This window comes from Paenibacillus sp. J22R67, assembly GCF_059692175.1.
The window spans coordinates 288,358-403,700 of the sequence record NZ_JCAUAX010000005.1 but is presented as its reverse complement, the minus strand read 5'-3'; the positions used below and the strand labels follow the sequence as shown (position 1 = coordinate 403,700).

Sequence of the window (115,343 nt, the reverse complement as noted above, 5' to 3'; positions counted from 1 at the left end):
GAAGCACCTGATCGTCCGTTTAATGCGGTCGTGGATGAAGACATGTGTGTAATCTCCCTTTCATCTTTGGAGTGTTTGTTCCAACACATCATAAGTCCTGAGAAAGAAGAAGTCAACACATTTTTGGAGTGAACATTCCAAATAAATGAAAGGAACTGAGAAGTACCCGTCTTTTCGTTGCTTTATACGTGATAAATCCATGAAATTACAGAATATGCATTCCGAATACTTGACGATCCCAGTTGTAAATACTAAAGTTGAGTTAACGAGGTGTGTATAATGAGTAAACGAGAAGATATATTGAATGCTACGTTGGATTTAATAGATGAAGAAGGACTACAGGCCGTTACTTTTGCAAAAATTATGAAAAGAGCGAATGTAGGCTCGGGTACCGTTTTTAATTATTTCAGCAATAAGGAAGAACTAATCAATGAGCTGTATCGAGAATGTCGAATCCTTCTAGGGGATCACCTGATGATGGGTTACGATTCTGAGTTAAGCTTATATGAGCGGTTTAAATGCCTTCATACGAATAGGATTCGTTTCGCGGTGGAATTTCCTAAGCATTTCCGATTCATCGATGTGTATTCCTATTCGCCTTGCATTAAACCTGAACTACGCAAGTTGGAAGATGACAGCGTTTCTCGTGAAGCGATACTGGCTCTGATTAAAGAAGGGCAGAGAAACGGCATCATTCGGGAGTTGGATGTGAATTTTTGCAATTCCATCACGTATGGGATTGTTTCGGCCATTGTCAAAGGCTACTATGTGAAGAAATTTGATTTAACAGATATCAAAATTCAACAGACGATAGAAGCTTCTTGGAAAGCCATTCTAGTTTGAATTTGGAGTATATAATCCAATTATGCAGGGAATAATCACTTTCCACATCCGCGCACTGCGCGGTTTTCTTTTTTAAAGATGAATTTGATAAAGAGGCGGTAGAGGCATTTGGGAGGTTCGAATCTTTGGGATGCAGAGTGGGAGCTTTCTAAGGAATTAGCTCGAAAATTAATCAAGACCCAGTTCCCACAGCTAGCGGATTTAACGATCCAACAACTAGGCTACGGCTGGGATAATACCGTTTATCTCGTTGGAGATGAGATCGTTTTCCGCTTTCCAAGAAGAAAGGTTGCTATTGACTTACTACAAATGGAGGGCAAGATATTACCGCTGCTTGAGGCGTATATGCCGCTTCCATATTCCAAACCGCTATATGTCGGTGAAGCAAGCATGGAATATCCAGCACCTTTTCTTGGCTATCCTTATTTAGCAGGTAAGTTTCCAATTGGATTGACGGATGAACAACGTACCTTATCTGCACCCATTCTTGCACAATTTTTAAAAAGGCTTCATGCGTTTCCTTTAGATCTTGCAAATGAGAACGGAGTCCAACATGACCACAGAAATCTAACAGACATAGCGACGCGAAAAGAAAAAATGCTAAGCTTTTTATCTGATCTCAGCACTCATATCAAGGAAGAAGATCACCTGGCAATTGCCAATTATTTGGATCAGCTTAACATTGAGCCCGTTAAACCAAGACATATCTTTCTTCATGGTGATCTGCATTTTAAAAATATGTTAGTTAACGAGCAGGGTATCGTCTCTGGCATTATTGACTGGGGAGATATGAATATCGGTCACCCCGCCTGCGATTTGAATGTTGTTTATAGCTTTCTGCCACCTGATGCCCGCGCGAGTTTTTATGCTGAGTATGGGGATGTAGATGAAGAGACGAAGAGATTAGCTCGACTAATTGCCGTGTACATTCCTATGCTGATCTGGATGCAGGCTATTGACAACGAAGATGCTGCAGTTGCCGAAGAGGCAAGGACAATCATCACACGTGCGCTCGCGGACAGGTAGAGCTTTATCAAAGGAGAATAAAGAACAATGAGCCTTCAACTTACAACAGATATTTGTCGCATCTTTACTATCAAATACCCCATATTTCTAGCAGGAATGGCTGGGGTTCCAGGTACTGTGAATCTGGCCGCTGCTGTTTCCAATGCGGGTGGTCTTGGCACCATAGGGGCCGCTTATATGCAACCAGATGCGATACGAACGGCTATTCAGGAATTAAGGCAGCTGACAGATGCGCCCTTTGGTGTGAACCTTTTTGCCCTTCGAGTACCTGACAACAACGCGAGATTGCAAGTTGTTCAAAGCGAGCTTAATAAGGTACGCGGCCAACTTGGGATCACTGCGGCAACAGGGGAGAGCGTCAGTACGCCCGATTATTTCGAGGAACAACTCGCTGTATTGCTGGAAGAAAAGGTTCCAGTCATTAGCACGGCGTTCGGTGTTCTATCCGAGTCCCATATGCAAAAGGCAAAATTAGCTGGCTTACGGGTCGTGACGATGGTCACAACCGTGAAAGAAGCTATCATGGCTGAACAGGCTGGGTGCGATGCGATTGTTGCCCAAGGCAGTGAAGCAGGGGGACATCGCGGTACTTTTGACATTTCCAGCCATCCGAATGGGGCTAATATTGGCACTATCGCATTAGTACCACAAATCGTAGATCAAGTACAGATTCCTGTTATTGCGGCTGGAGGCATTATGGACGGGAGGGGTCTTGTTGCTGCTCTGGCCCTTGGGGCCCAAGGCGTTCAGATGGGAACCCGGTTTCTGACTGCTTATGAATCAGGTGCGAATGTGGCGTATAAGGAAGCACTGTTGAAAAGCACGGAGGAAAGCACAGTCATCACGAAGGCATTCTCGGGTCGCCCCGCGAGAGGCATTGTGAACACGTTCATTCGACAGTGGGACGAGAGTGGTGTTGAGCCGCTTCCATTTCCTACACAAAATACGATAACAAGAGATATACGAAATGCTTCAGCAGATCAGCGCAATGCGGAATATATGTCCTTATGGGCCGGGCAAGGGACAAGAATGCTTACGGACGGGGAGAAAGCTGGGAATCTCATAGCGGAGATCATCCAGCAGGCGAGTTCAATTCTCAAGTAAGCAAAGAAAAGAAGCAATCGGAGCGTCTATCAGCTGCCGATTGCTTCTTTTTTTATAGGGATGAACTTCCGAGCCGGTATTGTCCTGGCGTGGTGTTTTCAAATTTTTTAAACACTTTGAAAAAATGCCGCGGATTTTCATAACCGACAAGCTCAGCAATGGTATGGATCGGCCAATCAGGGTGATCCTGCATGAATTGCTTGGCTTTGGTAAGCCGGAATGTATGTAAATAGTGAAGGAAGGTAAGGTCCATCTCTTTGCGAAACAGCATGCTGATGTAATTCGGATGCATCTGTACATGATCGGCAACAACATCGAGAGATAGATCCAGTTTATAATTTTGTTCCACAAAGGAAACAATTTTGTCGATGGACTGAGGGTGAGGTTGTTGGTGCTCTGGGCGCCGCTCAAAGGGAAGGAGCTGCCCTGTGATTTTCGAATCATGTGAAGCCTCCAGCGTTGTCTCAATACCAATTCTAAGGTAGTGATCGTTCACAAGATTGATAAACAGTTCGCGAAGTTTGATATGACAGTGATCGCTGCCAGAAAAGTGAAGGTGCAGGGACTGCATGTCCTTTTCAATTTGTTCTAGAGTCTGAGCAATCGCTCGCTCGCTCTCTTGGACAAGAGTCACTTCACCGTCAATTGTTTCCGACTCTTTCCGATATACAGTCATGCTGCTGCCTGCGAAGTGTCGGTTGTATAACATTGAAGCCACTGCTTCGATGTATAGCTCCCGCAAGCTATCTACATCGCTCATCCTGCCGCTGCCACCAATAGGTAATCCGCTGCTTTGCGTATTTTTTGTATAAAACAGATCGCCTAAGGCAAGCTGAAGTTCGGAATCTGTTGGCACATGCAAACCGTTAATGATAAGCACGGCTTGCCGTAAAAAACGAGATTGAAAAGAATAAGCTTTGAAATTCATTTCGGATAGCAAGGTACACAGATGTGTAAGGCGTTCGGCCGACAACAGCGGCGTGCTCTCATAGGCTTGAAATACTAGAATTGTTGTAAACGGATCAGGAAGAAGGGTATGCAGTTGCTCTGGCTTAAGCGGCATTTCCTCAAATGGCGTATCATAAAGGATATGTTCTTTCAGCATCAGCAGGTCATGTTCTCTCATTTGACGTTGTTCCGACCGAATGGTGTGTTCAACTTTCTCAAGCACGCCTAGCAGTTCAACCTTATTAATTGGTTTTAATAAGTAATCCACAACTTGGTAGCGCAGCGCCTGCCTGGCATACGCAAAATCGTCATAGCCGGTAATGATAACGAAGCGGTTACTAAGATTTTGAGCTTGTATTTCCTTAATAAGGGCGAGCCCGTCCATCTCAGGCATATGAATATCCGTCAGGATCAAATCGGGCTGAAAGGATGCCAGCTTATGCAGTGCATCAATGCCATCGCCAGCTCCGACGATTTCGGTAAAAGAAGTATTCGCTTTCTGAATCATACGGATGATGCCATTCAATATGATAGGTTCGTCATCGACAACCATGAGCTTCATTGCGCTGCCCCCTTACCTAATTTGAGCAAACAAGTCGTTCCCTCGTTCAGCTTACTCGTTATCTGGGTACCCGAACCTTCGCCAAAGAACATTTTAACACGTTCATTGACATTCACGATGCCGAGACCGCCGCCGCCGCCGTTTTGCAAATGAGAAGCATCGATTTTACCATTTAAAACCCCTTGAATCCGATCCAGCCGATCCTCCGCAATACCTGCACCCGTGTCACTAACTGCTATGAACATGAACCTGGCATCTTCCCAAATACGAATGGAGAGAGTCACTTGTTTTCTTACGGTAGCAATCCCATGGACGATACTATTTTCAATAATTGGCTGTAAAATATAATGGGGACAGATGAAGTTATCGATAATAGCGTCTATCATGAAAGTTACTTGCAGGCGGTCTCCGAGCCTGATTTGTTGAATTTTGATATAGTCTTTCACATTTTCAACCTCATCTTTCAAGGTCGTTTCACTCTTCGATCCCGATAAACTGTAGCGGAATAGCTTGCCTAGCGTATAGGACATTTCAGCAGCTTCCGGGTCATCGTTTGCTTCAGCGATCATGCGTATGGATTCAAGCGTATTGTAAAGGAAATGAGGTTTGATTTGGGCTTGCATCATTTGATAAGCGGACTCTTTTCTCAGCATTTCGGAACGGTGCACCGTATTAACCAGCTCGTCCATTCGCCGGATCATGGCATTATAAGAGGAGGTCAGATGCCCGACTTCGTCTTTATTAATTTCTCCAATATAGAGTGGAAAATGGTTTTCATCGACTCGCCGCATATGCTTGGACAGTTTCAAAATCCGCTTCGTAATTGAGCTTGCAATCAAATAATACATACCGGAGAGTGTCAATAGTAGGATCGTTACGATCATCACGAGCACATATTTGTTCTTCTTAATCCCGCTAAACACATCGTCAACTTGCTCCATCATGACAAAATGCAGCTTCAAACTGTCAGCAAAAAAGGATTCGATCAGCATTTTATCCCCATTGACAGTTTGATAGAAGTACTTCGTTTTTGCTTGGAAAGCATCATCCAAAATCGCTTTTTCTGCATCCTTATTTAATGAGATTTTTTCAATGCGCGAGATGACTTGGTGATCCTGATCAAGCACATACAAATTGCTTTTGCTATTCAAATTTAAAGATTCAAACAATGGTTTAATTAACTTGGAGGTAACTTTAATATCGAGTAGACCGATGTCCTGCTCAAAATTCCGGTTCCCTATTTTGTGTACATAATGGAGGTTGATATTTGGATCGGATACGTTGTTTGATGTTACCCATTTCCCTACACCAAGCGGAAGCTTTTTGATGTTTTCTTCGAGCTTGAACTCGTCCATTTTGGCCATTTCCGGTCGGAAAATCATCCCGTTTTGCTGTTCCATATAGATGGTCATACCATCAATCATGCGATTGGATGACAGGATATAGGAAAATAAGGGGCGGATATAGGTCAAAAAGTTGGAAACTTGATCAAAATCGGTCCGATAATTCCCGCTTAAATAGGAGATTGTATTTGAATTATTTTGAAATAGTTGATAGGCTGACTCGATCTGCACGGTACTAATACTGATATTATTCAACACTTGATTCACGATTTTTTGTCTGCCTTGCGCGTACTCCTCTAGGAAGCTGTTATAGTTCTGATTATAAAGGAACAGTCCGAACGAGATGATCGGAATGAAAATAATCACGATGTAACCTATCGCCATTTTTTTAACGATAGACAAGTTCTGATAGTTGAAAGCAAGCTTCTTTGGAATGAGGCACACCACCTTATGAATGGACAGTTCATCTTAAAAATGATCCCTATAAATTTGTTCGACAGTCTATTATGATAGTCCTTGTAAGCGCTTAAAAATAGGGATAATTTAAATGCACCTTGGAGGGAGAGTTACCATGAGTATAGCATTTAGAATGGTGAAGAAAAATTGGCAGCTCTATCTGATTATCCTGCCGTCACTTCTATATTTACTTATTTTTAAATATGTACCGATGGCTGGCGTGCAAATTGCTTTCAAAAATTATGTGGTTACGAAAGGGATTTGGGGAAGCGATTGGATTGGCTTTAAACACTTCATTGATTTTTTCCGGCTGCCGATTTTCTGGCGAATTATTAAAAACACGGCTCTATTAAGCCTATATTCACTTGTTGTAGGTTTCCCAGCGCCTATCATTCTTGCCTTAGCTTTAAACGAGTTGAAAAATGGTGTGTTTAAGCGAGCCGTACAGCTAGTCACATTCGCACCTTATTTCATTTCCACCGTTATCATGGTGTCGATCATCATGCTTTTCCTTTCTCCGCAGCTTGGGTTCGTCCATCTCTTGGCAGATAAGTTCGGATTTCCAGCAGAAAATATTATGTCAAAGCCGGAATATTTCAAGACCGTCTATGTCCTATCTGACGTCTGGCAGTTTACGGGATATGCCTCGGTCATCTATATTGCAGCTCTTGCGGGGGTAGATCCACATTTATATGAGGCGGCCAAAGTGGACGGCGCGTCGCGCTTCCAGCGCATGATACATATTGATTTGCCGAGTCTTATGCCGACGGCTGTGATCTTGCTTATTTTGAATGCAGGGCAAATCATGAACGTAGGCTTTGAGAAAGTGTATCTGATGCAGAATGCCATCAACGTTGGGGCTTCCGAAGTTATTTCCACTTATGTGTACAAAATGGGCTTAGTCGGAGCGAACTTTAGTTTCTCCGCAGCGGTCGGACTATTTAATGCCGTCGTCAACTTGCTGCTGCTGATCGTAGTCAATTATGTGGCAAGGAAAAATTCCGAGACGAGTTTGTGGTAGGAGGCAGAATATGATGAATTCCGAGCAAGCCTTATCATTAAAATCACCAAAGTCAACGACCCGCATCGTTGAAAGCAGTATAGATCGCGTGTATCTGTTCTTCGTCTATCTGTTTTTGATCATTTGCTTAATCGTCGTAGCGTATCCCTTGATTTATATCATAAGCTCATCATTTAGCTCATCATCCGCTGTTATTTCTGGTAAAGTGTGGCTTCTTCCTGTTGAACCAACGCTTCGAGGCTATCAAGCCGTGTTTCAGAACCCGCAAATTTTGAAAGGGTACGGCAACTCTTTGTTCTATCTGGTCGTAGGGACGTTGATTAGCGTATCGTTAACGATTACTGCTGCTTATCCGCTTTCTCGCAAAAACTTTTATGGACGCAATGTGATTACGGCTTTATTTGTTTTCACTATGCTATTCAGCGGGGGATTAATACCTTATTATTTGACGGTAAAGGGGCTGGGGATGCTCGACACGAGATGGGCGATGATTATTCCTGGCGCAATTTCGGTCTGGCAAGTCATTCTTGCGAGGACGTTTTTCCAAACATCGATTCCGTCGGAGTTAACGGAGGCCGCACATTTGGACGGATGCAGCGACTTCAAATTTTTAACACGAATCGTTATCCCGTTATCTAAACCGATCATTGCCGTTCTAGTGCTCATGTATGCAATTGGCTACTGGAATTCTTATTTTGAAGCCTTAATCTTCTTGAAAACCGCTAACTTATATCCGCTGCAGCTTATTTTACGCAACATTCTAATCCTGAACTCGATTGATCCTACGATGATTAAAGACGTCAGGGAGCTTGCGGAGAGACAGGGTTTGAAGGAGCTGCTTAAATATTCACTAATTGTTGTCGCAAGTGCGCCTGTCCTCATTCTTTATCCTTTTGTGCAAAAGCATTTCGTGAAGGGTCTATTGATTGGTTCTCTTAAAGGCTGATTCTGAATGAAGAATGAGAGGCGGGATGCGAGGCAGCGGATAGCTCGGGTTTGCCCCCACTTTGATGGATTGGCGAAGACAAACAAGGAGGGTTTGAGAATGGGGATGAAAAGAACCAGTAGAACATGGAAATCGGTGGCTCTAATCGTATTCATTACTACGTTTGTAGTCGGCTGCACATCAGGCAGCGACGAGCCTAACAGCGCTACTCCGAATGGAGGAGGAAGTGCAGACGGGGGAAGTAACGTGAATGTAACGGGCTTTCCGATCGCCAAAAACAAAATTACCATGAGTGCTTTCGCGCCGCAATCGGCAAACATTGCTGATTTGAATACGAACTGGTTTACCAAATATTTGGAAGAGAAGACGAATGTTCATTTGAATTGGCAGCTTGTACCAGGCGAAACAGCAGCTTTGAAGGAGAAAAAACAGCTCCTGCTCGCAAGCGGCGACTATCCTGATATTTTCATGCAAGGGGATTTAACGAAGGAAGAACAACTGCTTTACGGTCAACAAGGCGTTCTGCTACCGCTTAATAAGATGATCGATCAATATGCTCCTAATATTAAAAAGGCATTCAAAGATATTTCTTATCTTGAAAAAGCAATTACTGCGCCGGATGGCAACATCTATGCGATTCCTTCGGTGAATGAATGCTATCACTGCCAATTTTCCGCCAAAATGTGGGTAAACTCGAAATGGCTGCAGAAGCTTGGGCTGAGTGCGCCGAAGACGACGGATGATTTCTACAATATGTTGAAAGCCTTTAAGGAAAAAGATCCGAACGGCAACGGCAAAGCCGATGAAATTGCGTTCACGGGTTCACCAACGGGGTGGCACACGGACATTGAAACCTTCGTCATGAACTCGTTCGTTTATTTCAATGCTGATAATAACTATTTCGTGCTAAATGGCGGCAAGCTGGGAACGTCCGTAGACCAACCAGGCTTCAAAAAAGGGCTGCAATATTTGAATAAATTGTATGCGGAAGGCTTGATCGACAAGGAAGCATTTACGCAGAAATCCGATGCGCTTTCACAAAAAGGGAATAGCCCTGACATAGCCATTGCAGGCGCAATACCAGCAGGTTGGTTCGGTGAGTTCACGGATGCATCGCCGGCCGCTACTCGTCACAAAGACTATGATCCAATTGCTCCGCTAACGGGACCAGATGGGGCCTCGTTCACCGCGCATTACATCGGTATCGGGAATTCCGTCTTTGCCATTACGAACAAAAATAAAAATCCAGAAGCAGCCATTCGTTTGGCGGATTATCTCTATTCGGATGAAGGAACGACATTGTCCAACTTTGGAGAGGAAAATCGCAACTGGGTGAAAGCCGAAGCAAATGATAAAAACACTCGCGGAACGGCTGCTAAGTTCAAGGTGAAAGAAACTTCATACGGAGTCGGCCAGGTACAGAACGACCATTGGAACCAAATGGGACCGAACCTTCGTTCAGCCGAATATCGTGAAACCTCGTATGCAGCGAGCCAGGACATCTATACGATGGATGGATTGGAAACACGTTTGTACAAAGCCACGAAGGAATTGTACGAAGGGCATCAGCCGAAGGAAGAGTTCCCGACCGACATTTTCTTGACGAATGACCAAGCGAATCAGGTGAAGCAATTAAAACCGATCATTACAGATTATGTGAAGCAATCCATGCTGCAGTTCATTATGGGTGCCAAAAGCATTGACAAGGATTGGGACGCATACGTGAAAGGCCTGAAAGATTCCGGTATGGATCAATTCATCCAGATTTATCAGGACGCATACGACAAGGTGTATAAAAAATAGTACGGGTCCCCTGAAACATAAAGAAAAAGGAGTTAAGCAGCCTATGCTTAACTCCTTTTTCTAGTTAATCTGTACCCCTTGAAATAATTTATGGTTCAACAATCGGTTTACATCCGAAAGTAATAGGGATACATGCCAATCCAGTGGCCCTGAAAACGTTCTTAAATGGTGGCGTTTTAATTGAAGAGAAGGATTACAAGCGCTGCCCAAACTAACGATTGCGTCATAGGAACCTTTTATTTCATATAATCCCAATGCCATTCCCTCCCCTGAGGTGATCTTAATATACTAGATGATGTACGGTTCTAATTTGATTTGACAATTAGATAGACAGGGCGACATGGAGGCGCACAAATTGTAACGTTATTTATAAAAATATATATTTGTTTCCGAAGAAAATAATGGTTTACAAATAGCACGTTTAGGCATATATTTAACTCAAAGTGTTTCCTTGGGCAAACTTTTTGTCCCATTGGAAACAAAATTTTTACCCAAAAAGTTTCCTTGATGCAAAAAAATTGTAAACAAGCAATATAAATAGGGGAGGATACAACGATGTTGCGTAACTCGGGTGATAAGATGTCAAGACGTAAGCTTTTAAAGATGGGAGGTGCTGGGGCTTTTGCCGTCATTGGCGCTGCTTTATTAAATCCATCCACTTTATTCGGAAAGTCGACATTAGTGGCAGATAAACATGACATTCATAAGGCTATGAAAGGGCAGCTGCACGATGGAATGAAGCATGGTTATGTGCCTAGTAATGACGCTACCGAAGGTTTTAAAGCCGCACAGAAAGCTCTTACTGCATTTGATTATGGCAAGGTAAGTACACTTCCTGATGGAAGAACACTGCGTGAGTATGAAATTACGGCGTATGAGAATGAAGTTCAGATCGCCAAAGGAATTAAGTTCCCAGGATGGACATTCAACGGGACAATTCCTGGACCGACCATTCGTTGTACCGAAGGAGATGTCCTTCGTATTCATTTCGGCAATGCAACGAGCCATCCGCACTCCATCCACTTTCATGGGATGCACCCAACGAATATGGATGGGCTAGAAGCCGTTAATGCGGGAGATAAGTTTACCTATGAATTTGAAGCTAAACCAGCCGGAATGCATGTGTATCACTGCCATGTTGCTCCTTTAGCCAGACACATTCATAAAGGACTATATGGGAATTTCATCATTGATCCCAAGAAACCAAGAGCTGCGGCCAAAGAATTGAACATGGTCATGAATGGATTTGATTTGGATCTCGATGGTGAGAACGAAATTTACACCGTAAATGGGTATGCCTTTGCTTATCAGCAAGAGCCAATTAAAGTTAAGGTTGGAGAACTCGTCCGTATTTACCTAAGTAATCTGACGGAATTTGATCTTATTAATTCTTTTCACCTTCATGCGAACTTTTTCAACTATTATGCAACAGGAGCGGATCCTGAAGCTCGTCCTCAATTTACGGATACGATTATGCAGTGCCAAGGTGAACGAGGTATTCTCGAAATCGTGTTTCCATCCGCTGGGAAATATATGTTTCATGCCCATCAAAGTGAATTTGCTGAGCTAGGCTGGATGGGTTTCTTCATAGCAGAATAAGAAAGGAGGTAGTCGTTCAATGAGTTACGCAGATCAAAAGGGAACCAAGGTGTCATCCATTAATTTAAAGGCTATTTTATGGGGAATTCTCCCGCTTATTTTGTTAATTGCAATTATCACTACGATTGCCAAAGTAGGTACGGGTATTGAGAATGAGCCTGCTGCGCCAATTGAAGTTTTGAACGTAGAGAAGATCACGCTGAGTGATGACGGCATTCAAGTGAAGGTTCTGAACTCTGGCCCTGAAGAAATAACGATTGCTCAAGTCGTTGTTGACGGAGCTTTCTGGAACGCAGAATTTTCACCAAGCGATTCTTTGAAACGATTCGAAAGAGGAACGATTCATATTCCATATCCGTGGGTTCAAGGGGATCCGCATGAAGTCAAACTCATCACGTCCAATGGCTTGATTTTCACAGGTGAGGTTGCAGCAGCAGCTGCGACGCCAACTCCTACAGGAAAGCTTTTTGCTCAATATGCATTAATTGGGTTTTATGTTGGGGTCATTCCTGTGGGGTTGGGCCTGTTATGGTATCCCTTCTTGCGCCGGTTTTCGATGAAAGGCATGCATGTCATTCTTTCCTTGACGATAGGACTCTTATTTTTCCTTGTCATTGATACTTTCGAGGAAGGTTTTGAAATGGCTGCAGCAGCTCCTGGTGTGTTCCAGGGATCTGGCCTAGTATGGTTTGGCGCACTTCTCAGCTGCCTATTCTTGATCGCTGTTGACCAGTCGAATAATCGCAAATTAAGCAGCAGAACGCTTGAGGGAAGCAGAGTATCGCGGAAAATCGCTACAGGTATCGGTTTGCATAATTTTGGCGAAGGCCTTGCAATTGGATCAGCTTTTGCTGTCGGGGAGGCAGCGTTAGGCACTTTCTTGATCATTGGTTTTACCCTTCATAATATTACAGAAGGCGTCGGGATCGCTGCACCACTTCTGAAGGATCGTCCTAATTTGAGAACCTTCGTTACGTTAGCCTTAATAGCAGGTGGTCCAGCCATCATCGGAACTTGGGCCGGTGGATTCATATTCAATGACACTTTAGCCGCATTATTCTTCGGTATCGGCGCTGGTGCTATTCTTCAAGTCATTTATGTTATATCCAAAATGATCTTGAAAGAATCTGAGAAGCGGAACTTGTCACCCGTTTCTTGGCTCAATTTTGGAGGATTAACAGCTGGAATTCTTATTATGTACATCACAGCTCTTATGGTAAAATTCTAATATAAGAAAGATAGAAGGTAGGTGCTTATTATGCTTTCAGGCATTGGTGTTTCAGGTGTTATCATTATTGCCGTAGTTGCATTATTGTTGTTCGGTCCAACGAAGCTTCCTCAACTAGGTCGTGCATTCGGCACGACGATCAAGGAATTTAGACAAGGAACGAAGGGGTTATTAGAAGAAGAAACCACCACAGAGAAGCAAAAAGGTGAGTGAGCAGATGGCCAATCCTTTAACAATGGGATTGGTCTTTTTTTAATGAGAAAGGTAAAATGATAGAAATACTGTATTGATAGTAAAGGACCGATGATCAGGATGAAGATTGAGTTTGAAGATAAGACAATTGAATTTCATGTTGTCTATGGAGTTAGAAAAAAGATATCGATTCAAATCGAAACAACAGGATACATCACAGTTAAAGCTCCTAACGATACAAGTCAGGAGACCATTATGAGTGTCGTAAAACAGCATGGGAAGCAGATCGTAGAGAAATTACAGCTTATAGAAAAAGCGAAACAGCCCATTCGAACAAAAGAGTATCAAGAGGAAGGTAAATTCCTTCATCTTGGGAAATATCATTTTCTCCATGAGTTAATTGAGACTGCCGGGCTAAGTGAAGAAGAATTGAAAGTGAATCTTAAGAAGTTCTATTTCTCAAGCTGCAAGAAAATCATAGCCGATCGCATCAAGATCTATCAAACACAATTAAAGGTAAAACCGAAGGTGATTGAAATTGAGGAGTCCAAGACCAAATGGGGAAGCTGCAGCTCGGACAAAAAACTAACCTTTAATTATCGCTTAGCCATGGCACCGCTTGAGGTAATTGATTATGTCATCATCCACGAGCTATGTCATCTCACTCATATGAATCATGACCGCTCCTTCTGGAGACGTGTAGGCAGCATTATGCCAGATTACAAGGAAAAGGAAGAGTTCTTGGCTAGGTATGGTCAAGCCATGACGCTTTAGGAATATTGCAATAGAAACTGTCGTCCGGACGAAATCGGCGTCAGTTTTTTTTGTTTTTATAAAAAGGGAAGATATTTGTAAAAAAGCTCGGGATATTGCAAATCTATCTGTTTGAAAATATGTTAAGTTAAAAACACGCAGCAAGACAGGGGAAGGAGGTCACACGGTGTGCGCCATTAGGCAACGAGGCTGCTGGCTTTGTTTCTTGTAATCACTCGGAACGTTAGCAGAATATCCACGGAGTAGAAACGAATATGAGAATAGGAGATTACCGATGAAAAAAGTAATTGGGATACTTATGGCTTTTATCTTATTTGCATGCACGATTAATATGCCTATGAATGCTCGTGCTGCTGATCCAATTTTGGATGGACATGGATTAATGGGGGATTTCTTTAAATGTGTGCCTAATCCTGATAATCGAACAGATATCACTGTATTCAAATTCGATGATAAACGTGGATCACGAGCTATTGGCAATCTGAATGGCGATTCATTTGGCAGTATTTTTAATCAGTTTTCTGGAACGCCTGATTATAATACGGCACGGTTTACAGGTACTATTGTTCCGACATACACAGAAGACTATACCTTCCATATGGTTGGCGATGATGGCTTTAGGCTGTGGATTAATGGTCAGTTGATCATTGACTTCTGGCAGCAAACTTGGGAAAAACCACAAGTTAGTACACCTATCTCTTTGGAGGCAGGTAAACACTACGATATCAAAGTTGAGTATTTACAAGGTTGGGGCGGCACTTGGCTCAAGATGGAATGGGAAAGTGCAAGTCAGCAAAGACAGATCGTTCCAGAATCAGCGCTTTACTTGCCAGCAGATCGTACGTTGGTAACGAAAAAAAGTGATTTAAACGCAGAAATTCAAAAATTAGATTATTTAGCAGACAATTTTGCAGATAAAGTAACAGAAAGCGATCGCAACAAACTCCAAGCATCTAAACAAACAGCTGCAGAGCTGCTTAGCACGATTGATGACGCGGAAATGACGGATAGAGATAAGGTTGAAGCCTTAATAAACGGAATTGAAAACGTATCCATTTCCCGTTCCGAGTTTATGAAAGCGATGGGTGTTACAAGTTCTTCCGTACATAACAAATTTAACAATCCACTCTATCAAGGTCAGGACCCATTTGTAACTTACAAAGACGGTTTCTATTACTTCGTTTCTTCTAGTAACCTGGACTCTGAGAATAAGGTGTATGTATCCAAATCCCGTACCTTGACAGACCAAGGGGAAAAGAAATTGGTTTTTGATTCACAAGGCACACAAACACGTATTTTCGCTCCAGAAATCTTCTTCTTTGATGGCAAATGGTATATTTATTACTGTGCCGATTTGAAAGCATATGATTACAAGCATATGGCGACTGTTTTGGAATCCGTTACGGATGATCCTCAAGGGGCTTATGTAGACAAAGGTGCTTTGTATGCCGGAGAAAATGGTGTCTATAAGCAAGCAAACGATTTTACGGTTTTTGAAAATAAAGGGAAGCTCTACGCCGTTTGGGGCACTTTAGGCTCTGGAGAACCAATCGGTCCGGCTATTGCTCCGATGGATAATCCTTACACAATTAGCGTAGATCGCTCCTTCTTGCCGGGCGGAGGCGGGGAAGGTCCCCGTGTCTTGCAACGTGATGGCAAAGTGTTCATCACAATGTCAGAGGGTGACTATGCATCAGACGGTTACCGTTTATCCTATTTTATGAATACGGATGGGGACTTCTTAAACCCGAATTCTTGGACGCGCAAGAATGATGTTTTCGTCTCTACAAGTGATGTATCAGGTCCAGCCCGAGCAGGATTTGTTCAATCGGTAGATGGTACGGAAGATTGGATGATTTATCATTCACGGGTGTATCAAGATACAGGACGTAACTGGTGGCGTCAGGTAAATATCAAGAAATTCGGTTGGCATGCAGATGGAACGCCTAATTTTGGCACACCTGTTGCACCAAACGTGTGGCAGGAACTGCCTTCAGGTGATTTAGGACAAGGGGATATGTACCAAGCGGAGGATGCACTGCTGGTAGGTGATATTACAAAAGAAAGCACCCATTTGAACTTTCAAGGAACAGGGTATATCAATTTGCCCAAAAAACCAGGTGCTGAAGCGAATTTTGTTGTTAATTCAGCAGAAGCCGGGGATTATATTGTTGGTGTAAGATATGCTTATGGGGAACAAGTGAATGGGGAATCTACTACGAATCCTACGGTCCAATTGCCGGCAAGAGCGAAAATCAACGTCTATGTCAACGGGGAACATGCAAAAACAATTGCTCCGGACAAAACAGCGATTAGCTGGGATGAATGGTTTACAGCTTCTGAACGTTTGACCTTGCAAGCAGGCAAAAATGTAATCAGCTACCGAATTGATGAAAGCAGTATCGGTAATGTCAATTTAGATTATTTAACGATGTATAAGGCTGACGTTCCTAATGTGACTGAGCCAACTGAACCAACGGAGTTAACAGGAACTCTCACAGGAGCAACTCAGAGCGCAGTAGGAAATAACTTCGATGTGAACTATGGACTGGCGCATGTATCGACAAATCCGTCAGATGCCATCTACGCTCAGGATTTAACGTTCAACTTTGACCCGGATACTTTCCTTTTTGTTAAGGCAGAATCACAGAAGGTTGGTCTAGAAGTAGTCAGTGTAAATAAGGATGTGCCTGGCAAAGTTCGTATTCTGTTGGCAAGCCTAGGCGCTGATCATTCCGTCTCAACGGATGGTGCACTGCTTAAATTAACGTGGAAAGCACTTAAACAGACAACTAGCGCAAGTATTCAGCTCTCTTCCGTGCAACTTGCCAACTCTGTGGGTGTGGAGAGTTCCTTGAACTCTGTCACGCATAACGTACAGGTCACTGGTGCCAATGAACTAAACAAAGAAGCTTTGAATGCGCTTATTGCAGAGTCACAGGCAACCTTGCAAGCAGCTGTTGAAGGTCATGCACCAGGGCAATACCCAACAGGTTCCAAAGCTATCTTGCAAACAGCGATTAATGCAGCCATTGCAGCAGCCGCAAACGCGGTAACGCAGGCAGAAATCGATCAAGCAACAAGTACGTTGAATCAAGCTTTGCATGCATTTACGAATTCCGTAAATACTAGCCCTTCAGGAGATGTTAATGGGGATGGCAAAGTATCTGTAGGTGATATCGCGATTGCAGCTGCGAGCTATGGCAAAACGATATCAAGCCCAGATTGGAATTTGGTCAAAAAATATGATCTTATCCATGATGACGTCATTGATATTCTAGATCTTGCGGTGATCGCAAGAGCCATGTTCGAGTAAAGGATCAGTAAGACCGTCAGGGATTCTTCTGACGGTCTCTTTTTTAGGTTTGACGGATCGGTATTGTCTTTCATGTGACGGCCCTTGCGGGATTCCGGCACAGGCTTTACTCAGGGGAACTACAGTCCTCTATATGGAGAAAAAAAGCTTTTTACGCTCTTAGCGGAACTACAAGCTCTTATCTGGCGCCATGGCGCTATTATTTGTAAGAAATTGGCAAAATAGCGAACCGTAGATCCCCTTATACGTGAGGATCGCTCCTTTTCATGGATATAGCGAACCGTAGTTCCCCTCCCAAACTTATAAAATTGATGTATACAAATACATCCTGAATGAAAGTATCGATTCAAGAGTTGAACCTATGTTAAAATAAGGAAATACGTCATTCAGAAAGGAAGACATGATGAAACGAATAGCGGAAGGTAGAACAGCAGAGATCTTTCAGCATAGTCATGAAAGCGTGATCAAACTTTACCGCAGTGGATTCCCAAAAGAAGCAATCACTTACGAATATGAGATAACGAAACAAATTGCTACGCTTGGCATTCCTGTGCCGCAAGTCAATGGGCTAGTGGAGATTGAGGAAAGGGTTGGCATTATTTTTGAATATATCGATGGCAAGCCGCTCCTACAGAAAATGGTAGAGAATCCTCTAGCGTTAGATGATTTTGCTGAAATGTTAGCCGACATGCATGTTATGCTTCATCGTTTTGAGAATCCTGCAAACGAGGGCGGCAAGCATTTTCGTCAACAAAAAGAAGTGTTGGCTTCTAACATTCACCAAGCTGCTCAACTTTCACCAGATGAAAGGGATGCGATTCTTCAATGTCTTGAGGAGCTGCTGACCGGTAACTGCGTCTGTCATGGCGATTTTCATCCGGATAATGTCATGGTCGGGGAGAAGAGATGGATCATTGATTGGACAGATGGCATGATTGGCAATCCTGCAGGTGATGTTGCTCGTACGTTACTTCTGCTCCGCTATGGTACTCTTCCAGATGCTGCTCCGGATCATGTGAAAGAGCAGCTTCAAGGAGTGCGAGAACGGATGGTGGATGTGTACGTAAAGCATTATCTGACTCATTCTAATCTAAGATTTGAAGAGATCGATCAATGGTTGTTGCCCATTGCTGCAGCTAGACTGACAGATTGGATTCCTGAAGAGGAGAAAGAGCAGTTGATGTCAGTGATAAGAGAACGTTTAAATCGAAAATAATGAAAACGAGGTGCTGACTGTCATGTGGAGTCCTGATCAGTATTTAAAACAATTGTACGATCGTGTAACGCCATCCGAAAAATTTCAAGCTCGCTCACAAGAGGAATGTGTTAACTGGAATGAGCGATTACGTACGCGTTTCGTTGAGTTGCTTGGTGGTTATCCAGCGAAGATTCCTGATCTTGATCCCGTGCTTCTTGAATCTGTGGATTGCGGCACTTATACGCGAGAGAGAATACAAATTCAGACCTATCCCGACCTCTACATGCCCGTCTACCTACTTATTCCGAAGGAACGCGATGAGCGAGCAGGAGCTATTATTGCCTGTCATGGTCACGGATATGGAAGTAAGGATATTGTTGGTTTAACGATAGATGGTGAGGCAAAAACGGGTGACAAGGGCTACCAGAAAGATTTTGCTGTTGAGCTTGTGAATAGAGGTTATATCGTTGCTGCGCCAGAACTATTAGGATTTGGTGATCGTAAATTGAGCGAGGAAAATCAGGAGGCGAACTCTTGTCAACGTCTCTCTACGTTTCTATTGGCAATGGGTCAAACCATGGCTGGATATCGTGTATTCGAAACGCTGCGATGCGTAGATTATCTACTCACACGTGATGATATAGATGCCGCGAGAATCGGCTGTATGGGGATATCGGGCGGTGGACTCGTTTGCTCGTTCGCAGCAGCGATTGATAATCGTATATCGGCTGCTGTTGTTAGCGGTTATACCAATACTTTTCAAGCTAGTATTTTATCCATTCATCACTGTATAGACAATTATATACCAGGTCTGTCATTAGTAGCTGAGATGCCAGATCTGATTGGTTTGATCGCCCCTAGACCTCTTCTCATCGAAGCTGGCAAAAGCGATCCTATTTTTCCTGTACACGCAACACTAGAAGCATATGAGCAGATTCGGAGTATTTATCAAAACTTAGCATCAGAAGAAAAGTTGGAATTAGATCTTTTTGAAGGCACTCATGAGATATCAGGCAATGTGGCATACGATTGGTTCCGTCGGGTCTGGGCGTGAGTTTCACACAAATGGAATAGGCTAGAAACTTTTTTCACTTCAAAGCGTCTTAATTAGCATGTGTTTGTATGCGCTATCATCAGTTCTATTTAATAAAAATTGAACGCGAGAGGGATGGATGACGATGTATACCTTTGGTTGGTGCAGTGAGATTCAGCAGGCAGAGAGATTGAAGGGTTTGGGTTTTGACTACATAGAATGTGCGCTAGTTTCTTTGAATCTAGAAAATGAAGAGGAATATGCGGCAAGATTACCTTTATTTATGAATAGCCCGCTTCCTGCCAGTGCATTTAATATCTTTTTCCCTGGTGATTTAAAAGTTGTGGGACCAGAGGTTGATCTGGAGCGCCTTCAACGCTACATACACAAAGCTGCAAGTGCGTTAAATCAGATAGGGGCCAAAACCGTCGTCCTCGGGAGCGGGAGATCGCGAAATATTCCCGACGGCTGGGATCGAAGCCGCTCAGAGGAACAGTTTGTTCAACTGCTGTCCCATATTGGAGAAGAATTTGCCGGTACTGGCGTGACGTTGGTCATTGAACCGTTAAATAAAAAGGAGTCAAACTTAATTAATAGTGTCTCAGAAGCTGTTCATTTTGCGAAACAAGTGAATCACCCGTCTGTTCGTGTTTTAGCTGATTTCTATCATATGGATGAGGAGAAAGAACCGCTTCAAACGCTAATCGATAATAAAACTTGGCTGCATCACATACACTTAGCTGATACAGGGCGATTCTCGCCGGGGACAGGTCAATATCCCTATGATCAATTCGTTGCTGCTCTGAAAGCATCAGGTTATGAAGGGATGATATCCGCAGAATGCACAGTCAGAGATCCGGAGATAGAACAGCGTGAAAGCTTGGCTTTTATGAAGCGAGTATTTGCTTAGTTAGAAGCCGGAGTGGTTCATTGTTGTGGGAAACTAGGAGGAAATACGGTGGAGGATTTCAAGCAATCTGCAAATCGTTTTGTGAAAGCTCGATTCGGTGAGCGTGCTCAAAACCTTCAGCCGCTTGATGCAGGTGACTGGTCAAGGGCTTATTCACTCTTGCTCGACGGGAATGAAACGGTTATCCGCTTTGGGGATTATGTAGCTGATTTTGAAAAAGATCGAGTGATGAGTAATTATCATTCAGAGATTCTTCCGATTCCTACGGTAATCGAGGTTGGACAGACCGAAAATGGATTCTATGCCATATCTGAGCGTGTAACGGGAAAGCATCTCGATGAGCTTGATGGGAATGAGATTCAGTTCGTGCTGCCACAATTACTGGACGCACTTTATGAACTTCAGAAGCTTGATCATACGAGTACGCAAGGGATCGGGCTCTGGCGACCAGATGGGGTTGGTCCTTGTTGGGGGACTGAACTCCTCTCTGTGGCTGAGCCAAGAGATCGCCTTGCGGGCTGGCGCGAGCGGCTGGACGCCTCACCTGGGGAAGCACGAGTGTTCGATGCAGGTGTTGAGAAACTGCGTCAACTGGTACCCCAATTACCGGAGTGCCGTGGCATTGTGCACAACGATTTGCTGAACCGGAATGTGCTGGTGGACAGTGGAAGGCTTACGGGGGTAATCGACTGGGGAAATGCTTTCTATGGTGATCCTCTCTACGACCATGCTTGGTTCCTATACTGGTGGTCTTGGTATCCGCAGTGGCAGATGGTTGACCTGAGGCACATACTGGAGCGTCATTGGGACAAGAACGGAGGCCAACCCCTCCAATTGGAGCTGCGCCTTCTGTGTTGTCTCATACATATAGGCCTTGACCATATCGCTTATTGTGCTTTCAGACAGCGAACGGCGGATATGAAGCGCAACGCGGAGCAATTATTGACTTATATCTAGAAAACGATAGCGTTCACTTTATGTAGAGGTGGACGCTATTGCTTTATGTTGATTAGCGAGTATTCATCCATCTTTTTCCTATAAGCCATACCTTTACTCCAGTAGCCCACAGGATCAATGCGGAGCCAAAACCAACAACGAGCCACCACGCGATAACTGAATGCCCGCCAAGCGTTGCATTTTCAGGTACAAATAGAAGGGTAACAATTGCAAGCAAGGCAAGAAGCGTTCCGGTCACATAGTGAGTCTTGGTCCGAAAAAGCGGTGCCAACGGAATGAAATGAACACCAACGATGATAGCCATTATGGGAAAAAGTAGATTAAAATGGTTTGTAGCGGTACATATGGCGCTTGCGACTCCAATTGCAACACCTTCAATGGTGAAGATAATGCCGAACCAAATCCAAACGCGTTTCCAGCGGTGTGTATCGGACTTGGCAGCTTGAGATAAATGCTTGGAGGCGGCAAAAAGCGAAATGCCACCAGATAGCAACAGAATACCAATTAGAACAGCCGCGATGATCAGCCCAGTTGAACCCCAGCCTTGCAGTCCGCCAATTCCGATGCCAGCCCAGAGTGTACCGAATAAAGCCATGAAGATAACACCCAGCGATGTCCCCCGAACAGCAGCTCTCGGGATTGTTGAAGTCGTGTGTCTCATACGTGCAAACTTCCTTTCCGCATCATTTTTAGATGATTCAACTTAAGGAGGAGAGAGATATGAATTTATATTTTCGTGATAATTTTTTTAATGCAGGCTTTACGGAGATTTTGGATAGTCAGGAAAAGAACATAGGACATTTAGATTTGAAGAGTTCATTTGGTTCGGCCATTGATGTGTTTGGCGTAAATGACCAGTTGCTGTACAAAGGAGGTTTTCCGTTTTTTTCAGGCAAATGGGAGATTTCGAATCCAGACGGAAGTCTGGTTGGTGTGCTGCGAAGCAGATTTACGATGTTCTCCAAGAAATTCACCTATGAAACGGAAGGGAGAGGCAGCTATGACATCACCTCCCCGGCATTTTCAAAGGAATATGAGGTATCGGATTCATCAGGCTCGCTTGTCGCTAATTTCGAAAAAGTAAACGGATGGTTATCTTCAGGAGCTTTCACACTTAGTAACCAAAGTGCTGATTTGGATAGTTACGAACTTGTGGCTGTCATTATGGGCATGCACGCGATTCAAAAAAGGCAGGACGCCAGCCATGCGTCTCATTAAATGATAACCAAACAATGACCATGCTAGCAAGCATAAAAAGACTGTTATCACCTGTGTAAGCAGGAGTGATCGCAGTCTTTTGTCATTTTGCTTCGCTTATAAAGGCGCGGCCAATCTTTCTATTTTAATAAAATGTATCTGTAAGGAGCCGAAAAATACTCTTCCTTGATTGTATTGAAGTTCACAAATGTACCCATAAGTTCGTGAAATCGATTGTAGCTCTTTGAAACCTGGTAGCCTTTTAACTAAAGAAGTAATTTGTAGAATGACATGATTTGGCAGGTGTGTGAACATTCTTGTATGAATGCCGTCGACGACGGATATGAAGCTGGGAAATGCGGACTTGTTGAAGTGTGAGAGTTTAGCACGATCCTGAGCAATTTCTAAAATTTCTTTGTTCAAGCGATTTAGGTTAATTGTGATGTTCTTGTAAAAGTAAATGCCAAATCCGATTCTGTTCGTTATGGGGCTGATGCGTTTTTTCCATCTTAATAAGGTTGCCTCAAGATAAGTCTCCAGCTGATCAGCAAATGACCGCTTATGAAATAGGGATTTGAAAAATTTCTTCATGATTATTCTCCTTCGTATAGCAAGTTGCCTTGGATTTGACGTAAGCAGGGTGTGTATTGTTCATTTTACAATGTTCTCATATTTCTTCTTGTAGTTACTCAGCGTGATTAAGGGCCAAATATACCGGTAACTGTGATAATGAGAATAAAAGCTGCCGGGCAGCCCTGCTCCAGTCGGATACTGCGTCGTCCAGTCATCCTTGTGCATCAGCTGTATCAGTTGTCGCATGCCTTTGTTAATGGCAGGCAGAGGTTCTTCACATACCGCGATAAGTGCATCGAGCGCCCAGGCGGTTTGGGAAGGTGTGCTGGCGCCGAGTGGTACATAGTGTTTGACACTATCGCTGTAGCAGGATTCGCCCCAGCCGCCGTCCTCGTTTTGGATGCTTAGCAGCCAATCGACGGCTTTTGCAACAGCAGGGTGATCGGGTTTCGTTCGAACAGCCATTAGTCCCGTTAAAGCAGCCCATGTGCCATAAATGTAGCAAACTCCCCAACGGCCGTACCACGAGCCATCCGCTTCTTGATTCGTGAATAACCAATCTGCACCTCTGCGTACGATGGTTTGATGGACGTCTAGTCCTGCAGTTGCACCTAGGAATTCCAATGTCCTTCCGGTGAGATCCGCGGTGGACGGGTCAATGGCAGCTGCGGAGGCACCGTCAACAGGGACCAGTGTCAGCAGCTTGTTAGTAACCCCTCTCTCGAAAGCGGGCCAGCCGCCATCTTTATTCTGCATGGACAATACCCAGTTCAACCCGCGGTTCCATGTGTCTTGGTACTCAGCATTACGCTGAGTTGTTGCGTGTATGGCCCGCAAAGCTGCCGTGGTATCGTCCACGTCGGGGTTTATCGTATTAGATTCGGAGAAGCCCCAGCCACCGGGTACCGGACGCGCGACATGGACGCTCCAATCTCCTAATTTGGACTGCTGCATACCGCGCAAATAGTGGACTGCTTTTGCAATAGAAGGATGCTCAGGTGAAGTTCCAGCTTGCTGAAGAGCCGCGGCAAGCAGCGCGGTATCCCAAACAGTGGAAGGCGAGTTCTGGAGATGAATCTTTCCATTCATGTTCCACAGCATGGAGTAGAGACCGCTCAGAGCGGCATTAATTGTAGGGTGATTCTTGTCATAACCTAGTGCTAACAAGGACAAGATCATTAGTAGTGTACACGTCGAGTAGCTGTACAACGTTTCATCAGCTTCAATACGTTCAAGCATATAAGTTTCCGCATATCGTACAGCTCTCTTATGCAGCTGCTGGGGAAGACTTGTTAGCTGCTTAATACCGCTATGGACTTCATTCAACAGATCCTGAAAACCACGGGGGGATTCAGGATTCTTGCGAACGGGGAGAGTCAGCTCCGATAAGTCCGGTGTGGCCGTATTTGTCCTTACAAATTTGAGGTCAGCCATAATCAGAATTGGTGCAAAGTGGACACGGGCAAAGCCGGAAAAGTCAAAAAAGTTAATCGGTGAAGTCGTCGGTAACAAAAGAAATTCAAGTGGAATCATCATCGAGGATGGCCAAGGATATTGTCCTGCGGCTGCCAGAAATACCTTCGTAAGTAAGGTTTTTACTTGCTTGACTCCGCCTTTGGAAGAGATGAAGCCTGCAGCTTTCATCATCGATTCGTCCGTTTTTTTGCTGTATCCCGCATATAAAAGCGCAAAGTAGGCATTCACTGTAGCATCCAAATTGCCATCTTCTTCATCGTGATAGACTTTCCATGCGCCATTTGATTCCTGTTCAGCAGCAATGCGATCATGCAGTTGTTTGATTAGCGCCTCATGAGGGACTTCCAATGTTCGAAGGACGATAATCATGTAGGCGTCGGTTAATAAACTATTTTCAAAGCAAAATCGCCAAGAGCCGTCTTGTTGCTGCCATTGTTCGAGTCTAACGCGCATGCGGCGAATTTCCTCATTCACTTCGCTCCATACAGGCATATGCCGTCCTCCTGCCGCTTCAAATCTAGATTAGATGGATCTTTACATGATATGAACACTGCAACATTTTAAGATATGCTTAAACAGTTAAACAAGAAAAAAACGCCAGTTTTCACTGACGTTTTACTGTCTTGCACATTATTGGTGATATGGAGGTGTAAAATCGTAATGGCTTTGCGGCGCTTTAGGGACAAGCAGGCAACCGATCATATAGATCAGAACGACGGTTCCGAAGCTGCACAAAGCCGCGATGATGACCAACAAGCGAATCAGAGTTGCATTCAAACCGAGCCATTCTGCGAGTCCCCCGCAAAGTCCTGTTAACTTGCTGTCTGTTCTAGAACGGAATAATTTGTTCATAATGTGTATGGCTCCTCTCAAATTTGCAATATGTTAAATGTTATTGTTTCGTTTTCATGTCTTTATTGTAGCTCTTGCAAGGTTCTGCGAAAACGGACCTATGACGGTTTTTGGAACCGGACTTAAGGCGGGGGAGAAGCACTACAAAAGCCAAGAAACCCCGCAATTAAGTTCATAATTGCGGGGTTCTTTTTCATTTTTGGGATGAGCCGTGCCAGTTAGGATAGTAGATAGTTAAGCTGACGAAGATGGGGCCTTAGCTCAGGAATGACATCGAGATAGGAGATGAACACTTTGATGAGAGTTGGATTGGAGGCTTGGCGAGTGCAGGCTTCCTTTAACATTGCTGTGACTTTTTTAAGCTCCTCGCGCACTTCGTCAGGCTTTGACAGCTCGTCGATTTTGGCGGTCATTAGCGCCATCAATTGCTCAATCGTCGCTTGACGGGCAGGAGAATCGCTCGGATTCAAATAGTTGAAATGCGTATTGCTTTCAGCGATTACGGGTTTCGGTGCTGTCCGGATGAAATCATCGATTAAGGCATCCAAGCGGTCTACGATGAACGAAGCTAACTCGGACATGGGTAAGGCAATCACCTTCTGCTGGACATAAGTTAAGTATTCGACATGAATTCCCCGGAAAATGGCAACAATATCCCAAATGTAGGGCTCTATCTGCTTCCCATAGGTTTCGATTAGAAGTTCGCGGCGCCAAGTGTGCAGCGCGTTTTTCTTCCGTTTCCATGCAGCGATGAATTGTTCGTTAGTTGTAATTGGCAATTCTCTAAAGTCGATCATGAACAGATGATTCTCGACGGTATACTGCAACTGGAATTCGATCTTCCGCCGCAGCTTCTCTTTCGGAGTCAGGTTCAGCCTAGTTCCACCACGATCCAGCGCTGCTGCTTGATCTAACAATATCTGATGGCACGCGACGAAAGCGGCAGTAAATAATTCTTCTTTGGTCGCAAAAAATTTATAGATGCTGGCTTTGGCCATACCGCAAGCCTCAGCGATATCCTGCATGGATGCGGCGCTGTAGCCTTTGGATCGGAACAGCTCGATGGCTGTATTTAGGATTTTATCTTTTTTTGAGTCTACCATCGCGATCCCTCCCCCCCCTATCTTGACATGAGTCAAGGGGAACGTCAATGTTTCTCATTGACGCTAAAACTATCGAGTTCTATAATGAACTCATTGGTTTTTAATCTTGAACAAAAGGAGGTGGCCGAGACCTTGCCTTGTAGAATGATATAAGGTTTGGCATCGGCAATCACATGAGAATAGCTGAAGGCATTGACATGTTATCACTAAATTTGGGACCTATGACCATTCATCCGACTATCCTATTTGACAAGGAATCCTGGGTGTTAATCGACACAGGCATGCCGGGTTCCGCTCCGGCGATTCGGGAGTTAGCGAAACAAGCTGGGACCCTTAACGTGCCGCTGCGTGCCATTATTTTGACTCATCAGGATATCGATCATGTTGGTGGACTGCCTGAGTTTCTGGCAGCTGAAGACGAATCTCCAATCGTCTACGCCCATGAAGACGACAAAGACGTGATTAACGGAGCGAAGCCGATGATCAAGGTGAGCCCGGAAAGGTTGGCTTTACTCTTAGGGCAGCTCCCGGAAGTGACCCGTAACCAATTCGAGCAGACTTTTCTATATCCATCGCATCCCAACGTGGAGTCCACGATAGCAGACGGGGAGAAGCTGCCAATCGCAGGCGGATTAACCGTCATTCATACTCCGGGACATACGCCAGGGCATGTCTGTTTGTACCATCACGCGAGTAAAACGCTGATTGCCGGTGATGCCATGGTCGTCGAAGATGGCGAATTAAAGGGACCAAGGGCAGCCGTTACACCCGATATGGAGCAGGCACTGAGATCTCTGAAGAAGCTATTAGCTTTCGACATCGAGAGCGTTATCTGTTATCACGGTGGACACATTCAAGGAGATGTGAACAAACGAATTGCCGAATTGACTGAGCAGTCGTGATTCGTTTTATCATCACACTCGCATTGTCGCTTATTGGGGGGACGTTATTCACGTTCATTCATTCTCCCTTACCCTGGTTGTTAGGACCGATGATGTTTGCTTTCTTGGGAGCTCGGTTTTTGAAAAAGGTAAAGCCCCTTTGGCCTAGTTATTTACGTGATACAGCACTAATTATTATTGGTTATTCCATAGGTTTAACATTCACGATGACCACACTGCAAGAGATGGGGCAGCAATTACCTAGCATGATTCTTATGACCGTTCTGCTGTTGGTTTTCAGCGCACTGATCGCCTATTGCATTTCTAAGGTGTCTGGCTTGCCGCTGCCGACGGTGTTGATGGGGAGTATTCCTGGCGGATTATCGCAGATGATCATCCTCGCGGAGGATACGGAAGGCATCGATCTCACCGTGATGACGTTCCTCCAAGTATCACGGCTGATGATCATTATTTTCTGTGTTCCGCTGCTTATATTTAGTCCGTTGTTTGGCGGTGACCGATCGGCAATTGAGGATATAGTAGGTGTGAGTGCACATTGGAGTGATCTTTTCCCTAATATTTTCTTGTTCGCTATTGTCTGTGTGTTGTGCGCTGTGCTGGCTAAAAAGATCCGTTTTCCATCAGCCTTCTTGCTAGGGCCAATGATTGCCACAGCCGTTCTTCATCTTTCCGGGGTGTCAGGTCCAGCACTGCCATCTGGTCTTCTAGATGTTTCGCAACTATTAATTGGCACGTACGTTGGTTTACTTCTTCGTCCGGAGAGTCTAACACACAAAGTTCGCATCATTGGCCTTGCGATCATTAGCGGCTTCGTGCTAATCTTGGGCTCGCTTGGTTTAAGTTTGATGCTTTCTAACATGCATGGCGTTTCTGCGGCGACCGCCTTCTTAGCTATGGCGCCTGGAGGTATGGATCAGATGGGGATCATGGCCAAAGAGGTTCATGCGGACATTGCGATCGTCACCTGTTATCAAATATTTCGAACCTGGTTCATCTTTTTCGCGGTTCCGCCGCTTCTGAGGCTGGCTTTTAAATACTTGATTCCAAGTGGAAAAGTAGGGAATGAACCAGTCCCCAGAAGCTAAAAAGTAGAAAATACAGGTTTCATATAGGATTGAAGCCAACTTATTCTGTCAAGACTAGTTAGCATAACTTTTTTTGCAGATGAGTGGTGAACATGAAAGATATTACTTTCAGAGCTTTGGCCGTCACGAATGAAATTGATTTAAATAAAATCGCGATTCATTGTGACATTCCGAAGAAATACACGTGGGAACAACCGTTAATCCTGCGTGGCGATATTTTATCTTCGATCCTTCAAAAAGAAACGGATTCCTTACAACAAGTGCTGGTGTTTTCATTCGGCAGTGTTGTTTTTGTTAATCACAAAAACAAGGATGAGATCACTACCTTCTTGAAATTTATCCAAACCTTCGAGCCTCTTATGGATCTCCAGCATGTGGATAAATATATGGACGATTACAGTCTGCATATCGAGGAAATCGAGAGCATGGAGTTAACTGACAAGTATGTGATTGTAACCGAGTATGAATTCTTCTACCCTGAACTCATCTCCACAGTACTTGCCAAATCAGTAGCTCTAGAGAAGATTGAGGAACAACTTGGCGATATTCATGATGGCCTCGAAGGGATGATTGATCGCTTAGAGAAAGGGAAGCTTCGCGTGGGCAATAAAGAGTTGGCGAGAACCACAGCCAAAATCGTGCGCCACGAGTATAATACCCTTGCCTACATCATGATTTTGGATAAACCTGATTTAACCTGGACGAATAGCACGGCTAGTCAATTTTATGACGGCATGATGGATTTCTTTGAATTGAATGATCGGTATAAAATTTTGAAAAGTAAAACGGATATTTTGTATCACATCCTTGAAGGTTTTTCGAATATCAGTCATTCCATCCGGGGGTTGTTCGTTGAGTGGATTGTAGTGATTTTAATTGTCATTGAAGTGGTATTAACGGTATTACAAATTGTAGGCTGGATTCCTTCCCATTAGGTAGGGATGAGCGAGCCTGGAGAAATATAGATGCCTGAGGGAAATTTCCTTCAGGCTTTTTTAATTTTATATATAATGACATAAATCTAGCCGCAAAATGATAATATCAAGCATTATAGGGTTCTCGTTGGAGGTAGGATAATGAAGGCAATGGTCTACACGAAATACGGAAGCAAGGAAGTTCTTAACCTCGTCGAGGTAGCAAAACCTGCACCCAAAGATAAGGAAGTCTTGATTCGCATACATGCCGCATCCGTCAATTCATGGGACTGGGATCTCTTGCGAGGAGTGCCCTATATAGTCCGCCTTGGCGGGATTCTAAAACCAAAATATAGCATCCTCGGAGCTGACATTGCGGGAATCGTAGAAGCAGTGGGAAGTAAGGTCAATCATCTTCGTCCAGGCGATGAGGTGTTCGGGGACATATCTGGCTCTGGTTGGGGCGGGTTTGCGGAGTTTGTTGCTGTTCATGAAGACGCATTATCGCTCAAACCAGCACATATGACATTCGATGAAGCCGCTGCTCTGCCACAAGCGGGAGTCCTTGCTTTACAAGGCCTCCGCGATAAAGGAAAGATTCGGAAAGGTCAGAAAGTTCTTGTCAATGGAGCAGGTGGGGGAGTAGGTACGTTCGCCGTACAGTTTGCCAAAGCAATCGGAGCGGTAGTGGTTGCTGTTGATAGTTCGGTAAAATTGGATATGCTTACTTCGCTTGGTGCAGATGAGGTTATTGATTACACCCAAAATGATTTTACTCAAAACGGACAGCAATATGATTTGATTCTTGATGTAGTCGGGAATCGATCGATTTTCGATTACAAAAGATCCCTAAATCCATCAGGTACCTATGTCATGGTTGGAGGCCCTATGGCTCGAATTTTCCAAGTTATGTGCCTGGGACCATGGATTTCAATGACTGAGAATAAGAACATGGGCATCTTAATCCACAAGCCAAACCAACATGATCAGAAGGATTTGGAGAGACTTGTTGAGGTCGGTCAAATTACGCCAATTATTGATAAATGCTATCCGTTATCTGAGCTCGCTGATGCCCTTCAGTATTTAGGAGAAGGTCATGCTAAAGGAAAAGTGGTTATCCGTGTGGCGGACTAAATGACTCTTCGCTGCCTGAAAAAGTGCAGGATCAGATAGGCGGATTGGGGGAAATTCAAGCCAAGCTGCCATGCACCAATTCCAAGAAGCCGATAGTCGATAACAAGCTGACACTTCGCTGCCCGCGCCCGCGCATCCTCGAACCAGACGATATGTCTGCGTCCTTGCTCATCCCAATAACCAAAATACGGCTGCTCATGCTGCTCAGAATATTGAATATTTGCTTCATACCTAATTGCAGTATCTGTCGCTGACTTTACGGAGACTGCTTTGGCTGAAATGGGGACATTTCCCTCCATTGTCCAGTCGAAACCATACCGCGGGACACCAAGAATAATTTTATTACGAGGAATGTGTTGAATGGCATAATCAACTGTTTTTCTAATTTCATCGATCGGGCCAACAGGGCCTGGTCCTGAGTGTGCTTCATGAAAATCGTAGGCCATAATAAATACAAAGTTGACAGCGCTGCCAATACCCCCATAATCATAGCCGGGATGGTCACGTTCCGACCTTTTTACCGGTACCGCTACGGAAGTATAATAACCATCCGGTTTTAACTTCTCATTCAAAGCCCTTAAAAATCCGGAATACAAGTCGCGTTCATCTACTCTAACTCGCTCGAAGTCGACATTGACACCTGCGTAATTTTTCGTTTGAAGTAATGTATATATGTTGTTAATCAAACGGTTTCGCAGCTCTGGAGAGTGCAGCAATCGTTTCGTTATTTCGGAGCTGAACCCACCTGGCGTTAAATTGGTTATCGTAGCAAGAGGCGCTACAAGGTGATCACGGGAGACTTTAACTACGACATCATCATAAGCTAGCTCGCTCAGACTACCATCAGGAGTAATATGATATTCGAAAACACCAAAGTATGTATTCAGATTTGCGAAGTTTTGAACTGTTCTCTGAATCTGTTCTGGCGTACTTGGCAAAATATAGCTGAGACCTTCCTCCAAGTATTTGGGCCGAGACGGCAAGGTTAGTCGCATACCGACTGTCAGCGCATCACTTTGCAAACCATTAGCGGTTTTCAGCAGTTGCAGAGGAATATAGCTAATGCTGGCGATATAGGAAAGAGTGTCACCTGGTTGAACGATATAGGTTGTCGTCGACATGATAAGCGCTTGACCTGGCACCAGATCAGCTTCAATTAATCCGTTCACTGAGCGAATGGTATCAAGCGGCACTTGATATTTTCTGGAAATTGCATACAGTGAGTCCCCTGATTTGACCGTATAAATAAACAAAGGGATCAGCCCCCTGACCGAATATCGGCAATTTTGTTATAGTTATTCAGTTGCTAGCATGTTTAAGAACAATGTAGGAGCTTTGGATTGGTCATATCGTTATTTTGATGATCTTTTCAAAACTGGGAATGATACTAAGTAATATGGAATCCAGAGGTGTGTGAGTTGAATCAAATCCGATGTGATGAATCCCCAATGAAAGAGCAGCTCAAACTACATATACAAGAAATTTCTGATGCGCTTCACCATAGTTTGCAAGTTATAGATAATGAGAATCACTGTATGTTAAGTGATTTAGAGGCGATTCAAGAAAGGTTTAGGAGAGTTGAGTCGATCGCTGCTTCCTTTTATATGCAGTGTTATTTGTCAGCCTTCTCCATTCAATATTCGGACCTTACGATTGCCGTTGATCATTTGTCGAAACGCCGCCACGGTGCGTTGATTGTGATTCAGCGCAACGATTCTATCGTTGAACACCTCCATAATGGCATTCCCGTAGGGGCCAAAGTATCGTATTCCTTACTCGAATCCATCTTTTACCCAGGGAACCCCTTGCACGATGGTGCCGTATACATTAGTTATGATCAAATCATTTCTGCAGCGAATGTGCTGCCTTTGTCGGCAATGATTGTAGAAAATAAAAAGTTGGGTACGCGGCACCGGGCAGCCATTGGCATAACGGAACGAACAGATGCTTTGGCTTTGGTCGTATCCGAAGAGACCGGTCAAACTTCATTTGCCTATAAGGGGCAACTGCATCCGATCATCATGTCGGATATAATTGTATAGAATTACGCTATGTAATTGATGTACGAATAAAGGCTTTCCTTCATGGAGTACGAGACCATGGCGGATGGTCTTTTTTTTTGTAAATGTGCGAAATTCTGCCCATGATCTCGAATTAACCGCATTATGGAGATAAGTTTGTTCTGATATACTGACGGTGCATGTTAATGAAAGGGGTTTCAAAATAGCTGCAATCGAGTAATTTAACAAAGAAGGAGGCAATTTGCAAATGTCCAAGGGTAAAAAGTGGCTTCAAGCAGTTGTAGCGTTTTTCATGCTTACAGGGGTTTGTCTTTCAGGTCTTTCACCGAACTCATTCGTAAAAACTGCATCAGCAGAACCCGTTCAAGCTACGGCAGTTCCCGCATCGGTTTTTCCTTATCAACAGCCTACGAAGTATGCGGCTTCAGTTAACTATAAGCTCAAGGCGAATGGAGTCGAAGTCCCTGTTGTTAAAGCGTATAACGATTATGATTATGCGAATTTTTCAGTGTCGGAGGGACCGATTACGTATGAGCTTACGATCTTGAATACGGCCAAAGTAACGGAATATGCCATCAGTCCTAAGAAGCTAGGGATCAAGGCCGATAAGGTCGAAGGAACAACATTAACCTTTACGTCCCACAAAGATGAATACTTAATTGTCATGATGAATGGAAGGACTACAAAAGTTGTCATTGCCGCAGATCCGTTAGAAACAGATGTTCCAGCCGCTTCAGGCGAAGGGATTTTTAATGTGAGCAAGGCTCCTTACCAGCTATCACCTACAGGAGATAAAACGGGAGTAGCTGAGCGAACAGCAACCATTCAAAGAGCAATCAATGACGCAAGCAGTTATGGAACAGCTCATGGGAATGGTGTTCAAGGTATTGTTTACATACCCGCAGGTGAGTACTATATCGGAAATTTGGTGCTTAAAAGCAATTCAGCGCTCTATATGCAGCCGGGAGCAGCTTTTATTGGAACAGGCAAGACAGCTGACTATACAGAGCATTGGTTCAAAGACTCCATGGGAAGACCGGCGACCTGGTGGATCTCAACAGCATTTGATTCCGATAATATTAAAATTTATGGCCGTGGAACGCTAGACGGTAATGGGGCTGCTTTATCAGCTGATAAGAGTACGAATAATAAAGGTATGATAAACAATCTGGTAGTGCCAATTGCAACTACTAATTTCAAGATGGATGGCGTTCTCGTCCGTGAATCTGCTGCATGGGCTGTTATGCCTGTACGTTCTAATGATTTGGAATTTACCAATTTGAAATTGTTTAACAGCCTTGGCATGGGCGAAAATGATGGGATCGATATCGTAGAATCGCAAAACGCAGTCGTCAGGAACGCCATTGGTATTTCGCTTGATGATCCGTTCTCGACTAAAACTTGGAAGGAAGATACCGATATTGCGTCAGGTAAAGTACCTTGGCCAGGCAATCCAGAACCTGTGAGTCATGTTTTGTTCGAAGACGCCATTGCGTGGACAGCGTGTTATGGGTTTAAAATAGGGCAAGGCGTTATGCAGGATCAAGAAAACATCACTTTTAGAAATGGCGTTGTCTATAAGGCTGCAGTTGGGTTCGCCATTCACCACAAATATGGGACAGGTGCCGTAAGAAATGTCACTTTTGAAGATATGGATGTCGAGGATATTAGCGGTAAGAATGAGGATAACAGCGCTTGGATGACTTTATTTACTGTGAACAGTGGAGATATTGGTGTTGGGCCTGTTGCTGGGGTTACGGTGAAAAACATAACCGTTCGTGATGCAGGGGAAAGTTTCGCCAAAATCAAAGGACAAGAAGGAGCATTAATAACCGGGCTTACATTTGAGAATGTGTACATGCCTGGGAGTACAAGTCCAGCTAAAACGTTACACGAAATGAATTTCCTGGATAGAGAATATCAAAGTAGCGTTATCATTAAACCAGTGCAAGAAACCGAGCCTAGACCACGAACTAACTTGGCCCTAAATCAACCAGCTGTCGCATCATCTAATGATAGTTCGGTGGATACTGCACCTTGGGCTTTTGATGGGAATTTAACGACTCGTTTCGGCTCTAAGCGTGGAGTTGATCCTGGTTGGGTATATGCTGATTTAGGTGAAAGTAAACCGATTAATGAAGTCCAGCTCTATTGGGAGGCAGCCTACGGAATAAACTATCAGATTCAAGTATCTAATGATGCTCAACATTGGACAGATGTCTACAGCACAACAAGCGGCAAAGGGGCTTTAGAGAAAATAACCTTTAACGAAGCCACTGCTCGATATGTTCGCATGTATGGCACAAAAAGAGCGACACAATATGGATACTCTCTCTGGGAATTTCAGGTTTATGGTCCCGAGGTTCTAGTAGATAGCATTACGATTAATAAGACAGCGCTTCCAATGTTCGTAGGTGAGTCTGAGCAACTGACAACTACGATGCTTCCTGCAAATGCCACTAACCAAAAGGCTGTCTGGAGCACTAGCAATTCCAATGTTGCAACTGTGAATAGTGATGGACTTGTCACCGCTATGGGAGAGGGGACAGCTAAGATTTCAGCTGTAACATCGAATGGTGAGCTAAAGGCGATAACTACAGTTACAGTGAAAAAAATAGGTACTCCGCAATTGCAATCTGTCGTTGCTGGAGATGGACACGTCATTATGTCTTGGAACACGGTAGAAGGAGCGACGGGTTATAACATATATGCCAGTACCGCCACTGGATCCTATGGTTCGGCAATCGTTACTGTCAGCGGTGCTGTCTACAAATATAAGGTTGAAGAATTGACCAATGGAGTAACGTACTATTTTGTGGTCAAAGCCGTCTACCCTGCAGGAAATAGCGATGCTTCCAATGAAATTAGCGCAACTCCGCAAATTCCATTACCTGGAGTGCCGATGCTTACATCCATAGTTGCAGGTGACGGGCAAGCGCAGCTGAACTGGCTGCCTATTGATGGCTCATCAGGGTACGCCATTTTCAAAAGCACGGAATCCGGTACGTACGATACTAGGATAGCAACCGTTAGCAGCTCAGTCTATCAATACGATGCCATGGAGTTGTCGAATGGAACGACTTACTATTTTGTCGTCAAAGCCATCAACATAAGGGGTGAGAGTCCCGCCTCTAATGAAATCGCTGTCACGCCAGTCGCTCCGATGAAGGCTCCGAGTGCGCCGACATCCGTTAGAGCGGAGGCTCAGAATGGTCGAGCCATCATCACCTTTAATGCACCACTGGATAATGGAGGCAGTCCAATTACCCGGTATGAAGTCACATCCTTACCTGGAGGAATTACCGGAGTTGGAGAGGCGAGTCCTATTACCATAACTGGACTGACCAATGGTACATCCTATACGTTTACTGTAAAAGCTTATAATGGAGTGGGTACTAGCTCAGAAAGCCCTGCATCAAATGCCGTAATCCCTTTCTCTCAAGCTCAAGAGGATTATGAGGATAACTCGCCACCAGCTGCTCCCGTAATTCCATATAATCCAACATCTCAGAGAGATACGGATCTTGGAATAGAAACCGTATCCACCCGGAATGGTCAATCAGTTACCACTTTTGTCGTTGATTCTAAGCAGTTGGAAGAAAAACTAGCTTCTGCGGGTGAGCGGGCACTTATTACGATTCCAGTGAAAACGAAATCTGATGTGATTGTCGGCGAGTTGGATGGTCAAATGGTCAAAAACATGGAGAATAAGCAAGCGGTTATTGAACTCAAAACCGAAGCAGCCACCTATTCCTTACCTGCACTTCAGATTCATATCGATTCCTTATCGAAAGAGCTAGGTGAGAGCGTATCACTAAAAGATATCAACGTACAAATCCAAATTGCCAAAGCGACAGAGGACACTATGAATTTTGTGGAAGATATTGCTTCTAAAGTTAATTTTACCCTTGTAGCACCGCCTCTTCATTTTAGCGTGAATGGCGCTTATAAGGATAGAACAATAGATTTATCTACATTTAATCGTTATGTGGAAAGAATGATCGCAATCCCAGATGGCATAGATCCAGATCGTGTGATGACTGGAGTTGTTATTGATCTAGATGGGAGCGTTCGGCATGTGCCAACGAAAATTATTGTGTTGGATGGCAAATATTTTGCTAAAATTAGCAGCTTGACGAATAGTATCTATGCGATTATCTGGCGTCCTGTACATTTCACAGATATAGAAGGGCATTGGGCAAAGGATGCTATAAGCAATATGGGGTTGCGAATGATCGTGAACGGTTTCGAAAATGAACACTTTTATCCGGATCAAGTTATGACACGTGGCGAGTTTGCAGTCCTATTAGTTCGAGCTTTAGGCTTAAAATTGCAAAACTACACAGCATCGTTCTCAGATGTAGCGGCTTCAGACTGGTACAGCCGTTATGTTCAAGCGGCTTATGATTATGATCTTATCGAGGGTTATGAAGATCGTGCTTTCCATCCGATGGATAAAATCACCCGAGAGCAGGCGATGGTCATCCTTGCCAAAGCTTTGAAGATTACGGGGATCGCAGTAGCGTCGATGGAAGCTGATCAGGGTGCTGCTCGATTCAAACAATTTGAGGATGCAGATAAAGCTTCAGAGTGGGCAATAAACGGAATAATTGATTGTTTACACGGAGGTATTGTATCTGGTAGGAGTGCTAATTCACTAGATCCAAAGGCATATATATCAAGAGCAGAAGTAGCTGTTAGTACCCGGAAGCTCTTACAGAAGTCTGGATTGATAGAGTAGTAGGCATCGGAATATATACCTAATAGGCTGCCGAGAATTGAGTCCCGGTGGCCATTTTCGTTGCCTGAATAGGCAATAAATCAACGAAATTTGTGTTTATTTCATTTAGGTATAAAAAATTCGACGTATTCCGCCGAAATTAAACATAGGACAATTTATCCTGCAAAGAGGGAAAACATGACCCCTTACAACAAAAAGAGAAACTTCGGAGGCTGTCAGAATGAAACTCACGCTGTACAAGAAACTGCTTTGTAGCTTTGTCATCGTTTTAGTGCTTCTTACGACAATTAGTATTACGTCTCAAGTGCGAATGAAATCGATGGGTGATACCGCCAAACAAACGACGGATAAAGGACTTCCTTCCGTCATCTTATTGGGCAATTTGAACTATGATTTGAAAAGTCTCGACGATCAAATCCTACGTATTCAATTCAATATGGAGGATAAGACGAAGCAAAACTTAAGCGGAACCGGCATGTTAGAGGAAGAGGCTGCGACGACTCCCGCAGAGAGAGCTCAAACATTATTTAATGATATTGAAAAGAAAGTCAGTCTTCTGGATGGGGCTTTCCAGGATGAGAAAGATCTCCAGATGCTCAAAGTATTCAAAGAGCAATGGGCGCAATACGCGAATGTTTTTCCTTCTACGCTAGAAGCTGCTCAGAAACATGGGGCAGAAGGTTTGGCGCTAATACAGGTAGCGGATAGCAATTTGGGAAGCTGCTCTTTGCTAATTGAAATGTTCACCAAACGAATTCAAGAAAATGCAGAAGGATGGGCAACAGAGGTAGAGCATTCTTATCAGGCTGGGATTAAGTGGAATACGACTCTCAGTATCTTTGCTATCATTCTAGGCTTAGTCATCTCGTTCTTGATCGCTCGTCACGTCTCCAAGCCAATCACTACCATGAGTGCAGCTGCAAGACGCATCTCAGAAGGAGATCTTTCCGTAAGCTATATCGCATTGAAACAAAAGGATGAAATCGGGGATCTTAGTGCTTCTTTTGCACAAATGACGGAGCATATGAGAAGTATGATCGAAGCTGTGAATGGACATGCCCAAAACGTTGCCTCCTCTGCGGAGCAACTGCGCATTAGCTCCATTGATATGCAGGAAGTGTCCAATCATATCACTCAGACGGTGAAAGAAGTGGCTACAGGAGCGGATCAACAAACGCTCACGATGGAAGAAACCTCGCGTTCCATGGAAGAAGTGGGCAGCGGCATCTATCGGATGGCTGAAAGTGCTTCGTCGATCGCTGAGTCGATCGAATGGACCAAACAGCAGGCAGAAGCGGGTGGTACGTACGTGCAGAACACCGTGCAGCAGATGGAATCCATTCATGAATCTGTCCATCAAACAGATCAAGTAATGTCTTTGCTGGAGAGAAAATCGCAAGAGATCGGACATATTTTGCAAGCTATTCAGGATATTTCGCAGCAAACGAATCTTCTGGCACTTAATGCAGCGATTGAAGCAGCAAGAGCTGGAGAGCAGGGGCGCGGTTTTGCAGTCGTAGCTTCTGAAGTTCGCAAGTTGGCAGAGCAATCCGGACAATTTTCTGGTGAAATCTCCACTTTGCTCAGTGAGATTCAATCGACTGTACATGACTCGGGCGATGCACTGAGTCAAGTCAAAAGTGAAGTTCAAACAGGTATTGAGCTTGTTCAGAAAACCGAGCAAAATTTCGGTGAAATTTTGCAGTCCACTACGCTAGTGGCTTCGCAAATCCAAGAGATGGCTGCAACCTCCGAACAAATGTCGGCTGGTGCGCAAGAGATTACGGCATCTGTTCAGCAGGTTGCTTCCATCGCCAAGAAAACCGCTGACTCTTCCCAGGATGTATCAACCTCATCTGTTAATCAGCTTGAGACTACGGGTGAAGTAAGAGTCGCAGCACAATCCTTATCGGAAATGGCTGAAGAATTGCAGCAGATCCTGGCTCGATTCCGTATTGCTTAGCTCTATGAACTTGTAAGACCGGAAACCCTAGAATAGCTATAAGAGGCTGTTCCTAAAAGGTTCAAAAAAGAGGCACTCCTTCGGTCATTGGATGACTTGGGAGAGCCTCTTTTTTATGGATCTAAATCGAATAGCGGGAAAAACTCCCTATATTTCAAGTGATTTCTGCTAGATAAACCTAATAACTTGAAAAAGTCCTGTTAATTCACTCCTTTATCTTTGTTTCCTAACTCAATCGTCCGTATTAACAGGAGAAATTCCATGTATTTGTTTCTGTAGAGTGTTATCCTACGATTTAGCGGTAGTATTTCCTGTTTATCCAAAGAGACGCTCCCAAAAGTTTAAAAGAAGCTGCCCCTCGGTCATTTAATGGCATTTGGGACAGCCTCTTAATTTGGAAATACGCTTAGTGCTATTCTCCATAACTCGTTCAAGATTTTATTCAACCTTCGGTAAATATGACGTACTATTGTCAGCTTTACTATGCTATGCTGAATAAGTTCAATTGATAAGGATACGGAGGCATAACAAAGATGGCAGATGCATTAAAAGACATGTATAATCAAGCATTCCTGCAGGGATTTGCGAAGAAAGTTCATAGCGCCTATAAACCATTCGACGAGCAATCGTTCGTGGAGAAGGTCATGCAAGGTAACTGGGTAGATCTAGCTTTAAAACAAAGGATGAGGCGAATTACCCTGACGCTCGGCGAGCATCTACCGCCTTCTTTTAGCGAGGCGTTGGCCATTTTATATGCAATAGATGACACATGTAACGGCTTCCCTTATTTGTTTTTTCCTGATTTTGTGGAAGTATACGGGGAAAGCAGTGAGCATTGGGAGTTAGCAATGGGAGCATTGGAAAGATTCACGGCAAGGTCTTCCGCTGAGTTTGCGGTTCGGCCGTTCATTCTTCGTGATCCCGAACGAATGATGCGCCAGATGTCCGCTTGGGCAGATCATCCGAATGAGCATGTACGCAGGCTTGCTAGCGAAGGATGCCGTCCGCGTCTTCCTTGGGGACAAGCGCTGGCTATTTTTAAGCAGGACCCTGCGCCGGTACTGGGCATACTGGAGAAGCTGAAGGCTGATCCGTCGCTATATGTCCGTAAGAGTGTCGCTAACAATCTGAACGATATTGCGAAGGATCATCCAGCTATCGTTCTGGAGACGGCTGCGCGTTGGAAGGGGGCCAATCCAGATACGGACTGGATCGTGAGGCACGGCTGCAGAACCTTGATTCGTCAAGCGACTCCGGAAGTGCTCGCCTTGTTCGGATATGCCGTAGCACGTGATGACGATCCGATCGCTGATTATGCGGTGATCCTAGCCGAGCCGACCGAACTAATGATAGGCGAGAACTGTGAACTTCGATATGAAGTACATGTGAGGCAGGGCGAACCCGTTCATCTGCGTATCGAATATGGGATTGATTTTGTCAAAGCAGGGGGAAAGCAATCCCGCAAGTTGTTTTTGTTGTCCGATAGAACCGTTCCAGGAGGCTCACGGCTATCCGCTACCAGAACGCATCGATGGGCGGACCTTACGACTCGCCGACATTACCCGGGTGAGCATCGAATTGTTTTAGTCGTGAATGGCAAGGAAGCGGCAGCAACCTCGATAAACCTTACGTTGGGGAATTTGGGGAGATGATGTGAGTGAGCAATATGCGTGTCCATAAAGTTGATGATCTAGATACGAATTTATTAGTGCCTTTGGCAGAAGAGAGTGCCCGTGAAGGCTTTCGTCATCTTGGCCGATTAATTAACGAGTATGATGCTGGGAGTAATCAGTTTGACCAAGATGGGGAAGCTCTTTTCATTGCTTATCTGGACCGTGATATTGTAGGGGTTTGCGGGCTGAACCGAGATCCCAACTCTAGTTGTGCGAGTACTGGTCGTGTTCGACGGCTTTATGTTTTGCCAAAAGTACGTAGATTTGGAATTGGGCGAATGTTGATGGATGCGTTAATTGCAGAAGCGAGAAAAAGCTATCACAAGCTTGTGCTAAAAACGGATAACCCTCAGGCAGACGGTTTTTATCGTTCTATCGGTTTTTCAATACATTCTGATTCGGATACTCATACCCATTTCCTTCAGTTAGAAAATAAAGAATGAATAAATAGTGGACTGGAGATTAGTAATGAATTCTTCTTTGCTTCGAAATCGTACGTTTATATTTTTGATGATTGGTGAAGCTATCCAAGGCGCGGGCATTTGGACTAGCATCATTGCCAATTTGCAATTCATGCAAAGCCACGTCCCTTCGGATTTAGGCAAAAGCTTGATCCTGATGTGCGGGTTATTTCTTGGCGTACTCATTTCTCCGCAGGCCGGCGTGTGGGCAGACCGTTTTGATAAGAAAAAAATCTTGTTGATCTCAGGGATCGTCCGTTGTCTCGCTCCGATTTGTATGTTTGCAGCTTTACATTACCAGTCTGTAGCGATCATGTTATTGTCTGTCGTCATTATGCAGTTAGCCGCGACGGTTTATATGCCTACCGTACAAGCGGCGCTACCTTCCGTCGTTCCAGCCTCAGATTTGCTTAAAGCAAATACTGTAAATTTCAACGTGATTACGATAGCCAGGATTGGCGGTACAGCAGCAGCGGGCATTTTGGTAGCGGTCATGAATTTATATACCGTGTATGCCTTGTCGCTTGTATTTTACGTGATCCTAGTCCTGTTAATTACGCAATTGAAGATCACAAATATCACAGATCCTACTGTTGTTAAAAAGAAGGAGAAAATCCGCTTCTCCGAGTTGTTTCCGCTCATTCGACAAGAGCCAGCTATCCTCATAGCACTTATCAATAGTGGTATTATCACTTTATTCTTGGGTGGCTTCAATTTGCTCGTGCTTAAATTTAGCCAAGTTCAACATAAACCTGAGTTGATGGGTTGGATCTATTCCATTGAAGGAACGAGCATATTAATCGTCGGTTTATTTGCAAAACGTGTGATTGGCAAGCGAAATCTGGTAACCAGCTCTACACTTTTTATGTTACTGTTTGCAATTTCATTTGCTGGAATGTCCTTTAGTGAGAACACGGCTGCTGTACTTGGCTCTTTTGTTTTATTCGGCTGTGCAGTCGCTTTCTTCTTTCCAATGGTATCAACACTCTTCCAAATCAAAGTGCCACAAGACGTGCAAGGCCGTTTTTTCTCGTTTCGAGGAATGGTAGATCGAATCATGTTTCAGGTTGCGTTGCTTGCAACAGGTGCATGTTTGGATTTGTTTGGGATCTCCACATTTTTAATAGTACTAGCCATCCTTACAATCATAAGCGGAATCCTGACCTTGTTCTTCGCCAAACAAAAGTCTGTGGACGTCAGGCAGCCAGTCATTCGTGAAACCGTTGAAGGATAAGGGGAATTGAAGTTCTACCCAATATTAGTGAGTTGAACGAATGGAAACAGTTATAGTATATTTTATTCATCATTCAAAAGGTCATTGTACCTTTCGGTGCTAGGAGGGTACATCATGAAGACAGAGACATTCATTAGCATACTTAGCAATGAACTTGTTGTGGCGCTTGGCTGTACGGAGCCAGTCGCAATTGCTTTAGCAGCGGCTAAGGCAAGGACTTATGTTGACGGTAAAATGGACAAAATTACGGTTCATGCAAGCGCAGGTATCATCAAAAATGCATTAGCAGTAGGCATACCCGGTACGGGTCAGACGGGGATTGATTTCGTAGCTGCATTGGGGGCAATTGCCGGTAATGCGGAGAAGCAGCTAGAAGTTCTCGCTGATATTAATCCAGCAGCCATTGCTGAGGCTCGGGCAATGGTCGAGCAGGGCATTTCCGTTGTCCATCTCGCTGATACACCAAGTAAATTGTATATTGAAGTCACCATTGAAGCCCAGCAAAGGTACGCGAAGGTTGTTATTACAGATAACCACACGAATATAACGTTGATAGAAGTCGATGGGAAAGTTGTGGATACCGGAGGCTGCGCCAATGCAAGCTTTAAGAGCTCTAAAGAGGAACGGAGCGCACTTACGATCGATTCGATTGTTGACTTCGTAAATACCGTTGACCTTGGAGAGCTTCATTTGGTCAGGCAAAGCATAGAATTGAATCGCAAGGCAGGGTTAGATGGCCTGACACATTCGTACGGTCTCGAAGTTGGGAAGACGATAAAAGAGAATGTGCAACTAGGTATTTTGTCCGATGATTTAAACTCCCATGCCATGGCACTTGCGGCAGCAGGATCGGATGCCCGCATGGCGGGCTCAATCCTGCCTGTTATGGCGAATTCAGGCAGCGGCAATCAAGGGATTGCCGCGACGAATCCTGTCGTAGCGGCTGCAGAAAGGCTTGGCGCGTCTGAGGAGCAACTCATTCGCGCAGTAGCTCTAAGCCATTTGGTTACAATTCATATTAAATCGAAATTTGGGCGATTATCCGCCTTATGTGGCGTAACCGTATCTGGTACAGGGGCAAGCTGCGGGATAACCTACCTGCTTGGCGGAGGGAAACCCGAGATCAGAGCTGCTATCCAGAACATGCTCGGCAATGTGACCGGTATGATGTGTGATGGGGCCAAAGGCGGATGTGCCATGAAAGTTGCGACTTGTACGAGCGCGGCGGTACAATCTGCACTTCTGGCGTCCAAAGGGAAATCCATCTCCTCAACCAATGGATTCATTGAAAATGACGTTGAGAATACGATCGATAACTTCTGTCGGATCGGGAATGAGGCAACGTCCGAAATGGATAAATTGGTACTCGAAATGATGTTAAATAAAGAGTTATAAGGAGTAGGGACCTGGGGATTAATCCTCAGGTTCTTTTTGTTTGCGACCTTTAAAGGGATTATCTTCCGAAGTGTATAGTTACAGCTTGAAGCTGGTTCTTATAAGTAGAGCGTGTATGGCGACATCTTGCGTCGGATCAACACCCCTAAATTTGTAATGCTGTCTGTTGTTGCCACATGCAGCGCGTAAAAGGAAGAGGAGGTTATCTTGAAACATGAAGAAAAAAGTACAGGCTCTAATCTGCGTATGTTCCCTTGGTATCATGGGGATGGCTGCTCCGGTCAGCGCGCAATCTTTATCCCAGGGCGCGCAAAGTGACCAAGTATTGGATTTGCAAGAAAGATTAAGCGCTCTCGGGTACTTTCATGCTGGCATTACTGGCTTTTACGGTAGCCAAACGAAAAGTGCGGTTAAGAAATTTCAAGCCAGCTACGGTTTGACAGCTGATGGTGAAGCCGATTCGCAGACCTTGTCGAAGCTGAAGAAAACCATTTCCCCCAAACAGTCGGTGCTGGACGAGCTGGCACGAATCATTCATTCCGAAGCTCGCGGGGAATCCTTTTTAGGACAAGTTGCTGTAGGAGCTGTCGTTCTGAATCGCGTTCAATCCGAACAATTTCCAGATTCCATCACAGAAGTTATTCATCAGCCTGGTCAATTCTCATCTGTTGATGATGGCCAGTTTACTCTCAAACCTAATGAAACAGCTTACCGCGCGGCTATAGCCGCTTTGAATGGTGTGGATCCAACAACTGGTGCTCTTTATTTTTACAATCCTGTTATTGCCAAGGCAGCTTGGAGTAAAAAAAGAATGACGAAGATTACGATAGGTAATCACGCATTTACCGTTTAGAGCTAGAGAGGCTGCCTTTTGCGGCCTTTTCTTGTTAAATAATAGTGCTTATTTAAACTGTGTTATACTCTGAAAGTAGATAAATAACATTTTGCTTGCAACTTATTAAAAATAAGTTATAATATAAATTGTAACAAATTAAATTACAGAATGAGAGAGTGAAACCATGGCAACTGTACTTTATATTACGGCAAACCCAAATGATCACCAAGCTTCCTATAGCATGGCGGTTGGTAAAGAATTTATCGAAACTTACCGTGAAACAAATCCTGGTGACGAAGTTATCCATTTAGATTTGTTCAAAACGAATGTTCCACAAATCGATGGTGACGTATTGAGCGGTTGGGGAAAACTTGGCGCAGGTACTGAATTCAGCGCACTAACGGCAGATGAGCAAGCCAAAATTGCACGTCTTGGTGAAATCGTGGATCAATACATATCCGCAGACAAATACGTGTATGTATCCCCAATGTGGAACTTCTCTTTCCCTCCAGTTATGAAAGCTTACATCGATGCGATCTGTGCAGCTGGAAAAACATTCAAATACACAGCTGAAGGTCCTGTTGGTTTGCTTAACAACAAGAAAGCCGTTCATATCCAAGCTTCTGGCGGTGTATACACAGAAGGTCCAGCAGTGAGCTTCGAGTCAGGACACAGCTACTTGAAAAAAATCATGATGTTCACTGGCGTACCTAGCTTCGAAGGCATCTTCGTTGAAGGAATGGCTGCTGCACCTGATAAAGCTGCAGAAATTAAAGCAAATGCAATTGTTAAAGCGAAAGAAGTTGCAAAGCAATTCTAAGAATCATACTTTATACACAAACAGCGCATCTTTTCAGATGCGCTGTTTTTTATTTTGGTGTTCTCATGCTCTTTCTAATGCTCTCATACCTTAAAGCTGCTGGAATTCATCGCGAAACTGTTGAAAGTCGGATACACGGCATTCCAGCTTAAGACGTGTGCCATCCGGCTCATAGATGGTTGACTGAATATGTGCATGTTCATTGAAATAAGCGACCAATCGACCTTGCTCATAGGGAATTAAAATTTCGCAGGCCATGTAATTCTGGAAAATGCGTTCGCGAATCAGCTTGGTTAGCTCTTCAATTCCGCTATTCTGCTTTGCAGAGAGGTAGACAAGATCATCTTCTAATCGAGGGTAGACTTGCTCGGTCAAATCAGATTTATTATAAGCAAAAATCATTGGAATATGATCTGCACCTAGCTCCTTCAACGTGTCATTGGTTACCTGAATGTGCTTCTCGTATTCTGGGTTAGAGGCGTCAACGACTTGGATCAACAGATCTGCCTCCGCGACTTCTTCCAAAGTAGAGCGGAATGCTTTTACTAAATGGTGGGGGAGCTGGCTTACGAACCCTACCGTGTCTGTTAACAGAAACGTTTTACGATCGGGCAAGGTGATGCTTCGAACAGAAGTCTCCAGTGTGGCGAACAACATGTCTTTGGTAAAGACTTGCTTAAGTGCTCGCGGGTTATACTGTTCAATTATGGCATTCATTAAACTTGATTTGCCAGCGTTCGTATAGCCAACGAGACAAATAACCGGGACCTCGTTTTTGCGCCGCTGCTTTCGCTGTGTTTGACGCCGGCCTACAAGCTTCTCTAACTCCAATTGTAAGGCTGCGATGCGATCTTCAATTTTACGGCGGTCGAGCTCGAGCTTCGTTTCACCTGAACCCCGATTTTTCAAGCCTGCTCCGCCTCCTTGACGTCCTAAGGACTCTCGCAGTCCGACGAGTCTTGGGAGCATGTAGTGGAGCTGTGCGACCTCGACTTGCAGCTGGGCTTCCCTTGTTTGAGCACGCTCCCCAAAAATGTCTAGAATCAAGATCGTCCTGTCAATGACCTTACAGGCAAGAGAAGATTCCAGGTTTCGAATCTGAGAGGGCGTTAACTCATCGTTACAAATAACGACTGAAGCATCCTTCTCTGAGATTAAGGCAGATAACTCTTGCATTTTTCCTGTTCCAATATAGTGGGAGGGATTCACACGAGTAACTTTCTGCGAAAGCTCGCCAACCACATCAATGTGACAAGCTTCAGCCAGGTTGCTCAATTCTTCCATCGAATAGGCAAAATCAATTCGGTTTGGTGGATTAACACCGATAATAATCGCTTTCTCTTTCTGTTGTTCCATAGGTCATCATCCTTTCAAAATTGGGAGTAAAAACAAACAACACAAGCAGGGGGCTTGTGTTGTCGGTGGTTGAGAGGACGTTGACTACCGTAGTGAACACAAGAACAAACAACAGTTGGCCGTGAAGATTAGGTCACCTTCCTACAACTGAGCTTCTTGATCACCGATAGGTGCAACAATTCAGGGTTATTAATGGACAAACTTATCCTGAGTCCTCTGTACACAGACAGAATCTTGAGCGCTATTCAATTAGCGGCGCAAAGATCTAACTCGGATAAAATCTATCACACGTAACCCCTCCGTTCGTATTAATTATTATTAGATTATCACATGGACAACCTTGTTGGCATCATGAAGAAATCATTATAATTATTTTTTATCAGTTGACGATATTAAGATGCTGTTTTGACAAGCTGTAGCGACTCATGATACGTTACTTTTCAAGTCGGTACATCTTATGGAAGCGAGTGATTGTATCCCATGTATGAACAAAAGACGAAGGAAAACGACACGAGTGTTATTGCGTTTATTGAGGATGTTGATAGTCCCAAGAAGCGTGAAGATGCCTATAAGCTTCTGGATATCTTTACGGAAACATCTGGATACCCCGCGAAGATGTGGGGACCTAGTATCATAGGATTTGGATCGTATCATTACAAATATGCCAGCGGACATGAAGGTGATGCGCCTCTTGTTGGATTTTCGCCAAGGAAAGGCAAGATTAGTTTATATTTCGTACTAGGCGACTCGCAGCGGGAGTCACTCTTGCGGGAGTTCGGAAAGCATACAACTGGGAAAGCTTGTGTCTACATTAATAAAGTAGATGATATCCATGTTGAGGTCTTAAGGGCGTTAATTAACCAGTCGATACAATTTCTAAAAGAGACCTTTCCAAGCTGAAATATAAGGGATGGAGCACGGTTTACCGCTGCTTTTGCTACATAAATATATGCAAAAAAGAGGCTGCCGCAGAATCGCTGGACAGCCTCTTTTTGCATGTTCCTTATTATTGAAACGATTATTACGAAATCTGTCTTCCTTTAATAAGGGACTTCATATCTGTGTTTGGATTGGTAAGGATTGGAAGCATTTTTACACTGCTAATCATGGGAGAGAGGCACTGGTGGCAAGTTGGGGCGTATTCAAAGGCAAAATTATCTCGAATCCAACCATTACAATCGTCCTTCTTGCAGGCCCAGATTTTGGTGATCTCCTGAGGGATCTCCTCGATTGATTTTCTTCGAAAATACATCGTGTACTCCTCCTTAGATAAAAAAACTGCCCTTAACACATGTTAAGGACAGTTTCCTGTGTATCTGTATTACAGTTTTACAACGTTCTCGGCTTGAGGACCGCGGTTGCCTTGAGCTACGTTAAATTGAACGCGTTGACCTTCGTCCAAAGATTTGAATCCGTCGCCTTGAATTGCGGAGAAATGTACGAATACGTCATTTCCGCCTTCCATTTCGATAAAGCCAAAGCCTTTCTCTGCGTTAAACCATTTCACTGTTCCTGTTTCCATAATATGTTACCTCCAAAAAGTTATTTAACATGTATTTTTCGACAAAAAAAATCACACATTGAAAAAGTTACCATTACACAAATGATCACCTTTTCAATATGTGAATTTATGCTGAAGTCGATTTATAATAGTATCTTAACACATGATCGTCAGCAAAGCAATTTTTTGTGTGAACAAGCTTTTTACCTTGCTAAAAAATCCTCAGAAAAAAGACTTTTACCCTGCATTTTTGTCCTTCGCTCGGGTTTTCCACCCCTTCGATTTCCTTTAAGCTTATTCATGTAAACACTTACTTGGTTGGAAGGTTAGAGATAGAGGTCGGACAGGAGGATATAGAAATGGAACTGGTGACCGCCAGCGTCACAGACACAAAAGAAAAGCCGTTACACAGGCAGATTAGGAGGATTTGGAAATATAAGCTGAGCGACAGGATTGGGTATACAGATCAGGATTATTTCAGAGAGAGTTTTAAGAAACAGTATGGGGCGACACCTTCTGAGTACCGCAGCAAGTTCTAAGCGGCAAGCCGTAGAAATGATAATGAAAGTGAAAGTGCCATGCGGCTCTTAGTTGTTCTCCCCACATTTCTAGCAGGCTATTCAAGGGAAAGTGGACTAGAAGAACTTATGAGAATGATCGTTACAAAATATTTCTTTACCGATCGTTCTCAATATGCTAAGATACTATCTGTAAGGAAGAGGTCATACCGGTTTTAAAAAAGAAACACGGATTGACACTTTTTTTAATATTTTGAGAATGTTCATTCTTTAATAAAATTTTTTGATTCATAAAGGAGAGATAAACGATGGGAAAATTAAATGGAAAAGTGGCTTTAATTACGGGAGGAAGCAGTGGTATTGGTTTTGAATCGGCTAAATTATTTATAGCAGAAGGTGCGAAGGTGGTAATCACGGGTCGTAACCAAGAAGCCTTGAACGCCGCGGTAGAAAAGCTGGGTGCTTCAAATGCACTAGCTGTTCAGGCTGATGCAACAGATCCAACAAGCGCGGAAAAAGCTGTATCTGAAGCGGTCCGTACATTCGGTCGTCTGGATGTTGTTTTCGCTAATGCCGGTATTTCTGGCAATACACCGGTTGGAGCAACTGAACTTTCTCTGTTTGAGCAAATTCTTCAAGTCAACGTTACTGGTGTATTTTTCACCGTTCAAGCTGCATTGCCTCATCTAAAGTCAGGTGCTTCAGTAATCTTAAACGGCTCTGTGCTTGCTAAAGCAGGAAGCCCGGGCTATGCTGCTTATGCTGCAAGCAAAGGCGCAGTGACTAGCATGGCAAGAGTACTTGTTTCCGAATTGTCACCACTCGGTATTCGAGTAAACACAGTCGTTCCTGGGGCTACACGTACACCAATTTGGGGCCAAGCGGAAGGATTAGCACAAGTTGAATCTGCAATTGCGCCTATGGTACCGCTAAACCGCTTTGGTGAACCAGTGGAAATCGCCAACGTTGCTTTGTTCCTGGCTTCAGATGATTCCTCATTTGTTCAGGGTGCTGAAATTAGCGTAGATGGTGGCGCGGGATCATCCCCGATGGGTGCTCCAGTTTATCGCCGGGCTTAATTTTATTGATTTATAAAAATCAGTCTGTTATAATTCAATTAAATTTGACGACTGGAGTTGAAAGAATAATGTAGGTTTTCTTGCTAACGATAAAACAATAAAGCGATTTTCGCATGTTTTATTTCGTATGCAAGAAAGTTACATTTTCTTTCACTCAAACGATATCCTTATTTAACTCCGTGTAGGGGTTAATTAACTGTATTTATTTGAGCTACAAGAATGTAACTTTCTTGTAGCTTTTATTTTTTTCATACAGGAGGATTATTTTCTATGTCATTAATAAATGTTACAAACTTGACGTTTGCCTATGAAGGAAGTTACGATAACATATTTGAAAACGTCAATTTCCAAATTGATACCGATTGGAAATTAGGCTTTACAGGAAGAAACGGCAGAGGGAAGACGACGTTTCTCAATCTATTGCTTGGTAAACTTGAATACAGTGGATATATTTCGGCTAATGTCAGCTTTGAATATTTTCCGTTTCCTGTCGAGAACAAAAGTAATAATACCATTGATGTCATTAGCGACATTTATCCAGACTATCTTCACTGGCAGCTGATGCGCGAGCTATCCCTTCTGAAGGTTTCGGAGGATGTTTTATACCGGCCATTTGACTCCTTGTCTAACGGAGAGCAAACAAAAGTGCTGCTGGCTACTTTGTTCATCAAAGAAAATAGTTTCCTGTTAATTGATGAACCGACCAACCATCTTGATATGAAAGCAAGAAAACTGGTCAGTGACTATCTCAAGTCGAAAAGTGGATTTATCTTGGTGTCCCATGACAGATCCTTTCTTGATAACTGTGTAGACCATATTCTTTCAATCAATAAGACCAACATAGAGATCCAAAAAGGCAATTTCTCAAGCTGGTGGGAAAATAAGTCGCGGCAAGATCACTTCGAGCTGGCTGAAAACGAAAAACTTAGAAAAGACATCAAACGGTTATCAGATTCCGCTAAACGAACGGGCAACTGGTCGCACGAAGTGGAAAAAACAAAAAATGGAACAAGGAATTCCGGTTCCAAGGTAGATAAAGGCTATATTGGCCACAAAGCCGCTAAAATGATGAAACGGTCTAAAGCTATTGAGCAAAGACAAAATACCGCTATAAATGAAAAGTCTAAACTTCTCAAAAATATCGAGAACTCAGAAAGTTTAGAGATATCACAGCTTGCTTTTCACAAAAACCAGCTAGTTGAACTTGATCATGTTTCCATCTATTACGGTGAGAAGACCGTATGCTCAGATATTAGTTTCGCAATTGAGCAAGGTGAGCGTATTGCGCTTTCGGGTCAAAATGGCTCGGGAAAATCAAGCATTATCAAGCTGATTTGCGGCGAAGATATGACGTATACAGGCAATATCCGGAAGGATAGCCAGTTGAAGATCTCCTACGTGTCCCAGGACACATCTCATCTTCATGGCAATTTATCTGACTATGCTGCCGACTGTGGGATCGATGAAAGTCTCTTTAAATCGATCCTAAGAAAACTGGATTTCTCCAGAATTCAATTTGAAAAGGATATTTCATCGTTCAGCGGCGGACAGAAGAAAAAAGTGTTAATTGCCAAAAGCCTCAGCGAGCAGGTACATTTGCATATTTGGGATGAACCACTTAATTTTATTGATGTGATTTCTCGCATGCAGATTGAGGAGTTACTGCTCGAATATTCACCGACAATTCTGTTTGTGGAGCATGACCGGGAATTTTGTCATAACGTTGCAACTAAAACCATTGAACTCTAATTCACCAACGAAGCTGCCGTGTATATAACGGCAGTTTTATTTTTGGAAGAAATTTGTGGCTCAACACCTCATTCTATGTTATATATGAAATGACTCAAATTTGATGAATGGAGTGATAGGAATGAGAATCGCCGCGCAACTGTATACGCTTCGCAACTTTCTGAAAACACCCGCTGATATTAGCGAAAGCTTGAAAAAAGTAAAGCAAATGGGGTATCAGGCCGTACAAGCTTCCGGTGTAGGACCCATCGACATTCAAGAATTTAAAGCGCTTGCAGAACAGGAAGGATTGACGATCTGTGCCACTCATATCGGATATAACGACTTGTTGAACGATATGGAGGGCGTCATTAAGAAGCATCAAGCTTGGGACTGCAAATATGTTGGTTTAGGCGGTCTTCCGCAGGAGTTTCGGGAAAACAGTCAAGGCTATGCAACATTTGCCAAACAAGCTTCTGAATTTGGAAAACAGCTGAAGGATGCCGGTTTACAGTTCATCTATCATAATCATGACTTTGAATTCGCCAAATATGATGGGAAGTCAGGCATGGACATTTTATTTGAAATGTCGGACCCTGATAGTGTGGATTTTGAGTTGGATGTTTACTGGGTACAAGCTGGCGGGGCAGATCCCGTGGAGTGGATACGTAAAATGGATGGACGCATGAAAGTTGTGCATTTCAAGGATATGATTGTGACTCCGGACCGGAAACAGCGTTTCGCTGAGGTCGGAGAAGGCAATATGAATTTCAAATCAATTATTCAAGCATGTGAAGAAATTGGCGTGGAGTGGGCAGCGGTTGAGCAAGACGATTGTTATGACCGTAATCCATTTGAAAGCTTGGAGATTAGTTTTGCCAATCTTGCCAAATTAGGGGCAAAAGCTTAAGACCTTAAAATGAAGTATAAGATAGGCTTCAATCACAAAAAGAACGGCTGCACTTCAGCCGCTCTTTTTTCATTTTTAAACCAAGCGAGATTTCTGTTTTTTATGATAGTAAAAATAAGAACCTGCAATAATAATATAACCTGGAAGAAAACCCAATCCGGCCAAAAAGCCATCCACAACGATGGTTGAGTATACAGCACCCGTTAAATCGAAGATCAAACCGGCATACGCCCATTCCTTGATTCGTGGAAAACCGGGGATAAGAATGGCTATGACTCCTATTATCTTGGCAATTCCGAGAAAGGGGAGAAGATACTCGGGATAACCCAAATGCTTGAAGAGGTCAACCGCGGCAGTCGCCTTGACAGCATCTGTAATCGCACCAACCCCCATAAATAACACCACTAAAACGGTAAAAATCCAGTAAGGAATCGTAATTTTTTTCATTGCATTTCAGCCTCCTAGTTTATCAAGAATTCCTGTTTTTAATATACTCTACGAGGAATATTCCTGTCAAGGAATATTTAGTGCTCTGAAAGCAGTCCCAAAAAGTTGAAAGGAGGAGCTGTAATGGTGCGCTCCCAAAAGTTCAAAAAAAAGGCTCTCCCTCGGTCATTGGATGACTTTGGGATAGCCTCTTTTTTCCAAAACTCGGCGGTTGGGATCACTTCACATTCTTTTCTCCACCGGTTGCTAGCGGCTCAAACGAATGGAGGACTGAAGCTTCCTCAATGTCATTAACAGCCCAATGATTGTCTGGGACATCACGCCATGGCGAATGCATGATACCGTGAAGGGGTCCTCGACCGAGCACACGATTGATCACGGTAACGGCTTCTGCGCGAGTAAGTGGATTGGCTGGGCCGAAGGTGCCATCTTCATAACCGTTCAAGTAGCCCGCACCTTGGGCAGCCTTGATCGCATCTTCGGCCCAAAGGCCGGACGTATCGGTAAAGCCAGCGCCAGTTCCAGTAGCACTCACCGCGAACCGGGAAGCAAGTGCTGCCATTTCAGCCCTAGAGATCGGTTGATCAGGTCTGAAGGTGCCATCTGCGTAACCCTGCATCAGACCCATCTGTGACACCTGGGTAATGGCATGATATGACCAATGATCTTGCTTTACGTCAGCGTATTCGCTGCTGCTGCCTGATACCGGTTTAGCCGCAATGCGCGAGAGAATCATAGCCATTTCTGCGCGGGTAATGTGGTTGTCCGGATGGAACAAGTTGTTGTCATAACCTTGGATGTAAGGTTCGTGCGAGAAGGACAATGTTCGGCCATCGACTTTCATAAGCGCATAGGTACTGAATTTGCTAGTCGTAAATTGGATGCCGTGGGTGCCAACGATCGTTGTGACAGTACCTTTTTTAAACTCCTTAGTCCCATCACTGTGTTCAACGTATACACCGATTTGCTGAATTCCAGCATCGCTCAAACCTTCAGGCAGCGGGAGGAAGAGGGTGACTTCTTGATTTTGCAGATTAGTCACGATGTCTACCGGACGGCCAACCAGAGAGGCTTTCCCGCCAACGGCAACGCTCAGTACAACTGTCGCCGCGTTAGCGCGCCGTTCCAAATCTTGACCGGCACCTGAAGCTTTGACAGGAACTAGGTTGAAGTAAGTATCGTCTTTCAAACTTTTCAGCGAGTCGTTCGAAATCTGGACTTTAACATTCGCCGTATCGAGGACTAGGTCCAATCCGCTGTCACCGAGCAAGCTCAGCGATTCTTTGCTCATCTGAACATGGGTCATGGATACCTCATCTTTGGCATCGGGTAGTGTAATAACAGCCGATTTGGAGCCAGAAGTCTGAGACTTCTGAATTAACATTCTCGCATGATCAGCGGAAATCTTGATTTCTTCTTTGCTCGTTCCATCAGCTTGTGGCGTACGGACGACGTTAAATGCGCTGGTGTTAGCAATTACACCTCCATATCCACCTCCATATCCGCCGCCAGATTGAGGGACGGAAGGTGTGCCGCTATTCGCGGTAATTTCAAATTTGAAGGTATCTGCAAGCATGTAGCTGCCTGATTTTTTGACCGCTTTCAGAGTATGAGCGCCCTTCGTAAGTGAAGAGATCCGATATAGACTTTGTCCAGCGCTCCGAATGGCTGAATGGGCATTGATTGTTTCCTTCAACTCGCCATCGATATAGATAGCGATGTCACCGAGCTCCGGCCCAGTTGGTGCGAGGAGTTCGATACCGGTTCCAGTGAAGGTATAGATGTAGGAGTCTCCGTTCACGGAAGTTGCATGGACATCGTCCGCATAATCGCCTGTGAAAGAGAAAGTAAGCTTCAAGTTGCCAACAGGTTGAGCAGCGAGATATTCTTTTTTAATCGTCACTTGCTTGCCGCTAATTTCATAATCGGTCGGACTGACGAGTGTTTTGGCGCCGTTTGAAATGCTGCGCAAACTATCAGGATTGCCAAGGATGTTGACATTCACGTCTGCAGCAGCCGTTTTGTTGAAGTCAGCGGCTGAGATGTCAATCAGTTCGGGTTGCTGCACTTTAAGCGCATCGAGCAGCATGAACTGGCCTGACTTTTTGACCCCTTTCAGTGTATGAATGCCAGGTGTCAGGTTCGTAACGGTATAGACTTCCTGTTGGGCTACATTGTGCGAATTCGCTCCGAAAGTATGAGCAGTTCCATGTAGCTGACCGTCTATGTAGATGTCTACGTCACCTTGGCCTTGATCGACTTCTGTTAGATAAGTAATGCCTGTGCCATTAAAGGTATAAGTGAAGAAATCGTTATTTGGCTCGACATAATGAACGTCTTTGCCGTAATCGTTAAAAGGGCGGTTTGTACTGCGGTTCCAAGCCCCGGTATAGTGGATTTCCGCGTTGTCATCGTTGATGTAAGTGAACCTTCCGGGGGAAGAAGAGTTGCTGATCGTTATGGCTAAGGTACGCGGGCTGCCCGAATTGAATGTAAAGATCAGATTCGTTAGTCCTACAGGCTGTTGGTTCAAATAAGATTTAAAAATTTTCACGATGCCGTTCGTAACTGTGTAGTCCTGATCAGGTGTTAAGCTTTGTGTTCCGTTCATAATGCTTGTCAGATTGTTGCTGCTTCCAAGAGTAAGCGCCGTAGAGACGTCCGCTTGTGCAGATGTTTTCTTGTCAAAGGCGGCAGTTGAAGGATTGAGCGACGTCCCAGTGATGGCGATGGATAAAGATTGTGATTCTCCACCGGCAAAAGTGAATGTCAGTTGGACAGGTTGCCCAGAAAGCTGCTGGAGCAGGTATTCTTTTCTAATCGTTACAAGATTGCCGCCGCTTATCCTGTAGTCGGTATTTGGCTGCAGCAATGCGGAACCGTTATTAATGCCTGTCAGCGAGCTTTCGCCAAGGATTAAACTCGTCGTAATGTCCGTAGGCTGATCTTTGTCAAAACTGGTCGCAGAAGGTTGGCCTAGCAGTGTTTCAGTTGTCACCTTTAAAGCGTCCAAGATGAAATAGTATTGGCCACTGCCGTTTCTTACCACTCTAAGCGTGTGAGGACCTTGCGGAAGATCGGCGATGCGGTAGACCGAATATAAGCCCGATGACTGCGGACCTTCAGCATCGACTGTGCTTTTCAGCTGTCCATCGATGTAAACGTCCATTCGTCCATTGGATGTGCCTTGCTCAGAGAATAGTTCAATGCCAGTTCCTGTGAAGGAGTAGCTGAACTCCGGTTGTGTGCCGTTGTCAGGCTCACCGTAATGAACGTCATCCAGGTAGTCCCCGTAAGGCCTACCGCCGTTATGTCCCCACTTGTTCAAATACTGGATCGTTGGATCCGTATCATTAATATAGACAGAGTGCGAGACCGTAGCTTCAAATGAATTCGTTTGTGGAGACGTATTATTTCCAGGCTTATTAGCAAGAGCGGGAGAGGAGTCTGTAATGGCAATGGACAAATCCTGAGCATCACGAGCTAGTTCTTTGCCGCCGTTTCTTGTCCAATCGCCTGTGTATCTTACGCCGGTGTCGTCGTCATTGACGAAAGAAGTGCCACTTTGTGCCGTTACTTTAAACAAGCGAGAAGCGTGAGGCTCCAAGGAAACGGGTCCATAGCTTGAAGTGTAAGTGCCAAGCTCGGTATGACTCCATAGGTCGCGAACGGAAGCAGGGCCATTCAGACCGATGTCGCCCCAGTTTAATGTGACAGGAGCTGCTTTGTTGCCCAGATTGAAAAGGGCAACTGTGTATGTACCGTCACCATTATTCGCGTACCATACTTGCTGGTTGGTCGATGTGGATACCGGATGCACGGGGCGTCCAGCCTGATTCACGGCGATGACTTCATCATTCGTCAGCAAGTCAAGACCATAGGCATCGAGGTTCGAGAGGTCATCACCTGTATAGAACTGCGCGGCTGAGGCTGCCCAGAGTGTAGCCGCTGTTTGCCTTTCGTCTTTCGTCAAACCGGAGGTAGCGCCGTTGCCGACATTCAAGGAGTCGAAATCATTCCAGCCGCCGGGTCCGGCATCGCGCCACCATAGTGCTGCGTCAGGGAACAAACGCGCAATATTGGCCCACTGCGTCATCCCGACCTCGCGGTCATAGGATTCCACATCCCAATCGACACGCCAGCCGTTCGCGTATTTTTTCCAATAATCCACGTAGTTGTGGTCGAGTGCCCAGGAGAGCTCAAACCAAATATGATGTCTACTAAGCGCTGTTGACCAGGCTTTGACATCGTCACGAGCATCAATGGTGACATCGTTATGCCCAGAACCCGGCGTGACGCTATCGAATTTGACGAAATCTACGCCCCAGGAAGCGATCTGATCTGCGACGGAATCAATATATTTTTGGGCGCACGGATTGCTGAAATCAATTTTGTAGCCGATGTTCCAGTAATCTGCGAATTTGTAGGGCTTTACAACGATATCACCAATGTTACAGCCAGGTGCATCATAAATAGGCAAGTTCTGCGTTACCGCTTCAGGCGAAACCCCGGGGATCAGATACAAGCCGATCTTTTGCCCATTTCCGTGGACGTAATCGACGAGATTCTGGAATCCCCCTGGATATAGGGTCGTACTTGGCACGGGTCTGCCAAACTCGTCCATGCTGCCGTTCCAGCCTGCATCAATATTGATATATTTGTATCCGTGAGCCTGCAATTTCTCATGCATGGCGTCAGACATCTTCTTGATCTTTGCTTCAGAAATCCAGTTGCCGGATGGACCATCGTAGACCTGCATACTGTAGCTGCTCCAGCCCATATAAGGCTTCTGAGCCAAACCGTTGTCGGCTGCTTTGACTTTGCCCTCGCCGGGAGGGACGTAGCCGATCTGCGCAATGACTACAATAGCGAGCAGCAATCCCAGCCTTAGCATCCTTCGGCGTTGCAATCTGCTTTTCATCTTCACTTGTCTCCTTTGTTGTTGAAATGAGTTCATTTATGTAAGCGCTACCGCACTTGCACATGTCCGATTATATAAGATCATTTCTGAAGGTGGATAGGTACATTTCTGCCTTAGACCGTACCAATTGCCTGTTTTAAAAAGAAACACACCATCCTTTTTTGCCATTTACGGACCGTTGGGCAGGTTCTAACACGGAGACTCACGTGGAAATTAAAAAGAAGCTGACCCTGATAGTAGTGTTAACTACAAGGGCAGCTTCTTGGATGTATTTCGTTGAAGTTTTCGTTCTTGGTCTGGTTGCTCTATCGGAAATCCCTATCTGATTACACGTCGAGCTGTCATGTAATGAGAATTCCAATAGGAGTTAATCGTCGTGATTTTCACACCGCCTGCACCGTAAGTGTTCAGCATTTTGTTATTTCCAACGTAAACGCCTACATGACCGACTCCTGATCTACCAGGAACGGAGAAGAACAGCAGATCGCCTTTCTTCCAATTGCTTTTTGAAACAAAACTACCCATTTTTGATTGCTGTGCAGCTGTCCGCGGCAGGGTGATGCCGTATTTACCGAAAATATATTTCGTTAATGTTGAGCAGTCAAAGTTTCGCGTTTGTCCAACTTTAGCACCGAATTTATACGGCGTGCCCAGATATCTTTTGCCTAAAGAGATAATGCTATCTGCCTTCGATGTTGAAGTTATTGTAGCATCAATAGTAGCAATATCAGTATCAGTAGCAGCTTGAGTAGGCTGTGGACTACTAATTACCCCTCCTGAGATAGCAACGGTTGCTCCAATTGTCATAATAGCCAATCGCTTGCTCCATTTATGATGTAATTTCATAGTTATTGTCCTCCTCCTTGTTATGAGCGCTAATTTCTTAGCTGAGCTTAGTATAGCAGACTGGGAGTCTCCTATAATTTGCTAGAGGAAGAGAAAACCTTGATCTGGTAAGGGTCAAGCCCACTTTATTAGAAAACCATGAGAATCTTCTAAAAAAATTATTCTTGACGAGCTTGAACGTACCAAAAAAGCTGATAAACCAAGGGTTTGAGCTATGTGAGATTAGCGAATTTCGTTATAAGGAGCCCATCCAATGGCAGGAGTTGTTTCCTTCATTTTTTTGAAAATAATTACGTCCGTGCTGGTTAATAATAGGTAGTGATGTATACAAAAGGGGGTGATAACGGCATGAAAGAGACGCCTGCAGTTGCGTTGAAATCCGGTGATATCGATCTGACATTTGCTCAAATTCACGCATTCTTATCCCATACAGAGGACTTAAAGATTCAAAAAATCATGTTTAATAGTCAATCATGTGCTTTCATCTATGTCGAACCTCTCGTGAAAATTGAACTCATTCAATTGAACATAATTAAGCCATTATTGGAATCAAAATCAGGGGGTTTCGAACAGATCGTAACAGCATTCGAAGTGATAAGTTCAAACGATGCTCACGAGATCGTGCAGTCTCTGCTGCTTGGTTTCTGCGTGATTCTCCAAGAGAATGAATCAGCCGCGTACATGCTTTCAGCCGCGCAAACTCAAGGTCGAACGATTGAAGAACCCAAAGATGAGCAGATCATTAAGGGGTCACATGAAGGTTTTATTGAAAGCTTAAACACCAATATCTATTTACTGCGCAATCGAATCAAAAGTCCAAAGCTGAAGGTAAAATACTTAACATTAGGCCAAATTTCGCATACAAAAGTTGCGCTGGTCTATATGGAAGACCTGGCTGATCCCAAAGTTGTTGACGAATGCGAGAAGAGGGTAGCGGCGATTGAGCTTGATTATATCTATTCCGTAAGCAACATTGATGAAATGATTGAGGAGCATCCGTTATCGCCTTTTCCACAAACCATGCAGACCGAAAGGCCCGATCGGGCAGCTTCTTACTTAATGGAAGGGAAAATCAATATCATTGTTGACGGTACGCCCAGTGTATTAGTGCTCCCAATTACCTTTTTCTCTTTTTTTCAAACGCCGGATGATTACAACGGCAGATGGATTATGGGCTCATTTTTCCGGGTCATTCGATTCCTTAGCTTTCTACTCGCAATTAGTTTGCCAGCCATCTATATTGCAATCGTATCTTATCATTCTGAAGTGCTTCCAATGGGAATTCTGTACTCTGTTCAGGTTTCTTTAACCTATGTGCCATTACCCCCAATCCTAGAGGCAATCGTCATGCAGATCATTCTTGAATTGCTGAAAGAGGCTTCAATCCGTCTGCCTTCTCCCATTGCTCAAACGATTGGGATTGTTGGCGGGCTTGTCATTGGGACAGCCGTGGTGGAGGCCCAGCTTGTGTCTCATACAATGATTGTAGTTATTGGCTTGACAGCGATTGCATCCTTTACAACCCCTTTAAGCGAGTTTGGAACAAGCTTAAGAATATTAGGTTTTCCCACGATGCTTGCTGCTGCCTTATTTGGCTTATTCGGGATCTCCATCATGATGATGGTCATCTTCGTTCACCTTTGCAAGATTGAGACGTTGGGAGTACCTTATTTCGCCCCATTTGGTCCTAACCGTGGGAAAGATGGGTTTAAAGATATGTATGTAAGACTGCCAATATGGAAAATCAGTAAGAATTCACAAACCTCCCAAACAGGCTCCATGAAACCATCCTTTCTCAGGAGGTGGAAACGCACTTGACTATAACAATAAACAGATCCCAATTGTTTTTTTTAATGATTAAAACACAAATTGGCATTGGGCTTCTTTCATTACCTTCACAAATTCAGAGCACATCCAAAGGGGATGCATGGATTTCAGTTCTGATTGCAGGGTTCGCCATACAACTTTTGTTATTCATTTACTGGAATTTGCTGAAAAAATTTCCTCAACTCACCTTAAGTGACATCACGATCCGATTGTTTGGGGCATTTGTAGGCAAAGCAATTAACCTTATCTATTATGCTTTTTTTATTCTCATAGCTTGCTACGCGGCAACACTTTATGTCGAATTGGTACATACCTGGATGCTCACATTTACACCTAGTTGGGTTTTACTCCTACTCATCATTGGCACAAGCTTGTATTTAGCTCTTGAAAATTTGCACGTTATTGGAAGATTTTTTGTGCTAACTTCCGTATTGTTTGGGGTGTTACTGTTGCTCAGTATTTTTAATTTTTCAAATGACTTGCATCCTAGTAACCTTCTGCCGGTAGGGCAATCGGGTGTTACGCAAATTTTCAAAGGGAGCGAGAAAACTTTTTTTTCCATGCTTGGTTTTGAAGTGCTCCTCTACTTTTTCTCACAAGTACAACCAAATTCAAAGAGGTTGTTTGGTGTTATTTCATTTGCTAACGGTTTTGTAACCCTATTTTATGCCTATTTCGTATTGATTTGTTTGATCGGGTTCAGTCCAAAAGTGTTAGCAAAGATAAACGAACCTGTTTTGTACATATTTAAAGGGCTAACGTATCAGGTATTTGACCGATTGGATCTCATCTTTTTAACAATATGGATTATTCCGATGACTGCTACAATCGTCTCTTATCTCGTATTAGCCGGAAAAAGTTTGACTGCCAATCGAAATTCCTATCGAAAGTTAGTCTGGTTGAATGGATTGCTTGTTTTACTAATAAGTTGGTATTTAACCAATTTAGAAAATCTGGATGCGTTTAGTAAATGGTTGGAGTATGGGTATCTGATCATGATTACTGTTGTTCCACTTTTGTTATGGTTGGTGTCTACATGGCCTACAAAGAGCAAAAAGGCAGGCACCTTATGAAGAAAAAGCTAAGTATTGCGATTTGCACAGTAGTACTTTCAATGGTTTTATCGGGGTGTTGGGATATTCATTACCTAACGAATAAGAAGATCGTAAACGGGATCAGCATGGATGTCGCGAGTGATAATCAAATGAAGGGGACCGTTCGAGCGATTATTTTGAAGAGCAAGGGCGCTGGACAATTTGATGTAAAAGATGATTTTGTTCAAGCTACAGGGGAATCCATTACTTCTATTGGTTCAAAAATCGATAGTATGCTGCCAGGTACGGTTGAAGCAAGCAAGACGCATGTCGTTATTATAGGGGAGGAGCTCGCAAAGCAAGGCATTCTGTCTCCTTTAGAGGGTTTTTACCGGAATCCGAAGGGTTTCTTAGCATCGAATGTATTAATAAGTGAGGGATTAGCTTCTGATGTATTGGCGTTTGAAAATATGGAAAATAGCCCGATTGCTTTCGGGATTATGCAGATGATTCGTGGATCCGTGCGTAATTCAACGGTTCCGAAAATGACTTTGTTTTCCTTATGGAGTCAAATCACAGAACCTGGTGAAGATGCAGTACTTCCAATGATTCGTAAAGTAAAGGATACAGTTTTAGTCATTGACAGTATTAGTTTATTCCATGGTGATAAATATACGGGAACGATGCTGCCTCACGAAGAGAGCACCATGTTATTGCTGTTAAAGGACAAGTTAAGCAAGCTTGCCATATTGGAGACTCCATATCAGATTAGCTCAGGATCGGGAGCTGCTAGTGAAGAGAAATCCAGTGTTATCACCTTTCAAGCGCAGAAATTAAAACGAGAATTTGAGCTTTCTGTCGATGAAGAAACGCAAGAAATTAACTGTTTAATTAAGCTTGACATTTATGGTGCTATTATGAGTTATCCAAGTCAAATAAATCGAAAAATCGATCGTGAGCAATTAAATCAACATATAGGCGAATCACTTAACAAACAAGCAGTAGAAGTTGTACATAAATTGCAGAAATCCAATTGCGATGCTCTTGGAATAGGTAGAAGGCTGAAGGTAAACCATTTTGACCTATGGAAAAATATGAACTGGGAGAAGGAGTATAAAAAAGTTGAAATAAATACAGAAATACATGTCCATATTAAAAACACAGGCGTTATTAGCTGAGTTTTTTATACGTAAAGAAAGAGCAGCTTAAACTAGATTTCTAGTTTCAACTGCTCTTTTGCTACTTCTTTGAAAGTTATTGTGTAGGCAGGCCATTTGGAACATAATACGGAGGGATTTTCTTTGCCATATAACTCGTGCCTATGCCCCGCGTGAGACATTCCCCATCATTCTATGCCTAGAGTTGTGAGTTGCCATAAGAATGAGAACGTGATACAATCGTCCTGACGAACGTTCGGAAGGTGATGAAATATGACTGCTACAAGGATTAAAGAGGTTGCACTCAAGCATTTTGCCAGTAATGGATATGAAGGCGCGTCACTAGCGGATATTGCAACGGAAGTAGGCATCAAAAAACAATCGATCTATACGCATTTCAAAGGGAAGGATGAACTTTTCCTTGCGCTGCTTGACGATGTGCTGGCACGGGAATTGACATTTGTTCTTGATTATCTTGAAAGTCATAAAGATCTTGCCGTTGACCACCAGCTATATGGCTTCTTGCTTCAATATCAAGACTGTTATGAAAAGGATGATAATACGAAATTTTTCTTGCGTGTAGCCTTTTTCCCGCCATCTCATCTTTATGATGTCATTGTCAAAAAGGGTTATCACTATTTAGATACAGTGGAATCGATGTTAATTCCGTTATTCCAGCAAGCAATTGCAGAAGGGAACATTAGTCAAGATGTCAGCAGTGAAACGGCCACAGTTGCTTTTCTAGCTGTGCTCGATGGTATGTTCGTAGAATTGCTATTCGGTGGAATCGAAAGATCGATGAAAAGAATCGAGGCTTCTTGGTTCGTCTACTGGCGCGGCATCAAAAAGTAAATCAACAGGAGGATCACACAGCATGAATCGGAATTGGATTTATATTTTTATAGGGGCTTTCTTTGAAGTTTTATGGGTCACAGGGTTAAAACATGCGGATACCACACTGATGTGGATAGGCACAGTCATTGCGATGTATATCTCTTTTCATCTAGTCATTAGCGCGTCTACGAAACTACCAGTGGGTACCGTCTATGCCGTCTTTACGGGGATGGGGACAGCAGGCACAGTATTGGTAGAAATGCTGTTGTTTGGAGAACCGTTCAGGTTTCTGAAAGTATTCCTGATTATTCTGCTGTTATCCGGTGTTTTCGGACTGAAATTTGTTACGAAAGAGAATAATACGAAAGGAGCTGTCATCTAATGGGTTGGATTTTCCTGATGTTTGCTGGTATGTTCGAAGTCGTAGGCGTCGTGGGGATGAACCAAATAAATAAGACGAAAAATATTCGCTCGTTTAGCCTATTCATCGTTGGTATTGTTATGAGTTTCACACTTCTGAGCCTGGCTATGAAAACCTTGCCGATGGGCACTTCTTACGCTGTTTGGACAGGGATTGGCACGGTCGGCGGAGCCATCGTCGGAATGCTTTTTTATGGCGAATCCAAGGATTGGAAACGAATTATGTTCATTGCGATGGTATTGAGCGCGGCCGTTGGTTTGAAATTAATTGCATGACCACATAGATGAATTGGTGAAGAGGCTGTCTCTCGGTCATTACTGACTTATGAGATAGCCCCTTTTGTTTTCTATGAAGAGGTACAATTACCATGTCTAAGAGGAACTGCGCTCTGTTATTTAGCAAATTCCATCTGAAAAACGTGCCACGGAGGACAAATAAGTTCCTATCCAATCAGGGATACAAAATGACTTCTAACGAATACTACTTACTAATTGAGTCTAATAACGAATTGTGTGTTTACAAAAAAAATGCATCCAAAAGCGTGCACTATTCGCGATGAAAAGTTTCCTAATAAGTGATCTTATGTAATAATAGACATAAATACTGTAGAAATAAAGGAGTACGATTCTATGAAAATTAATTATCATGGTCATGCTTGTATTCAAATTCATACTGGGGAGAAGTCTCTTGTTATCGATCCTTTTTTAAGCGGTAATCCTACAGCCAAGATTAAGCCTGAGGACATCAAAGTTGATGCCGTGCTGCTGACGCATGCTCATATGGATCATATTCTCGATGCTGCACCTATTGCTAGTGCTAATAATGACGCACCTGTCGTGTCCATTGTCGAGCTTGCGACTTATATGTCTTGGCAAGGTGTAAAGAATAGTGTCGGTATGAACATGGGAGGCACGTTCGATATGGGCTTCGCTAAGGCGAAAATGGTTCAAGCCTTCCACAGTTCAGGCATTGTTGTCGAGGAAACGAAACAAATTCTGTACGCGGGCATGCCTGCCGGGTTTCTCGTGTTCGCTGAAGGGTTGACGATCCTGCACGCTGGGGACACCTCTTTGTTCAGCGATATGAAAATGATTGGCGATCGCCATCCGATCGACGTCGTCTTCTTGCCAATTGGTGACTTCTACACAATGGGACCAGAAGATGCACTGCAAGCTGCGGAATGGTACAACGCGAAACTGACAGTGCCGATACACCACAGCACGTTCCCAGGTATCAAGCAGGACGCGGAACTTTTCGTGCAGCAGCTTGAAGCACGAGGGCTGAAAGGTAAAGTAATGGCACCTGGCGATGAGATTGAGATAGCTGGTCGCTAAGATGGGTCTAAGGTAGGATATCAATTTAAGGCAACGATCATTCGAAAAAACCGCGAGGGCATGGTGCTCCGCGGTTTTTTGTTTTTTTATCGATAAAATATTTCACTATTCTTGGTGGTGGTCATGGTATAATTGAACTATTATTCGACAACATGAGCGTTTTTTCGCGGTGACGTGGATTTATTGTAGCTAAAGGGGGGCTTAGTTGTGAGTGAACATACATCCGCAAATCGGACAACTAGCAGCCAAACAACGGTTCAAGCTCAACCGGGTAGGTCAGAGACCGAGGTTCCAAGCACTTTGGATGCTCGTCAAATGACACCTGCAAGCATTATGCAAATGCAGAGAACCCTTGGCAACAGGGCGGTTCAGGGTATGGTTCAGAGGATGGGAAATACGCATCCGGTTATACAAAGAGCGGGAGGAGCTAGTGCACCGCCAGTTCCTGTCGTATCGCAGCAGCAGCAACAGCGAAATGCTGATCTTGTAACTGCGCGCGACGCGAAAGTGACGTCACTAGTTGATAGTTCTTATACCGACATAAGTGAGAAATTGAAGAAATATATTGATACTTATTTGACTTCGGATTCGCAAGCAGATCCTATTCGAAAAAGTGTCGTAAAAAAAGCAAAGGAAGAAATTAAAACGAGCATGGGGGCAACAGGTACAGCAGAACAAAGAGAAGATGCTTACAAGTTTGCACAAGAAAAAGCTGATGGCATCATGATCACCAAGTTAAAAGCATATGCCATTGAAGTAGCTGCAAGCGAGTTTGCTGACACTAAAAAAACCGCTATGAAGGAAGAGGCGAATAAAGCCTATCCGGTTACTGCAAGTTTAAACAATGACACTTTCGAAAAGCAGAAAACAAAAGCGGCTGCTGATGCAAAGAAAAAGCTAGATACATACGCTAAAACATTATTTACAACTGCCGTTACGGCTTCCAAAGCGGCTATTGCCGTGAAGTTCGCTCCCCCAACTGCCGCTGGAGGTGTTTCAGGATTTGACTCCGTTGGTGTAGGAACGGCAGGAACGGATGAGTTAACGAAACGGATTGGCCTTGAAAACAATCTGGTCGACTTAAACGTGGTAAAGAAAGAAACCGTTGATGGGACGACTAGAGACATCAAAGATATGGAACACGTTTATCAATCTGTGTTGTTCGATCCTATGAATTCGGCGGTATTGTCGAAATTAGGCGTGGGACGAAGAGCTTTCAGAAGATCAGCAGAGTTGAATGCGTATCGTGAGGATCTTAAAAAGGCAGCGCGGACTAAAGTTAATGATCAGATTAATAATGCGATTGACAATCCATCAAGTACTTCAGCGCCAACAAACGCGGCACCTACAGGAAGTGCGCCGACAAGTGCATCACCAATTAGTGCAACACCAACTAGTGCAACACCGGCATCGACAAGTACTGTTGGCCCTATGCAAAAGGAATATCTGAAAACGGCTACGAAGGCTATAGCCCATAAGGAGTCCAAAGTCCTTGTAGACGATGTAATGAGGGATGAGGCTAAGCTCATTTTGGAAAGAATTATTCCTAAAGGCCTTACCATCGATGATATGAGTAAAGCAGCCAAATCATCTGCTTACGAAGTAGCGAGAAACGCTTCTGCAACGCCGGAAAAAATTCGAGCTGCAAGCATCAAATCTGCAGAAGAAAGCGCAGCAAAATTACTGAAATTGAACAAAGATAAAGCTGTACTTGAAGCTAGAAAGCTCACGAAGGGAACAAAAGCTGAAGGGACTGCTGCTGCGACATTACCAGATGCGGCCAAAACCACACATATTAAAGAAGCGATCCAAAATGATGAAAAAACGAAGAAACTTGCTCAAAAACTAGTCAAATCCGTGGAAGCAAGCGACTTATCTTCTGGCTTAACCATATTCGGTCATTTAATCGACATTTCAACACCTAATCCTGGGGACTCAAGTGCAATAGAACTTGAGTTGAAAATTCCAGTTGCCTCCGCAGCGGGTGGTGGTAATGCCTACTTCCTGTTCGGTTTCGCAGGTGAGGCAGAGCGGGAAGCCGATGAATTGAGCGTAAATACGCAATTAACTTTCGGTGCCGGATTTACGACTTTTGGTTTTGATGCAAATGCACGGTTTGGGTTATTCCTTGAAGGAAAAGCTAAGGATACAGCTACTGTCATGAATTTACTTTCTTATGGCTTATACAGACAGATGCCGGAAAGCGCGCAGGCATACTTCTGGGGCAAAGGCGGTAAATCCGGCGAGTCAAGCTTGATTGAAGCTGAGAAATGGGCCATGATGATTGAAGAAATGAATATGGGTGATGAAAAGTCTGAGGTAAATGTTGGCTTACTTATAAAGTTGGCGATGGAAGCTAACGTAGGAGTAGCTTCATTTTCTGCTGAGCTTGCCTTCAAGCGCCTTAGTAAATATAACAAGGAGATTATTGAGACGAAGGGCAAGGATGCAGCAGGTCATGTGATGTCTGCGGCAGAGCGGTTAGCAGCTGAGAAGAGCGGTACAGGCATTGGCAAAGGCGAAGTCAATACAACCGTGGAAGCGGGAACCGAAATAGAAATCGAATTTGGTAAAGACAAAGTTGCTTTTGGTCTTGAAGGATCTGCAACCTTCTTGAATGGCGACGAAACCAAACTCAAGGAATTGAATCTGCAGCTATCGGCAAGCATCCCTTCCCAATTCGGAGAAGAGGGTGGAGATTTCACCAAGTATGCATCCAAAATTGTCACTGCTGCGATCGGCGGAGGCAAGAATCTAACCGCTCTATTCAAGAAGGGAATCGCTTCTAAGGCAGAAAAAGGGAAACAAGTGACTGGTAGTCTAGTAGATGCTGGAACTGATGCGTTATACACGGGGAATTATTTCGATGATATCGGGGCAAGTTTCGCCTCTCGGATTAAAGGCGATGAAACCATTAACGATACGATGCGATCCTGGTTGCCCGGCCAAGATTCAGAGGCATCAGATATTGAATCTGTTGATAAAATTGGATTATCCAATTCCCTTAAGCTGGAAATAGGTTTCCATAGAGAATATGATGGTAGCAGCGTAGCAACAAGCCCTTGGGTAACAACGATATCAGCTAGTCAAGTAAAATCGCTAGAAGTTGATGCAGAGATTGTAAAAGTTGCTGTAGAGAAGTCCAAACGACTTGGACAATTAGAATTCCGGAAAGATAAGGACATGAAATATGAGTTTATCGGTTTTGAGGGTGGTGGCCAAGACCGTCCGGCGCCAACGCCTGTTGCAAGTACCCCAACGGCAAGCACTCCTACTGCAAGTACTGCATCGCCAGGAGCGACAGGAGCCACGGGTACTACTAGTTCAGCAAGTACGGCAAGTAATCAAACAACACCGGTCTCAACTCCTACAACGAGTACAGCGTCTACCCCTAGTCCGATACCCGTTGTCACGCCATAATAGAATGTCTGTAGAGATATCATTTCGTAGAGGAGGTTAGTAAATGGTTGATCTGAGCGCTAACAGCAATGAGGAGCAATCACGGTTGGATTTTGACACCGAAATGGTATTTGTCACCCTTATAGGTGAGGCATTGAAGGCTGCTGCCAAACGAATTAGCCTGACCGTATCTGAGGAAAAGTCACAATGTACGCTTTATCTTGAAGTGGAATGGGGCGTATATCAGCAATTGCTAGCCGGAGAATGGATGGGGCTGCTAGTTCAAGCGATAAGCAGAGGTTCAGAGGTGAAATTCGACGAGAATCAGCCTATAGAACTTCAGGTTATGTTAAAACAAAGCCTTATGCAAGCTGCTCTGCGCAAGGGTTCTGAGGTTGAAAATGTCCTGGAATCCTTAATAGAAGATTCGGATGAATCGCGCCCTCTGCGGCAAAGCGAAAGCTGGCTGATCACAGAAGTGAAGCAGCAAATGAGATTGCCAGATGAACTGGATAACGGCACTTTAAAAATAGGGTACCGCACCCAATGGGCTGAGTCTGCAGCCTCAAGTGCAACCTCATCTTTCGTAAAATCAACGTTGAATGAGGTGGTAGATGACTATCTCAAACGGATGGAATTGCCATTTGAATGGGTAGATGAAACCATTGCTCGTTTATCATTCTCGGGTGAGCAAGGCGACTGGATCGTGTTGGTCCGCACAGATGAAGAGAAGCAAATTTGCATTGTATTTTCTATTTATCCGGCGTCTGTACCAGAAGAGCAGCGGACGGAGATGGCGAAATTCCTTTTCGAAGAGAATTATGATTTGGTGATCGGTAACTTCGAGATGGATGCAACCGACGGGGAACTTCGATATCGAACAAGCATCGATGTTGAGAATGATCGATTGACGATGGAACTCTTCAATCAACTGTTCACCACAAATGTCGTGATCATGGACCACTACTTCCATGTTATTGACGACATTATACAGAACGACCAATAATTTCGAGATGAGTCCGCTTCATTAGCGGGCTTTTTTTTCTGAGTAAATTGAAAGAAATTGGAGTTTACTATTATAGTAATGCCTATCGTTTGTTTCTATAATGAACTAAAAACATAACGAGGTGAGCTAGATGGAAACAACGATTGTAACCTCAACATCCAAACGTCGGTTTGCCAAAGTAAAACGATGGGACTCCTTTATTACCGGGCATTTGTTTATCTCGCCTTGGTTAGTTGGATTCTTGTTGTTAACGCTTTATCCGATGATTCAATCTCTTTATTACTCGTTTACCGACTTTTCGCTACTTGAAGAAGCGAATTGGGTAGGGGTTAGGAATTACGAGAAAATATTCACGGTAGACACTAGATTCTATCAATCGGTCAAAGTAACATTCCTCTATGTCCTTGGTTCTGTTCCTTTAAGGCTGATTGCTGCTTTATTCATAGCTATGCTGCTTGCGAAAAGCATTAGAGGGATTTCGGCTTATCGGACAATGATTTACTTTCCCTCACTAATCGGAGGAAGCATTGCCGTATCTCTTTTATGGAAAAATATTTTTGGTAGAGACGGTTATATCAACGAAGTCCTTGCTCTATTCGGTATTCAAGGTATAGGTTGGATCAACAACCCAGATACAGCTTTGAGCACATTGGTTCTGCTCGTTGTATGGCAATTCGGTTCGGCCATGGTTATCTTTCTGGCGGGATTGAAACAAATTCCGCAAGACCTTTATGAAGCTTCCTCTGCGGATGGAGCGGGTAAAGTTAGACAGTTCTTCAACATTACGTTACCGATGCTTTCCCCAACGATCTATTTCAATATCATTATGGGAATTATCGGAGCCTTCCAAATGTTCACGCCGGCGATGATAATCACACAGGGTGGACCCATGAACTCTACGTACGTTTACGCCTTATACTTATATGAACGCGCTTTCAGTCAACTGCAAATGGGATATGCCTCCAGCCTCGCATGGATTATGTTACTCATAATTGCCGTTTCGACTTCGGTTATCTTTCTTTCATCCAAGTATTGGGTATTCTATGAATCTGAAAAGGAGGACAAGAGATGAAAACCCCTTTATTTCGTAGAAATCTAGTCACTCATGTCATCTTAGCATGCCTGAGTTTAGCTATGGTTTATCCAGTTCTGTGGTGGATCGGTGCTTCTTTGAAATCCAATCAAGAGCTGAGTATGCCTGGGTTGTTCCCAGCACATCCCCTATGGAGCAATTTCTCCAAAGGCTGGAATGCTATTCCTGGCCATTCGTTTACTGATTTTTATATCAATAACTTTGAACTGATCATTGGACTTCTGTTTACGACGGTCATTTCTTGCAGCTTGGTCGCTTTTGGGTTTGCTAGATTACAGTTTCGGCTGCGAAACTTCTGGTTTGCTATTCTCATGCTAACCCTCATGCTGCCGGGCCAAGTCACGATCATTCCCCAATATTCGCTGTTTCATCATCTGGGTTGGGTTAATACGTATCTGCCGTTTATTGTGCCGCACTCCTTGGCTGGAGGAGCAGGAGGAACCTTCTTCGTATTCTTGCTTGTCCAGTTCATACGCGGTATTCCGAGAGAACTAGATGAATCGGCAAAAATGGATGGTTGCAGCTGGTTCGGAATCTACTGGCGTATCGTCATGCCGCTCACGAAACCTGCACTCCTGACGGTCATTATTTATTGTTTTTTATGGAATTGGGACGACTTTTTTGGCCATCTGCTGTATATCAACTCGGTCGATAAGTATACCGTAGGACTGGCCTTAAGAATGCTCAATGATTCGCAGTCGGCTCAGCAGTGGGGACAGCTTTTGGCGATGGGGCTCGTATCCATTATCCCGTCGGTAATCATTTTTACATTTGCGCAGAAGTATTTCGTAGAAGGCATCGCTACAACAGGAATTAAAGGGTGAGATAATCTTAGGAGTATTTTGAAACAAATCGTTGGGTACTATCATAGGCATGATTACTTGATAGAGCTATAGTTAGTGAAGATTGAACATTCAAACTACTAAATAATGAAGGGGTTATGACGTATGGCTACAATGAGAAGAAAACTGACAATCGCCATGTTAACAACAGCAATCGGATTATCGTTAGTAGGATGCGGTGCAGCAGATTCAACGCCTAAAGCAGCCGAGAGCAAGAGCCCGAGCAGTACAACGAATACTACGACAAGTAATAAACCCGTTAAGCTGCGCATTATGTGGTGGGGATCTCAACCTCGCCATGATGCGACTTTGAAAATGTTGGATCTTTATACAAAGAATAATCCGAATGTCACTTTCGAACCGGAGTACTCAGGGTTTGACGGTTATATCGATAAACTGACCACGCAAGCCGCAGCCAAGAATGCTCCTGATATTATCCAGATGGATGCAGCTTGGCTGGCAGATTGGAACGCAAGAGGCCAGTTGGCGGATATCAGCAGTGTCAATGAAAAGGATGTGGATCCTAAGCTAGTTGAAGCTGGGAAATACAAGGATAAGCAAACGGCAGTTCCGCTTGGTGGGAATGCTTGGGGCCTCATTTATGACAAGGGATCATTAGATAAACTCGGGATCAAGCTTCCGGCAGAAGGTATTACGTGGGATGCCTTTTTCACGCTAGCCAAAGATATTAAGTCCAAGCTGGACAAGGATCATTACGTGATTGGAGATTTTGCGAGAAATCGTGACATGTATACATCCTATCAATTAAGTAAAGGGAAAGGATACCCCGTCACACCCGATGGGAAGTTTAATTTCGATAAGGACACTTGGCTGGAATGGATGAAGATGGCTGAAGATTTCCGTAATGCGGGCATTATTCCACCAGCAGATGTATCCGTCAGTGACGTTGATTTGGATCCGAAACAGGACTTGATGCTTACTGGCAAAATCATCTTCAAGGCAGCACATGCGGCACAAGCTTCTTCTTGGGACAGCTTAAAGCCTGGCAGCATTGGTGTGTATGCGATGCCAAAGGACAAGCAGGGCGGAAGTTGGTTGAAAGCAACCTTCTTCTACAGCGTCAGCCAGGATTCTCAGTATAAAGAAGAAGCCAAAAAGTTCATTGACTGGTTTATTAACAATCCAGAGGCAGGAGAAATATCTGGAACGACACGCGGTGTGCCTGTTTCAAGTAAAATTCTCGCACAATTACAACCGAAATTCAGCGCTGCCGATAAATTAACGATCGATATGATTAACATGGCAACACAAGGAGCGCAACAATTTAATCCAGGTGCTAAAGGCTGGAACAATTTTGACACGAAAGATTACAAAACAGTAACAGAATCGATTATGTTCGGAAAAATGAAGATTGAGCAAGGCTTTGACGAATTGAAGAAAAAGTCTGCTGAATATGAAAAATAAGTAATTGCTAGCACCCCTTAGTTAACATAGAAACCCTGATTAGGTTATTCTGATGTTATAATTAAGGGGTGCTTTGACATGACAACCTTTGAGTAGGAGGCAACGAGATGTGGAAGGTTGCAATCATTGATGATGATCGCCAGGTGCTCAAAGGAATGAAGCAAGTGATTCCTTGGGAAGAAATCGGAGCCGAGTTGGTTGGAGAAGGGCTGAATGGAGAGCGTGGATTAGAACTCATACGAGAGAAGAAGCCTGATATCGTCATAACAGACATCTACATGCCTGTTATGAGTGGAATGACAATGATAGAGACATTACGGAAAGAGAGTTTTGAAGGCAAGATTCTTATTCATAGTGGATACGCAGATTTTGAAGTGGCTCGTCAAGCGTTAAGACTTCAAGTAGAGGATTACTTATCAAAGCCGGTTTCTAGAAACACAATTACGGAAGTGCTGCTGCGAACGATTTCGTCCATCAAGCATGATATTCAATCAAAGAACGAGCGGGAGAAACTAAGAGACCAAATTGATGAGTATGAGCCATTCGTGAGGAAAGAACAGTTGAAAACAGTCGTCACGGGAACAGCTAGCAATTGGAATGAGATGACGCTTTTATGTAAGACTAGAGATGATCAGAGTCATATCGTTCTAGGGATCGAGATTCTAAGAACGTCGAGAATTTCCGATGTCCGGACACAAGATCGATTGTTATTTCGATTTGCGATCAAAAATATTATGAAAGAAATCCTCCAGACAGAAAAGAGATCCTATGATTATGTTGAATTGCACGGTTATCATGCTGCTCTAATTCTTCATTTTGAGAAGAATGCGCGTTATTCGGAACACATTGATCATATAAAAACTATTGCCAGGAAAATCATAGATTGTGTACAAGCCTATCTCGATATTACCATCCGGATTGGCATCGGCAGATTTACAGAGAATTGGTCCAATCTATCGGATTCATTGGAAGAGGCTTTTCAGCCGCTGGTCCCGGATGTCAGGGTGCTGCAATCAACAGGCGTGTTTGAGTATGAAAGTACAGAACACTCCCCATCAAGTCACATCCAGCAGACGTCCAAACCGATCAAGTTTTATCAACAAATCATTGAGGACATCAAAACAACACAAGGCAAGAATGCTGAGAAGATGATTGATAGCTATATGGCTAACCTAAGGGTAAGCCCAATCCCTCCTCGGTTTAGCTTGCTTGGCGCGCAGTTTTGGGCCATTTTCAGCTTTGCGCTTGCGGATGAGGATATCCGGTTGACGGAGATTTTTCAGGATCATAGTATGGATAGCGAATTGAATAAAATATTTACGTTTGACCAGTATGAAGCATGGTTACACAGCATTATTCAGCGAATTTGTATGAATCAGCATTGGCAAGAAAGCTTCAAGCATAAGATGGCTATCGATTTCATCAAACAATATATTCGTGAGAACTATGCAAATGATATTACGATTGCAGAGCTCGCTGATAAAGTATATATCTCTCGGAATTATTTAAGTCAGATCTTTAAGAATGCAACAGGAGAAACAATCAACAACTATATCATCAGTGTGAAGATGGAAGAGGCCAAACGGCTTATTTTGGAAAGAAAATATAAAATTTATGAGGTTGCCAATAAAGTGGGATACAATAATATCCCTTATTTTAGTACCACTTTTCGAAAATACTTTGGTATCACACCTGCCGAATTACTGACATAAAGGCGGAATGACGAATGAAGAAGATGTTCAAAAGATACCGAATTGATTATTTACTTTTTGGAGGTTTAACAAGTTTTGTCCTCATTTTGCTCACGATTGTCATCTTGGTAACCTATACGCTTTCTACAAAAGAGATGGTGCGGTTAACGACCTATTATCAAAAAGAAAATTTGAATGAATTATATAACAAGATTGAAATTCAAATGCGTGCAATTGAACAAATTTCATTGGCTGCAACCAGGAATATTGTGATAACCGAATATCCGGATACGACGAATGATTCCTATGCCAATTATCAGAAACGCGAAGAACTAGAATCATTTTTGAGTAATATTGCCTATTCAACACCGATTATTCAATCCATTGATTATTACACGGGGAATGCGATTCCGTCGAAATCTCAGAGTCTTGTTTCATTTATTGATATTCATCAAGCCAAAGATCAAAGCTGGTATGATGCTGTTGAAAATGCAGACTTTGCATGGATTGGCCAACATACCATTTCTTCCAATCAAGGACGAATAGAAGTCATCAGCTTCGCACGCAAAATATATTCGAATAGTGGGAAATACCAAGGCTTCATGATGCTAAACTTGAAAGCGTCATCAATTCAAAAGCAAATCAGCGGTGAAATCCCCACATCCAATCGGATCCTCTTAGATTCAGGGGGGAGAGTGATTACTTACATTGGTGATCCTTCGTTACCGAAGAAGATTAAGTCCTATCTGCTGGACATGAATAATGAAAGCGGTTATATCAAAGTAGGGCTTCCCGGTAGTAATGAATCTGCAAGCTCTCAAAAGAATACCTTAATGGTATGGGCGATGCATTATAATTCCAGTTGTATGCTCGTTCAGCTCACGCCACTAAACCAAATCACAAAAGGCAGTGTTCATATTTCAGCTGTTTTATCACTAGTTGGTGCTTCCGCGATTCTGATTGCTTTATTATTTACCCTGTATTTTTCCCATCTATTTATGACACCAATCCGTCAGCTGCTCCACGAAATGGGGCGATATACGGCTAACACGAACAAAGTGAATCTACCGGAAGATTATCATAATGAATTTGGTGTTTTATTTTCCGGATATCGTAAATTAATGGACCGGATTAAGTCGTTATATGTTTCTTTAGAGAATCAATACAAAGAGCAAAAGAAAGCAGAAATTAAAGCGCTTCAAGCGATGATAAACCCCCATTTTCTATATAACACGCTTGATCAATTAAATTGGATGGCACTGACAGCTGGACATGATAAGTTAAGTCAGATTCTTGAGCTGATGGGGAAAATGTTTAGAATCGGTCTATCGAACGGCGAGAGTCTTATCACGATTCGGGAAGAGTTTACACACGCGCTGTGTTATGTGCAAATCCAGCAACTGCGTTGGGAGGAGGGGTTGACGGTATCCGTTGATCTGGCAGAGCACCTGCAAGAATGGTACATCCCCAAAATGACGTTGCAACCGTTCATAGAAAATGCCATTATGCATGGATTCAATGAGCGATTAACCGGTAACATCACCATCAGCGCAAAAGAAACCCAGGGCGAAGTGATTATCCATATCACGGATGACGGCGCTGGGCTGAAACAGAACTGGAATGCCCAGCGGGAAGGCAACACGGGCGGCTATGGTATACGGAACGTAAAAGAGCGCTTCGAAGCTTTTTTCGGGATACGGTACCGAGTCGACATTGCCAATAATTCGGAAGCCAGTGGAACAAGGGTAACGATTCAATTTCCTGCGCTAAAATATAAGCAAGAAGAGATGAACGTCAGTCTAGGAACAAGTATCCCATGATCTTGAGATGTGCGTACAAATTAGAGATGAGGTGAAAGGCAATGCGTGAACCAAAGCCATATTGGCGAGATGTTCCCCTTGAATTGCGGAAACAAGTGGAAGAGAAAATGACAGGCTCAATACGTACGGCAACGCGTGTGTTTGGAGGCTATGGGCCGACGGCAACGTTTCGAATTTTTTTGGAAGATGGGAGAACGTTATTTGCCAAGGGAGCAGGGCAGGGTTCACTTGCAGAGAATTGGAGAGTGCTTCCGATAGAGGAGGCCGTGTATCGTGAGGTGAGTGCGATTGCCCCAATTTCTCCTCACTATTATGGGTCAGTAAGCACTCAAGGTTGGCATCTTCTACTGCTAGAGGATTTAAAAGAGAGCAAGAAAGTGCCGCCTTGGACTGAGTCATTGGCATTTCAAGCTATGCGTGATCTAGCTGAGTTTCACGTGCGTGGACTCTCTGAGACTGGTAAGGTCGAAGGAATGTCAGGCCGAGGTGTAACCGAGAACTGGCTTTCCATTAAAAAGAGCAGCGAAGAAAGAAATTATTTTCTTGAGCTGTTTCACGAGAATAGAGAAGAAGCAGAGAATTGGCTTGATTCGGCCATTGATGTGTTGATTCCTATCGAAATGGAACTTATGCGCCAAGACCAGCCCTGGGGATTGATCCATAAAGACATACGATCGGATAATCTTCGATTTCGAAAGGGAAGTTTGGTGCTATTTGATTGGGCATTAGCCTGCAGCGGCCCCTTACTATTCGATGTAGGCTTTTTCTTCCCAAGCCTAGAAGGGGAGGGAGGGCCACCGGCTGAAAGGTTATTGCCTGTTTACAAAAAGGAAATGGCTGATCACGGCATTGCATTCCCCGAATACGCTGAGCGAGCTGTTGCAGTTTGCTCAGCAGGATTCTTTGCTACAAGAGCAGGGAAACCACCAATACCTGGGCTCCCGCGGCTTCGATTTATTCAGTGGTTACAATTGGGTCCAGCATTACGATGGATGTGTAGTGTACTTGGACTGCCTCAACCGCCTAAGTTGCCTCCACTGAAAGATATATAGCTCGATAGAAAGAGGCTGTCCCGAAAGCGGGACAGCCTCTTTGAACTGAATTAGTAAGGCTCAGCTTCATGTCCTTTTTGCACAGCTTCCTGGGGAGCTTTGTCGCCGTTTTTATTGCCAAGATTTTTTTGACTGGATCCTTCGTTGGAAGCTTTCTCTAAGCCTTCTCTTAACCTACGACCGTATTCCTCATCCGCTTCTTCAGCGAGGGCAATCATTTTATCTTGAATCCTTTGATCACAGCGGGAGAGATCTCCAATGAGATTCGAAAGTAATTCATCTTTTTCCCAGGCTTCGAAGCTTCTGAACGTTTCTCCTGCTTGTTTCGTATTGTTATTCCGGTCGATGGACTGGCGTACCAAGTTTCCTTGTATATACGGCGTATGTTCTTTACCTGGTTGTTTATCCTCCTTGAGCCCACCCAAGATGGAGGGTTCATAATTAATATGTGGATTCTGACCTGGTGCCAGATCAACTTTGTATTGCATGAGCCCGCCTCTTTGATTCGTGGCTACCTGTTTCTTGGGTGCATTAATCGGCAGCTGCAAATAATTGGCGCCAGCGCGATGACGCTGCGTGTCCGAGTACGAAAACGTGCGTCCTTGAAGCATTTTATCATCCGAGAAGTCAAGTCCGTCCACCAAAACGCCTACACCGAACGCAGCTTGCTCCACTTCTGTAAAATAATCTTCTGGATTTCTATTTAGCGTCATTTTGCCCACTGGACGCCATGGGAATTGATCGTTCGGCCATAATTTCGTATCATCTAGCGGGTCAAAATCCAATTCTGGGTGCTCGTCGTCACTCATGATTTGTACGAGCAATTCCCATTCCGGGTAGTCGCCGCGCTCGATGGCTTGATAAAGATCTTGCGTAGCGTGATTGAAATTTGTCGCTTGAATTTCGCTCGCTTCTTTTTGCGTCAAATTCTTGATGCCTTGCTTGGGTTCCCAGTGATACTTCACGAGAACAGCTTGGCCTTCATTGTTTACCCAACGATACGTATTCACACCTGAACCTTGCATCATGCGATAGTTGGCTGGAATCCCCCATGGCGAGTAAACAAAAGTTACCATGTGGAAGGTTTCCGGGGAATTCGAACAAAAATCGAAGAAGCGCTCGCCATCTTGCAGGTTCGTGATCGGGTCTGGCTTGAAGGCGTGAACCATATCAGGAAACTTCATGGCATCACGTATGAAAAATACTTTCAGATTATTACCGACTAAGTCCCAGTTACCGTCTTCTGTATAAAACTTAACCGCGAATCCGCGTGGATCACGGAGCGTTTCTGGCGAGTGGGTTCCATGTATCACCGTAGAAAAGCGAACAAATAACGGTGTCATTTTCCCTTTTTCTTGGAACAGTTTCGCGCGAGTGTATTTGGAAATGGGTTCTTCTCCCAGCGTACCATAGGCTTCAAATACGCCATGAGCTCCTGCACCGCGGGCGTGAACGACTCGCTCTGGGACACGCTCCCGATCAAAATGGCTGATTTTCTCGATAAAATCATAATTTTCAAGTGTCGCTGGCCCGCGATTACTTACGGTCCGAATATTTTGGTTGTTCGTGATCGGATGTCCTTGCCGATTGGTCAACATGTTGTTCGTTTGTTGCCCTTCTTGCACTTTTGATGGATCGATTGACATACATGTAAACCCCTTTGTTTGAATTTTACCAATTTTGTCCTTTTTAGTATTTATTATCATCTGATTTTTATTCAAAAAGATTCATTAAAAAGGAAAATATTTGAAGATGTCAAATTAGTAATCGTTAGCCTATTAAATACGTTGGAGGCCAGATATGAATCCTATTACAAATAAAATTGGTGGAGTTTTCATGCCAGTCAGCAACATCGAACATGCCCGTGATTGGTATTGTGATATTCTAGGCTTACCCGTGGATGGAGAAATATTATTTGGGCATATTTATGTTTTACCGATGGAAGGACCGAGTCTTGTTTTGGACAGCAAAATTTATGCTCCTGATCACGTGTATAAAGTTCCGGCGTTTCAATTACGCACCGATGATATCGTTCAAGCCTACGAATTTATGAAAGAAAAGCAAGTTCAATTACTGACGGAAATTCAGAATAATCATTGGTTTAACTTCAAGGATCCTGACGGTAATGTGTTAATGATATGTAAGTAAAGCACAAGCCAAAACTCCCTTATCCTCAGGATTAGGGAGTTTTGTTTTATGTTAAATCTACAAAATGACATCATCATTTTATAGAAAGTCATCATCTGCGTGTATGCCAATTTGGGTGAGAAAGTCGTAAGCTATTACTAAGAAAGGAGGCAGTTGTTATGTTGACAGATCAGGTATTTGCGGGAAGTGTCTTTATTGCAGGATTGCTTTCTTTTTTCTCTCCGTGTATTTTGCCGCTGCTACCTGTCTTTATTGCTCAACTCAGTGGCGTTACGCCAGGCAGTGATGCGAAAGCAGTCAAATTAGGAAGGGTGCAGATTCATCCGCACTTAATTGGCAACACGTTGTTCTTTATATTAGGCATTTCATTCGTCTTTGTTTTACTTGGTTTTGGAGCCGGAGCTATCGGAAATGTCATTAACACTTCTTGGTTTATTATCATTTGTGGAGCCATCGTAGTCCTATTCGGGATCTTTCAGACAGGTGTATTTAATCTACTTTTTATGCAGCGTGAGAAAAGATTGAACATTAGCACGAATGGCAAAAAGGGTTTCACATCTGCATTTGTACTAGGCTTTACGTTCAGCTTCGGCTGGTCGCCATGTATTGGCCCGATATTAGCGGCGGTGCTCAGCCTCTCTGCAAGTGAAGGATCTTCCTTGCAAGGCGGAGGTTATATGCTCATTTATGCGCTGGGTCTAGCTATTCCGTTCCTTATTCTGTCCCTCTTTTCGGATTTGTTGGTAGGACGTTTAAGAGCGCTCAATAAACATTTACCTAAGCTAAAAGTTATTTCTGGTATTCTACTCATCGTGATGGGCGTTCTGCTTATGACGAATAATCTTAACTCGATTGTGTCTATATTCTAATGAATGTTTGGAGGTTGTGTGATGATGAAAATAAAATGGTTACTCGCCAGCGTGATTGTGCTTTCCCTATTTGTACTTGCAGCTTGTGGAGATAAGGGCGCTACGAAGACAACGCAATCCGCGTTGAATTCAGGTCAGGCTGCTCCGATGTTTGATCTGAAGGATCTGAAAGGGAATAAAGTCGAATTGGCTAGTCTTGCCGGTGAGAAAGTGTACGTTAAGTACTGGGCTTCTTGGTGTTCTATCTGTCTGGGTGGGTTGGAGGAATTGAATGAATTGGCCGGCCAAGACAATGGTTTCAAAGTGATTACAATCGTTAGTCCAAATTATAAAGGAGAGCAATCTTCTAAAGAATTTACAGAGTGGTTTAATGGGCTGCAAGATGAGCAAAAAAGCAACTTAACGGTGCTGCTCGATGAAGATGGAAAATGGGCTCAGAAATTTGGGGTAAGGGGCTATCCTTCTTCTTATTACATCGGTTCTGATGGGATTCTCGCTAAGTCAGTGCCAGGTCACAATTTTAATGATGCGATTATAACTAATTTCAAGAAAATCTCTTAATTTTTCATTGTAGAATAGGAGGAATTGATATGAAAAGATTTCTGTATGTAAGTACCTTGCTGATCCTATTATTTGCTACAGCTTGTGCCAATTCAATTGGCATCAGTGGTGATTCGAAAACCGCGGGATCATCATCGGTGAAATTGGCGAAAAATGAGCCTACGACGACAAGATCCGAAAATCCTAATGATAAGATTGATTACACCAATAGTAAGTTGCAAACCATTTATTTGGCTGGTGGCTGTTTCTGGGGAGTTGAAGCTTTCATTTCCCGCATTCCAGGCGTACAGGATGTCACTTCCGGTTATGCTAATGGCATAGGGGAAAATCCGACATATAAGGACGTTGTTCGTGAAGACCGTAAATTTGCAGAGACGGTTGAGGTCAAATATGATCCGGCAAGAATCGGATTGTCCGACTTGTTGACTAGTTTCTTCAAAATTATTAATCCGACAAGTGTGAATAAGCAGGGAAATGATGTAGGGATCAGCTATCGATCAGGGATTTATTATGTAAATGAAAGTGATGCCGCTGTTATTAACGAAGTAGTAGCAAAAGAGCAGACGAAATATGAGAAAAAGATCGTGACGGAAGTGCTGCCTCTAACGAACTATTACTTGGCTGAGGAAGAGCATCAGGATTATTTGGAGAAACACCCAGATGGTTACTGTCACGTTGATTTAACTATTCTCGATGAGCCTGTTAAAGTAGACCCAACGAAATACACCAGACCCAGCAACGAAGAGTTGAAAGCGAAATTAACCGATCTTCAGTATAATGTAACCGTACTCGGAGGCGAAGAGAGAGCTTATTCCAATGAATATTGGGATACGTATGATCCAGGTATCTACGTCGATATCACGACTGGCGAACCATTATTCTCTAGTCGTGACAAATATGACTCCGGCTGCGGCTGGCCAAGTTTTACGAGACCTATTGACCCTGATGTGGTAACTTATGAGAAGGACACTAGGTATAATATGGTTCGTACAGCGGTCAAAAGCCGTGTAGGCGGCATTCATCTTGGACATGTGTTCGACGATGGACCTGCCGAGTCGACAGGTAAAAGATATTGTATCGATAGTGCCTCCATCCGGTTTGTCCCACTGGACAACATGCAAACGGAAGGTTACGGATATTTGCGTTCGAGCGTTGAATAAATCTGGAGGTAAAGTCTGATGTACAAGTTGTTACTTGTGGAGGATGAAGAGTTAATCAGGAATGGCATTAGACGGTTAGTGCCGTTTGAGAAATTTAATATAACGGAAATTATCGAGGCGGGGAACGGTGAGGAAGCGTATAAGCTTTTCCTTGCTCATCGTCCCGATATCGTCCTGCTGGATATTAATATTCCCAAAATGAATGGGCTTGATTTTGCCAGAAAAGCGAAAGAGATGAAGCCAAATGTCAAGATTGCTGTAATTACGGGATATGATTATTATGATTACGCGGTTACTTCCTTGAAAATTGGCATCGATGATTATGTTCTAAAGCCTGTCTCCAAAGAAGACGTGTATGAAGTCCTGCAAAAGTTAGTGGGTAAGCTTCAAAGTGAACAGCAGCAATCCGAACTGCAAAGTCTTGTAAGTGATTATAAAACGACACTGCAAGCAACCGATGAATCGGATAACAAAGCATCTATAGCCAAAATTATCGACGAGAATATTGCTAATCCAGATTTCTCATTGGCTATTCTGGCGGATCAGAAAGGGTTTAGCACAGGTTATATGAGCGTCCTGTTCAAAAGATTGTTTACCATCGCATTCCAGGATTATTTGATAGCAGCCAGACTGGAACGTGCTAAGCTTCAGCTGCTAGTGTCTGATTTGAAAGTTTATGAAATCTCAACAGCGGTAGGATTTGATAACCCGAATTATTTTAGCGCCGCGTTCAAAAAGAAATTCGGGATGTCCCCGCTGCAATACAGGGAAAGGATTAAACACTCGTGATGAGATTTCCTCGCTCTCTGCAGTCTCGCATTTCATTCGTTTATATGCTAATTAGTCTTGTAACCATTGGAATTATCGGTACTGTCTTGTATGTTGGTATTTCTCGCGTAGTTATGAACGATTCCATTCAATCATCACAAATGGCAATTTCCAAAAGCGGGACTTTTGTTGGAGCCTATATTGATCGACTACTCGTCTTATCCAATGTGCTTGCTAACAATCCGCAGACCATCAAAACGCTAGCCTCCCCAACGAAAGAAGGGGAGAAGGATGAAATGCAGCTTATCAAGACGGTTCTGATGTCCGATTCCTATATTAAGTCGGTTGTGGTCATCGGCAAAGACGGCTATATGTTGTCAAACGAAACGAAACTGAACATGCAGCGATCATCCGATATGATGACTGAACCTTGGTATGTAGAAGCAATTAAAGGTAAGACGCCTGCACTTTCTTCAGCCCGTATGCAGGAATTCGCGATGGACAAGGACAAATGGGTGATCTCGATGAGCCAGGAAGTGAAAGATGAGAACAATCGCAACCTTGGCGTTATCCTATTGGATATTGAATACAATGGCATTGATGATTATTTGAAGGATTTGGATCTGGGAAGCAAAGGGTTTGCTTTTATCATAAATAGTCATGGCGGAATTGTTTATCACAAAGATCCAACTTTTTTTGTTGATCCAGCGAAGCAAGAGCAATTAAGAAACATCAGCATGTCAGCTAACGGTTACGATAAAGCACAAAATTTGCTTGTGCACAAAACACAAATCGCCAACTCCGATTGGACTTTGGTTGGTGTTAGTTCCTTGGATGGTCTGCTGCAAATACGCGGCCAAATGCTTAGATCTTTTGCAATCGTCGGCATAGGACTGTTGATACTTATTATTACGGTGTCACTACTTATTGCCAAGAGCATTACGCGGCCGATTCATCGATTAGAGCAGGCGATGAAAAAAGTGAGGACAGGTTCCTTGGAAGTAAGTGTGCCTGAGTCCGGAGTGACTGAAGTACAGGGACTTGCTCAACATTTCAATTTGATGGTTTCTGAAGTTCGTAGATTGCTGAAGGAAATCGAAACGAAGGAAAAAACGCTGCACGCTTATGAATTAAAAGTGCTGCATAGCCAAATTAATCCTCACTTTTTATATAATACATTGGATACGATTGTCTGGATGGCAGAATTTAATGAAAGCGAACGTGTCATATCAACGACCAAGGCTTTGGCCAAATTTTTTCAATTATCGTTAAGCGGAGGTAGCGAAATGACGACGATTGAAAATGAAATGAATCATGTCGCCCAATATTTATTTATTCAAAAGGAGCGATATGGGGATAAACTTCATTATCAACTCGATTTCGATCCAGCGCTCGCGCTCAAAGTAATTCCAAAAATCATTTTGCAGCCTATTGTGGAAAATGCGATATATCACGGCATTCGTGAAAAAGAAGGTTCTGGTTTCGTGGAAATTAGTTGTGACTACACAGATGATGGGCATGTAAAGTTCATTGTGAAGGATGATGGAGTGGGCTTCGATCCAGATTTCCAAAGCCGGAATAAGGACTTAGAGCCAGCTACTTCACTGCCCAAATTAGGCGGTGTTGGCATCAACAACGTAGATGAACGCTTAAAACTTACCTATGGCAAGGAATATGGGGTTCATATCGAATCTCGTTTGGGTGAAGGAACTACAGTAACGATAATCATACCGTGACAAGAGGGAAATAAACTCATCAGGAAGGGAATTGATTCTTGTGAACAAATCTAAATTAATGGTAAACTTTGTAGTAGTTGTACTGCTCATCGCACTACTAGGAACCGTATATACCGAAATAGATGCTTGTTTTTTGAATAATTAAGTGACAACGACGGATGAGAGGTAATGAGTGCATATGATCGAATTTGAACGGATCCATCATGTAAGCTTAGCTGTTAGAGACTTGGAAAAAGCAAAGAAATTTTACTCGGACTTGTTTCATTTTCAAGAGATTGAACGCCCTCCTTTCAAGTCTAATGGTGTATGGTATGCAATCGGGAATCAGCAGCTGCATCTGCTGGAACACCCGAATGGTGAAACACTGCGCACGAGCGCAATTGATTCGGTAGATGGCCACTTTGCTTTATGGGTCAAAAGTTATAAAAACACGATAGAATGGCTAGAACACATTGGCGTACCTTATGAAGCTAGACCGCAAAGTGTGGCCGGATTTGCACAGATTTATATCCTAGATGTAGACAATAATATCATAGAGTTTGATGCAGCTTATGACTCCTAAGATGGAATAGCTACTATACAGATAAAAAAAGAAGAGGCTGTCCCAAGAGTCGTTTTTTAATGACCCGAGGGATAGCCTCTTTTTTGAACTTATAGAGCAGCCTCTTGAAAATAAAGGGAATTTCTCCTTAGTGTAATGATCTATTAAATAGCGACAAATCTAAGAATTTGGCGAAGGAAAAGTCTTCTAAGAACGACGACACCTCGATTATTCATAAATCGGAGAACAATGGAATTGAGATTTCTGGAAACAACACGACCGTTAAAAACGGTAATGAAGCCATTTGCACTGCGGTAAACAATTCCATAAAAGTGGTTGAGTAATAAAGTCATTTCTATCATTCCTTTCTAGCGATGATACATTAGGATATGCTGGAATGACTTGTCTGCGAGGGCTAATTGAATAGATTAGTATGGAATTCTGAATTGATCCGTATTTCCACCGCGGCATTACACCTACTTCATATAAGGATTGGCATATGTTATGGTAAGAGAATATTGAAACTGTAGGAGCAGGTAATCGATTCCGTTTATAAAAGTTTGTGATGAAAGGTGGTATTTGAGCGATGCCTTTTAATCCTCGCATCTTAATTCTTACGGCTAGCTACGGGAATGGACATATTCAAGCTTCTAAAGCACTGCAGCAGCAGTTCATCAGTCAAGGGATGGAGCAAGTGAAAATTGTTAATCTCATGAAGGAAGGCCATCCATGGATTTATTCCATAACCTCCTCGTTGATTAGCAAAAGTACGAAGAGCTCAAAACTAGGCATCGACTATTATGGCTGGAGCTATTATTTGACACGTGAAACGAAAGAAACCGCGCTATTTCAGAAATCAATGACCTATTTGGGTCAAAAAAAATTGCGAGAACTCATACAAAAAGAACGCCCGGATGTTGTGGTCAATACGTTCCCTTTTGGTGCCGCTCCAATTGTTTGTAGTTCAATGGGCGTTAAGAATTTTACAGTCCTTACGGATTACGCGTTGCACGCAAGTTGGCTGCATCCAAAAGTTGATCGATATTATGTGGCAACGGAGGATCTGAAGCAACAAATTATTTATAAAGGATATAGCAAGGATTGTATTGAGGTTAGCGGCATTCCGCTAAAGCAAGAGTTCGCAGCTGCGAGCATTCATGAGCAATCTCAGTCTGTGCATAAGAAGATCATACTTATCATGGCTACGGAAAGCGGAGTAACCAGTTATCTGGATGAAATGTTGGATACACTACTGCTTCTTGACGACTGTCAATTAGTCGTTATTTGTGGTCATAACGAGAAGTTAAGGGACCGACTTAAGGCAGAGTTTGCTGCGCACAAGGGGATCATCATTCTTGGTTTTGTTGATAACGTTCATGAGTGGATGTCAAGAGCTGAATGTATTGTAACGAAAGCGGGCGGTTTAACGTTGACAGAAGCCATTGCCTCGAGATTGCCTGTTTTCGTGTATAAGCCAAATGGTGGTCAAGAGAAAGAAAATGCTTTATATTTATCTAGGCTCGGTGTGGCTTCAATCGCCAATAAGATGGAAGATTTACATATCAATATTCAGCAATTCATTCAGCATCCAACTAGAAGTGTAGAAATGCGTGCTCGTATGGAAGCGTTACAGAGAAGTCATGCTGCGGCTCACATCGTAAATGACATGAAAATGATTCTAGAGCATCAATTCATGTCAGCTTCAATTTGAGATAGTTCAATACCGACGTAAAGTTTTCATTGTGTGAAAAACCAAGAAAATGGGAATACTAGCATAATTCAGGAATAAGTTCTTGTTCCTAAGGCAGGTGAAGTGAAATGAATCATCATTCATTAATTATGTTAATCACCCATTACGGTTATGCAGGTATCTTTGTGTCACTATTCATCGGCATTGTTGGCCTACCGCTACCGATAGAGATTTTCCTGCTTGGTGCCGGTTATATAGCGGTAAAAACTGATTTGCAAATAGGCGGCATAATTGGCTTCGCTTGGCTTGGCGCATGTGCGGGGATGACACTGAATTACCTGCTTGGACAACGTATAGGCTTGAAGCGGATTAGCAAGGTGACCAAGTGGATCAAGATTTCCGAAAGCAGACTAGAAAGTTGGGCAGAGCAGTTCTCAAAGCATGGTGCGATCCTACTCTTAGTAAGCTATTATGTTGCTGGGCTTAGACATGCTGCTCCTTTCATTGCGGGGGCTACGAAAATGCGCTGGCCAAAATACATGAGTATCGCATATTTGGGCGCATTGGCATGGATTCTGGTTATTGTATTTCTCGGTCAAAAGCTCGGTAAAGCTTGGCACCACGTCGTTATGCATCTTCAACATCCAATATGGCTTGTTATCGCAGCGGGTGTTGTTGGTCTTGGTTGGCTTAGTGTTAAAATGATCGTTCGTCAGAAGAAATTAACCTCCTAACGATAAATTGAAGACGGCATTCACTCGGATTCGAATTGAAGAATTTGAACGAGTTAGGTTGGAAAAGAGAGAAAATAGGGAGACATTAGACGAAAGGCTGCTTCTAAAATACACGGATTGACAATAAGTTTCTAATAACGAGCGGTTTGTTCGGAAAATAGTAGAAAATATTATTTCTGTGGAAATAGTAAAGAAAAAGACACCGCTCCGGTGTCTTTTTCTTTTGATAAAATTGGAGTATGTGCATGTATTTAAAACTTCCTAAAGAAACAGATAATGCGAGGATACCATCTTTGTCGGAGTTAGTGCGAACATGAAATGTAGCTCCTTTTTTATTCGACAAAATGAATCGAATTTTGGCGATATTCGGCAGCTTACTAGTTCATTAGACATATTTTGGAGGACGCAGAGAGGGGAAAGGACTCATAGGTAGAAAAAGGTAAATGACAAACTTTTTTACACCAAATGAGGGAGGTGAAGCACGGTGCTGCGACGCCCTGTACCTATTTTTATCCAACTCTTGGCGGGGATGTTCCTGATTGCCGCTCTGGCGATTGCGCTTACAAATTTGCTGAATTACCGTATGACTTCTCAGATTGTGCTTAACCGTACCGCAAGCTATACGCAAGAATCCGTGGAGCAACTATCGGCCAAAATTGATGTTTTGCTGCGCCAATATGATCAGGCCTCGCAAATGGTCGCGTTCGATGAGAAAGTGCTAGCTGCTTTACATGGAGCTGATACCCAAGTTTCAATAGACTTAAATCGGTACTTGGCGGAAAAAATACGCTACATTGCCGGGGATATGCTGCTTCATTTGTTCGATCGTAATGGTCATGCCTACGCATCAAATGAATCCCTACAGCTTTTCTGGCGAATGGCGGACGATGTAGCTGCCGTAAGTTGGTACAGTAAAATGCAAACGCTTGACGGACATATGCTGTGGGTATATGGACCTGCCTGGCGAGACGGCGAAATTCCGGCGATCATTGGAGCCCGGAAGCTGAAGGACCCGACAAGTCTGAAACCACTCGGGGATGAGTTTATTGTGTTTCCGGTGGATAAAATCAACCGTATTATTGGCGAAACAGGCCAACGTATTGAGCGCAAGGTGCAAGTGATGGATTCCATCGGCAACATCGTGTATTCTACGGTTCCTCGAGAAATCGGTACAGCTGCGGATGTAGCACTGTTCAGCAAATTTGGAAGGGATGCACAACCATTCTTCGAATGGAAAACAAGGGAGGATCAGCGCCAAGTGCTCGTGTCTTATGCGAAATCCTCCTACAGCGGTTGGACAACCATCGCGTACTTCAAGCCTGAGGCGGTCAACAGCGAAGCATCGCAAATTTGGGCTCATGCCTTACTCACTATGGGAGCAGGCATCCTCATTGCATTAGTATTTGTGACGTACTTTACTTGGACACTAACGAAGCCTATCCGGTTGTTAGCCGATGGTATGAATCGACTGCGCAAGGAGGGGGTTAAGCCGATTGATAAACCATTTGCGAGTCGTGAGATCACTAGACTTTATGCCAATTACAATGCCTTAGTGGAGGAGTTGGAGGAGGTCGTTGAGCGGCTGTCTGAGCAGCAAATTACCGTCCAATGGGCGCAGTTGGTTGCACTTAAAGCACAGTTTCGGCCTCACTTTTTGTACAACTCACTTAATTTAATTTACTGGACAATTGAAGATGAACGGCCAGAGCAAGCGCAAGCCATGACTCTCGCGCTAAGTGAGCTGCTCCGTTATAGTGTCCACCCTTCGACAGATCTCGTAACACTTGCTGAAGACATGGAACAACTGAACCGTTATTTGCTTTTGCAGCGAGCAAGATACGGCGAGAAGTTTCAGGTAAACATCGAGGTGGAGGATGGATTAGAACAGCAACGAGTTATCCGACTCGTGCTTCAGCCTCTAGTCGAGAATGCTTTCCATCACGGCTTGGAGCAGCAAGATGAGGGTGATTGGCTAGTCCGAGTGCGCATATACCGACAGGATGGCATGGTGAAGTGCTCGGTAGAGGACAATGGCGTAGGGATGACGCAAGAGGCGTTGCAGATGCTCGAATTAGCGATCCATCAAGAACAAAGCTTCGAGAAGCAAGGACGGGGAATCGGACTTAGCAACCTGCACAAGCAGCTGCAGGCGTTCTTCGGACCAAGCAGCGGCATAAGCCTATCTAAGAGTACACTAGGCGGGCTGCAGGTTATGCTGTCATTGCCGCTTCACACCTCCGAGTTGGTTACAGTACCACCGATACTGTCCAAGAAAGGGGGGACTGGCGCTGCCTAATTACCGAAAAGCAAGTCATTCTACTGTTTGGGTAATCGTCTGGCTTATTTGCTTCATGATGCTGACTTCATGTGTGCCAGAATCAGCCTTACCCAATGTGGAAGGGAGCAGGGCGAAAGTCGAAAAACTCCGTGTCTGGCTATGGCCAGGAAGCGGGCTTGAGAGGCTTATTAAGAAGTACATGGCGGAGCATCCCGAAGTGGATGTGGAGATTGTTACCTTTCAGTTCGACGATGTTTTGCCGGGGCTGATGACGTCCCTTGCTACCAAAGCGGATACGCCAGATTTGGTTCTGCTTGAAGCTTCGCAATTGAATCAAGTAAAGCGTTTCCAAGGTGAGTTCTATAATCTCTATGATTATGGTGACGAGAGAGAGCACTATCTGGATTGGAAATGGCGCCAAGCAGAAAGCAAGGATGGCGGTTTCTTATTTGCGATGCCCGTGGACATTGGTCCTGTCGCTTTAGCATACCGCCGGGACTTGTTTCAGCAGGCAGGACTTCCAGTAGAACGGGAGGAAGTGGCGAAAGCACTTACTAACTGGGACCAAATGGAACAGGCTGGTTTGGAAATCAAGAAGAAAACGGGTGCTTTCCTGGTCGATAATTTGACCAACATTTTTATGAGCTATTTGAATCAATTTGACGGTCATTATTTAACGCCTATGGACCATGAACTCGATCCGCATGTGAAAGAGGCTTGGGATCAAGCGGTACACTTCCATAAGCTCGGGCTAAATGCGGGTCTCCCGTCGCAATCTTCCGCCTGGGCTGCAGCTGCCGTTGATGGTAAGTTTGCCGTCGTTCTAGCACCATCCTGGCTTCACGGGGCTTTCAAGAAAGTTGCTCCTGCTACAGCAGGTGTTTGGGATCTGGCCCGAGCCCCTGGGCTACCCTCGAACTGGTCAGGGACATGCCTGGCTGTTCCACAGACAAGCCGGAATGCCCATGCGGCCTATAAGCTCGCACAGTGGCTTACGGCTGCGCCACAACAACTAGACAATTTCATTGGCAGCGGCAATTTCCCTTCCACGCCGGAATCATACTCCACAAGGGAATTTCTGGAGGTGCGTGATCCCTTTTTTCATGGTGCACCTGTCGGTCAGATTTACTCCTACGCAGCACTTCGTTACAAAGCAGCCTATAATGATTTTGAATATGAAGGGATTGAACGAATGATCAAAGATGGTCTGCGCCGTGTCGAATCAGAGGGAGCAGATCCAGATCATACATGGGATGATATTGTGCGCCGATTCAATCAGATAAATACGGGAGGTTGACAATGATGTTTACAGTGCTAGTAGTGGATGATGAGGCAAATGTACGCCAGCCAGTATGTCGGACACTTTCTCGCTTCGATGGGGTGGGAGAAGTGTTGGATGCATCTAATGGGCTTGAGGCAATGGCCATGTTAGAGCAGCAGAAAGTCCATCTCTTGATAACGGATATCCGGATGCCTGCAGCAGATGGTCTGCAGTTGGCTGAATTTGCTCGAGAGCATTCGCCTGGAACCGATGTGTACGTGCTCACGGGGCATGCGGAATTCGATTATGCGCAAAAGGCGATGGAGCATGGGGTTCATGCCTATTTGCTCAAACCCTTGTCCAAGGAAAAGCTCCGAGAGGTGTACATCGCATCGTATGAGAAGCATCGTCGCAAGCAGGAGTCCCAGCAAGTTAACGTCATTAGAGAACGTGCGCTTCTGGAGAAACGTCTACATGATCTGTTGCAAGGAGTGCCGGTTCCGACCTTCGATGAAGGCTTGATTCCGTCCTACCAGAAGGTCATGCTAGTTTCCTTTTCAACCAAGGATCTAAGGTCATTAGGGGAAGCATCGGTGCGGTATTTTATACGGGAGTGCGCTTACGAGGCATTCAGTCGTCTAGGAACGGCAGCCGTATGTCTGGAGGACCGACTTGTCACTGTTGTGCTGTTTGCGAGTCAATGCGATCAGGAGGCTTGGGAGAGAGAAGTACAGGAGACATCGAAGTGGATGGCAGCCAAACTGCGAATTGAGGTTAAGACGGGATATGGGGGAGCGACGAAGGACATCGGGGATCTGAGCTTGATGTACATACGCAGCATGATAAGTCTTGGTTTCTCGGAAATTACGCGCAAAGAAAGTGGTGGTGAATCGTTCCCTCCTATCATCCGAGCGCTTCTAGGCTATATTCACAAAGAGTATGCAGGTGCGGCAAACTTGTCTGATTTTGCTCAGCAATACCAAATCAATCCCAATTATTTAAGCAATTTATTCCATCAGGAAACGGGGATGACGTATACGCACTATTTAACGCAGCACCGCTTAACGGAAGCAAAAAAATGGCTAAGAGATACGAATTTGAAGATCTATGAGGTATGTGAAAAAGTAGGCTACAAGGACCCTGCTTATTTCAGCCGGATCTTCAAAACGTTCGAGGGTATAGCCCCAGGTGCTTATCGGACTGTGGACGGAACTTTCCTAACTTAAGTCCAAGAAATCGAAGATGCGTTACCTATACGCTAAGTCTACCTCTGTTTATACTAAATGTAAGGGCTTTCTTAATAAGCTCGAAATTTGAAGGGAGCGTTAATCGATGAAAAACGTGTCGAAGGGTAAGGCCTTAGGTATGTTAATGGCTTCTGTCCTCCTTCTTAGTGCTTGCAGCAGTGGTGGAGGAGCTCCGGAAGCAGTGAAAGCGGATGCAAAAGCAAGCGATGGCAAGAAAGTTCAGCTGCAAATGTGGTTCTGGCAGGGTGCTACATTCGAAAAGATCATACCAGAGTTTAACCGAACGCATCCCAACATCGAGATCATTCCGCAAATCTACAAATGGGAAGACTCGCATAAAAAGCTTCTAACAGCTATGTCAGCCGGCTCGGGAGCTCCAGATATTGCGATGATCGATGTTTCGCAATTGGATCAGTTTCTGAAATATCCAGATAAATTTAACGATCTGAATACCTTTGGTGCCAAGGATATGGCCAAAGATTATCTCGATTGGAAATGGAAACAATCCACGGTCGGTGAGAAGCAGCTTGGACTTCCAACGGATATCGGCCCGATGGTGCTCTATTATCGGCAGGACTTATTCCAACAAGCGGGTTTGCCTTCCGAACCTGCTGACGTAGCAGCCAAAATCAAGACATGGGACGATTTCCTAGCTGCAGGCAAAACGCTGAAAGAGAAAACAGGGGCTGATATTTTATCCAATCCGAACGAATTATTCGGCGCCATTCGCGATCAAGGGGATGAATTGTACTTCGATAAGGATGATCAGCTCATCATCGAAAAGAATCCGCAAGTGAAGAAGGCATTGGACTATTTTAAAAAGGCTAGAGATATGGGGATTGCAGGCAGCTATGATCAAAAGAATGCTCTTCAAGAGTATTCAGCAGCACTCAACTCAGGCAAAATCGCCACTTACATTTCAGCGGCTTGGGGCCGGGGACATGTCGAAACGCGTGCTCCTGATACAAAAGGCAAATGGCGTGCAGCCAAAATTCCAGAAGGTACAGGCAACATGGGAGGATCATTCCTCACTATTCCTAAGGAATCGAAGTACGCTAAGGAAGCCTACACGGCTATTAGTTGGCTGATTTCTCCTCAGCAGCAGCTTGAAGTTTTTAAACTATCTGGTAACTTCCCTTCAACGCCATCCGTGTATGGGGACAAGGCTTTCACAGAAACGGGTTATGAGTTTTGGGGCAATCAGAAGCTAGGTGTGCTGTACTCCGAGGTAGCTAAGGACGTAAAAGTGCAGCGTAAAGGACCGAACTATCAAACGGTTGCGGATATCATTGGCGACGGCATGCAAGCGGTAGCCGTAGATAAAACGAAAGATCCGGATAAAGAGTTCTGGTCACTCGTTGAGAAGGCCAAAACGAAATTGAAGAATAAATAAAGGCCAATAGGGGGCAATCTCGTTTCACTAGCCCATGGCGGTGATGGAAGCGAAATTGCTCCCTGAAGGCATATCTTATGAGGATAGGATGTGGAGCCGATGAAAGGGTTCAAAGCCCATCTGGCGCCCTACGTAATGATTTCTCCGTTTTATATTCTCTTTATTGCTTTCAGCCTGTTTCCCATTCTGTTCTCGCTGTACTTAGCGTTTCATTCCTGGGATGGGCTCGGACCAATGGAGTTTGTAGGGCTCCGCAATTTTCGCAATCTATTAACGGACGATCCGGAATTCTGGACATCAGTTGGCAACACTTTTGTTATTTGGTTTCTGTCTACGGTGCCTCAGCTGTTCGCTGCGCTCGTGATTGCCTTTTTACTTAATGCAGCTTTTATGCGGTTTAAGGACTTTTACCGTGCGGTATATTTTCTGCCCAATATTACTTCAATTGTAGCGGTTGCCATCATATTTGGATCGTTTTTTGGCAGCCAATTCGGTCTGATTAACGGCCTGCTGCAGGCAATTGGTCTACCACGCATTGAATGGATCAATGATCCGTTTTGGGTGAAAGTTGCCATCTCACTCATGGTGATTTGGCGTTGGTCCGGCTATAACGCAATCATCTACTTGGCAGGTCTTCAGAGTATTCCGCATGATTTGTACGAGGCTGCTACAATTGACGGAGCCAGCCGTAAGCAGCAGTTCTTCAGCATTACGCTGCCGCTTCTGAAGCCAATCATTCTCTTTACGGTTATTCTCTCGACGATTGGCGGCATGCAGCTGTTTACAGAACCACTTATTTTGGTTGGTAATACCGGCGGAGCGACAAAAGGCGGACTGACGTTGGTGTTATATCTGTATAATCAGGCATTTGGTAATCAAATGTTCGGTTATGCTTCCGCTGTTGCGTGGATGCTGTTCCTGATTATTGGCATATTCTCATTTGTGAATTGGAAATTCGTCTCAAGAGGGGAGGGAGTCTGATGGTACCATCGTCTTCCAAAGTAGCCTTCGGACGGGTAATCACTGGCATTTCTGTGAAAAAGACGAGAGCACCAGGCACCATCTGGCTCCACGTTGTCATGATCACCGGGGCGATTCTATCCCTGTTTCCATTCTATTGGCTGCTTGTCATGTCGACAGCGACTACAGCTGATATGTTCCGTTTTCCGCCTCGGCTTCTGCCTGGGGACCAGCTGCTTGTCAATATTGGAAAAGTGCTTGATCATGTTGGCTTCTTCCGTTCATTTGGCAACAGTTTACTAGTTGCGGGTACTCATATGTTGTTGGTGTTGTTTTTCTGCTCGTTAGCGGGATTTGCCTTTGCGAAATTCCAGTTTCCAGCGAAAGCACCATTGTTCTTCTTCTTATTAGCGACAATGATGGTACCGCAGCAGTTAGGACTAATTCCGCAATTCATCATTATGCAAAAACTTGGCTGGATCAATGATCTCAAAGCGCTCATCGTACCAGGAGCGGCCAGCGCGTTCGGTATCTTCTGGATGCGGCAATATACGGCTTCCGTCGTGCATGACGAGCTTATTAACGCAGGTCGTATTGACGGCTGTAACTCTTTCGATCTTTACTGGAGAGTTGCGCTTCCCGTACTGCGTCCCGCACTTGCGACTCTGGGGATTATTACCTTTCTCGGTTCGTGGAACGATTACTTGTGGCCGCTTGTCGTTATTTCGGTGCAGGAAAAATTCACCATTCAGATGTTGATTGCCTCTATGAACGGGGTATACAGCACAGATTACTCGATGGTCATGGCTGCTACGCTAATGGCTACTGTCCCACTCATCATTGTATTCTCTTTATTTAGCCGCCAATTTATTGCTGGTCTTATGCAAGGGTCAGTGAAAGATTAATATTTGTTTCTGTAAAGGCGTTCACTCTATGAGTGGACGTTTTTTTGCATGGGGAGGGAACCATGTTCCGCTTACGGTGTCCAACTAAATTTTGGTGAACCAAACCTGTATAAATGCCAAATTCCTATTTAGCAGCGCCATTTTAAATTCGTGAGCCCTTACGTACAATTCATGTAAGGGCTTTATTGATTGAAGTGAATTTGAAACATGTCCCTAATACAGCTAATCCGAAGAGGGGAGAAATCAGTGAATATAGTATCCAACTTATCATCATCCACAAATCAGGAAGGTCATCGCGAATGCTGCCAATTGGGTTGCTCCTGTCAACGGACCTCACCTGCAATTCGGCAAAATGGAACCTTTGGAGCCGATAAGATGAAGGTCATTAACATCGGAATCGTGGGTACAGGATTTTCGGCCAAAGCGCACATGGAAGCAATTCGTCGTATCCCCTACTTACGAGTAGCCGCCGTTGCTGCTAGCAGCTTGGAGAAAGCGCAGCAGATAGCTGAGGACTATGGAATTCCCAAAGCTTATGGGGATGCGAGCGAACTCATCCAAGATAATGAGATCGTGGCCGTTCATAACTGTACGCCCAACTATTTGCATTACGCAATCAATCGTGAGGTCCTACTGGCGGGTAAGCATATATTATCGGAAAAGCCGTTAGGGCTCAGCAGTAACCAGACCAAAGAGCTGGCATTATTAGCTCAAGAGAGCAGAGGAGTCAGTGGTGTAGCGTTCAATTATCGTCATTTTCCACTGATTGCCGAGGTCAAACATCGAATAAGCAAGCTGACTTACGGAAACGTAAATTTGGTTTATGGCGGATTTTTGCAGGACTGGTTGTTACATCGTACGGACTACAATTGGCGATTAGAGCCAGAATACAATGGAGCTTCACGTGCGCTAGCAGATATTGGTTCGCATTGGTGTGATACGGTTCAATATGTGTTAGGCAAAAAAATTGTAAAAGTATTTGCTGATTTGAAAATCGTTCATCCCACACGCCTGAAACCACCTGAAAAAGCTGGCATGTTTGACAAGCAATGTGATTCTGGGTATGAGGAGATCGTTATGAGAACAGAGGATTACGGCAGTGTGCTCGTTCATTTCGAGGACGGGATTCATGGCGTATTTACAATATCACAGGTAAGTGCGGGGCGTAAGAACAAGCTGTTTTTTGAAATAGCTGCTGAGCAAGGATCGCTGGCTTGGAACCAAGAGAACCCTCATTCCTTGTGGATCGGTCAACGAGATCAAGCAAACATTGAGCTAAGTTCAGATCCAAGGTTACTTTGCGAGTCAGCTGCAGAGCTTTCCCATTACCCAGGTGGTCATCAAGAGGGTTGGCCGGATGCGTTGAAAAATATGCTGATTGATTTTTATTCGGTTGTTCGTAATCCGAGCTTGAAAACCACAACATCTGCCAGGTCATTTGCCAACTTTGATGATGGGGATCAAATCATGAACGTCATTGACGCAATTCTGGAAAGTCACCTTAAGCAGCAATGGGTGAAAATTCCATGACCTGTATTAGTGATAAATATCTATTTATTTGAGCCATATATTTAAAGAAATATCCATTTATAATAAAGATGTAAGCGTATAACAAACAAAAATGTTTATGATAAATGATTTTAATACATCCCACTTTCAGATAGAATGACTAGGAGGTTTCCGTAATGCCCAAGCAACTTGTAGCAACTGCACCGCGTAAAGCAGAATTACTTAACTATGAGGATGTTCCTCTAAAATCAGGTCAAGTTCGAGTGAAAGTCCAATATGCCTCTCCGAAGCATGGATCGGAGCTAGCAGATTTTCGCGGAGAAAGAAATCAAATGGAGTCCGTTTATGACAACGAGTGGCAGTTATTTATAACGCGAAGCTCCACGGAAGCTGTTGGGGGTCTTTTCGGCAAATGGAATATTGGGAATCAATGGGTTGGCCAGATAACGGAGCTTGGACCTGATGTGCAAGGATATGAAGTTGGAGAGCGGCTCTGCGGGTATGGCGGCATACGTGAATCCCAAGTGGTGAACACCATTAACGCAAAGCGTTTGATGAAAATGCCAGAAGATATGTTATGGAAAAATGCCGTATGCTTCGACCCCGCACAGTTTGCGCTTGGTGGAATACGTGATGGACAAGTAAAACTAGGAGATCGTGTTGCTATTTCAGGACTAGGTGCCATAGGAGCAATTGCTGCTCAAATGGCTAAGCTAGCTGGTGCGAGCTACGTTGCAGTTATAGATCCAATCCAGAAACGAAGAGAGGCTGCTATCCGGGCAGGGGCAGATGAAGCATTCGATCCATTATCACAAGATGTCGGTCTGGCATTAAAAAAAGCGACCAACAAGCTGGGGGTAGATGTCATCATTGAGACTAGCGCTAACGAACTTGCGCTGCAAGCGTGCTTAAGAGGGTTAGCGTATGGAGGTACAATCGCTTTCGTTGGTTGGGCAAGACCTTTTAAAGGCGGTTTAAATCTAGGGATGGAAGCTCATTTTAACAATGCAAAAATCGTTTTTTCACGCGCATGCAGTGAGCCGAATCCGGATTACCCTCGCTGGAGTTGGCAACGAATCCAAGAAGAATGTTGGCGTTTATTGGCAACCAATCAATTGCATTGCGAAGAGATCGTAGATCCGGTGATTCCTTTTGAAGAGGCTGCTGCAGGCTATGAGCAATATGTAGATCGAACACCAGAGAAAAGTATTAAATTAGGTGTTAGGTTTTAAACTTTTTATAGATGAATTGAACGTAAGGGGGTGGTTACATGTCAGACGATGTTATGGATTTAGATCTATTATTGCAAAATGCAGTCCTAAATATCATCCAATTTGATATCCATACCAGGCGAGAAATGAAGACCTTTAACCGAGTTCGCCCATGTTATGTCATGTCCTATCATAAGAAAGGCATTGCCAAGCTTAGAATCGGAGACGAGTTATTTTCCATTGAACCAGGGACGGTTATTCTAATCCCGCCGAATGTGGCTCATGATCATTTCAAAGAAAATCCAGATGAATCTGTCTTTTTATGGTCGCATTTTACATTCGAAATTGGTGGGGTTATTGATGTATTAAAGCTCTTTCAAATTCCTTACACCTTCAAGTTAAAGGATTCAGAAGAATTCGAAAGGGTATTCCTTCAGTACAATGAGCTTAAACAGCAAACCGGCTTCTTACCTACAACGATCCTTCGAAAGGCGAAAGCGCTAGAATTAATTTACTTAGTTCTCGAAAGTGCTATTCACATGGACCAGCATGCGGGCTCCAACATTCAATCACGCAGCTTCATGGAAATTTTAGCGAAAATTATTCAACATCCTGAGCAAGAGTTCTCGTTGTCACAATTCGCTAAAGAATTGAATATGCATCCGACTTACGTCAGTAATCGGTTCAAAGAGTTGTACGGGAGATCACCTATTCAAGTGCAGCGCGAAATGAAAATCCATAAAGCTAAGACATTGCTCAATACGAGCCAGCTCTCCATTACAGAAATAGCTCAATCATTAGGCTTCAGTGGAATACCCAATTTCACTCGGTTGTTCAAAACGTATGTAGGTACCTCGCCATCCCATTATCGAGAACTCAATAGAAAGAAAATTGAAGGATATTTTACAAAGACATAACGATAAAGAAAGAAATGTAGGTGGAATGCACATGAAGTTCGCTATTCAAGATAAGTTAACGGGGTTATCGAATTATACAGAAGTATTTCAAATGTCCAAAGAGATTGGTTACGACGGGGTTGAATTGAACCTATTTCAAAAACCATTGAATGACTCTATTACTGCTGAGCTGCAGACGGCTATTCAAGCTTCAGGCATTCCGCTGACAGCCATTTGCGGTGGATATCGCCATTGGATCGGCCACTTCGACGAATCGAAACGGTTGCAAGCCGTGGCGGATATTCAAGATTCACTGAAATACGCAGCAATGTTGGGTGCTCAAGGAATTATCGCTCCAGCAGCCTACGGCATGTTCTCCAAATCACTACCGCATCAAGTATTGCCACGAGAAGAACAAGATGACCGCAGGGCATTACTTGATTCCCTTATGCGAATCGCAGAGCATGCTGAAAAGCTGCAAGTGAACCTTTTTATTGAACCGTTGAACCGCTATGAGGATCATATGCTGCATACCGTTTCTCAAGCGGCATCGTTAATCAATGAGGTGCAGAGTTCTAATTTAAAAGTACTAGGTGATTTCTTTCACATGAATATAGAAGAGGCTGATATCTCACACACCATTGAAAACGATTACAAATACCTGGGCTACTTTCATTTGGCTGACAGCAACAGGCAGCTTCCCGGTAAGGCTCACACGGATTTCCGGACACCTTTCCAAACCTTGCAAAAACTGAATTACAAAGGTTATTTATCTATGGAATGCAGAATTGGTGAGGAGAAGAGGGAGTTACTACAAGAAACCTTACAGTTTTTGCGTAGTTGTTTGCAGCGTTAATCCAATAAGACAGGGAGAGATTTAAGATGAAAAAAATTTTTCAATCTATAGTCCCGATTATACTAGCTAGCAGTTTGGTATTGTCAGCTTGTTCAACCAAAGCTCCTGTAAAGGAAGCTAAACCTGTCGAAGGTGTGAAAAATGGAGAAACGGTAACCGTTAATTTCTGGGATAACTATACAGACCCCACACAATCCAAGGCAATGGACGCTATTATCGCAAATTTTGAAAAACAAAATAGCAACATCAAGATTAAAAGATCTTCGATGAAAGCGGATGATCAGCGAAAATTGATTAAGCCAGCTTTACTAAGTAAAGAAGGACCGGATCTGTTTGCTTACGATGCAGGTCCTGGATATCTGGGAGTGCTTGCTAAAGCAAACTTGCTGATGGATTTAACCGCCAAATCCGAAAGTTTGGGCTGGAATAAACGATTTCCTTCATGGATTCAAGAACGAAATACGTTTAATAAAAAGATTTATGGCGTAGGTACGCAAGTCGAGATGTTGGGTGTTTACTATAACAAAAAGATTTTCAAGGATTTAGGTGTAAATGTGCCTAAAACGTACGATGAATTCCTGGCAATTTGCAAAGCCGCCAAAGATAAAGGCATCGTAGGTATATCCTTGGATGATAAAGACCAATGGCCAGCTTTCCATATAGAAAGCATGTTTTATACAGCTGTTGCAGGAAAAACGGAGATCGAAGCCGTGCTAAATGGTCAAAAAAGCTTTGATCAACCTATTTTTGCTGAAGCATTAGATACTTTTAAGAAATTGATTACAGACGGTTATACCACGAAAAGCCCACTAGCCATCTCTTATGACGACGGGAATAAAGAATTCTTCACAGGTAAAGCTGCTATGCGGATGACAGGTACTTGGATGGTATCCGGTATGGTTGAGAACTTGAAAGAAGATGTTGGTTTCTTCTTGCTTCCATCGGTTAAGCCTAATTTGCCGCTTATGGCACCTGGTGGTATTGGCGGCACCTTTGCAGTCTCTTCCGGCTCCGCTCATCCTGATGAAACTGTCAAATTCCTAGATTATATGTTCTCTACGGATACGGCTAAAATTTGGTATGAGGCTAATATTATTCCGCCATTGCCTATTGATGTGAATGCGATTAATGCTAATTCTCTCTTTAAAGAAGTGGTTAGTTTATCGGCAACTCCTGCAGGACTTTCCTATAATATCGATGTTCTAATGCCTCAGAAGATTAATGATGTGACGATGAATGACTTACAGGAGTTAATTGCTGGGAAGAAAACTGGCGCTGAAGTCGTTAGAAACAAGCAAAAAGCATTTGAGGAAGAGAAAGCGAAAGGAAACTACTAAGGTTAATTTAATGGAAAAAGCAAAGAGATAGGGCAATTAGCCCTGTCTCTGCGCCATCCGCAGCGTATAGAATCAGGGGGTGTACAGATGAGCATCTTCACTAGAATAAAACCATTTAGTGCTTTGTTTTTTATTTTACCGGCTTTCATTTTTTATGTCCTATTTCTGATCGTGCCCATCTTACAGACGGCTCAATATAGTTTATTTGATTGGGATGGCGCTAGTCCTGTTATGAACTTCATTGGATTGGATAATTATGTACGTTTACTGCATGATCCTATCTTTTGGAAAGCGCTTGGAAACAACTTGTTTTGGATTGCCTGTTCCGTGACGATCCCTTTATTTATCGGATTAATTCTGGCTATTTTGGTACTTTCCAAAGGTATCCGAGGTGCCATTGTGTTTCGAGTTACGTATTTTATGCCGACCATTATTTCTTTGATTGCTGTGGGTATTGTGTGGAACTGGATTTATCATCCGAGTTTTGGTTTCATCAATATCACTTTAGAAAAAATAGGGTTAAGCAGCTTGGCCTTGGATTGGCTGGGTAATGAGCACACTGTCATGCCAGCTCTCACGACAGCTGGGAGTTGGACGTATTATGGTTTTTGTATGGTTATCTTTATGGCAGCTATGCAGGGGATTGATAAAAGCTATTATGAAGTTGCAAAAATTGAAGGTGCCTCCGTCTTACAAACATTTGTTCAAGTGACGATTCCACTATTAAAGAGCACAATTACCTTGTTGGTTTTAAATTCGTTAATCGGATCATTTAAGGTGTTCGATATCATCTATATGATGACGAAAGGCGGACCTTTTCATTCCTCGGAAGTCATCTCTACCTATATGTTTGATAGCGCTTTTCGCTTAAATGAGGTGGGATATGGAGCCGCAATTTCGATAACTTTGGCGCTCATTATAGCTTCTTGTTCCATCGTATATATGCGTTTTGCGGAAAGAAATGATTAGAGATGAGGGGGGACATCATGAAGGGGACAATCGAAGTTCATGGAGCGACACTTAGTAGCTCCTCTAGCTATGTGAAACAAATATTGACTTATCTGGTTCTAGTCGCGTTTCTGCTCATATCCGTTATGCCCGTCATTTGGATTCTTCTAGCTGCAATTAAGCCAGTCAATGAATTAAATACGAATCTGTTTGCTTTTCCTAACCATTTGACGTTCGCTAACTTCTCGGAAGCTTGGAGCGTAGGGAAAATGGGGCAGTATTTGGTGAATAGTGTGATTGTTGCTATTCCTCGTGTGTTTTTTATCCTTGTTTTAGCTTCATTAGCAGGCTTTGGCTTCGGAAAGTTGAAATTTCCAGGCCGTGATGCGTTGTTTTTCTTCTTCTTATTCGGGATGATGGTGCCCATTCAAGCGATGGTCATTCCACTCTATTACACGATGCAGCGTTTGGATCTTATCAATACCTATTGGGCATTAATCCTGCCAAGCTTGGGACTTGCGATGCCATTTGCCATTTTTATGATGCGGACGTTTTTCAGAGATTTACCAGATGAACTGATGGATGCTTCGAAAATAGATGGTTGCAATAACTTTACATCCTATCTGCACATTATGCTTCCGCTCACGATACCTGCGCTAACCTCATTACTGGTATTTGAATTCATGTGGTCGTGGAACGATTTCTTACTTCCGCTGCTCTTTGTATATGACGATGCTTACCGGACACTGCCGCTTGGCATGATGTACTTTATCGGAGAATACACGTCCAATCAATCTTTAATTGCCGCTGGTGTATCCATTGCCATTGTACCAATTATCTTCATCTATATACTTTTCCAAAGGAAATTTATCGATGGAATTACTTCAGGTTCTGTGAAAGGCTAAGTACTTCCGTGTACAGATCACCATATGACTTATGTAAAGGCTGCCAGCATTGACGGGTAGCTTTTTTTGCTTGCAGAAGGAATGCTTCCTAATTATGTAGAATGAGAGAAAGATAAGAAGGATAAATAGCTTCCTGATCCCACAAATAATGAGGTGAGCGTAATGGAGGAATCTGCTTTAACATTTTATGATCATCTTGCAGAAGACTACCATCTTATTTTCGAGGAATGGTCGCGAGCCATTTCTTGGCAAGGAGAAACATTAAGCGGAATCATCCGCTCTAAACTATCGACTCCGTTTACCGAGGAAACTACATTATTGGATTGTTCTTGCGGGATTGGTACACAGGCAATAGGCTTGGCTAAACACGGGTTCAAAGTTACTGCGACAGATTTAAGTCCAGTTTCCGTTGCCAGAGCCAAAAAAGAGGCAGCATCTTTCGGAATTGAATTAAACGTTGGTGTAGCTGATTTTCGATCGTTGGAAAAAGACGTGTCTGGATTCTATGATGTCATTCTTTCGGCCGACAACGCAATTCCTCACCTACTCACGGATGAAGATTTATTTCAAGCTGCATGCAATATGTATGCCAAACTTCAAAGTGAAGGTATTCTTCTAGTTACACTCAGGGATTATGATGAATTAGTAAAATCAAAGCCGAAAGCGACAGAGCCGCGCATTTTTGATAAGGGTAAACGCATGATATTTCAGGTTTGGGATTGGGAAGAGGAGTCAAATATCTATCTAACTAATCACTTTATCATGCAAGAAATTGACGGAGAATGGAAAACTAAGCATAATAAAACTAGATACAGAGCTTTGCTGCGAGAAGAATTTAGTCGTATTTTGACTGAAGCGGGATTCTCAGCGATCGAATGGCATATGCCCGCAGCAACAGGTTATTATCAACCGATGGTTACTGCTCTAAAAAAACGTAGTGATTAAAAGTCAAATTTCCAAAACAATAGTATTAGAGGATGGTGCAGATGTCGCAACCACAAGTATATGTTCGTTTCCCAGTAGAAGATGACATTGCACAGATCATTGCAATGAACAAGCGGAATAGGGCCTTTTTCGAGAAATTTTCTCCAAGCAATTCAGATGATTATTACACGGAGGAGCACCAGCTCCAATGGATTAACAAAAGCAGGGCCGATCGCATGGAGGATCGGAAATATTCCTTCGTTGTATGTCAAACGGAAGACGAGCGGATTGTCGGGACCATCGGGCTGACGTATGTCGTGAGGGGACCGCTTCAGAGCTGCATGATTGGATACAATCTGGACCAGGCGGCTAACGGCAAGGGTTATATGACGGAAGCAGTGAAGCAGGTGGTACGTTATGCTTTCGAAGAACTGAGGATTCACCGGATTGTCGGGGAAGCATCCCCCAAAAATCCTGGATCAATCCGCGTGCTAGAGAAAGCTGGTTTCCACAAAGAAGGTATTTCCCGAAGTAATGTGAAGATCAACGGCGTGTGGGAGGACCATCAGGTTCTAGCTATTATCAATCCGTCCGAGGATATCTAGTCCTTATGGGATGAATAGTTCTCTAGGAAACGATATTAAATTTGAAAGTGAGGTACAATCCTATGGAATATGTGAAGCTTGGAAATACAGGATTGGATGTTTCACGGATTTGTCTGGGCTGTATGAGCTTTGGCGTAGCTGAACGGTGGGTTCACCCATGGGTGCTTGATGAAGAGCACAGTCGTCCCATTATCAAAAGAGCGCTGGAGCTCGGCATTAATTTTTTTGATACGGCGAATGTGTATTCAGATGGAACCAGCGAGGAGATTGTTGGACGAGCTCTGAAGGATTATGCCAGCCGCGATGAAATTGTCCTTGCGACAAAGGTTCATTTCCGTATGCACCAAGGTCCTAATGGTGCTGGTCTTTCCAGAAAAGCGATCATGAGTGAGATGGATAAGAGTCTTAAGCGATTGGGAACAGATTATGTAGACCTCTATCAAATCCATCGCTGGGATTACCATACGCCAATAGAAGAAACGATGGAAGCTATGCATGATGTCGTTAAAGCTGGGAAGGCAAGATACATAGGTGCTTCTGCCATGTACGCCTGGCAATTCCTTAAGGCATTACATACGGCTGAGAAAAATGGATGGACCCGGTTTGTATCGATGCAGAACCATTTAAACCTTATCTATCGTGAAGAAGAGAGGGAGATGCTGCCGCTTTGTAAAGAAGAAAAAATCGGTGTGATTCCATACAGCCCGCTTGCTTCAGGTCGATTGACGCGTGATTGGTCAGAATCGACTCATCGTTCTGAAACCGATCAAGTTCAGAAAACGAAATATGATGCGACAGCAAATACGGATCAATTAATTGTTGAGCGAGTTGCGGCAATTGCAGAGCAGCATGGTGTTCCTCGGGCTCAAATCGCTCTTGCTTGGTTGTTGCAAAAAGAGCCTGTAACTGCGCCTATTATCGGTGCTACGAAAATGTCTAATCTCGAAGATGCTGTAGCTGCTCTATCGATCTCGCTGTCAAGTGAAGAAATTGCCTCACTGGAAGAGCCGTATGTCCCTCACCCTGTCATTGGTGCCGTTTGATCCACATGGGACAACTCGGTATTATTCCGTTATAATAGTAGTTGAAAACGTTTCCGAGAGGAGCTGTGACTGTGGGTAGAAACGATCGATTAGGCGAGCGGTTGACTCCGCTGTTGAAGAGCTTTATGGAGAAAGGGCCGGCTGGCTGCGCTTGTACAGTCGTGCACCGGGGAGAAGTGATCTACCAGGAAGCTCTGGGCTATGCTGATTTGGAAAAGCAGCAAGAGATTAATCTTAACACGATCTACCGGATTTATTCCATGACCAAAGTAGTGACTTGTGTAGCAGCTCTCATGCTTTATGAAAAAGGTCTCTATCTACTGAACGACCCACTAGGTGATTATTTGCCGGAGTTTCGAAACCCGCAGGTGTACAAGTATAACGATTTCGGAATAAAGACGCTGGTTCCAGCGGGAGCGCCGATTCGGATCAAGGATCTGTTTATGATGACCTCAGGAATTACATATGGCGGAGATGGTAATGAAACCGAACGTCAGACGCGGGCGAAAATGGAAAAAGCAGCCGAGACCATGGATACTCAAACGGCGGTCAAAGCGATTGCTTCCGTACCGCTCGCATTTGAGCCTGGCACTCGCTGGAAATACGGGATGAGCCATGATGTTCTTGCCGCATTGATCGAAGTGCTATCAGGCCAGAAGTTTGGCGATTTTCTGGAGAAGGAAATTTTCGAACCGCTTGGTATGAAGGATACGTCCTTCCGTATTAGAGAAGACCAGCGTGACCGTCTGTGCACGATGTATGATTGTGCGGCTGATGGCACAATGACGCCTAACAATAGACTGGATTCCTGTTATCAGCCAGACTGTCAATTGGAGAGCGGAGGAGCTGGACTGCTCTCGACGATTGGGGATTACAGCAAGTTCGCGCAAGTTCTGGCGGGTGGCGGCGAATTGAACGGAACTCGTATCCTTAGCCGCAAAACCGTTCAATTGATGGCGACGAATCATTTGAATGCTCAGCAGCTCCGAGATTTCGACTGGTCGCAAATGAGCGGTTATGGCTATGGCCTTGGTGTTCGTGTTTTGCTTGATCCTGCGGCTGGTGGAAACAATGGTTCGATCGGTGAATTCGGCTGGGCGGGCATGGCTGGATCGTATTTGTTAATCGATCCCAAAGAAGAGCTCTCTATCGTATACATGCAGCAGTTGCTTCCGAGTCGTGAGCCTTTCATTCATCCGCGGTTGCGGGCAGTTGTTTATGGGGCAATGGAGTGAGTAGGGTATTTGAGAGGTAAGAATATAGAGTAAAATTAAAGAGGCAGTGCCAAAAGTTCAAAAGAGAGGCTGTCCCGCGGTCATTGGATGACTTGGGACAGCCTCTTCTTTTATGAACTGCAACGAATAGCGGGAAAAACTCCCGTAATTTCAAGTAATTACTGGCAGCGTTACAGCTGGCAGTTGGCGAGTTCAGCATGCGTTAGCGATGAAAAACAACGTTACAGCGGCGGAATCGACGTTGGCTGGTGATTTCCACGACAGTTAACGATGTTTTACATCGTTACAGCGGGCAGTTGGCGCGTTCAGCATGCGTTAGCGATGAAAAACATCGTTACAGCGGCGGAATCGACGTTGGCTGGTGATTCCCACGACAGTTAACGATGTTTTACATCGTTACAGCGGGCAGTTGACGCGTTCAGCATGCGTTAGCGATGAAAAACATCGTTACAGCGGAGGAATCGACGTTGGCTGGTGATTTCCACGACAGTTAACGATGTTTTACTTCGTTACAGCGGGCAGTTGGCGCGTTCAGCATGCGTTAGCGATGAGAAACATCGTTACAGCGGAGGAATCGACGTTGGCTGGTGATTTCCACGACAGTTAACGATGTTTTAGATCGTTACAGCGGGCAGTTGGCGCGTTCAGCATGCGTTAGCGATGAAAAACATCGTTACAGCGGCGGAATCGACGTTGGCTGGTGATTTCCAGCAGCTGTGTTACACTTATTCAACGATATTGAACTTCACATCAATGTTGCCTCTGGTCGCTTTGGAGTAAGGGCATATTTGGTGTGCCGCTTCGGCAAGTTCTCTGGCTACTTCAGGAGTCACCCCGTCAACTGTTACATCGAGTTCCGCGGATAATTGAAAACCACCGTCGTCCGTTTTGTTAATCGTTATGTGGGCAGTAACTTGTGTGCCCTCTGCTTTGATGCCTTTTTGACGAATGGCCAGATTCAGTGCGCCATCGAAACAAGCGGAATATCCTGCTGCAAATAGCTGCTCCGGATTCGTACCATGACCACCTGGACCCCCGAGCCCTGTAGGTGTTTTGAGATCAAGCGCGATGACTTGATCGGAAGATACCACTCTTCCACTTCTTCCTCCAACTGCTGTTACGGTACCTGTGTATAGGCTCTGCATAATGATTTGCTCCTTAATTTGCATTTTTAATTTAAGTCACCTATACATTTCCCGAAAAAAGTGGATATTATGAGAAAATTTTCTTCCTTTCTCTTGATGTCTGAGTGCCCTGTATAGATGGGAATTACGACCAATTGTGACTTAAAAAATAGTCCGTTGGCGAATAGACTATACATATAAGGGGGAAAGCGTCCATGGGTAACCTAGCAGACCGATATATGATCGTTCAACCACTTAAGCAAAAAACGAATGGGCTGATAGTTAGAGGGAAGGATGTAACCTCCAAACGAGATGTCCTTTTATATACCTTTAAAGAGAGTGATGAAACAGCAAGCCACGAAGCTGTGCGATGGATGAAAAAAGCGTCTCAGACCGCTAATGAGCATTTCATGCAGATTTTGGATATCGGCTCGGAAGATGGAACTTTGTACGCTGCGCTACAAGTAGAATCGGGAAAGCCTTTGACCGATCAACTGAACGATTTAGAGATAACAGGGCACAAAGCACTCACATATGTACATGAGTTGGCTATGGCCATTCGAGACACACATCGTAAGCAGCTATTGGATTATGCTGTTGACGCGGAAAATCTTTGGATTGAAGATAACGGACAGTTGCGAATCATGAATAGTTGGACGGAAGGGAAGAACGGTAGGCGTGGAGTACCGGGCCTGGCGCTGCTTCTCTATCAGTTAGGGGCGAAAACGGATATTCCTACATCCTCTATGAGTGCGTACTCATTTGAGATGAGCTTATTGTTTGCAGATTTGGCTGAAGTAACAAGGGAGCGTGCCGCAACGTTAGCCTGCAAGGCGTATGAAGGATTATGCACGCTAGAAGAATTTCAGCTGGAGCTGGGAGTTCTGCTCGGAATAGATGGCGAGAGGAGCAAGCTTCTTTCGCATTCCTATGCAGAACCTCCTAAACCTAAGGAGAAAAAGACTGTTCGTAAGTGGACAATGATCGCGTCCGCCAGCTTCGGGGTACTCATTTTGTTGCTCTTGATATCACTGCGTCCGCACTCGGACTACGCGGATGATGCGAAACAGCAGACGATTCCGACGTCTGGCACTGCTGCGAGTTCGCCCAATGTGACAGTGTCGCCGCAATCTTCCGCCACTGCATCTCCAACACCAACAGGGAAGCCTATAGCTGCTGAAACTCAACAGACTGGCGATGATGCGGTACAAGCCAACAAGGGTATCGTCCCAAATTTGGTTGCTCATACAAGAGAAGAAGCTGAGAAGAGGGCGCTAGCCTCAGGTCTTCGCTACCAATTTTACTTGGAGTCGAGCACCGCTGATAAAGGTACTGTTTTCAAACAAGACATTGCTCCGGGAACTGTCGTTAATGATGGCGATCGCATTACATTTTGGGTGAGTAAAGGGCCTTAAACTGTTCATGTGTGCGATTACAATCAATCGTATGGTCCAAAAGAACTGTTCCTTTACGCAGGAGGCTATTGTGCACTAAAGTTGACCCTGTAAAGAGTTGTCTCCGTAAAACAGAGATGATGAAAGAAAGGATCGGTGTTCCTTACATGAGCGAATCGGGACAATTGGCAGAAGAAATTGCACACGCAAAGACAAGCCGCACTTACAAACTTGGCGTAATTGGTCTAGGCGAAGGCCGAAGTATCCTTTCGGCTGCCTTGCAAAGCAATCGTTGGGAATTAGTGAATGTTTGTGACATTAATGAAGCAATGTGCAAGTTGCGCAGTGATGAATTCGGACTTACCCGGTATACACTCCGTTATGATGACATGCTGAACGATCCTGAGATAGACGTAATTGCGATCTATACACCAGATCAACTTCATGGCCGACATATCAAGATGGCGTTGGAAGCGGGGAAACATGTCATTGTGACTAAACCACTACTTCATTCACTTGATGAAGCTAACGAACTGCTTGCTGTGTGGAAATCCTCGGGTAAGCATGTGTTTGTTGGGCAAAGCTCACGTTTTTTTGAACCGATGATTCACCAAAGAAACGATTATTTGGCTGGCCGTCATGGCGAGGTGGATACGGTCGAAGCTTACTACATTTCGGATTCTCGTTGGTTTCTGCAAAAGGATTGGAGTCGTCAGAAGGGTTTTAGCTGGATGTACAATTTTATGATTCACGCCGTTGATCTAGCGAAATGGTATTTGCCCGATATCGAGGAAGTGTTCGGTTATGGCCATTCAAGCAGCAATAACAAGGCATTTGGCTTGAGCGTTCCTGATACGATGAGATTCGTGATGAAAGACACAGAAGGCCGTATCGCACAAGTATCAGGTTCCTATACGAAGCCAACAATCAAGCATGTGGACCCTGGTATTAGCTGTACGCTAAGGGGGACCAAAGGGACGAGTAGAGCGGTTTACTCTAAGCTTCTCTATCATACCCATTTCCCGCCAGAGCAGCCTGTTACACATGCGTATGAAGAAAAATTTCCCTATTATTTTCGTTTTGAGGGAGCAAGCCACCATGCTGGTGAGTATCAAAATTATATCGAATATTTTGCTGAATGTCTGGATCAAGGCACTACGCCAAAGCCAGATTTGAATGAAGGCATACACACAATAGCCTTGATGACGGCCATGGAAAGAAGCATGGAAACTGGACTGCCTGTGAAAGTGAAACAAATTTTAAAAGATTTTTCTTTGGATTTATAATCAGCATCGTAAGGAGGAAACAACTGTGCTAACTCCCTTAGAGCTTGATCTTGTCGATAAATTAACAGTAAGTGGGCAAACTCCCGAACAAAAACAGGATACGGCACGCCAGATTATGGATGCGCTTTCTATAGTAGAATTGGAGGCCTATGGGTCGAAAATTAACCAATACCAAACGCAGTTGAGCAGTCCTGAAGATACTTATTGGTTTTCTTTACAAGAAGTAAAAAAGCTCATGCAAAATGAAATAAACCGCAGGAAAATTGCGAAATTGGGATTAACTTTTTCGAATGGTGAGCCATCTGCGATGCGTGGAGCCGAACTTGCTTCGATGCTGAAAAGCAATGTTAGATTTAAAAGCACAGACGGTATTATAGACGCTTCATTAAAACTGAGTGAAGAAGATCGCGCTTGGTGGCATAATGCCAAGCTTGGTATGTTCATCCATTGGGGGGCCTATTCCATCATTGGAAGAGGGGAGTGGGTCATGCATCATGAACATATCCCGGCGGAAGCGTACAAAAACATCGCAATGTCATTTAATCCAGAAGCATTCGATGCAGATAGCTGGGTGAAGCTTGCGAAGAATGCGGGCATGAATTATATGGTCATGGTATCCCGCCATCACGATGGTTTTGCTCTTTGGGACAGTCCAGGCAGCTATGGAAACTATACAACCATGCAGGCGGCAGCACGACGCGACTTTATCAAAGAATATACAGAGGCAGCACATCGTCATGATATTCATGCCGGTGTGTATTATTCACCAATGGATTGGCGGTTCCCAGGGTATTTTGATCCAGTGGAACAGTACGAGAGTGCGCTGCAGATGAAGCAGCAGTTATACGATCAGGTATCGGAGCTCATGACTCGGTACGGTCAAATTGATATCTTGTGGTATGACGGCTCTTGGCTGTCCCACAAAGGATCAGATGCAGGGGGCGCCTGGTTATGGGAGCCTGTAAAGCTGAATCAGATGGTTCGCTCGTTTAATCCGAAAGTTGTTATTAATGAACGCTCCGGTTGGGAAGGCGATTTCAGCTGTGATGAAGGACCACACGATATTCGCGGCGGCATTATTCCATTCCCGTGGGAGAAAAATTTCAGCGTTGGCGGTTCGTGGGCTTGGCAGCCTGGGAATAAAGCGATGGCTTTTGACAAGGTGTTGGACTTAATTCTTAACGTATTTGTCCGGGGCGGTAATGCGCTGCTGAATGTTACACCGGATAAAGACGGGAAGATTCCGGAGGATCAAGTTCAGTTGTTTGGACAAATTGGCGAGTGGATGAAGGTTCATGGGGAAAGCATTTATGGAACCCGCGGGGGGCCTTTTCAACCTGTCGACGATGTTTACGGTGCTACCTACAAGAACAACTTCATTTACTTGCATATCTTTGATCCGGCAGCATTCAGGCATGTGAAGCTTCCACTAATTGAGCAGCAAATACTCGCCTGTCAAACGATTTCGGGTACAGCCATCCCATTCCTGCAGCATGCAGATGGAATGACCATTCAATTACCCGAGGATTGTGTGGAATCGATAGATACGATTGTGAAAATCACCTTAGATTCAGCCGTCGAGGGTATCCTGTCTAACTAATTCTTATAGAGTAACCGGTCAACATAGGTTGATCGGTTTTTATTTTGTGAGTATGTTAGGAAACAAGTAGGAACTTTAAACTCCTCACGTTATTAGAAATAAAGTATAATAAAGAAAATAATGGATTGTGAAGCAGGAGGGGGACGGCTTATGTTAATCAAACTTACTCGCTATAAGGTCATCCCATTACTTCTTGTGTTGGCAACAATCCTTGCCGGATGCAGCCGATTAACCTTGACACAGCAAGGCACTAGCAACTCTCCAGAAGATCAAACGGGCAATCCAGACCTACAAGTAAGCGTCGTGAATCAGAGCAAATACGCTCCAATTCATAAGGAGAATCTCTTTGTTGCAGAAATAGAAAAGCGCTTTCATATGAAGTGGGATTACATGTCTATCCCAGTATCTTCCGGTATGGACAAGTTTAATGTGATGTTTGCTTCGGGACAAATTCCGGACTTGGTTCTAACGATGAACAATTTCTCTGCGGTTAAAAAATGGGCTGATGCCGGTTATCTGCTGCAAATTGGCGATTATATCGACCGCCTGCCCAACTACCGGAAGTTATTCAGTGACGACGAGTGGAAAGATATCCAAGATTATGCCACCATTAACGGCAAACTGTATATGCTTCCATCTAAAATAGATGTCAAAGATCCCATGGCCTGGATTTATAGACGAGATGCTTTTGAACAGGCTGGTATCAATGAATTTCCCAAAACAACAGACGCTTTCTATGAAGATTTGAAAAAATTGAAAGCAGCTAATCCTACATTTGAAGGCATCGGTGTGCGTGGCGGGCCGAATACAACGGGAATCAAATCGCTGCTCGCCGGTTTTCAGCATGCTTTCCGGCTGCCTCCTGATTTCGGCGGTGTGGATGGTTGGCTTGGTTTTTGGAACGATCCGGATGAACAGAATCGAGTAGTCTATGCGCCAGCTACGCAAAAACACAGGGATATGCTGATCTACTTAGCGAAGCTTTACCGAGAAGGCTTCATTGAGAAGGAGTTCGCGACGTTATCTGAAGAACAGTGGTCCGATAAACGGCGGAAGGGCAAGGATTTGATCGATTTCCAGTGGGTGAGTCAAGTGGCTGATCTACAGAAAGATGCAGTGAATCAACCAAGTGTCGTATGGGATTATTCACGCTATCATCCGCAAGCCTATGAGAAACCGGGACTTGAGTTCCGTCCTGTTTCTGTAAGCTTATATGGACCGCTGCTTAGCAGCAAATTATTAAAAGATGAAACAAAACTAAATCAAATTCTTAGCTATATCGACTGGGCGGCTACAGATGAAGGCAGACTCTTCCATATGATGGGCAAGGAGAATGTGACGTACCAAATGGACGGTAGATCGGTTCGTTATATGGCGGGGAAAGATCGCAAAAGGGTAGCTTCGGAGTACGGCTTCGATTGGTTTCTTAGCAAAAGCCCAGCAGCTCTCTCTTCGGATGAGCCATCCAAGAAAGCGAATGAAGCTTGGCAAGTTTATCAAAAGCTTCCGTATGTCGAGCCTAGGAACACTTCTTTCACAGACCAGGATTGGGAAACCACTTCCATTTATATGGGAACAGTACAAGATGTTGTCTATCGCTTTGCAACCAAATCTGTGATGGGACTTGAAGATGTATCCAAGGATAGCGTTTGGCAGGGATATTTAAACGAGCTTAACAAAGCAGGGCTGCAAGACATGCTGAACATTTTTCAGAAGTATTGGAAATAAGCTTGTTCAAGAATCATCTCTGAAAGGAGAAAGCTTCACATGTGGAATTGGAAAAACGCTAATCTGCTGAGGCAGCCCGTTTTTGTGAAATTTGTCTTATCCTATCTCCTTATTTTGCTGATTCCAATCCTGATTGGCGTACAGCAATATTATAAGACGCAGCAGGTCCTGGTCGAAGATGCAGCGGAGATGAATCTCCAGATTTTAAGGATGAGCCAGGATATCGTGGATCGGCTTTTTCTAGAGGTAGATGATGTAGTCTCGACTCTTTCCGTGAATAACGATGTGCTAAATTTGATGCAGAATGTAAGCACTACTCCCACACCCGAACAGCTCTATAATTTCTCGTTGCTCCGTAATACTTTGAATCAGTATACGATCACGAATAAATTTTTCTTTGATATCTACTTATCCTTTAAAAACAGTCATTCCGTCATTACGTCCAAAACATCCTTTGATTTGAGAGACAATAATATTCGAATCGGCAACCAATCGCTGGAGGAATGGATGGATTCCGTATCGACGCGAGGCGACCAGAAGCAGTATTATAATCTGGATGCTGTACAAATCGGCGCTCTGAACTACAAGCTGATCGCTTATGTGAGTCCGTTG

The 115,343-nt window shown here is 43.9% G+C and carries 99 protein-coding genes (2 of these 99 only partly in view); 81 read left to right on the top strand and 18 right to left on the bottom strand.

What is annotated here, in order from left to right; genetic code table 11:
- Nucleotides 1–44 carry the 5' portion of an MFS transporter gene (locus AC58VC_RS21745; protein WP_497371219.1) on the bottom strand. 1,444 nt of this gene lie to the left of the window's left edge, so the window shows 44 of its 1,488 coding nt (coding positions 1–44); it begins with the start codon at nucleotides 42–44; its stop codon lies beyond the left edge, outside the window.
- A gap of 235 nt (nucleotides 45–279) precedes the next feature.
- On the opposite strand from AC58VC_RS21745, the gene AC58VC_RS21740 reads away from it, so the two are divergent.
- From AC58VC_RS21740 to AC58VC_RS21730, 3 genes are all read left to right on the top strand, one after another.
- Nucleotides 280–843 (top strand): TetR/AcrR family transcriptional regulator, encoded by a 564-nt coding sequence (locus AC58VC_RS21740; protein WP_497371217.1) that lies wholly within the window; start codon nucleotides 280–282, stop codon nucleotides 841–843.
- Nucleotides 844–951: 108 nt separating this feature from the next.
- Nucleotides 952–1,869 carry a phosphotransferase gene (locus tag AC58VC_RS21735; protein ID WP_497371215.1) on the top strand — a complete coding sequence of 306 codons (918 nt, stop codon included), beginning with the start codon at nucleotides 952–954 and terminating at the stop codon, nucleotides 1,867–1,869.
- Nucleotides 1,870–1,896: 27 nt separating this feature from the next.
- Nucleotides 1,897–2,973, top strand: a complete 1,077-nt coding sequence (locus AC58VC_RS21730) for an NAD(P)H-dependent flavin oxidoreductase (RefSeq protein WP_497371213.1) — start codon at nucleotides 1,897–1,899, stop codon at nucleotides 2,971–2,973.
- Nucleotides 2,974–3,025: 52 nt separating this feature from the next.
- Here the strand turns inward: AC58VC_RS21730 and AC58VC_RS21725 are convergent, their stop codons facing one another.
- Nucleotides 3,026–4,483, bottom strand: coding sequence for a response regulator transcription factor (locus AC58VC_RS21725; RefSeq protein WP_497371211.1), 1,458 nt, complete (start codon nucleotides 4,481–4,483; stop codon nucleotides 3,026–3,028).
- On the bottom strand, nucleotides 4,480–6,228 hold the full coding sequence (locus AC58VC_RS21720; protein ID WP_497371209.1) for a sensor histidine kinase: 1,749 nt from the start codon (nucleotides 6,226–6,228) through the stop codon (nucleotides 4,480–4,482). The genes AC58VC_RS21725 and AC58VC_RS21720 overlap by 4 nt, the downstream gene beginning before the upstream one ends.
- 169 nt (nucleotides 6,229–6,397) lie before the next feature.
- Between AC58VC_RS21720 and AC58VC_RS21715 the strand changes: the two genes are divergently transcribed.
- The 3 genes from AC58VC_RS21715 to AC58VC_RS21705 all read left to right on the top strand — a co-directional run bounded on the left by AC58VC_RS21715 (nucleotide 6,398) and on the right by AC58VC_RS21705 (nucleotide 10,052).
- A complete protein-coding gene (locus AC58VC_RS21715; RefSeq protein ID WP_497371207.1) occupies nucleotides 6,398–7,303 on the top strand; it encodes an ABC transporter permease in 906 nt (301 codons plus the stop codon).
- Nucleotides 7,304–7,316: 13 nt separating this feature from the next.
- Entirely contained in the window at nucleotides 7,317–8,249 is a 933-nt protein-coding gene (locus AC58VC_RS21710) for a carbohydrate ABC transporter permease (RefSeq protein ID WP_497371205.1), read from the top strand.
- Nucleotides 8,250–8,348: 99 nt separating this feature from the next.
- Nucleotides 8,349–10,052 (top strand): ABC transporter substrate-binding protein, encoded by a 1,704-nt coding sequence (locus AC58VC_RS21705; protein ID WP_497371203.1) that lies wholly within the window; start codon nucleotides 8,349–8,351, stop codon nucleotides 10,050–10,052.
- A 60-nt stretch (nucleotides 10,053–10,112) separates the two neighbouring features.
- Here the strand turns inward: AC58VC_RS21705 and AC58VC_RS21700 are convergent, their stop codons facing one another.
- Nucleotides 10,113–10,313 carry a DUF1796 family putative cysteine peptidase gene (locus AC58VC_RS21700; RefSeq protein WP_497371201.1) on the bottom strand — a complete coding sequence of 67 codons (201 nt, stop codon included), beginning with the start codon at nucleotides 10,311–10,313 and terminating at the stop codon, nucleotides 10,113–10,115.
- Nucleotides 10,314–10,607: 294 nt separating this feature from the next.
- On the opposite strand from AC58VC_RS21700, the gene AC58VC_RS21695 reads away from it, so the two are divergent.
- From AC58VC_RS21695 to AC58VC_RS21655, 9 genes are all read left to right on the top strand, one after another.
- Entirely contained in the window at nucleotides 10,608–11,651 is a 1,044-nt protein-coding gene (locus tag AC58VC_RS21695; protein ID WP_497371199.1) for a multicopper oxidase domain-containing protein, read from the top strand.
- Between the two features lie 19 nt (nucleotides 11,652–11,670).
- Nucleotides 11,671–12,879 (top strand): ZIP family metal transporter, encoded by a 1,209-nt coding sequence (locus AC58VC_RS21690; protein ID WP_497371197.1) that lies wholly within the window; start codon nucleotides 11,671–11,673, stop codon nucleotides 12,877–12,879.
- Nucleotides 12,880–12,909: 30 nt separating this feature from the next.
- A complete protein-coding gene (locus AC58VC_RS21685; RefSeq protein ID WP_497371195.1) occupies nucleotides 12,910–13,092 on the top strand; it encodes a twin-arginine translocase TatA/TatE family subunit in 183 nt (60 codons plus the stop codon).
- A gap of 99 nt (nucleotides 13,093–13,191) precedes the next feature.
- Nucleotides 13,192–13,845 carry a M48 family metallopeptidase gene (locus tag AC58VC_RS21680; protein ID WP_497371193.1) on the top strand — a complete coding sequence of 218 codons (654 nt, stop codon included), beginning with the start codon at nucleotides 13,192–13,194 and terminating at the stop codon, nucleotides 13,843–13,845.
- Nucleotides 13,846–14,119: 274 nt separating this feature from the next.
- The gene (locus AC58VC_RS21675) at nucleotides 14,120–17,161 is read left to right on the top strand and encodes a family 43 glycosylhydrolase (RefSeq protein ID WP_497371191.1); all 3,042 of its coding nucleotides are present in this window, start codon (nucleotides 14,120–14,122) and stop codon (nucleotides 17,159–17,161) included.
- 403 nt (nucleotides 17,162–17,564) lie between these two features.
- Nucleotides 17,565–18,377 (top strand): aminoglycoside phosphotransferase family protein, encoded by an 813-nt coding sequence (locus AC58VC_RS21670; RefSeq protein ID WP_497371189.1) that lies wholly within the window; start codon nucleotides 17,565–17,567, stop codon nucleotides 18,375–18,377.
- Nucleotides 18,378–18,399: 22 nt separating this feature from the next.
- The gene (locus tag AC58VC_RS21665) at nucleotides 18,400–19,413 is read left to right on the top strand and encodes an alpha/beta hydrolase family protein (protein WP_497371187.1); all 1,014 of its coding nucleotides are present in this window, start codon (nucleotides 18,400–18,402) and stop codon (nucleotides 19,411–19,413) included.
- Nucleotides 19,414–19,531: 118 nt separating this feature from the next.
- The gene (locus AC58VC_RS21660) at nucleotides 19,532–20,302 is read left to right on the top strand and encodes a sugar phosphate isomerase/epimerase family protein (RefSeq protein WP_497371185.1); all 771 of its coding nucleotides are present in this window, start codon (nucleotides 19,532–19,534) and stop codon (nucleotides 20,300–20,302) included.
- 48 nt (nucleotides 20,303–20,350) lie between these two features.
- Nucleotides 20,351–21,259, top strand: a complete 909-nt coding sequence (locus AC58VC_RS21655; protein ID WP_497371183.1) for a phosphotransferase family protein — start codon at nucleotides 20,351–20,353, stop codon at nucleotides 21,257–21,259.
- 52 nt (nucleotides 21,260–21,311) lie between these two features.
- Here AC58VC_RS21655 and AC58VC_RS21650 read toward each other — a convergent pair whose 3' ends face one another.
- On the bottom strand, nucleotides 21,312–21,920 hold the full coding sequence (locus AC58VC_RS21650) for a DUF7010 family protein (RefSeq protein ID WP_497371181.1): 609 nt from the start codon (nucleotides 21,918–21,920) through the stop codon (nucleotides 21,312–21,314).
- A 59-nt stretch (nucleotides 21,921–21,979) separates the two neighbouring features.
- Between AC58VC_RS21650 and AC58VC_RS21645 the strand changes: the two genes are divergently transcribed.
- On the top strand, nucleotides 21,980–22,477 hold the full coding sequence (locus AC58VC_RS21645; RefSeq protein ID WP_497371179.1) for a hypothetical protein: 498 nt from the start codon (nucleotides 21,980–21,982) through the stop codon (nucleotides 22,475–22,477).
- Between the two features lie 96 nt (nucleotides 22,478–22,573).
- On the opposite strand, the gene AC58VC_RS21640 is transcribed toward AC58VC_RS21645, so the two are convergent.
- The 4 genes from AC58VC_RS21640 to AC58VC_RS21625 form a co-directional block, all read right to left on the bottom strand.
- Nucleotides 22,574–23,047, bottom strand: coding sequence for a hypothetical protein (locus tag AC58VC_RS21640; RefSeq protein ID WP_497371177.1), 474 nt, complete (start codon nucleotides 23,045–23,047; stop codon nucleotides 22,574–22,576).
- Between the two features lie 60 nt (nucleotides 23,048–23,107).
- Entirely contained in the window at nucleotides 23,108–24,997 is a 1,890-nt protein-coding gene (gene shc, locus AC58VC_RS21635) for a squalene--hopene cyclase (RefSeq protein ID WP_497371175.1), read from the bottom strand.
- Nucleotides 24,998–25,135: 138 nt separating this feature from the next.
- Entirely contained in the window at nucleotides 25,136–25,357 is a 222-nt protein-coding gene (locus AC58VC_RS21630) for a PspC domain-containing protein (protein WP_497371173.1), read from the bottom strand.
- Between the two features lie 218 nt (nucleotides 25,358–25,575).
- Entirely contained in the window at nucleotides 25,576–26,460 is an 885-nt protein-coding gene (locus AC58VC_RS21625; protein ID WP_497371171.1) for a TetR/AcrR family transcriptional regulator, read from the bottom strand.
- Nucleotides 26,461–26,633: 173 nt separating this feature from the next.
- On the opposite strand from AC58VC_RS21625, the gene AC58VC_RS21620 reads away from it, so the two are divergent.
- The 4 genes from AC58VC_RS21620 to AC58VC_RS21605 all read left to right on the top strand — a co-directional run bounded on the left by AC58VC_RS21620 (nucleotide 26,634) and on the right by AC58VC_RS21605 (nucleotide 30,495).
- Nucleotides 26,634–27,362, top strand: coding sequence for an MBL fold metallo-hydrolase (locus AC58VC_RS21620; protein WP_497371169.1), 729 nt, complete (start codon nucleotides 26,634–26,636; stop codon nucleotides 27,360–27,362).
- The gene (locus AC58VC_RS21615; protein WP_497371167.1) at nucleotides 27,359–28,447 is read left to right on the top strand and encodes an AbrB family transcriptional regulator; all 1,089 of its coding nucleotides are present in this window, start codon (nucleotides 27,359–27,361) and stop codon (nucleotides 28,445–28,447) included. Before AC58VC_RS21620 ends, AC58VC_RS21615 begins: the two co-directional genes overlap by 4 nt.
- A 92-nt stretch (nucleotides 28,448–28,539) precedes the next feature.
- Nucleotides 28,540–29,382, top strand: coding sequence for an RMD1 family protein (locus AC58VC_RS21610; protein ID WP_497371165.1), 843 nt, complete (start codon nucleotides 28,540–28,542; stop codon nucleotides 29,380–29,382).
- A gap of 141 nt (nucleotides 29,383–29,523) precedes the next feature.
- Nucleotides 29,524–30,495 (top strand): NAD(P)-dependent alcohol dehydrogenase, encoded by a 972-nt coding sequence (locus AC58VC_RS21605; RefSeq protein WP_497371163.1) that lies wholly within the window; start codon nucleotides 29,524–29,526, stop codon nucleotides 30,493–30,495.
- On the opposite strand, the gene AC58VC_RS21600 is transcribed toward AC58VC_RS21605, so the two are convergent.
- Nucleotides 30,492–31,748: a glycoside hydrolase family 18 protein gene (locus tag AC58VC_RS21600; protein WP_497371161.1), complete on the bottom strand. Its 1,257-nt coding sequence runs from the start codon at nucleotides 31,746–31,748 to the stop codon at nucleotides 30,492–30,494. The genes AC58VC_RS21605 and AC58VC_RS21600 overlap by 4 nt on opposite strands.
- 165 nt (nucleotides 31,749–31,913) lie before the next feature.
- On the opposite strand from AC58VC_RS21600, the gene cdaS reads away from it, so the two are divergent.
- From cdaS to AC58VC_RS21555, 9 genes are all read left to right on the top strand, one after another.
- Entirely contained in the window at nucleotides 31,914–32,537 is a 624-nt protein-coding gene (gene cdaS, locus AC58VC_RS21595) for a sporulation-specific diadenylate cyclase CdaS (RefSeq protein WP_497371159.1), read from the top strand.
- A gap of 226 nt (nucleotides 32,538–32,763) precedes the next feature.
- Nucleotides 32,764–37,257 (top strand): S-layer homology domain-containing protein, encoded by a 4,494-nt coding sequence (locus AC58VC_RS21590; protein WP_497371157.1) that lies wholly within the window; start codon nucleotides 32,764–32,766, stop codon nucleotides 37,255–37,257.
- A 220-nt stretch (nucleotides 37,258–37,477) separates the two neighbouring features.
- Nucleotides 37,478–39,220 carry a methyl-accepting chemotaxis protein gene (locus AC58VC_RS21585; protein ID WP_497371155.1) on the top strand — a complete coding sequence of 581 codons (1,743 nt, stop codon included), beginning with the start codon at nucleotides 37,478–37,480 and terminating at the stop codon, nucleotides 39,218–39,220.
- A 533-nt stretch (nucleotides 39,221–39,753) separates the two neighbouring features.
- Complete coding sequence (locus AC58VC_RS21580; RefSeq protein ID WP_497371153.1) at nucleotides 39,754–40,872, top strand: DNA alkylation repair protein; 1,119 nt, start codon at nucleotides 39,754–39,756, stop codon at nucleotides 40,870–40,872.
- A gap of 14 nt (nucleotides 40,873–40,886) precedes the next feature.
- Nucleotides 40,887–41,336 (top strand): GNAT family N-acetyltransferase, encoded by a 450-nt coding sequence (locus AC58VC_RS21575; RefSeq protein ID WP_497371374.1) that lies wholly within the window; start codon nucleotides 40,887–40,889, stop codon nucleotides 41,334–41,336.
- Between the two features lie 25 nt (nucleotides 41,337–41,361).
- Complete coding sequence (locus AC58VC_RS21570; protein WP_497371151.1) at nucleotides 41,362–42,588, top strand: MFS transporter; 1,227 nt, start codon at nucleotides 41,362–41,364, stop codon at nucleotides 42,586–42,588.
- A gap of 114 nt (nucleotides 42,589–42,702) precedes the next feature.
- Nucleotides 42,703–43,983 (top strand): L-cysteine desulfidase family protein, encoded by a 1,281-nt coding sequence (locus AC58VC_RS21565; protein ID WP_497371150.1) that lies wholly within the window; start codon nucleotides 42,703–42,705, stop codon nucleotides 43,981–43,983.
- Nucleotides 43,984–44,197: 214 nt separating this feature from the next.
- Nucleotides 44,198–44,836 carry a cell wall hydrolase gene (locus tag AC58VC_RS21560; RefSeq protein WP_497371148.1) on the top strand — a complete coding sequence of 213 codons (639 nt, stop codon included), beginning with the start codon at nucleotides 44,198–44,200 and terminating at the stop codon, nucleotides 44,834–44,836.
- Nucleotides 44,837–45,002: 166 nt separating this feature from the next.
- On the top strand, nucleotides 45,003–45,638 hold the full coding sequence (locus tag AC58VC_RS21555) for an FMN-dependent NADH-azoreductase (RefSeq protein ID WP_497371146.1): 636 nt from the start codon (nucleotides 45,003–45,005) through the stop codon (nucleotides 45,636–45,638).
- A gap of 90 nt (nucleotides 45,639–45,728) precedes the next feature.
- On the opposite strand, the gene hflX is transcribed toward AC58VC_RS21555, so the two are convergent.
- Entirely contained in the window at nucleotides 45,729–46,994 is a 1,266-nt protein-coding gene (gene hflX, locus AC58VC_RS21550; protein WP_497371144.1) for a GTPase HflX, read from the bottom strand.
- A gap of 480 nt (nucleotides 46,995–47,474) precedes the next feature.
- On the opposite strand from hflX, the gene AC58VC_RS21545 reads away from it, so the two are divergent.
- On the top strand, nucleotides 47,475–47,894 hold the full coding sequence (locus AC58VC_RS21545; protein WP_497371142.1) for a DUF1801 domain-containing protein: 420 nt from the start codon (nucleotides 47,475–47,477) through the stop codon (nucleotides 47,892–47,894).
- 121 nt (nucleotides 47,895–48,015) lie between these two features.
- Here AC58VC_RS21545 and AC58VC_RS21540 read toward each other — a convergent pair whose 3' ends face one another.
- Together AC58VC_RS21540 and AC58VC_RS21535 are read right to left on the bottom strand one after the other, a co-directional pair.
- Complete coding sequence (locus AC58VC_RS21540; RefSeq protein WP_497371140.1) at nucleotides 48,016–48,246, bottom strand: cold-shock protein; 231 nt, start codon at nucleotides 48,244–48,246, stop codon at nucleotides 48,016–48,018.
- Between the two features lie 69 nt (nucleotides 48,247–48,315).
- Nucleotides 48,316–48,516: a cold-shock protein gene (locus tag AC58VC_RS21535; protein WP_029194307.1), complete on the bottom strand. Its 201-nt coding sequence runs from the start codon at nucleotides 48,514–48,516 to the stop codon at nucleotides 48,316–48,318.
- 338 nt (nucleotides 48,517–48,854) lie between these two features.
- Here AC58VC_RS21535 and AC58VC_RS21530 point away from each other — a divergent pair, with 338 nt between their 5' ends.
- The 4 genes from AC58VC_RS21530 to AC58VC_RS21515 all read left to right on the top strand — a co-directional run bounded on the left by AC58VC_RS21530 (nucleotide 48,855) and on the right by AC58VC_RS21515 (nucleotide 52,730).
- Nucleotides 48,855–49,034 carry an AraC family transcriptional regulator gene (locus AC58VC_RS21530; RefSeq protein ID WP_497371138.1) on the top strand — a complete coding sequence of 60 codons (180 nt, stop codon included), beginning with the start codon at nucleotides 48,855–48,857 and terminating at the stop codon, nucleotides 49,032–49,034.
- Between the two features lie 287 nt (nucleotides 49,035–49,321).
- The gene (locus tag AC58VC_RS21525; RefSeq protein WP_497371136.1) at nucleotides 49,322–50,092 is read left to right on the top strand and encodes an SDR family NAD(P)-dependent oxidoreductase; all 771 of its coding nucleotides are present in this window, start codon (nucleotides 49,322–49,324) and stop codon (nucleotides 50,090–50,092) included.
- A 270-nt stretch (nucleotides 50,093–50,362) separates the two neighbouring features.
- Nucleotides 50,363–51,841, top strand: coding sequence for an Lsa family ABC-F type ribosomal protection protein (locus tag AC58VC_RS21520; protein ID WP_497371134.1), 1,479 nt, complete (start codon nucleotides 50,363–50,365; stop codon nucleotides 51,839–51,841).
- Nucleotides 51,842–51,962: 121 nt separating this feature from the next.
- Nucleotides 51,963–52,730 (top strand): sugar phosphate isomerase/epimerase family protein, encoded by a 768-nt coding sequence (locus AC58VC_RS21515; RefSeq protein ID WP_497371132.1) that lies wholly within the window; start codon nucleotides 51,963–51,965, stop codon nucleotides 52,728–52,730.
- A 75-nt stretch (nucleotides 52,731–52,805) separates the two neighbouring features.
- On the opposite strand, the gene AC58VC_RS21510 is transcribed toward AC58VC_RS21515, so the two are convergent.
- The 3 genes from AC58VC_RS21510 to AC58VC_RS21500 all read right to left on the bottom strand — a co-directional run bounded on the left by AC58VC_RS21510 (nucleotide 52,806) and on the right by AC58VC_RS21500 (nucleotide 58,944).
- Nucleotides 52,806–53,177, bottom strand: coding sequence for a DoxX family protein (locus AC58VC_RS21510; RefSeq protein WP_497371130.1), 372 nt, complete (start codon nucleotides 53,175–53,177; stop codon nucleotides 52,806–52,808).
- Between the two features lie 217 nt (nucleotides 53,178–53,394).
- On the bottom strand, nucleotides 53,395–58,098 hold the full coding sequence (locus AC58VC_RS21505; RefSeq protein WP_497371128.1) for a X2-like carbohydrate binding domain-containing protein: 4,704 nt from the start codon (nucleotides 58,096–58,098) through the stop codon (nucleotides 53,395–53,397).
- A 318-nt stretch (nucleotides 58,099–58,416) separates the two neighbouring features.
- The gene (locus tag AC58VC_RS21500; RefSeq protein ID WP_497371126.1) at nucleotides 58,417–58,944 is read right to left on the bottom strand and encodes a C40 family peptidase; all 528 of its coding nucleotides are present in this window, start codon (nucleotides 58,942–58,944) and stop codon (nucleotides 58,417–58,419) included.
- A 348-nt stretch (nucleotides 58,945–59,292) separates the two neighbouring features.
- Between AC58VC_RS21500 and AC58VC_RS21495 the strand changes: the two genes are divergently transcribed.
- From AC58VC_RS21495 to AC58VC_RS21425, 15 genes are all read left to right on the top strand, one after another.
- Nucleotides 59,293–60,762 carry a spore germination protein gene (locus AC58VC_RS21495; RefSeq protein WP_497371124.1) on the top strand — a complete coding sequence of 490 codons (1,470 nt, stop codon included), beginning with the start codon at nucleotides 59,293–59,295 and terminating at the stop codon, nucleotides 60,760–60,762.
- Entirely contained in the window at nucleotides 60,747–61,844 is a 1,098-nt protein-coding gene (locus AC58VC_RS21490) for a GerAB/ArcD/ProY family transporter (protein WP_497371122.1), read from the top strand. Before AC58VC_RS21495 ends, AC58VC_RS21490 begins: the two co-directional genes overlap by 16 nt.
- Nucleotides 61,841–62,983 carry a Ger(x)C family spore germination protein gene (locus AC58VC_RS21485; protein ID WP_497371120.1) on the top strand — a complete coding sequence of 381 codons (1,143 nt, stop codon included), beginning with the start codon at nucleotides 61,841–61,843 and terminating at the stop codon, nucleotides 62,981–62,983. The genes AC58VC_RS21490 and AC58VC_RS21485 overlap by 4 nt, the downstream gene beginning before the upstream one ends.
- Nucleotides 62,984–63,235: 252 nt before the next feature.
- A complete protein-coding gene (locus AC58VC_RS21480) occupies nucleotides 63,236–63,814 on the top strand; it encodes a TetR/AcrR family transcriptional regulator (RefSeq protein WP_497371118.1) in 579 nt (192 codons plus the stop codon).
- A 22-nt stretch (nucleotides 63,815–63,836) separates the two neighbouring features.
- A complete protein-coding gene (locus AC58VC_RS21475) occupies nucleotides 63,837–64,178 on the top strand; it encodes a DMT family transporter (protein ID WP_497371116.1) in 342 nt (113 codons plus the stop codon).
- Nucleotides 64,178–64,492, top strand: a complete 315-nt coding sequence (locus tag AC58VC_RS21470; protein WP_497371114.1) for a DMT family transporter — start codon at nucleotides 64,178–64,180, stop codon at nucleotides 64,490–64,492. Before AC58VC_RS21475 ends, AC58VC_RS21470 begins: the two co-directional genes overlap by 1 nt.
- A 354-nt stretch (nucleotides 64,493–64,846) precedes the next feature.
- Nucleotides 64,847–65,551 (top strand): metal-dependent hydrolase, encoded by a 705-nt coding sequence (locus AC58VC_RS21465; protein ID WP_497371112.1) that lies wholly within the window; start codon nucleotides 64,847–64,849, stop codon nucleotides 65,549–65,551.
- 207 nt (nucleotides 65,552–65,758) lie between these two features.
- Nucleotides 65,759–68,971, top strand: a complete 3,213-nt coding sequence (locus AC58VC_RS21460) for a hypothetical protein (RefSeq protein WP_497371110.1) — start codon at nucleotides 65,759–65,761, stop codon at nucleotides 68,969–68,971.
- Nucleotides 68,972–69,014: 43 nt separating this feature from the next.
- Nucleotides 69,015–69,956: a YbjN domain-containing protein gene (locus tag AC58VC_RS21455; RefSeq protein WP_497371108.1), complete on the top strand. Its 942-nt coding sequence runs from the start codon at nucleotides 69,015–69,017 to the stop codon at nucleotides 69,954–69,956.
- A gap of 130 nt (nucleotides 69,957–70,086) precedes the next feature.
- A complete protein-coding gene (locus AC58VC_RS21450; RefSeq protein ID WP_497371106.1) occupies nucleotides 70,087–71,028 on the top strand; it encodes a carbohydrate ABC transporter permease in 942 nt (313 codons plus the stop codon).
- Nucleotides 71,025–71,873 (top strand): carbohydrate ABC transporter permease, encoded by an 849-nt coding sequence (locus tag AC58VC_RS21445; protein ID WP_497371104.1) that lies wholly within the window; start codon nucleotides 71,025–71,027, stop codon nucleotides 71,871–71,873. The genes AC58VC_RS21450 and AC58VC_RS21445 overlap by 4 nt, the downstream gene beginning before the upstream one ends.
- Nucleotides 71,874–71,996: 123 nt before the next feature.
- A complete protein-coding gene (locus AC58VC_RS21440; RefSeq protein WP_497371102.1) occupies nucleotides 71,997–73,316 on the top strand; it encodes an ABC transporter substrate-binding protein in 1,320 nt (439 codons plus the stop codon).
- Nucleotides 73,317–73,423: 107 nt separating this feature from the next.
- Nucleotides 73,424–75,028, top strand: a complete 1,605-nt coding sequence (locus AC58VC_RS21435; RefSeq protein WP_497371100.1) for a response regulator — start codon at nucleotides 73,424–73,426, stop codon at nucleotides 75,026–75,028.
- A 14-nt stretch (nucleotides 75,029–75,042) separates the two neighbouring features.
- Nucleotides 75,043–76,827, top strand: a complete 1,785-nt coding sequence (locus AC58VC_RS21430) for a cache domain-containing sensor histidine kinase (protein WP_497371098.1) — start codon at nucleotides 75,043–75,045, stop codon at nucleotides 76,825–76,827.
- Between the two features lie 41 nt (nucleotides 76,828–76,868).
- Nucleotides 76,869–77,879, top strand: a complete 1,011-nt coding sequence (locus AC58VC_RS21425; protein ID WP_497371096.1) for an aminoglycoside phosphotransferase family protein — start codon at nucleotides 76,869–76,871, stop codon at nucleotides 77,877–77,879.
- 50 nt (nucleotides 77,880–77,929) lie between these two features.
- On the opposite strand, the gene AC58VC_RS21420 is transcribed toward AC58VC_RS21425, so the two are convergent.
- Nucleotides 77,930–79,525, bottom strand: coding sequence for a catalase (locus AC58VC_RS21420; RefSeq protein ID WP_497371094.1), 1,596 nt, complete (start codon nucleotides 79,523–79,525; stop codon nucleotides 77,930–77,932).
- A 154-nt stretch (nucleotides 79,526–79,679) separates the two neighbouring features.
- Here AC58VC_RS21420 and AC58VC_RS21415 point away from each other — a divergent pair, with 154 nt between their 5' ends.
- From AC58VC_RS21415 to AC58VC_RS21285, 27 genes are all read left to right on the top strand, one after another.
- Nucleotides 79,680–80,027 (top strand): VOC family protein, encoded by a 348-nt coding sequence (locus AC58VC_RS21415; protein WP_497371092.1) that lies wholly within the window; start codon nucleotides 79,680–79,682, stop codon nucleotides 80,025–80,027.
- A gap of 158 nt (nucleotides 80,028–80,185) precedes the next feature.
- The gene (locus tag AC58VC_RS21410; protein ID WP_497371090.1) at nucleotides 80,186–80,896 is read left to right on the top strand and encodes a cytochrome c biogenesis CcdA family protein; all 711 of its coding nucleotides are present in this window, start codon (nucleotides 80,186–80,188) and stop codon (nucleotides 80,894–80,896) included.
- A gap of 21 nt (nucleotides 80,897–80,917) precedes the next feature.
- Nucleotides 80,918–81,457 (top strand): redoxin domain-containing protein, encoded by a 540-nt coding sequence (locus AC58VC_RS21405; protein ID WP_497371088.1) that lies wholly within the window; start codon nucleotides 80,918–80,920, stop codon nucleotides 81,455–81,457.
- A 29-nt stretch (nucleotides 81,458–81,486) separates the two neighbouring features.
- On the top strand, nucleotides 81,487–82,617 hold the full coding sequence (gene msrB, locus AC58VC_RS21400) for a peptide-methionine (R)-S-oxide reductase MsrB (protein WP_497371086.1): 1,131 nt from the start codon (nucleotides 81,487–81,489) through the stop codon (nucleotides 82,615–82,617).
- Between the two features lie 18 nt (nucleotides 82,618–82,635).
- Nucleotides 82,636–83,406 (top strand): response regulator transcription factor, encoded by a 771-nt coding sequence (locus tag AC58VC_RS21395; RefSeq protein WP_497371084.1) that lies wholly within the window; start codon nucleotides 82,636–82,638, stop codon nucleotides 83,404–83,406.
- A complete protein-coding gene (locus AC58VC_RS21390; RefSeq protein WP_497371082.1) occupies nucleotides 83,406–85,121 on the top strand; it encodes a cache domain-containing sensor histidine kinase in 1,716 nt (571 codons plus the stop codon). Before AC58VC_RS21395 ends, AC58VC_RS21390 begins: the two co-directional genes overlap by 1 nt.
- Before the next feature lie 178 nt (nucleotides 85,122–85,299).
- A complete protein-coding gene (locus AC58VC_RS21385; RefSeq protein WP_497371080.1) occupies nucleotides 85,300–85,683 on the top strand; it encodes a VOC family protein in 384 nt (127 codons plus the stop codon).
- Between the two features lie 565 nt (nucleotides 85,684–86,248).
- Nucleotides 86,249–87,373, top strand: coding sequence for an MGDG synthase family glycosyltransferase (locus tag AC58VC_RS21380; protein WP_497371078.1), 1,125 nt, complete (start codon nucleotides 86,249–86,251; stop codon nucleotides 87,371–87,373).
- A 107-nt stretch (nucleotides 87,374–87,480) separates the two neighbouring features.
- Nucleotides 87,481–88,086 (top strand): DedA family protein, encoded by a 606-nt coding sequence (locus AC58VC_RS21375; RefSeq protein ID WP_497371076.1) that lies wholly within the window; start codon nucleotides 87,481–87,483, stop codon nucleotides 88,084–88,086.
- 484 nt (nucleotides 88,087–88,570) lie between these two features.
- Nucleotides 88,571–90,382 (top strand): cache domain-containing sensor histidine kinase, encoded by a 1,812-nt coding sequence (locus tag AC58VC_RS21370; RefSeq protein WP_497371074.1) that lies wholly within the window; start codon nucleotides 88,571–88,573, stop codon nucleotides 90,380–90,382.
- Nucleotides 90,383–90,437: 55 nt separating this feature from the next.
- Nucleotides 90,438–91,661 (top strand): ABC transporter substrate-binding protein, encoded by a 1,224-nt coding sequence (locus tag AC58VC_RS21365; RefSeq protein ID WP_497371072.1) that lies wholly within the window; start codon nucleotides 90,438–90,440, stop codon nucleotides 91,659–91,661.
- A 5-nt stretch (nucleotides 91,662–91,666) separates the two neighbouring features.
- Nucleotides 91,667–92,851, top strand: a complete 1,185-nt coding sequence (locus tag AC58VC_RS21360) for a response regulator transcription factor (RefSeq protein WP_497371070.1) — start codon at nucleotides 91,667–91,669, stop codon at nucleotides 92,849–92,851.
- Between the two features lie 106 nt (nucleotides 92,852–92,957).
- Nucleotides 92,958–94,265 carry an ABC transporter substrate-binding protein gene (locus tag AC58VC_RS21355; RefSeq protein ID WP_497371068.1) on the top strand — a complete coding sequence of 436 codons (1,308 nt, stop codon included), beginning with the start codon at nucleotides 92,958–92,960 and terminating at the stop codon, nucleotides 94,263–94,265.
- A 99-nt stretch (nucleotides 94,266–94,364) separates the two neighbouring features.
- Nucleotides 94,365–95,246 (top strand): carbohydrate ABC transporter permease, encoded by an 882-nt coding sequence (locus AC58VC_RS21350; RefSeq protein ID WP_127454326.1) that lies wholly within the window; start codon nucleotides 94,365–94,367, stop codon nucleotides 95,244–95,246.
- Nucleotides 95,247–95,344: 98 nt separating this feature from the next.
- On the top strand, nucleotides 95,345–96,130 hold the full coding sequence (locus tag AC58VC_RS21345; protein ID WP_497371372.1) for a carbohydrate ABC transporter permease: 786 nt from the start codon (nucleotides 95,345–95,347) through the stop codon (nucleotides 96,128–96,130).
- A 375-nt stretch (nucleotides 96,131–96,505) separates the two neighbouring features.
- A complete protein-coding gene (locus AC58VC_RS21340) occupies nucleotides 96,506–97,660 on the top strand; it encodes a Gfo/Idh/MocA family protein (protein WP_497371066.1) in 1,155 nt (384 codons plus the stop codon).
- 155 nt (nucleotides 97,661–97,815) lie between these two features.
- Nucleotides 97,816–98,871: a zinc-dependent alcohol dehydrogenase gene (locus AC58VC_RS21335; RefSeq protein ID WP_497371064.1), complete on the top strand. Its 1,056-nt coding sequence runs from the start codon at nucleotides 97,816–97,818 to the stop codon at nucleotides 98,869–98,871.
- 38 nt (nucleotides 98,872–98,909) lie between these two features.
- Nucleotides 98,910–99,767: a helix-turn-helix domain-containing protein gene (locus tag AC58VC_RS21330; protein WP_497371062.1), complete on the top strand. Its 858-nt coding sequence runs from the start codon at nucleotides 98,910–98,912 to the stop codon at nucleotides 99,765–99,767.
- Between the two features lie 31 nt (nucleotides 99,768–99,798).
- The gene (locus tag AC58VC_RS21325) at nucleotides 99,799–100,602 is read left to right on the top strand and encodes a TIM barrel protein (RefSeq protein ID WP_497371060.1); all 804 of its coding nucleotides are present in this window, start codon (nucleotides 99,799–99,801) and stop codon (nucleotides 100,600–100,602) included.
- A gap of 26 nt (nucleotides 100,603–100,628) precedes the next feature.
- A complete protein-coding gene (locus AC58VC_RS21320; RefSeq protein WP_497371058.1) occupies nucleotides 100,629–101,939 on the top strand; it encodes an ABC transporter substrate-binding protein in 1,311 nt (436 codons plus the stop codon).
- An 87-nt stretch (nucleotides 101,940–102,026) separates the two neighbouring features.
- Complete coding sequence (locus tag AC58VC_RS21315) at nucleotides 102,027–102,908, top strand: carbohydrate ABC transporter permease (protein ID WP_497371056.1); 882 nt, start codon at nucleotides 102,027–102,029, stop codon at nucleotides 102,906–102,908.
- 17 nt (nucleotides 102,909–102,925) lie between these two features.
- The gene (locus AC58VC_RS21310) at nucleotides 102,926–103,792 is read left to right on the top strand and encodes a carbohydrate ABC transporter permease (protein ID WP_497371054.1); all 867 of its coding nucleotides are present in this window, start codon (nucleotides 102,926–102,928) and stop codon (nucleotides 103,790–103,792) included.
- Nucleotides 103,793–103,954: 162 nt separating this feature from the next.
- Nucleotides 103,955–104,737 (top strand): class I SAM-dependent methyltransferase, encoded by a 783-nt coding sequence (locus AC58VC_RS21305; protein WP_497371052.1) that lies wholly within the window; start codon nucleotides 103,955–103,957, stop codon nucleotides 104,735–104,737.
- Nucleotides 104,738–104,778: 41 nt separating this feature from the next.
- Nucleotides 104,779–105,321, top strand: a complete 543-nt coding sequence (locus AC58VC_RS21300; protein ID WP_497371050.1) for a GNAT family N-acetyltransferase — start codon at nucleotides 104,779–104,781, stop codon at nucleotides 105,319–105,321.
- A gap of 62 nt (nucleotides 105,322–105,383) precedes the next feature.
- Nucleotides 105,384–106,364 carry an aldo/keto reductase gene (locus AC58VC_RS21295; RefSeq protein WP_497371049.1) on the top strand — a complete coding sequence of 327 codons (981 nt, stop codon included), beginning with the start codon at nucleotides 105,384–105,386 and terminating at the stop codon, nucleotides 106,362–106,364.
- Between the two features lie 71 nt (nucleotides 106,365–106,435).
- On the top strand, nucleotides 106,436–107,599 hold the full coding sequence (locus tag AC58VC_RS21290) for a serine hydrolase domain-containing protein (protein WP_497371047.1): 1,164 nt from the start codon (nucleotides 106,436–106,438) through the stop codon (nucleotides 107,597–107,599).
- Nucleotides 107,600–107,686: 87 nt separating this feature from the next.
- Nucleotides 107,687–107,851 carry a hypothetical protein gene (locus tag AC58VC_RS21285; RefSeq protein ID WP_497371045.1) on the top strand — a complete coding sequence of 55 codons (165 nt, stop codon included), beginning with the start codon at nucleotides 107,687–107,689 and terminating at the stop codon, nucleotides 107,849–107,851.
- A 473-nt stretch (nucleotides 107,852–108,324) separates the two neighbouring features.
- On the opposite strand, the gene AC58VC_RS21280 is transcribed toward AC58VC_RS21285, so the two are convergent.
- Nucleotides 108,325–108,744, bottom strand: coding sequence for an organic hydroperoxide resistance protein (locus tag AC58VC_RS21280; protein ID WP_497371370.1), 420 nt, complete (start codon nucleotides 108,742–108,744; stop codon nucleotides 108,325–108,327).
- Nucleotides 108,745–108,938: 194 nt separating this feature from the next.
- Between AC58VC_RS21280 and AC58VC_RS21275 the strand changes: the two genes are divergently transcribed.
- From AC58VC_RS21275 to AC58VC_RS21255, 5 genes are all read left to right on the top strand, one after another.
- The gene (locus tag AC58VC_RS21275) at nucleotides 108,939–110,138 is read left to right on the top strand and encodes a PASTA domain-containing protein (protein WP_497371043.1); all 1,200 of its coding nucleotides are present in this window, start codon (nucleotides 108,939–108,941) and stop codon (nucleotides 110,136–110,138) included.
- A gap of 116 nt (nucleotides 110,139–110,254) precedes the next feature.
- Nucleotides 110,255–111,403, top strand: a complete 1,149-nt coding sequence (locus AC58VC_RS21270) for a Gfo/Idh/MocA family protein (RefSeq protein ID WP_497371041.1) — start codon at nucleotides 110,255–110,257, stop codon at nucleotides 111,401–111,403.
- A gap of 25 nt (nucleotides 111,404–111,428) precedes the next feature.
- Nucleotides 111,429–113,003, top strand: a complete 1,575-nt coding sequence (locus tag AC58VC_RS21265) for an alpha-L-fucosidase (protein ID WP_497371039.1) — start codon at nucleotides 111,429–111,431, stop codon at nucleotides 113,001–113,003.
- A 150-nt stretch (nucleotides 113,004–113,153) separates the two neighbouring features.
- A complete protein-coding gene (locus tag AC58VC_RS21260; protein ID WP_497371037.1) occupies nucleotides 113,154–114,731 on the top strand; it encodes an extracellular solute-binding protein in 1,578 nt (525 codons plus the stop codon).
- A 39-nt stretch (nucleotides 114,732–114,770) separates the two neighbouring features.
- On the top strand, nucleotides 114,771–115,343 hold the beginning of the coding sequence (locus AC58VC_RS21255; protein WP_497371035.1) for a helix-turn-helix domain-containing protein. Its footprint extends 1,641 nt past the window's final position; only the first 573 of its 2,214 coding nucleotides appear in the window; its start codon is at nucleotides 114,771–114,773; its stop codon lies beyond the right edge, outside the window.

Bases quoted from the DNA above. Each gene is read 5' to 3' on its own strand.
- AC58VC_RS21260 (WP_497371037.1), top strand. From the start codon at position 113,154: ATGTTAATCAAACTTACTCGCTATAAGGTCATCCCATTACTTCTTGTG.
- AC58VC_RS21645 (WP_497371179.1), top strand. From the start codon at position 21,980: ATGAATTTATATTTTCGTGATAATTTTTTTAATGCAGGCTTTACGGAG.
- AC58VC_RS21605 (WP_497371163.1), top strand. From the start codon at position 29,524: ATGAAGGCAATGGTCTACACGAAATACGGAAGCAAGGAAGTTCTTAAC.
- AC58VC_RS21350 (WP_127454326.1), top strand. From the start codon at position 94,365: ATGAAAGGGTTCAAAGCCCATCTGGCGCCCTACGTAATGATTTCTCCG.
- AC58VC_RS21560 (WP_497371148.1), top strand. From the start codon at position 44,198: ATGAAGAAAAAAGTACAGGCTCTAATCTGCGTATGTTCCCTTGGTATC.
- AC58VC_RS21565 (WP_497371150.1), top strand. From the start codon at position 42,703: ATGAAGACAGAGACATTCATTAGCATACTTAGCAATGAACTTGTTGTG.
- AC58VC_RS21395 (WP_497371084.1), top strand. From the start codon at position 82,636: ATGTACAAGTTGTTACTTGTGGAGGATGAAGAGTTAATCAGGAATGGC.
- hflX (WP_497371144.1), bottom strand. From the start codon at position 46,994: ATGGAACAACAGAAAGAGAAAGCGATTATTATCGGTGTTAATCCACCA.
- AC58VC_RS21280 (WP_497371370.1), bottom strand. From the start codon at position 108,744: ATGCAGAGCCTATACACAGGTACCGTAACAGCAGTTGGAGGAAGAAGT.
- AC58VC_RS21485 (WP_497371120.1), top strand. From the start codon at position 61,841: ATGAAGAAAAAGCTAAGTATTGCGATTTGCACAGTAGTACTTTCAATG.
- AC58VC_RS21425 (WP_497371096.1), top strand. From the start codon at position 76,869: ATGCGTGAACCAAAGCCATATTGGCGAGATGTTCCCCTTGAATTGCGG.
- AC58VC_RS21540 (WP_497371140.1), bottom strand. From the start codon at position 48,246: ATGTATTTTCGAAGAAAATCAATCGAGGAGATCCCTCAGGAGATCACC.
- AC58VC_RS21675 (WP_497371191.1), top strand. From the start codon at position 14,120: ATGAAAAAAGTAATTGGGATACTTATGGCTTTTATCTTATTTGCATGC.
- AC58VC_RS21610 (WP_497371165.1), top strand. From the start codon at position 28,540: ATGAAAGATATTACTTTCAGAGCTTTGGCCGTCACGAATGAAATTGAT.
- AC58VC_RS21740 (WP_497371217.1), top strand. From the start codon at position 280: ATGAGTAAACGAGAAGATATATTGAATGCTACGTTGGATTTAATAGAT.
- AC58VC_RS21270 (WP_497371041.1), top strand. From the start codon at position 110,255: ATGATGAAAGAAAGGATCGGTGTTCCTTACATGAGCGAATCGGGACAA.
- AC58VC_RS21315 (WP_497371056.1), top strand. From the start codon at position 102,027: ATGAGCATCTTCACTAGAATAAAACCATTTAGTGCTTTGTTTTTTATT.
- AC58VC_RS21295 (WP_497371049.1), top strand. From the start codon at position 105,384: ATGGAATATGTGAAGCTTGGAAATACAGGATTGGATGTTTCACGGATT.
- AC58VC_RS21375 (WP_497371076.1), top strand. From the start codon at position 87,481: ATGAATCATCATTCATTAATTATGTTAATCACCCATTACGGTTATGCA.
- AC58VC_RS21470 (WP_497371114.1), top strand. From the start codon at position 64,178: ATGGGTTGGATTTTCCTGATGTTTGCTGGTATGTTCGAAGTCGTAGGC.
- AC58VC_RS21455 (WP_497371108.1), top strand. From the start codon at position 69,015: ATGGTTGATCTGAGCGCTAACAGCAATGAGGAGCAATCACGGTTGGAT.
- AC58VC_RS21730 (WP_497371213.1), top strand. From the start codon at position 1,897: ATGAGCCTTCAACTTACAACAGATATTTGTCGCATCTTTACTATCAAA.
- shc (WP_497371175.1), bottom strand. From the start codon at position 24,997: ATGCCTGTATGGAGCGAAGTGAATGAGGAAATTCGCCGCATGCGCGTT.
- AC58VC_RS21535 (WP_029194307.1), bottom strand. From the start codon at position 48,516: ATGGAAACAGGAACAGTGAAATGGTTTAACGCAGAGAAAGGCTTTGGC.
- AC58VC_RS21450 (WP_497371106.1), top strand. From the start codon at position 70,087: ATGGAAACAACGATTGTAACCTCAACATCCAAACGTCGGTTTGCCAAA.
- AC58VC_RS21630 (WP_497371173.1), bottom strand. From the start codon at position 25,357: ATGAACAAATTATTCCGTTCTAGAACAGACAGCAAGTTAACAGGACTT.
- AC58VC_RS21640 (WP_497371177.1), bottom strand. From the start codon at position 23,047: ATGAAGAAATTTTTCAAATCCCTATTTCATAAGCGGTCATTTGCTGAT.
- AC58VC_RS21530 (WP_497371138.1), top strand. From the start codon at position 48,855: ATGGAACTGGTGACCGCCAGCGTCACAGACACAAAAGAAAAGCCGTTA.
- AC58VC_RS21515 (WP_497371132.1), top strand. From the start codon at position 51,963: ATGAGAATCGCCGCGCAACTGTATACGCTTCGCAACTTTCTGAAAACA.
- AC58VC_RS21355 (WP_497371068.1), top strand. From the start codon at position 92,958: ATGAAAAACGTGTCGAAGGGTAAGGCCTTAGGTATGTTAATGGCTTCT.
- AC58VC_RS21330 (WP_497371062.1), top strand. From the start codon at position 98,910: ATGTCAGACGATGTTATGGATTTAGATCTATTATTGCAAAATGCAGTC.
- AC58VC_RS21380 (WP_497371078.1), top strand. From the start codon at position 86,249: ATGCCTTTTAATCCTCGCATCTTAATTCTTACGGCTAGCTACGGGAAT.
- AC58VC_RS21705 (WP_497371203.1), top strand. From the start codon at position 8,349: ATGGGGATGAAAAGAACCAGTAGAACATGGAAATCGGTGGCTCTAATC.
- AC58VC_RS21520 (WP_497371134.1), top strand. From the start codon at position 50,363: ATGTCATTAATAAATGTTACAAACTTGACGTTTGCCTATGAAGGAAGT.
- AC58VC_RS21305 (WP_497371052.1), top strand. From the start codon at position 103,955: ATGGAGGAATCTGCTTTAACATTTTATGATCATCTTGCAGAAGACTAC.
- AC58VC_RS21340 (WP_497371066.1), top strand. From the start codon at position 96,506: ATGAAGGTCATTAACATCGGAATCGTGGGTACAGGATTTTCGGCCAAA.
- AC58VC_RS21510 (WP_497371130.1), bottom strand. From the start codon at position 53,177: ATGAAAAAAATTACGATTCCTTACTGGATTTTTACCGTTTTAGTGGTG.
- AC58VC_RS21575 (WP_497371374.1), top strand. From the start codon at position 40,887: ATGCGTGTCCATAAAGTTGATGATCTAGATACGAATTTATTAGTGCCT.
- AC58VC_RS21700 (WP_497371201.1), bottom strand. From the start codon at position 10,313: ATGGCATTGGGATTATATGAAATAAAAGGTTCCTATGACGCAATCGTT.
- AC58VC_RS21625 (WP_497371171.1), bottom strand. From the start codon at position 26,460: ATGGTAGACTCAAAAAAAGATAAAATCCTAAATACAGCCATCGAGCTG.
- AC58VC_RS21390 (WP_497371082.1), top strand. From the start codon at position 83,406: ATGAGATTTCCTCGCTCTCTGCAGTCTCGCATTTCATTCGTTTATATG.
- AC58VC_RS21685 (WP_497371195.1), top strand. From the start codon at position 12,910: ATGCTTTCAGGCATTGGTGTTTCAGGTGTTATCATTATTGCCGTAGTT.
- AC58VC_RS21385 (WP_497371080.1), top strand. From the start codon at position 85,300: ATGATCGAATTTGAACGGATCCATCATGTAAGCTTAGCTGTTAGAGAC.
- AC58VC_RS21420 (WP_497371094.1), bottom strand. From the start codon at position 79,525: ATGTCAATCGATCCATCAAAAGTGCAAGAAGGGCAACAAACGAACAAC.
- AC58VC_RS21495 (WP_497371124.1), top strand. From the start codon at position 59,293: ATGAAAGAGACGCCTGCAGTTGCGTTGAAATCCGGTGATATCGATCTG.
- AC58VC_RS21570 (WP_497371151.1), top strand. From the start codon at position 41,362: ATGAATTCTTCTTTGCTTCGAAATCGTACGTTTATATTTTTGATGATT.
- AC58VC_RS21310 (WP_497371054.1), top strand. From the start codon at position 102,926: ATGAAGGGGACAATCGAAGTTCATGGAGCGACACTTAGTAGCTCCTCT.
- AC58VC_RS21465 (WP_497371112.1), top strand. From the start codon at position 64,847: ATGAAAATTAATTATCATGGTCATGCTTGTATTCAAATTCATACTGGG.
- AC58VC_RS21325 (WP_497371060.1), top strand. From the start codon at position 99,799: ATGAAGTTCGCTATTCAAGATAAGTTAACGGGGTTATCGAATTATACA.
- msrB (WP_497371086.1), top strand. From the start codon at position 81,487: ATGAAAAGATTTCTGTATGTAAGTACCTTGCTGATCCTATTATTTGCT.
- AC58VC_RS21590 (WP_497371157.1), top strand. From the start codon at position 32,764: ATGTCCAAGGGTAAAAAGTGGCTTCAAGCAGTTGTAGCGTTTTTCATG.
- AC58VC_RS21285 (WP_497371045.1), top strand. From the start codon at position 107,687: ATGACTTGGGACAGCCTCTTCTTTTATGAACTGCAACGAATAGCGGGA.
- AC58VC_RS21415 (WP_497371092.1), top strand. From the start codon at position 79,680: ATGAATCCTATTACAAATAAAATTGGTGGAGTTTTCATGCCAGTCAGC.
- AC58VC_RS21440 (WP_497371102.1), top strand. From the start codon at position 71,997: ATGGCTACAATGAGAAGAAAACTGACAATCGCCATGTTAACAACAGCA.
- AC58VC_RS21545 (WP_497371142.1), top strand. From the start codon at position 47,475: ATGTATGAACAAAAGACGAAGGAAAACGACACGAGTGTTATTGCGTTT.
- AC58VC_RS21670 (WP_497371189.1), top strand. From the start codon at position 17,565: ATGAAACGAATAGCGGAAGGTAGAACAGCAGAGATCTTTCAGCATAGT.
- AC58VC_RS21445 (WP_497371104.1), top strand. From the start codon at position 71,025: ATGAAAACCCCTTTATTTCGTAGAAATCTAGTCACTCATGTCATCTTA.
- AC58VC_RS21580 (WP_497371153.1), top strand. From the start codon at position 39,754: ATGGCAGATGCATTAAAAGACATGTATAATCAAGCATTCCTGCAGGGA.
- AC58VC_RS21660 (WP_497371185.1), top strand. From the start codon at position 19,532: ATGACGATGTATACCTTTGGTTGGTGCAGTGAGATTCAGCAGGCAGAG.
- AC58VC_RS21665 (WP_497371187.1), top strand. From the start codon at position 18,400: ATGTGGAGTCCTGATCAGTATTTAAAACAATTGTACGATCGTGTAACG.
- AC58VC_RS21650 (WP_497371181.1), bottom strand. From the start codon at position 21,920: ATGAGACACACGACTTCAACAATCCCGAGAGCTGCTGTTCGGGGGACA.
- AC58VC_RS21555 (WP_497371146.1), top strand. From the start codon at position 45,003: ATGGCAACTGTACTTTATATTACGGCAAACCCAAATGATCACCAAGCT.
- AC58VC_RS21690 (WP_497371197.1), top strand. From the start codon at position 11,671: ATGAGTTACGCAGATCAAAAGGGAACCAAGGTGTCATCCATTAATTTA.
- AC58VC_RS21620 (WP_497371169.1), top strand. From the start codon at position 26,634: ATGAGAATAGCTGAAGGCATTGACATGTTATCACTAAATTTGGGACCT.
- AC58VC_RS21480 (WP_497371118.1), top strand. From the start codon at position 63,236: ATGACTGCTACAAGGATTAAAGAGGTTGCACTCAAGCATTTTGCCAGT.
- AC58VC_RS21435 (WP_497371100.1), top strand. From the start codon at position 73,424: ATGTGGAAGGTTGCAATCATTGATGATGATCGCCAGGTGCTCAAAGGA.
- AC58VC_RS21430 (WP_497371098.1), top strand. From the start codon at position 75,043: ATGAAGAAGATGTTCAAAAGATACCGAATTGATTATTTACTTTTTGGA.
- AC58VC_RS21715 (WP_497371207.1), top strand. From the start codon at position 6,398: ATGAGTATAGCATTTAGAATGGTGAAGAAAAATTGGCAGCTCTATCTG.
- AC58VC_RS21500 (WP_497371126.1), bottom strand. From the start codon at position 58,944: ATGAAATTACATCATAAATGGAGCAAGCGATTGGCTATTATGACAATT.
- AC58VC_RS21320 (WP_497371058.1), top strand. From the start codon at position 100,629: ATGAAAAAAATTTTTCAATCTATAGTCCCGATTATACTAGCTAGCAGT.
- AC58VC_RS21275 (WP_497371043.1), top strand. From the start codon at position 108,939: ATGGGTAACCTAGCAGACCGATATATGATCGTTCAACCACTTAAGCAA.
- AC58VC_RS21725 (WP_497371211.1), bottom strand. From the start codon at position 4,483: ATGAAGCTCATGGTTGTCGATGACGAACCTATCATATTGAATGGCATC.
- AC58VC_RS21365 (WP_497371072.1), top strand. From the start codon at position 90,438: ATGATGCTGACTTCATGTGTGCCAGAATCAGCCTTACCCAATGTGGAA.
- AC58VC_RS21300 (WP_497371050.1), top strand. From the start codon at position 104,779: ATGTCGCAACCACAAGTATATGTTCGTTTCCCAGTAGAAGATGACATT.
- AC58VC_RS21345 (WP_497371372.1), top strand. From the start codon at position 95,345: ATGATCACCGGGGCGATTCTATCCCTGTTTCCATTCTATTGGCTGCTT.
- AC58VC_RS21410 (WP_497371090.1), top strand. From the start codon at position 80,186: ATGTTGACAGATCAGGTATTTGCGGGAAGTGTCTTTATTGCAGGATTG.
- AC58VC_RS21475 (WP_497371116.1), top strand. From the start codon at position 63,837: ATGAATCGGAATTGGATTTATATTTTTATAGGGGCTTTCTTTGAAGTT.
- AC58VC_RS21710 (WP_497371205.1), top strand. From the start codon at position 7,317: ATGAATTCCGAGCAAGCCTTATCATTAAAATCACCAAAGTCAACGACC.
- AC58VC_RS21360 (WP_497371070.1), top strand. From the start codon at position 91,667: ATGTTTACAGTGCTAGTAGTGGATGATGAGGCAAATGTACGCCAGCCA.
- AC58VC_RS21405 (WP_497371088.1), top strand. From the start codon at position 80,918: ATGATGAAAATAAAATGGTTACTCGCCAGCGTGATTGTGCTTTCCCTA.
- AC58VC_RS21680 (WP_497371193.1), top strand. From the start codon at position 13,192: ATGAAGATTGAGTTTGAAGATAAGACAATTGAATTTCATGTTGTCTAT.
- AC58VC_RS21695 (WP_497371199.1), top strand. From the start codon at position 10,608: ATGTTGCGTAACTCGGGTGATAAGATGTCAAGACGTAAGCTTTTAAAG.
- AC58VC_RS21505 (WP_497371128.1), bottom strand. From the start codon at position 58,098: ATGAAAAGCAGATTGCAACGCCGAAGGATGCTAAGGCTGGGATTGCTG.
- AC58VC_RS21585 (WP_497371155.1), top strand. From the start codon at position 37,478: ATGAAACTCACGCTGTACAAGAAACTGCTTTGTAGCTTTGTCATCGTT.
- AC58VC_RS21525 (WP_497371136.1), top strand. From the start codon at position 49,322: ATGGGAAAATTAAATGGAAAAGTGGCTTTAATTACGGGAGGAAGCAGT.
- AC58VC_RS21335 (WP_497371064.1), top strand. From the start codon at position 97,816: ATGCCCAAGCAACTTGTAGCAACTGCACCGCGTAAAGCAGAATTACTT.